Raw genomic sequence first — 115,343 nt, 5'->3', positions numbered from 1 at the left:
AAAAGGGGAAATCAAGCCAAGCCATGAAGGTCATTTTATTGAACTTTGAGGATTACTTTTGATAAGCGGTCAAAAAATTAGGCACAGAAAGGATATTTCACAACTATCCTTTTATTAAAGATCTTTTTCACTGAGGTTCAAGGGTGATGAAATCCTGGGATTAAGCGAGTATTTGTAACGCTACTACTTCCGAATTCATTTATAAGGATCTCTTTCGATTTTCACGTAGTGAATAAGGTGCAATTGAATTTGAACATCGAAGGGATATAAGTTTTGATGGGGATATTTTTGAATCATTACAAGAGCGGTATCTAAACAGGTTTGCTCTTTTTGTGTGATTGAAATAAAGTTTTCCGCGGTCTGTACGGGATGTCTTTATGCTAGTTAGCGATGTGCTACATGCAGGTGAGGCGTATAAAATTTGGAGGCAAGAGTAAGCTAACATACGTATATAAGCTGCCACGGGAGGTGAATAAGTATGAGTAATGATGCAAGAGGTTCTAAAAAAAATAAACGAAATGATGCAAACCATGTGAATGCTGAGACGAAAGCCAACCAAAGACGAATTTCAGAAAAGAATAACCAAGAGAATAATGATAAGAAAGAATAATGGGAAGGTTCAGTAGGGACTGATTTTTTTTGATTCCACTATAAATTTCTTCTCATATAACAAATAAAGAATATAGAAAAAAATTTTTACTAGAGAACGGATATATCGACATCAGTTCTCTTTATTGATTTATCACTCGAAAAAGAAGGTCATATTCAAGACTATGAACCTCGTTAGAATATATAATATTAAAAGTGATCTCTATAAATATAAGATAGTTTCCTTTTGTCCTAGAGTTACTGCCTAATCGAAACCATCTTTTACATAAGCTCTAGATTTATGATAAGGAAGAGAGTGTGGAAAATTATAGTATTAATCTTTGCGTAAAATATACATTTTACGAATAAATGGACATGGGAATGAATGTTTGGTATAATCTTCATATTATATTAAGGGAGCGTGTCTTATGTATACAGAAATGTTTCAAACCATTCAAGATACTCTCATAAAAAAAGTAGATCCCGTTTTCATTATTATTTTTGGTTCTTATGCAAAAAACTCTACACATAAAGAAAGTGATATTGATATTGCTTTCTACAGCGAAAATCAATCCCTTACTACATATGAAGTTTTTCAGCTGGCACAGGAATTAGCAGATATTCTGAAAATTGAGGTGGATTTGGTCAATATCCGTACAGCATCCACGGTGTTTAAAGCCCAGATATATACTACCGGTACAATTATATATTCAGCGAACGACACTCTTCTTAAAAACCAACAAATGACTGCTCTTAGCATGTACGCTAAATTGAATGAGGAACGCGAAAGTATCTTAAAAAAAATAGAAGAAAGTGGGACCATTTATAAAGAATGATGTCATTTTGAACAAAATCAGGTTTATGCCAACGATGCTGGATGTCTAAAAGACAAGACTCGATCATACCTCAATATTCAAAGGGTATGTGAAGCGTCAATTGACTTGGCTATGCATATTGTAGCTGAACAGAAATTGGGATTGCCTCAGCAGATATGCGTTTGATATGCTTCCCAAGGCTTTAATTAATGACGAAAAAACGGCCAAACGCTGAAAGGCTATGTTGGGTTTCAGGAACATTGCAGTTCATGATTACCAGACGGTGAATTTAGACATTTTACAGCAAATTGTTGAAAACCATCTAGGAGATTTTATCGACTATACATAACAAATCCTTAAATTATGATAAAGGGGTTTTATGATGAAATACATAATACGAGTTTTTGATCTCCATACGAAAAAAGAAACTATCAAGTTAGATGAAGTTTTTGAAACGAAAGATGCTGCTGAAGCTGCTATCGAAAAGCTTAAACTTCAATATCCAGAAAAATATGAATATGTGAAAGTTCCTGTGAAATGTTGACTTTTACGTTAGGTATTTAACAACACATAATATTATTATGTAAACATCTTTGCGTAAAAATTGAATTTTACGCAAAAATCAACTTAAAAGGAGTCGACCAATGGCTAACACCAGACAACATCAAGTGCATGAGCAGAAGTTGGAACAGCTGGTTAAGTCCATGCCTTTCTATATCGTTGAATATGTTGACAATAAATTGGATACCCGGTCCCCTTCCACCCTCTTGAATTACGTTCTTGATTATAAATTATTTTTGGAGTGGCTGATAGCTGAAGGCATTGCTGAGCAGGAGTATATTAAGGATATCCCTTTGACAGTGCTGGAAAAGTTGAAGTTGATTGAAGCCCAATCCTTTATAAAATTTTTGGAACGGAGAAATATCCCTATCAATAAGAAGGAAACAAAAAAAGCGGAAAAAGTATCCGTCAACCGGAAAATTTCAGCATTACGTTCCCTTTTCAAGTATTTAACGACACAGACAGAAAATGACGACGGCGAACCTTACTTCTACCGAAATGTCATGTTGAAAATTGAAGTGAATAAAGTGAAAGAGACTTTGGGGGCGCGGGCTTCCAGAATATCGACAAAGATTTTCCACAATGATGAGGATGCTCGGTTTCTTGAATTCGTGAAGCATAACTATGAAAAGGAACTACCTGAAAAGTCCAGGAAACTCATTTATTTTAAAAGGGACAAGGAACGTGATTTTGCGATCGTATCCCTCTTCTTAGGAAGCGGAATTCGGGTGAACGAGTTATCCAACTTAAGGCTACGAGACTTGGATTTCGAGGAAAAACAAATACATGTTTTACGTAAGGGTGGAAAAAAGGATGTTGTGGCAGTCTCTCCTCCGTCTATGCAGGACATAAAAGACTACCTAGCTATACGAACGGAGCGTTATAGCGGATCAAACGATGATGATGCTTATGTATTCTTGACTAGGGTGAATGATGGAGCGATCCCTCTCTCCAATCGTGCCATCGAGGCCCTAGTTAAGAAATATACGAAGGCATTTAAGACCAATAAATCGATGTCCCCACACAAACTTAGACATACCTATGGGACGAACTTAATGGAGCAGTCAGGAGACATCCATTTACTGATGACTCAACTTGGTCACACTTCAACTACCACGGCTGCCCTATACACAAACCCTGAGCAGGAGAAGGCTAAAAAGGCTGCGAAACAGCTGGGAGAGAGAAGAACCAATTATCGTGAAAAGGATTAAATGAAAAAGGAGAAGATTTCTTTATTATTTTAATTAGAATGTATAGCCAATAAGGGTAGACCTATAATTCAGGACGACTTGCTTTATAAAAATGCCCCTCTCGATTATGAGAAGGGCATTCTTTACGAAGTTTGACCATGACAATAAAAAATTCACCCAAAATCAATCACGGACCAACTCAACGCAAGCAAGGAGATTACAACATACAACTCGTGAAAGCAAAAAATAGAAACGTGCCTATTTAGACACGTTTTTCATATGTTAGGACCATCCTGTATTTTAATTCGCATACAAGCGATATTGGTCGCTTAATGTATCTCCATTACCGTAAATATAGGCTTTAGAGCCGGATGTATAGGAAGAATTGTCATACTTCCATTTGATTCTGAGACCCATGTTTCCGCCTGCTCCATAAGTTTCATTGCCATTCTTCTTAATGTATTGTGAGAAGCTATCCCACGTCCGAGGGCCAACCACACCATCAACTTTCAGGTTGTTTTCTTTTTGATATTTCTTTACACCCGCTTCGGTTTTCGGCCCAAAAATCCCATCAACATCAACCACTGCTGAATCCGTATAAAAACCCAAGACATTCAGGATATACTGCATATTTCTGACCTCTACCCCATGAGTGTCCTTCCGCAAAATAGAGTTTTTATCCCAGCTTTCTGGGTGGTGAAAACCTCCAGCAGATGCTGAAGCGGTGGAAAAAGATATCCCTAGGGCCATTACTAATAATACCAAACTAGTAAGTAATTTCTTAATACCGCCATCTCCCTCTTTTTTTGTGCCTCCACACTACCTTACTATTTCCCCTCCTATTTTATATTCCCCTTCCTACCAATGTCCTGTTTTGAACTAAACAAACAGTGTCACTTGAAGGACCGGTTTTATTGTAAGCTTGAACAAATAATTTAATCCTCATAATTAATAGAAACGTAAAATAATAGTAGTAAATACATTTTTTTCGGGAGGTTTCCTTAACTAACTTCCCCGTTTGTTCGATAAAAAAGCGATTCTTACTAATAAATCGCGACCGATTGTTGAAGATCTTCCCAGAACATCAGTAAATCCGTTTCTCTCTCGTAGTAATGAGCATTTTCAGCATTCTGATCTATTTTGAAAACAAATTAACTTGGTGTTTAGGAGAGGATAAAGAAAAAAACGGGGTTGAATAATCATTACATTTTCAAACAATTCCTATAATGATTTTTTGAGGTTTATATGTTATTAACACCCAAGATTTTACTTATGAGTACTGCTGGATTACAAAAAAGTGCTTATGACACTTCAAAGTGCGTACTTCTCAAGTGTGGTTCCTTGATGCAAAATAATAGTGAACTAAGCACAGTATAGAAGGAGCTGGAACACTATGAATAATGTACCTCAAACACGCACACGCAAAGTCGCCTTGGTCGTAGGCGCAAATGGTGTCATCGGTCGTAACCTCATTAATCACCTAATTACCCTCCCTGATTGGGACGTGATTGGCGTATCACGTCGAGGCGGAGATTCTGACGGCCGTGTCCGGTACGTGGCTGCGGATTTACTCAATATTGACGACACCCGCGAGAAGCTAGGCTGTTTAACTGAGGTAACACATATCTTCTATGCCGCCTATCAGGACCGTCCAACTTGGGCCGAACTTGTTCCTCCCAACCTCGCCATGCTAGTGAACACCGTAGAGGCGATCGAACCAATCGCCTCTGGCTTAATACATGTCAGTTTGATGCAAGGTTACAAGGTATACGGAGCACATCTCGGCCCATTCAAGACCCCTGCTCGTGAGACAGATGCTAATCATATGCCGCCCGAGTTCAATGTTGATCAGCAAGATTTCTTAGAACAAAGGCAAAAAGGTAAGGCTTGGACTTGGTCGGCGCTCCGTCCTTCTGTAGTCTGTGGCTTCTCGCTTGGAAATCCGATGAACCTCGCCATGGTTATTGCGATCTACGCCTCAATTTCGAAGGAGCTTGGACTTCCGCTGCGGTTTCCCGGCAAGCCTGGTGCTTACGACAGTCTCTTGGAGATGACGGATGCGGGGCTTCTTGCGAAGGCAACGGTATGGGCGGCGACTGAAGAACGTTGTGCCAATCAGGCATTTAACATCACGAACGGTGATCTGTTCCGGTGGAATGAATTATGGCCGAAGATAGCTCACTATTTCGGCTTGGAGACGGCGCCTCCGCTGCAGATGTCACTGGACGTTGTCATGGCGGACAAGGAGCCACTTTGGAACAAAATGGTCGATAATCATGGACTTGCTGGTCATTCCTATAAAGACCTATCATCCTGGAAATTCGGTGATTTCGTGTTCTCTTGGGATTACGATTTCTTCGCCGACGGAACTAAGGCCCGTCGCTTTGGTTTTCACGAATACGTCGATACCGAAGCGATGTTTATGAACATCTTCGACGACTTTCGGAAACGCAAAGTCATCCCATAAACGCATAGCGGGCCTTGTATACAAGGCCCGCTTCTTATATGTTCTGTACGTCTTCAAGCTGTGGATTGGCCAGAAGGGTAGCCCTTCCTCTGTACTTTCTCTCTATATGCGAATCCCCCCACCTACACATCAGATGCAGGATCTCCTTTAGACTCCAGCCGTAGTCTGTCAACTCATACTCGACTTTTGGTGGAACCTGATTATACGAAATGCGTAAGACGACACCTTCCTCCTTTAGCTCCCGAAGTTGCTGAGTTAACATTTTTTGAGTAATTTCGGGTATCAAGCTTTTCAATTCATTGTTACGTTTCTTGCCAAATGTTAGATGAAAGAGAATCACAGGTTTCCACTTTCCTCCAATCACCTCTAAAGTTGCCTCTACCGCAGTGTTGTAAATCTTATCAGGGTTCTTCATTACACACCTTGGCTCCCTTCTCCTAATAGTTTGACACAGGTCACTGGTAAACATCCGATGAATTGGAGACATTAAACGTCCGTCTGTGAACATTATAACTGCAAGCAAAATATTGCGCTATCCAGCCTACGTTAATTGTAAAACTAATAGTTCGGTTACTTACGAATAATCCCTTCTTTTATTCAAGAATATCGCCATTTAACAAAGATCAAACAGCACTCTTCAGCTAACCTGTCCCGTTAGCCATCCATGAAGCGCAAAAATCAGCGCTTCACCACAGAGAATGAAAATTAGTCTCTATGTCTATAATGTTTTAATGGCTGGCGAAGAAGGTCGTTGAACTATGGTGCCTTTGAGCCCATCCGTTAGTCTGACTCCGACGACCACGGTGTACCACCGACTGTCGCGCCCTTTATGGGTAGCACTCATGGGAGATTAATCCTTTTTTGGTCGTCGCGCTAGCCTCTACCTAATTTAAGTATGATTGGAGGTTTTTGTTTAACGATTTACCAAACTCAATCAGATCACTCATAAGGCTCAGCCTTTTTTAAAAAGCGTTTTTACTGAGTCTATTTTGTTGTGGTTTTTTCTAGATTTTGTGCTTTTTTAATTTTCATGGGAGTTCCATAAGGGGTCCCGCCACATTTCAACGAAAATATACACTAAGCCTTCGGATGTGACCGGCTTAGCGTTTTTCTTACTCTAAGCCCAATAGTCCGGGCGGTATAACCCGAACACCAGTCACTCAACCTCTTGTTGTTTCAGCGGTCGTAATGAATCGCGAGACGAATTTTGCCTGAAATTGAATTTGTATTCGCCTAAGAAATTGATATGTTCCCATCCAATATGGTTTAGTAGTTCTTCCTGAAGTTTACCTTGCTTTTTGCGGTGTTTTGTTGCTTGCTCAGCGTGTTCCAAACACTAATCGCATTGATGATAATGTTTAATGCACTTGCCCGTTGGAGTTGATCTTGTAACGCACGTTCTCGCAGCTCGACATGTTTGTATCCTTTGAGCATATAATCAGCTCGATTCTCCGCTTTACCACTATTTATGATACGGTCCCCGAATAAAACATAATAAAATGGTTAATTTTGAACACAAAGTATTCATATCTATATAGCATTTTCCAACAATCTTGTTGTGGGTTATATTTTTTCCTCAACATTGACTTCATTCAAAAAGCTTATTTTGGATAGCTAATGATTGGATTTGAGTCAATATTTTGGACACTAAAAAGTTAAATCTTAAGCTGTATTCCTAATTCGATCTTCAATGGCTTGTGGGGTTTGATAACCCAAGCTGCTGTGAATTCTTTTTCGGTTATACCAACCTTCAATAAATTGGAACATCGCTAATTTAGCTGTTTGATAGTCTAGATATTGTACGTGGTTGACTTCTTCCTTCTTTAATAGGGCATGAAAGGATTCAATACAGGCATTATCGTACGGGCAACCTTTCTGACTAAAGGATTGCTTAATATGATGGTTTTGGATATGTTGAGTAAACTCACTGCTTGTATATTGTGAGCCAAGATCGGTATGAAGAACTAAGCCCTCCGAGGGCTTTTGTGATAGGTGTGCGTTATTGAAAGCTTTTATGACCAGTTCTGTCGTCATTGAACGAGAAAATGAATACCCTACTATTTTCTTAGAATGAAGGTCTAATACCGAAGCTAAATAACACCATCCGTCTTTTAACGTATGGATATACGTAATATCTGCTACCCATTTCTCATTAATGGTCTGAGTAGTGAAGTCTCGTTTTAACAAATTATCCAATTGAATAACCTTTTCTTTAGATGGATAGGGACGGTATTTTTTCTTAGTAATAGAACGAATTCTCGCCTTGCTCATTAAGCGTTGAACACGCTTTAGACTTAGGGAAAACCCTTTGGTTAATAAGCTTTCATGAATCTTTGGAGCCCCATATCGTCCCTTGCTTTCCAGGTAAATGAGATGAATTTCCTTCGTGATTTCTTGGTTTTCCTGTTCGCGATTTGATACGACTATTTGAAGGGACTGATAATGGCTGCTTCTTGGGATTTCTAGTATTTCACACATCTTCTGTACGGGATATTGTTTCTTGTGTTCCTCAATAAATTCGGTAAGATCTGTTTCGGTTACTTTTTCGCGAATATGGCCATAGCCTTTTTTAAGATTTCAACTTCTTGCTTTAACCGAAGGTTTTCCTTTTGAATGGCGGCTAATTCCTTTGGAGTCATGGACTCTTCCCCTAAACCGATTGGAGTAAATTCTTTAACCCATTTATAAATGGTAACTTCTGATACGCCATATTCGCCGCTTAATTCTTTGACCGAATTACCCGAGTGATAAAGATCTACAATAGTCTTCTTGAATTCATTATTGTTTTTTTTACCTGTATTCTTACGTTCCAAGACGGACACATCCTCTCAAAAATCATTGTAAGGACTTAACTAAAATGTGTCCATGAAACTATACTAACTCCATGATAAATTACTTATTTCCTGCTTCAGTTAAATTAAATAAATTTTTTATAAAACTATTCAAATTTAGACTTTTATAAAGCATCTCTATTATGGAATCCTGTTTTGTCCAAACTCACTTATTCCTTTTCCATATACTAATAAAAAAAGGAGGTGAGAAAGTGGGTAAAAATAAGAATAGCTCTTCACGCAAGGATGAAGAGAAAGTGAAGAATAATGAGCATAGCTCATTACGTGAAGATAAAGCAAAAATAGAATCGGCACACCAAGAGTGTATTGACCGTGCTTATCGTATTCCCATATTTTTAAGTACGACAACTCATTTAAATGACAACCAACAACGGTTTCTAAACCGTCTAATTTTAGAGATTGAGAATGCTTTGCTTTTTCCGCGTACATTACCATTAAGCGAAAGTTATCCTGAATCCATTTTAACTGATATTCGTCGGTTAGTTTCATCAAGCTATGGAATGTTGGCAGTAAACCTTCGTCGTTTTAAAATTCAAACTGTTGATGTCAATGCAGGACCCCTTCCACCATCCACTCCATTCTGGATAGGATCAGTTTATTCACAAGTAGAACCTTCAATGGCTTTTCAATTTGGTCTACCCTTATTATTAGTAAGGGAAGAAGATACTGACGCAAATAATGGAATTTGGGCAGGAGGAATTGCCCCACTCAACCTATTTATAGTTTGGCATTCTGAAACTCAAACTGTAGATCAATTCTTTAACACTCCTGAATGGAGATCAGCCTTTGCAAATTGGAGTGCACAAGTAAGAAATGCTTTTTATATACAGACAGAGCCTCAGTTCAAATACAGATGTGAATGATACACTGGTACTTTAGCAACAAGTCGAAAATATACAAGGTTTTGTTCAGCTTTATATATTTTCGACGTATTCACACAAAAACAAATATTCCCATTTTATTATCAAAAACAAAAAGATTTACTTCATAAAAACAGCCTTTATAGAAGAGAGACGGTCGGGACCGGTCACATCCGAAGGCTTAGCGTATATTTTCGTTAAAATGTTGGCGGGACCCCATCGTCATCAAGCAAAGGTAAATTTGTATCATCATAACGAAAAAAACGCTATTCTTTTTGTAGAAATATACAGGAAGGATGGCGTTTTCTATGAGTTTTTTTGTTTCAGACGAAATGAATCTCTTTTCTCAAGAATTTCAAAACTACTTATCTCCATCTTCTCTACAACAATTAGCTAAAGAAGTTGGTTTTGTTCAACATACAAGTAATTATCAAGCACAAGAATTAATTGCTTTATGTGTATGGCTTAGTCAACAGGTCGCGAGTACACCACTCACACAATTGTGTAGCCGTCTCGAAGCATCTACAGGTGTCCTCATGAGCCCCGAAGGGCTTAATCAACGATTTAATGGTTCAGCCGTACAGTTTCTTCAACAAGTTTAAGCTAATCTTCTAACTCAAAGAATTCATTCAACACAAGAAATACTTCATCCATACTCCACGACTTTTAAACGTATTCGGATCCTAGATTCTACAACATTTCAACTTCCTGATAAGTTTGCTTCACATTATCAAGGTTCTGGCGGAAGTAGCTATACCGCAGGTGTTAAAATCCAACTTGAATATGACTTATTGAGTGGGAAGTTCCTCCACGTTTATGTAGGAGAAGGGAGAGAAAATGATAAAACCTTCGTTTCCACAAGTCTACTAACCATTCAACCGAAAGACTTATACATAAGGGATTTAGGGTATTTCGACTTACACGACTTACAGAAAATGAATGATGAAGGGCATTACCTATAAAGACCGAAGCAAACGATTAAGTGGAATGAACGTATATATTACAAATCTTTCTTTAGAAGACGTTCCAACGGAACATATTCTGAACTGTATTCGTTACGTTGGCAGATTGAAATTCTATTTAAGACATGGAAATCATTCTTTCAAATTGACAAGTGCAAAGAGATTAAGAGGGAACGCTTAGAGTGTCACTTGTATGGGCAACTTATTAGGTACTCTGTTCATCTACGATGTTTAGAATGCGTCAGTTACTTTTAGATAGTAAAAAGAAGGAGTTAAGTGAATATAAATCCATCTATATGATAAAAGACTATTATTTATTGTTTTATCAAGGATTACAAAAGGACGCCAAAGAATTATCAAAAATTTTTCTGCGTCTGTTTCACCTTTTGGAGAAAAACGGACGGAAATGTCATCGTTATAACAAGAAAACGGTCTTTGATATCTTAGGTATTGTGTATGATTGTACGTCACAAAAACTTAAAGCTGCCTAATATTTTTTAAAAAAACCTATTTGATGTTTTTTTGTCATGCGCATTTTTAGCGTTACCATAGCAAATTAAAGAGAACAAACTTTTATATTATCTCTTGCGCGCTTAGCTTGCTGGCGATGGGGTACCGCCAGCAAAACGCGGATTTACAACGTTATGGATATTCCAGTATTAAAAATCCCAATCTCTCATTTATATCACTGAGAGATTGGGATTTATTCAACAAACCTTCTATTAGCTGATATTGAAGAAAAGCACAGTTATTTGCATGTCTATTTCATATTATCAGGATTATAGGAAGTAATACAACAACCCCTGATAATGCTAAAAAAATTGCTTCACTAAGTGCACTCCACTTAGTGTGGATACAAATTTAAAGGTATTGATAGTTGGATAATATTCTTATACGATGTAAACGGCGCAATTTTATGTGCCTTTTTTGTAATTTTTTATAACCTTTCAGAATGAGGCCTTGATATAGTAACAAATTGATCTAATGTTTTTTTCATAATGGGGTACTGCCTACAAAACGCGGATATTATAAGACATTTTTTTGGAAATAAAGACCCTGATTTTTCTACGCTAAGCAGAAGAATCAGGGTTTTTATATAGCCTTATTGTTTTTAGGTTTTATAATTTCTAAGTAATGTAATATTCAACTAACGCACGCCGTTAGTTCAACAAAAAAATTCATTTTTCAAATCTAACTAACGTTTTTTCGGGTATTTCAATTTGGTCAATATCAAAATTATTGATTTGGAGGGTTATTTCACCCTATCGCTTTTCAGCCTCTGAGGACTTCTTTTTCTTTAAAAGATTTTTTTAATCCTTCAATTTTTATTATTGTTTCCATTTTGATTCTTTTTTCATTTCCGACACTTCTCGAACTCGAACAATACTTTTGAGTTTGGGAGGTTAGCGCAGTACTTAGGCAAAAGTTCGATTGAATTTTGCCGTCAAGTACTACGTTCCTTCTATTTTTTCATAGTCTTATCGACTTTTTGATTGACCGATTCTTGATAGAGATCAGCGTAAGTTTTTGAATCTTCAATCAGTGCATCGCAGAAAGCAGCAACGTCTTTTCCTGTGACTTCAAGCACACCTTTCCCAGCAGCTGTGCCTTCTTCAAAGAAGCTGAGAATTTCCGAGAGCAGTCCGATACCTTCGTTTAGCTCAACAGGACCGACTTTGAAGAGATATTTTTGGATCTCTTTATAGACAATTTGGTAATCTTGTGGAAGCGCTTTGACACGCGAAACATGTGCTCTCCATTCTTTTTTGCCTTCGATGATTTTTTTGATACTCATTTCAGTCCTCCTAATTTTCTTGCTACGTTCTTGTTGAGTTGGTCACGCCATTTATCTCTATAAGTTTTTGCGCCTTCGTCACCAACAAGCGCTGTGCAGAAGCCTTTGATATCATTTCCTAGTACTTCTTCGACGCTCTGGCCGTCTGCTGATGTAACTTCAAGAAGTTCAAGAGCACTGTCAAGAATCGGCATCAGATTACGACCGGTGAAATCTCCGTGAATCCAGAGATTACTTATAATTTCTTTCCAAGCAGTTTGATATTCAGCTGGCAAGACTTTTGCTCGTGCTTCAAAACCTTTCATTTCTTTAGTCATATCGCTGCCGGTTATTTTTTCTAAAAAGTTCATTGTAGTCTCCTTTAAGATACTAAGCTGTTCAGCAAAGTTCTATTATTTAATCGTATCGTTCAGTTTATGACGTTGCTTATCAACCCACGATTTTGCATCAATGACGAGAGCATCACAGAAGGCTGCTACGTCGTTGCCAGTAACTTCTTTAACGCGCTTGCCATCGGCTGCGGCTTCTTCAAGAAGCTCGATGATGTGATTAAAGACGAATATCGTTTCTTGCCAATCCATCACGCCGCCAGAGTTCCAAAGATATTTTTACATTTTTTGCATCGCTTTGTAGGCGTTGTAGTAGTCTTCAGGTAAGGCTTTTGCGCGGTTTTCCATTTCCCGCCATGCTTGCTAAAATCCCCAAAGATTTTAGCGAAAATACTCATGTTTATTCTCCTTTATTTTGCTTTTAATTCGTTTAGTTTGCTTGAGATAAAGTTCCATTTGGCCCAGAAATTTGCCAGTTCTTGCAGGCCAGCTTCATTGAGCCGATAAAATTTGCGCGGTGGGCCCATCGTGGATGACTTTTTCTCAATATCCACGAGTTTATTTTTTTCGAGCCGCATCGTGATGGTGTAAACTGTTCCCTCCACAATGTCGCTAAAGCCCAGTGCTCGCAGCTTCTGTGTGATTTCATAGCCGTAGGTTTCGCCACGGCTGATAATTTCTAGCACGCAGCCCTCAAGCACACCTTTAAGCATTTCTGTGATTTTATTCATTTTTTTTACTTCTTTCTTCTTAGTACTTTGTGATGACAATAATCTGTATTACAGAATAGTGAGACAAAATTTTTGAATCACTCTTTTGTGAATCTGCTATTCAGCATTACTTACTACTACTATATAATAGCACGGAGTACTATCTTTGTCAATTTTTCTATCCCCCTCCCTACAATGTTTACTCCCTTACAAATTTTGAGGTTTCTTCGGTGTTTCCAATTTCATCCCTTTTTTTCTGATGTTCCTAATTGGGGTAGTACCAAACGGCAGTACCCCTATTAGCTGATATTGAAGAAAAGCACAGTTCATGGCTCGCTCCTTTATTTAATAGAATTTCTTAATTTATTTCTTAGTTTGTCGATCCATGTTTCTTCAGGAAACTCAGCTAGGAATGAGTCGGCAAATTCTGCAATATCATTTCCTACTACTTCTCGTTTACTTAAACCATCACTAGCACTACTCTCGAACATCTCTAAAATATTGGTTAAAACCTCAAACATACTGATCCCTTAGCAAAGTTCAACATATAATTTTCAATTGCTTTCATTGCCTTTTTTGTATTCTGCAGGTAATTCATTCACTCTTTTTTGTGATAGCAAATGCATTCATCGCAGCGGCTGACTATTGATATGGCTAATTCCATAATGGTGTACTTACCCTAACTGGCGTTTAAATACTTTACTGGCGAAGAAGTAAGCGATGACCATGATGCCCACGCACCAGGCAAGTGCGATCCAGATATCGTTGCCAACAGACCCTTCATACAAGAGGGCACGAATCGCATTCACGATTGAAGTCACGGGCTGGTTCTCAGCGAACGCACGGACAATTTTAGGCATGGTTTCGGTGGGGACAAAGGCCGAACTGATAAACGGCAGGAAAATCAGCGGGTACGAGTAGGCTGTCGCCCCTTCCATAGACCCCGCTGTCAATCCCGGAATGATCGCCAGCCATGTCAGCGCCAGCGTAAACAGCCCGAGTATCCCAGCTACCGCGAGCCAATCCAGGATATTAGCGCTGGAACGGAAGCCCATCAAGAGCGCGACGAGGATAACCACCACAACAGTAAGCGCATTGGAAACCAGCGAGGTCAACACGTGAGCCCACAATACCGACGAGCGCTTGATGGGCATGGTAATGAAACGCGCCATCAGCCCGCTCTTTACATCCGTAAACAGCCGCACGGAAGTGTAAGCGACGCCGGATGCGATAGCCATCAGCAAGATTCCCGGCAATAAATAATTGACGTAGTTGTCCGTGCCTGTCTCTATGGCGCCGCCAAATACGTAGACAAACAGCAGCAGCATCATAATCGGCGTAATCGCCACCGTGATAATTGTATCCGGGCTGCGCATGATGTTGCGCATTAAACGTCCTAGTAATACCCCTGTTTTGCTTTTCATTTACATCTCCTCCTTTTTGCCGATGATCGCAAGGAAAATTTCCTCCAATGTCGGCTGCTTCTCGATGTACTCCACTTTCGCTGGCGGGAACATCTCCTTGAGTTCGGTAAGGGTCCCGGTCGAGATGATTTTTCCGCCATGCAGGATGGCGATACGATCCGCCAGTTGTTCGGCTTCCTCCAGGTACTGGGTCGTCAGCAAGATGGTCGTGCCGCCGCCGGCAAGTTCCTTGACGGTATCCCAGACTTCAATTCGCGCTTCGGGGTCAAGCCCTGTCGTCGGTTCGTCGAGAAAAATGACTGCTGGCGTCCCGATCAGGCTCATGGCGATGTCAAGCCGGCGCTTCATCCCGCCGGAATATTTGTCCGCCCGGCGGTTGGCCGCATCGGTCAGGCTGAATTTTGCAAGCAGATTGTCGGCGACTTGAGCGGGATTGGAAACTCCCCGCAACTTGGCGATCATCATCAGGTTTTCCCGCCCTGTGAGCATGCCGTCTAAAGCTGCGAACTGCCCTGTCAGGCTGATGCTCTGGCGAACATGATCCGGTTGACGCTGGACGTCAAAGCCGCAAATACCTACTTCGCCGCCATCAGCCTTCATCAGCGTCGAGAGGATGTTGACCGTCGTCGTCTTGCCCGCTCCATTTGAGCCCAGCAGTGCGAAAATTTCGCCACGCCGCACCTCAAAATCCACCCCCTTTAAGACTTCCTTGTCTTTAAAGGATTTTTTTAACCCTTTTATAGAAATCGCTGCATTTCTCATACTTTTTTCCTCCTTATAAAATGCGCAGCAAGGTCGCTTTCGAGATCGAGTGCCTTGCGGAGCTAGATTGCCTATACTCATCTATTTAGTCTGACTGATAATCTGTATAACTTATTACTGAGTTAAAAATATAACTGAATAGCGAATGTGCAATTCACATTTGTAACCAGCTATTCAGTCGGTATCATCTATTGAATTTATTTTTTCCCAATCGCTTCATGATACTCTGATTCAAATCTTCACGATACTTGGCGAGATAGGTTTTAGCGTTTGCCACTAGTTCGTCGGCAAAGGACGCCACGTCGTCCCCAGTTATTTCCAGCACCTGTCTACCTTCCGCCGCACCGGCTTCGAACAACTCGATTAATTCATACTGCATGTGCAGCATATCCATCCCGCTGCCCGCTGATGAGAAATTCCACATGTAGTTTTGAATTTTCTTAAATACAAACTGGTAGTCCTCTGGCAGGACTTCAACCCGTGCCATCATCATCTTGTATTCTTTTTTATCACCAATCATTTTTTTGAACATTTCCATCATGTTATTTTTCCTCCTTTTTTATAAAGCTGAACAAGACACTCCAAACATATCGTACGGAATATCTTATGAAGCTAGATTGACTTCAAGACGTTGATTTTTGATGATACAAAATCCCATTTCTGCCAAAACAATTCAAGTTCCTGGCGGCCAGCCTCATTAAGTGAGTAAAACTTGCGGGGCGGCCCCATATCTGACGGTTTCTTTTTCATGGTTACCAGTTTTTTCTTTTCTAATCGGACGAGGATGGTGTAGACCGTCCCTTCCACGACTTCAGTAAACCCAAGCTCGTTCAGGCGGCGGGTAATCTCGTAGCCATAGGTTTCATGGCGGCTGATGATTTCCAGCACGCAGCCTTCCAGCGAACCCTTCAGCATTTCGGTTAAATTTTCCATGTTCAGAGCCTCCTCTATTTTGTCTGACTTATATTCAGTATAACTTAGTACTAAGCGAAATTTTTACTGTATAGCTTTTGAGAAATCATGCTATTCAGTATTGCTCATTACATGTACACTGTAACACCGAGTAGCGTAGGTGTCAACTATTTTTCTTAAAAATATTTTGCAACCTCACTATTCAGTGGTGTAGGTATCCAGTGTTACATGGACTGTCAACTGGATTTTCTAAATATTTTTAAAACCAGCTATCCCCATTGGATACAACCGATTTTCTTTATGGAGCTTTACTTCCTCCTATGCTTCTTTCAAAATGATTACACCGCGGATCATTCCCATCCAGCAGCTGTACATGTAGGTTCCGGTTTCTCCTGTTTGAATCTTTTGGAGCACCACACCATCACGAACTCCCTTAAGGATTTCCGTTAAATTTTTCATATATCCTCCTCGCAAACTACTTATCGTTACTTAGTACTAATATATAGTATTACGAAGTAGAAGAAATGTGTCAAGTAATTTTATTCATATCATTTATTTGGGCAGCTTTAAACTTGCTAAGTCTAAACATTTAAGGCAGTTTTTATTAATAATAAAAAACCGATTTCTCAATACGGGAGAAATCGGTTTTCTCAGATCTTAGAATTTGCTTGATACAAATTTTCAGACGCATTATCTAGTTCAGTATAAAGCACATCCCCTTTAAAATTAATTTCCTTCGTGCAGGTGCTTTAAACATCTTGACTAATGCAATTAGTGTATGGAAGACAGTTTATCTAGGCAAAGCTACCGAATTACTTCAAAGTAAAGGAATGTTACGGGGAATTTATTAAAGCATATATCTCCATTAGGATGGGAACATATCAACTTCCTTGGAGAGTATCGCTTCGATCCAAAAGGAGTTACCAACTTAGAATCATTGCGGTCCTTAAATCAAGAATAGTCCTAAAGCCGTTTACATCCTTAACGTGGTAAAAATCAGCTATTTTTGTATCCAGTTCCCCTTAACGTTGTAAATTAACGTTTTGCTGACGGTACCCCATTGTATAAAAATGTCCATTATCCGCTGAAGACCATAATGTGTTAAATCTGTTTGCTTGTCAGTTTTAATAATTAAATTCTAGCCTTTGTAATTAAGTTTTCACTCTTTAGGTGGGGATAAGCATCCTGAATTTTTGGCATTGTTGAACTCGTCTATCAGTATATGCAATCACTTTACTTGTAATTAATTCTTTCTGCTTGAAAATCATTGTGCAATTTTATCCTTTAATTTGTTTAAGTATTTTTGCAGGATTACCCCCAACTACAACGTTGTCTGTTACATCTTTAGTTACTACTGCACCTGACGCAATAACAACATTGTCTCCTATCGTTACTCCTGGGTTTATTACTGCACTACCACCAATCCAAACATTATTGCCGATGGTAACTGGCTTGCCATATTCCAACCCTGTTATTCTTGTTTCTGCATCTAAAGGGTGGGTTGCAGTATATATGGATACTCTTGGTCCGATCATACAATTCTCTCCGATAGTAACTTTGCAAACATCTAATATGATACAATCGTAATTTGCAAAAAAATTCTCTCCAACATAGATGTTGTAACCATAGTCACAACGAAAAGTTGGTTTTACACAAAAAATTTTCTCCAGTTTTTCCAAATGAATTTTTTAAAAGGTCGCTTTTGTTTTCCACTAAGGATAATTAAATTCTGCAAGTATTTCCTGTGCTTTTATATGATCCTTACCAAGCTCTTCATCCATTGCTGTATATAATTTTCCAGCTAACATTTTCTCTTTTTCAGTTTTCATAATAAATCACTCCTAATACTTTTTTTCTTTGATGTAAAATAAGCAACTTTGTTATCTATTGAATTTCTACATGATTAAAATGCTTTTGAGCTTTTATCTTTCCTCTTTAATAAATCCTTCTTTGTCAGTAAGGTATTTAATTTTTCTGAACTTAGGAGCATTGCTGCAACAAAAACAGCAATACAAAATGGGAAGATTCCTATTGTTGAATGAGATGCAATGAAACCAAGAAGAGGTGGAATGAAAGTACTACCTGTATAGGCAACAGCCATTTGATAGCCCATAATTGTCTGGGAATGCTTCTTCCCAAAACGTGTTGGGGTTTCATGCAACATACACGGAAATATCGGTGCTAATCCTAGTCCAACCATAATAAAACCTACAAGCGAAAAAGTGGAAGGCAATGGTAGGAATAGAAGTGTGGCACCAGCTAATGCTATTATTTGCCCCATCCGAATGAGAGTGCGGTTACTCATTTTAAAGGTAATAAAGCCTGTAATAAATCTACCCACTGTTATTCCTGCGTAATATAAGGAAACCCATTGTGCAGCAACCGCTACCGGTAACTCCTTGACATTTACCAAAAAGCTACTTCCCCAAAGACCTACTGTTGATTCAACCCCGCAATAAAACAAGAAGGAGATCAGAGACAGTTTAACTCCTTTAATTTGTAAAGGTTTTACATGTTTACCATCTGCATTGTAGAATACACCTTTTGAATCTTCCGGCTCTTCAATTAAGGTGATGTTGCTGTTTTTTTTCACTCTATTCCATAAGGGCAAAGTGAAGAGAAGTATTACAGCTAAAGTGAACTGAATACCAGAGATTACAAAATATCCATTTCTCCAAGAATGTTGTTCTGAAATAAACTGAGCCATAATTATAGGACCAAAAGTAGCACCGACGCCCCAAAAACAATGTAACCAACTCATATGGTGTGCCTTATAATGTGTAGCAACATAATCGTTTAATCCTGCATCAACAGATCCTGCACCTAATCCAAGTGGTATGGCACATACAATTAACCAAACTAGCGATGGAGCAAAATGAAATCCTAGCAATGCTCCAGCAGTCATTAAGCAACTTACAAATGTTACATTACCAGTTCCGAACCTTTTGAGTACCGTTCCGCTAGCTAAACTGGAAATAATTGTACCACCTGCAATCGTCATAAAAAGTAATCCAGCAGTCTCAAGTGGGGCTCCAAAGTCAGATTGCATCACAGGCCATGCTACCCCCAACAATGAATCAGGTAAACCTAAGCTAATAAAAGCCAAATAAATGATGACTAAAAGGAATGTTGTCATATTCAAACCTCACTTTTAATTATTTGGTGCTCAATTGTACTTTCCAATTTGTTTTACGTTCTTGTTCCATTCATCATGAGATCAAGTCTAAGACTTGGTGATCCATATAAATAATGTAGCTTTTCTTGAGTTACCTCCTATGTAAACAAACTTATTAAAAACATTTAAAAAGTATAGAAAAAACACTTATTAAATTTTTTTAATAAGTCACTAATAATGAAAATGTTTCAGCAACCTTTACCATTTTATCCCTAGTATTATACAGTCAACTCCAAAAGATTTCCTTCAGGGTCTTCTACAACACTCTCATAATACCCGTCTCCAGTGATACGGGGACCACTAATATGAGGGTAACCATTATTTTTTAATCTGGCTGTCATTTGATTAACGGATTCCTGGCTTCCCAAGGAGATGGCAATATGAGCCCAACCAATTTTATCTCCCCGATTTTGCTTATTAATTTCTGCCTTACGCATAATCTCTAATCGTGTACCCGAGTCAAAAGTTAAAAAATAAGATTCAAATTTCTTTTCACTATTATGATATTTAATGTTTGATTTACAATTAAAATAAGTTTCATAAAACTCCCTCATGCCTTCCAAATCATTGACCCAGATAGCCACATGCTCAATTCTCAATTCTTTTTCACTCCTTTAAATTATAGAGGTTATTGCTAGATCTTGATATTATAGGGGAATCACCACCTTATATGACATTATTTCAAGTGTTTTTTTACAAAAAATAATTTCTACCTTTGTTTTAGTTGCATTATCAAAAGGAAAATGTTGAAATCCATTAATTTTATATATTTGTAAGAGATAATGTAGCCTAGAATAAATGTGATTTTACTTTTCATGTAGAAACAGATTTACTGTTTGTTCCATTTATCATGAGATCACGACCAAGACTTTGTAATCCATATAAATAATCCTGTTTCCAATCACTCATTGTAAGCGATGGAAGATGTTCTGACGGGATATATTTTGAGCTACCTACGGCAATTTTGTCTAAAATAACTTTTTCAACTTCATCGTTACTAAAAATGATGGTATGAGGGTTAATGATAGCTACAAACGAGGCTACTAACCTGCTAATTGCATCAATCTCATAATCCTCACAAATAGTTACTTTTTTAGGTCCACTTCCATTTTCCAAAGCTTGCCGAAAATTTCGGTCATTATACTGAGGGACGAATGAAACCTCTCCTGAGAAAAAAGTACTTCCTCGCACCACATCGCCATTTATCATAATTCCTGCACCTGGGCCATTTTGACCAGAATACAAATATATAAGGGATTGCTTGTCCTTAATTCCCCTATTATTGTGATATCCGAGAACAGCAGCATTCATATCGTTCTCTACTACGACAGGTATAGAAAATTGATCCTCATAATATCCTTTTAAATCAAAATTTTGAAACTGCTCGTATCCTGGTATATAGAAAATCCGGCCACTATCAACCGAACCAGGAACGCCAATTGCCATAGAACTGATTTTCGAATTTTTAGTCATTATGTTTTCAATGCACGTAGTTAATAAATTTAAACCATCATCCTTTAATACACTCGGTGCTTTTCCTTGTTCCTTTACTTCTCCCACACAATTAAAAATTGTATAATTCGTCTCTGTTTTCTCTAGAAATATTGCCAGACCTAACATATGCTCGGGATTGTATCTATATCTTTTTGCTCTTCTCCCACCACTAGAACCGTCTAAACCGACTAAAATAATTTCCCCATCCTTCTCCATCTGTGCTAGGAACTTACTTATTGTCGGGAAACTAATTCCTAATGTATGGCTGAGTTCAACCTTTGTTGCACTTCCAAGTTCTAAAAGAGTTGTACGAATACCACGAAGGATTATCTTCTTAATAGATTTTGGAGTAGCTACTAACTCATTCACTAGATTCACCACCTAAAAAAATAAACTTATTAAAGAATTTTAATAAGTTACGGTGTTAATATACCATATACAAATTTGTTTTTGTACTATCCTGCCCCGTTAGCCATCCATGAAGCGCAAAAATCAGCGCTTCACTTCAGAGAATGAAAATTGGTCTCTATGTCGATAATGTTTTAATGGCTGGCGAAGAAGGTCGTTGAACTATGGTGCCTTTGAGCCCATCCGTTAGTCTGACTCCGACGACCACGGTGTACCACCGACTGTCGCGCCCTTTATGGGTAGCACTCATGGGAGATTAATCCTTTTTTGGTCGTCGCGCTAGCCTCTACCTAATTTAAGTATGATTGGAGGTTTTTGTTTAACGATTTACCAAACTCAATCAGATCACTCATAAGGCTCAGCCTTTTTTAAAAGCGTTTTTACTGGGTCTATTTTGTTGTGGTTTTTTCTAGATTTTGTGCTTTTTTAATTTTCATGGGAGTTTAAGTAGAATTTTTCACAATATTAATTAACATAGATACATCCAATTTCCATTTAAATTAGAAGCTTATAGTGTAAACAGGTTTAGAATTATAATAACAGGGTAATTGTAGTTTTGGCATATAAAAAAAAGGGGGATTAAATTATGAAGGGGTCACTAGATACATATAAAATACTGGAATTCATACAAGAAAATAAAGAGGATTTTGAAGATTCATTATTGAATGAAGCATTTAATGTGAGAGAAAAAATTGAAGAAATTTTAACGGTCGGTAATATTGACCTGATAAATAATGCCCATATCCTGATTCAATACATTATTGAGGGTAAAGAACAAGAACTTCAAGCATTTGCTAAACAAGAAGGTATAGCTTGGGCGACACACGCAATACCATTAACTTTCAAATTAGAGTGGGTGCAAGCCATTCGAAGAACCTTGTGGAAGTTCCTACAAGAATATAACGAGGTAACAAATAAGGTTTTAACTGAAGAATTTTTTTCGGTAGAAAAACAAGTTAATAATCAAGTAGACAGGTTTTTAAATGTTTTTTTTATCACCTATTCTCAATACAAAGATTCATTGATAATGGCTCAAAAAGAATTGGTTGAAAATCTTTCGGTGCCTATAATACCAATAACACCCACTATATGTATTTTGCCTTTAATTGGTGCGGTTGATCTTTACCGAACGAATATTCTCGAGGAAAAAGTTTTAACAGAGATTGGGAAATTACGTATTCAAATATTAATTATGGACTTATCTGGAATTATGGAAATGGAGGTTGAAGTAATTGATCATTTAATGAAGATTATTGACGGCACTTCATTAATGGGATGTACTACTGTGATTACCGGGTTAAGAGCTGAAGTGGTTAGAAAAATGATAAACGTAGGAATGAAATTAAATGAAAAAGCACAAACATTAGGAACTTTACAACAAGCATTGAATAAATACTTATTAAGTTAAACACGGAGAATCTTAGAGGAGGGTCGCTTTGCCGACTCTTTTTTTCTTATTCAATATATTCTGACCAACTGTCTCAATATTTGTTCCTGCCCGGCAGTTACATCTTGGTATAAAAACTATTGTTAAGTATTTAATTCAACACCAATCAATTCGTTTTCTTCTTCAACTAAACTGCCCTTTAGTAGCATAATGAAAGAGCTGCCTTAAAAACAGCTCCAATTTTCAGCTACCGCACCCGTTAGTTGAAGAAGAGAATTGATCAACAAAATGTGAAACAAAAAAACCTCTATTAATTAGAGGTTTTTTTAGAACTATCTTGCATAACTTTTTCAATAGCTGAGATAGTAGATTTTATATCGTCACAGGTTTCGATAATTTGTGTATCCAAATGTGTTAGTTCATAACAATTATTGTCATAGCATACAGACAGTAACGGTATACCATTTTTGTTTTTGAAAGTTAATGTTATTTCACAGTTATTATACTGTTTTAAGGTTTCTAACATTGTTTTAATGTGGTCTAAGGACATATCGTCTTAGTCTCCCTTCTATTACAGAGGGAAGATGACTAAGAGAAGTCAGGAGGTGCCCCATATAAATCTAATTTTAACTCTAATTAACTATAACATACTAATGATTAAAAGTATTGTTATTCGATGTAGCTACACAGTACGAACACACTTCACTTGTAACAAACCTGCCCCTTTAGTGCCATAAGAAAAAGGCTACCTCAGCAACCTTCCTTAATGAAGTAAAGCACCCGTTAGTTTATTAAGTTCAATCGAGAAATTGCCTCAAAATCTAGAGAGTTGGTTAATTCTTCTTTAGAAGCTGGTAAAATTTACTCAATTAAAGAAAAAGGAGGTAATCACTTGAAACGAAATTGATTTATTACCTTCTTAACCGTTCATACGGTTTACTACTTTCCTCTTCCAAATATTCCCTTAGCTACTTCTAATGCTGATGCGGATCGCGGCCATCCAACGTAAAAACTTAAATGAGTAATAGTCTCTATAAGTTCCTCCTCTGTTAGACCGTTTTGTTTCGCAAGTTCTAAATGATATGGAAGCTGATTTAGGTTTTCTCCAGTTACTAGCGCTGTAACAGTAATTAGGCTTCGGTCTCTTAAATTTAAATTATCTCGTCTCCATAAATCTCCGAAAAGTATGTCTTCAGAGTATCTAACAAAATCTGGTGCAAAATGCCCTAATGAATTTCTTACAGTAGGAGTAATGGGTTTGTTCATATCTCTTGCTCCTCTCGATTATTAAGTATGATATAAAACACTAAATCATTTGAGGAATTCCGTCTCCAAATGACCAGTTTTCAAGATTTGTTTCCGATAGAATTATAAATACATTTTCTTTAACTACATTACAATTATTGTGCAATTTGTTAGCAATACTCTTATACAGTAATTCTTTTTGCTGATTAGATCTGCCTGGACCGCATGTGATTAAGATGTAAAGAAGTTGGTTTGTTCTTTTACTACTAAGAAGATAATTCGGATCAAAATAAAACTCATCCACCTTATGCGACTGGAAAATTTGAAAATAATCCTTTTTGGGTACGTGAAATTCTTCAATAAGTGCGGCCATAACATTTCTACTGATTAGCTGTAAATCTTTGTGATTATATTCATTTTCCAAATAACTAATTTGAACGAATGGCATTTTTCCCCTCCTTTTGATAACAAGTTAATTTTACCTTTACTAATGTTATTTGTATAATCGAAATAATTGAATTAAAAATTCATAAAAACGAATGGAGATTATTGGATATGGATTTAAAAGAAGTTAAGACATTCCAGGCAATTTTAAGGGAAGGGACATTTTCAAAAGCAGCTCAAAAATTAAACTATGCACAATCAACTATAACGAGCCATATACAAAAACTAGAAAATGAAATTGGATTTAAGTTATTCGAACGAGGATGGGAAGCAAAATTAACAGAATCCGGAGAAATTTTCGCTAAGGAGATTCATTCTCTGATTAAACATTGGGATTTTGTTTTAGAGCAATCAAAAGCAATAGAAAAAGAAGAAGTTGGCATAATAAATATCGGGGCAATTGAAACAGCAGCAACGGTTTTGCCATCTATTATAAGCCAGTTTCGGGAAATAAAACCTAATGTGACTTGTAATATTACTGTAGGAAATACAGACACTCTAATAAATCTTTTAGATAGTGGTATGATCGACTTTGCAATAGGTGGAAAACCGTACAAAGAAAATGGATATTCATTCATCCATTTATATGATGAAGAAATATCCGTAATATGTTCCAAAAAATATTATCAAGATCCTATTACCATCCAATCGTTGCATGATATAACTGAATACCCTGTTTTTATTGGTGGGGAAAATTGTTTATACTATACAAAGTTTGAAGAAGAGCTTTCACATTTAGAGTCGAAACCCTTTTATTACACAGTTAGTCAGATACTATCCATACCTTTATATATTCATAACTTTCCTTCCATTGGTGTAGTCTTATCATCTTCAAAGCTTTCTGATAATATCGTTAAAGTGCCCTTAGAATTGAAGAATCCTTTCATTCCTATTGGGATAATACAAAAGAAGGATAATAAGTACCTTTCTAATATAAAGAAGTTATTCCTAGACTTAATAAGAGATTCATTTGATAGGGAATAGAATATATATAATGGGCTAACGTGTGAGTTGTTGAGTAAAAAAAATAAAATCGATTCCTTATAAATAGAAGGAATCGGTTTTTTAGGTTAGAATTTGCTTAGCGTACGAAATTTCCGAGATGTTGGCACCCCTCAAAGAAATCGAACCAACATCGTTAGTGGATTAACCATTATTTTCACTTCATTAATTTCTATAATTGTATCTGCAATAAATCCTGTTATCGTAGGATTCATAACCCTTAATGAACTAAACTGCCCCGATAGTTACATATGACTTATTGTAGAGTTGACATAAATAGTGCAGTAAGGATTAATGTCAAACGGGAAAAAGATTACTTTTTCTTTTCCTTTTCAAGTAAATCAATAATTCTATCAAGCTTTTGTTCGCTACTTTCTGACTTGCTTGGCTGTTTAGTAACGAGAGAACGAACGAGAAAAAACACACCAGAAAATAACCCAAATATAAAAATAAAGAAAACTAGTTGAAATATCATATCACCAATATTCATATTAATTCCTACCTTTACAATTATTGGTGTTAGTGTACCATATTTTTTTACTGCTACAGTTCTTTAACACTACGCTTGTTGAACAAACCTGCCCCGTTAGTTCCATAAAGAAAAAACTACCTTAAAGAACGCTCTGATCTTAAGCTAACGCCACCAGTGTTGCTGGATGGTTCTGGTTTACATTAAACGAACTTATAGGAAGAAAACCCCCGAAACTTTTGATTTTAGGGGTTTTCTTCATTTTTTCTATTTTTGATTATGTAAAAGCTTATTTCTCATAAATAATAGGGACTAGTTCCATCCCCACCTTTTGGGCTGCAATATAGCGTCTGTAACCGTCCTTAAGGATCTTTGTATCCCTATTTATCGTAATGGGTTCATCTAAGCAGCCTGTCCGTTTAACATGATTTAAGACTTGTTGTGTTTTTTCAACACTCGGATGCGAATTTAAAAACTCTTCCGTTATAACAATCTGATTTAGTAAAATAAGCTCTTCTGTTTCATCTGGTTTCATTTTTATTTTCACCCCTATCTGAAGTCTAATTATATTCTTTATTCACCTGTTATAAGACCCATTTAATCAGCTATTCTCACTTTTCTCGTCCTAGGCCCCCATTTGGCAACCTTCTTATGGCGCTAACGCACCGGTTAGTTGATTAAGACTTATTGTAAAGTTGACGCAAACTGTGATGATAGGAGTTCTGTGAAATAGCGTCAATTAAAATAATAATCAAAGAGTTAATGAAATGGAAGAAAACAGGAAGCAGGGATTACGTTTGCGATTGCAGTCGCTAGTTCATAACTTGGAATTTCTAAGGTCATAAACGTTTCCCCACTTTTTTTATGTTTATGAACACCAAAAGAAGAGGCAAGTATAAAACAAGGAAGCACACGCTGTATGGATTGATTATTTTATACAATATATATAAGGAATCGACATCGAAAAAAAATATATTGATAAGTAATATGAGTATGGACATTACCCATAACGGGTACTTTTGCTGAACATTAAATAAGCGCTTATAACCCCTGCTGGCAGCCCACAAAGGAATAACCATGTTGGGTATAATAACGAGGGCCCACCAAGAAATGATTATGTATTCGAACCGTTGAATGAAGGGCAATTCAATAATACTGGTCAATGTTAATGTTGGCCAAATAGTAAGAGCCAACTGTTTTTCTGCATAAAAGACTATCGAACCAAAATATAGTAATAACATCAATAACGTCGTAGCCAAGGCTCCTCCTTGAGCATACTTTTGTGATTTTTCACCATTTTGAATGAATGGATAATACATCAGGATCATTTCAAAACCAATCATCGATAATGAAGCACTTCTAGTTCCTTTCATTATTTCCAATAAAGTATGGTCAAAAATAGGTAGGGAATTTGTAAAATCAGCGTATTTCAAACCATAAAAAGGTACAAATATCAGCCAATATGAAAATATTACAGTTAAAAAGGTAATACCCGTAATGGTTTGGAACCCTCCCGTAATAATATAATAAATCAGGATCAGGAAAACCAAAGCAAATACCCATGAAGGTACCTCTTCAAACATCCAAACATGTAAGACATTTATATAGCCGATTATGACCGTCATTCCAAGGACAAAAAAGTAAAGGATAAATAAGAGACTGAAGAAATTCCCAATCCATTTACCAAATGCATGATTATTAACAGAAATGATATCACCAGGAACAAGACTGAAAATTTTATATATAAGCCAAATTATTATATGAACAATGAGTCCGGCTAGGAGTATGGAAATCCAGCCATCCGTTCCCGTCGCCTTAGCTAAACTTCTTTGAAAACTCAACACGCCTAATCCTGTTTGCAGGGAATGCACTAAAAAAAACACATAGAAAGGCGATACCTTAAACTTATCATTAACACTAGCTTGGTTCATATAGGACCCTCATTTGTATCACTCATATTTCTCATTTTTATAATCTGGCTTTTACAAGTGAAATTTTCAAAAAGATACAAACTTTAAGTACACAGTACGAATAAACGGTGGACACAAGCTGCGATGCTCAATCCAAGAATTAAAAGCCGTTTATCTTAATGAATAAAGAAATACAATAATAATAAGGAAAATAAATATGTAAATTAAGAATATTGTTAACAAGATAGGAAGTTTTTTTATGACTTTAATAATAATCTTCATATTGATAATATGGCCTCTACATTTGAAGTTTATCCAAAAAGGCACAATCGTTAGGAGTACGGCTTCTTGAACTAATCTGCCCCTATAGTTGCATAAGAAACTCCTATGGCGGCGCTCCTCGCCGCCACCATCTACTACGAAAATCTACACTCAAAAATAGAGTCTAACCCATTAACCCCTTGACGATAATGGATGATAACAATACAACCAGGCTGAGCTTTTTTTGGTGGATCTTAAGGAAGATACCCTGTATAAGAAACTGGTTGTGACAGTATGGAAGAACCATTTAGTGTACTGCTAGTACGTATACAAAATTTTTTGTAACAAATCTCCTGTCATATGTATTGTTAATCTTTTTTTGAGGTGATTCTCCTATGGAAGCAATGATTGAACGGTGTGCTGGCCTAGATGTACACCAAGAAACAGTAGTAGCCTGTGTATTATTTGGTCCATTAGATAAAAAGCCAAAAATCTCTATTGAAACGTTTTCGACTACAACAACAGGACTCTTGGCTTTAAGTGATTGGTTAACTACCCTTCAGGTATCCGATGTTGTGATGGAAAGTACCGGAGTCTACTGGAAACCAATATGGAATATACTCGAAGGATCTTTTCACCTTGTTCTGGCCAATGCCAGGCATGTCAAAAATGTTCCAGGGCGTAAAACTGATGTAAAAGATGCCGAATGGCTTGCCAAGCTTCTAAGATGCGGACTTATTGAAAGCAATTTTGTCCCACCAGAGGATATTCGTGATTTACGAGATCTTACTCGTTATCGAAAAAAATTGATTCATCATCGCACATCAGAGCAGAATCGCATTCACAAAATTCTTCAAGATGCTAATATCAAGCTAACATCCGTTCTATCAGACATTTTTGGTGTATAGGGACGCCGTATCCTTGAAGCGATTCTAAATGGTGAAAAAATAGAGACCGATGGTCTTCGAAAAATGGTGGATTGGCGAACAAAAGCAAGTATTACTGACATTGCCCATGCAATTAATGGTCGTATTCGCCGCCATCATCGTGATATGTTGCGTTACCATTGGGAGCATATGGGTTATTTAGAAGAAACCATAGAAGAATTAGAAAAACAAATTGATCAACTCCTGTCCCCTTATCGTAAGGAAGTAGAATTATTGGATGGTATACCTGGTGTGAACAAAGCTGCGGCAGCTACTTTTATTGCGGAGATGGGTGTTGATATGTCCGTATTTAAGTCAGCTAAACATCTTGCCTCTTGGGCTGGTGTGAGTCCTGGAAATTACGAAAGTGCTGGTAAAAAAAAAACGAGTAAAACCACACAAGGAAATAAAGCTTTAAAAACGATGGCCGTAGAATGTGTATTAGCGACATCAAGGCAAAATAATCGAATTGCTTCACATCGAAAAAGGATTACCAAACGGCAAGGAAAAATGAAGGGACGAATCGCTTCTGCCCATTTACTATTAACGATTACTTACAACATCTTAAAAACAGGAGAACCTTATCAAGAACTAGGCTCAAATTACCTTAAAGAAAAACAAAATAACAAAGAATTAAAAATGATCGAATACCTAAAAAAGAAAGGCTATACAATCGCTCCATCTGAACAACAAACTGCATAACCAGTTAAATAACGACATAGTACATTTACCCCCATCAAAAAAAATGAGAATATGGAGGGTTTATTTTAGCATGGCTTTTTTACTATTGTGTTTTCATACAAAAAAGCTGCCTTAAAGACAGCTCCGATCTTCAGCTAACGCACCCGTTAGTTTAAGTACATTTCTTCACCAACTGATTATTTTCAGCTCAAATATTACAGTGAGGCCCCTCCATTAGTAACATAGAAAACAGCTGCCTATAGAGCAACTGTTTAAAAAATAGTTTTTATTTTAATGGTAGGCCTGTATTTGTTTTTTTTAATGTGTTCCACATTTTTATCGATATAATAAATATCAATGCTATTGATACAAAAGTTAAACTTAACCCAACAGTAGATTTTGTAAAACTAACACTAATATAACTATATAAAAGTCTCATCGGTGCATTTGCAATTACTATAGTTAAAATGTAAGTAGAATATTTAATTCCATTAGCAGCCGATAAGAAACATAACATGTCTGCTGGAACTATCGGACAAATCATTCCCAAAGCCAGAAGCTTATAATTATAAGTTTTTATAAGAATGCTTAAATCTTTATGCCTATTCTCCATTAAGTTTTTTACTTTTTTTACAGAAACTTCACTTGAAAAGAAATATATCAGGGTTGCACTCATTACTAATCCAATTGTAGACAATATTGCCCCTTCTATTGGACCGAAGTATACCCCACCAAGAATCATTAAAGGTGTCCCAGGTATAAGAAATAATAATCGAAGTATCCATAACCCAATAAATATAACCAGTGCATATTTTTGATTTTCAGAAAAAAAGTGTTTAATTGTATTTATATCAGTTGGTAATAAATCAAAGTATGCTAAAGCAAAAAAGGATAATAGCCAAATGGCAATAATAGCATATTTTATTTTCAGTTTTCCTCACTCCCCTAAATGTTAACTAGGGAAATTGTAAGAGAAAATAATAAAGAAACACTTCATAAAAATATTAAGATTTCTTAAGATGATACTGTATTAAATGTTAAAACATAAAGGTAATTCCACTTTAAAGACAATCGTGTGATCTTTGTAGTCGACAGATATTATCCCATTATGTAATTCAACGATTCTTTTGGATATGGAAAGTCCCAGTCCAGCCCCATTATTACCCATTCTTGCTTTATCCCCCATAAAAAACCGATCAAATACCTTGTTTATGTCATGACTCGGAGGATTTTCCACTTTATTCAAGATTTCAAAATAGACGGATTTTTCTTCCTTGTGAAGGCTAATATATACTTCTGAAGGTTTATCACTATATTTTATGGCGTTACTAATAAGATTGTCGAATACCCGAACCAACCTCTCTGCGTCCATTAATACTGGAATATTTGTATCTTCGATTGTTTTATTAATGCTTAACTGTTCTCTCTCTAAAATGGGAATATATTCACCTATTACTTGTTCTATTAAATCTCGAATATCAACAACTGTTTTATTTAACTTAAATTCCTGATTGGATAGTCGAGTATATTCAAATAACTCATCAATTAATAATTTAAGTCTATGTGATTTTTGGTATGTTATTTCTAAGTATTCCTGTAACTGCTTTTGGTTTGTGTATTGTTTCCTTTTTAACAGATCTAAATAACCAATAATGGAGGTTAATGGGGTCCGTAAATCATGAGATACATTAGTGATGAGTTCGTTCTTTTCTTGCACTAATTGTCTCTCTTTTTCAAATTTGTCATGTAACTCTTTAGACATGTAATTTATGTTATCCGCAAGCTGAGTCAATTCATTTTTACCTTTCAAATCAATTGTTATCCCCATTTCTCCATTTGCGATTTTTTGAATACTTAGTGAGATCAATTTAAGATAACCTAATTTTTTTCTTATTAAAATTATAAAGGTTCCTATAAACGTTAAAATTGAAAATAAAAAAATGAAGATGGCTAATGAGTAATATACAGATATACTAAGATTATTAGGGGCCTTATTTTCCAAAAAGTAGCCTATAAAACGCGCAAAAGGAATAAAAACGAGTATAGCTACAAGTAGACTGAGTGTAATTGCACCAAGTAATTGAAAGGATAATTTATTTGGAAACTTAACAATCTTCATATTTTATAGCCTACCCCCCAAACTGTTTTGACATATATGGGTCGTTTAGGGTCCTGTTCAATTTTATCCCTTATTTTTGTAATATGGACCATCACATTATTATCCGATTTTAGAAATTCCTCTTTCCAGACCACTTCATATATCTTTTGTACGCTAAGTACAATCCCTTTGTTTCGTGCAAGCAACTCTAAAATGTCAAATTCCTTAGGAGTCAGCCTAACCTCTTGGTTTTGCACATAAACTTGTCTCGTATCCACATTTATTTTTAGTTCTCCTATTTCAATAACATTTTTACTAGCGCTTAAATCAGTATTATATTTATTCGTTCTTCTTAATTGAGACTTTACTCTGGCAATTAATTCTAAAGGATTAAAGGGTTTTGATAAATAATCATCAGCTCCTGACATAAGACCTTGTATTTTATCCATATCTTCAGACTTTGCCGAAAGCATAATAATAGGCATGTTTCTTTCTTCTCTAATTTTCATACAAGCTTGTATTCCATCCATTTTAGGCAGCATAATGTCTAAAATGATCAAATCAACTTCATTTTTTTGTAGAAATTTCATGGCTTCAATAGCGTCTTCAAATTTTTCCGTTACCATACCTTCATTTTCTAAATAAATTCCAACAAGGTTCCTTATCTCTTTATCATCATCAATTATAAGTATGTTAGATTGCATCTAATGTCTCCTTGTTTTTTTCTCGTGGTTCACACCTAAGAATATAAGCTGGAGGGATATTTCTATATTCTCTTTTTAAAGTGATTTTTGAAAAGTACTTTTTCAATAATGGTATTTTAACCTTGGTGTATTGGAATGTTACAAACTCCCCACCTGTTTTTAATACGTTCAAAGTGCTTGATAATATCTTGTTTGATACATTCTGAGGTAAACTCGCAAACGGCAAACCAGAAATAATATAGTCTGCATAAGGAATTTTATATTCATTTAAATAGTGTTGAACATGTTCAGCTGAACCATGTATAACAATAAAGTTCTTTTCATTCCAGAATTTTTTTTTCAGTAAATAATAGAATTCCCTATTGTTTTCAATTAAAACAACAATTGTACTTTGGTTTCTTAGTGCAAGGATCTTTTCTGTAAACACTCCAGTACCTGGGCCATATTCCACAATGTATTTTGCATCCTTAAAGTTAATTTCTTTTATCATTTTATTGCTAAGGTATCTTGAACTAGGTAGGATTGCTCCGACAGTTTTAGGATTGACAATGTATTGATATATAAAAGAAAAATCAAATTTTTTCATGTACTTACTCCTCTAGGTTTGTGATTTATAATCAAATCATAAAAAACAAACCTGAAGAAAAACTCGACAAATACCTTAAGAATTCTTAAGTTTTACAAGTATATCCTTATTTCACTAACCTGCCCCGTTAGTGCCATAAGAAAAGAGCTGCATAAAAGACAGCTCCGATCTTCAGCTAACGCACCCGTTAGTTCATTAAGGCTTGTAGAGTTGACACAAACTGTGAAGTAAAGGTGATGGAGAAATGATGAAATAAAAAATGAAAAAGAAAGAGTATTATATCACTCTTCCTTTTTGTCAATTTTATACTTATCTAACTTTAATGAAATATCTCTAAGTAAAGTGTTTCTTTCCTTTTGAGTTTTGATAAAGCTGATTAAAAACCAAGCAATAAATGCTATTGGAATCAAATAAAATAGTATACCAGTAAGTGCCATGAAGTCTACCCAGTTCATTGTTTCTCTCTCCAATCTTTCTATTGGGAATTATAGCATAAATACCCTAAATGAAATTGTAAAAAAAATTGATGAACAGTTCGACTACACTACTCTTATAAAACAAACCCGCCCCTTTAGTGCCATAAATCGAGTAGGAGGAGGCGCCTAGCCTCCGACCTCTCACACCACCGTACATACCGTTCGGTATACGGCGGTTCAGTTTAAGTCTGACGTAGTTTTGTATATCGTTCATATAGATTTACTAACCCTTGGTGGTGCCAATAAACATTATTAAGGGTTTTGTCTAGAATAGGACTATGCGCTATGCGCCAATAACCCTTTCTGCTATTTCCCCATTCATACGCTTTTCCAAATGGGGCGCCTAATCCTTTGAGTTTCCTCACTCTCGTTCTTGGCAATTTCCATTGCTTCCATAGGCACATCCTGAGTCTTCTTCGAATCCATGAATCTAAATTCTTCAAAACGTTCGGAGTATCAATGAGGGCGAAATAACCCATCCAACCTCTAAGGTATTGCTTTAACTTATTTATTCGGAGTTTCATGGGTTTCGGTAATTTTCTCGAGGTCATTTCCCTGATTCGTTTCTTTACTCTCTTCACCGTTTGTTTAGCCAGTAGAACCTTCGGGTTCTTCTTTGACTTCGTGAAACTAAAACCGAGAAACGTTCTGTTCCAAGGGCGATCATACTTCGACTTCTCGTAGTTGACCTTTAGCTTCAGTTTATTTTCAATGAAGCTTGAGATATTTCCCATTGCACGTTTGGCGGCTTTTCGTGTCTTCACAAAGATAGTACTGTCATCCGCATACCTTACGAATCGAAGATTGCGTTTCTCTAGTTCTTTATCTAAATCGTCTAACATGATATTAGATAATAAAGGACTTAACGGACCTCCTTGCGGAGTTCCCTCCTCACTTTTATGAAAAAGTCCGCCTATCATAATGCCTGCTTGAAGGAATCTACGAATCAGTTTGAGAACTCGTTTATCTTCAATTTTCCGCTCTAACATTCCCATGAGCTTGTCATGATTCACTTTATCGAAGAACTTCTCCAAGTCCATATCCACTACCCATGTATAACCTTCGGTTATATAGGACTTTGCCTTTCGAACCGCCTGGTGCCCTTGTTTGTTAGGGCGAAAACCATAGCTATTCTCCGAAAAGGTTGAGTCATATATCCTGGTTAATATTTGGGCAATGGCTTGTTGAATGAAACGGTCTAGAACGGTTGGAATACCCAATAGCCGAACTCCGCCGTTTGGTTTCGGGATTTCGATACGACGGACGGGCTTCGGTTGATAGGTACCCTGTAAAAGGGCAGTTTTCATGTTGTACCATTCGGTTGCGAGGTGCGGTCTCAGGTTTTGAACCGGCATTCCATCTACACCATGGCTTCCCTTATTTCTTTCTACACGCTTCAATGCCTGTATTAAGTTTTCCCTCTCTAGTATCTGTTCCATTAACATCGTTGATATCCTTTCTACGTGGATAAATGGTCTATTTGTGCCTTTATCTGCTCCACCCTTTTGAAGTTCCCCGTGTATTCACCACATCTTCCTTCAAATAAGTTCCGTTAGGAATTGTTTGCTTCTTCGCAGATAACGAACGCCTAGTATTCATCCTCCTTAATCTGTTCGGTCCTTCCTTATCTTCTCGAGTAGACAAGTACTATGACCTCTGCTGACTTCTGATGATTCAGCTGTCCATCACTGGACAGGTTACCAAGTGTACTTGGCTGTCATCAGACCTCCCCGGGTAAGAGTGCAATCTTTCCCTCCATCTATCTGCTTCATTTACTCTGTACCACCTTCGGCAGTAAGGACTTTGTTTTGTTTCGCAAACTCATCCAATGATACCTAGCCTTATATGAAGTTCGTGTTCCTCAGACCGAAGGTTTGCCGCTTGCTTCCTTCAGATTCCACGTCACCGTGGACACCCTTGCATTAAGCTAACCACTACTACTGCCTTCATGGTTCGGGACTTTCACCCTATAGATTGCACCCATGCCGGGCGCACGAAAAAGCTGCCTTAAAGACAGCTCCGATCTTCAGCTAACGCATCCGTTAGTTGAATAAGAAATGATATAATATTCTAAAATTTAAAATTAGGAGTTGTAATATTTATGGATTTTTATATTGTTGATGTATTCGCAGAAGAAAAATATCAAGGTAACCAATTAGCTGTACTTATTCCCTCGAGAACAATATCTACTGAAGAAATGCAAAAGATTGCAAGAGAGATAAACTTTAATGAAACAACATTTATTTTATCTGGCAAACAAGACAACGGAGGATACGATGTTCGAATATTTACTCCTGATGTTGAGGTTCCTTTTGCTGGTCATCCAACATTAGGAACAGCATTTATCATTCAGAAAGTTTTAGAAAACAATGAAAGTAAACAAATAACTCTAAACCTTAAAGTAGGACAAATACCTGTAAATATTGAAGGTGAACAATTAATAATGAAGCAAAACCCACCCGAATTAGGAACGATTATTCCTGATCAAGATATTTTCACCGAAATATTACAGATACCAAATGAAGATATTGATTCCCGTTTTCCAATTCAAATTGTATCAACTGGATTACCAGCAGTAATTGTTCCTCTTTGTTCATTGGATGCTGTAAATCGTTGCAAGATCAATCATAATAATTATCAAAATTTCATTGATAACATTATAAAAGCAAATATCCTTGTCTTTTCTCCTGAAACCAAACTAAAAGAAAATGATTTAAATGTAAGAGTATTTTTAGATGACACAGGATTCCCTGAAGATCCTGCGACTGGAAGTGCAAACGGAAATCTTGCTGGATACCTTATCGCACATAACTTTTTTGAAAGTAAAAATATAACGTACAGAGTTGAACAAGGATTCCAAATGGGAAGACCATCTATTTTAAATATACAAGCTGAAAATTCCCAGAATTCCATTCAAATCCTTGTAGGTGGTAAAGTATTTTTAATCGCAAAAGGAGAATGGTATTAACAAGAAAGTCCAAATTTGGGCTTTTTTTGGATTAAATTTTATAATTTTATTAATAAACTTGCGATTCCCTTCAATAAAAAGCACTCACTACTTATTAAAGGATTCTGCCCCGATAGTCATAATGAACGAAAACGGCTCCCATCGCTTAACGTAGATTGCACTTGGTCATAATGTTACTACCAAAAATAAAAAACCAAGTGTAGAGCTACACACGAAAAGGAGCCTATATTATGAAGGATGTTCAAAAATTTGTTGGTTTAGACGTATCTAAAGATTCAATTGCTGTTGCGATTGCTGATTCTGGTCGTGGTGAACCTAGATTTCATGGAACTATTCAAAATAAACCAGAGGATATTCGCAAATTGATGAAAAAGTTAGGGAAGCCTGAAAGCCTATTAGTATGTTATGAAGCAGGATCTTCTGGGTATGGAATTTATCGATTTCTTCTATCTATGGACATTGATTGTATGGTTGTCGCACCCTCCCTTATTCCAAAGCGATCGGGCGATCGTGTAAAAACAGATAAAAGAGATTCTATTAGATTAGCTCAGCTACTTCGCGCTGGAGAGCTTACTTCTGTATGGGTTCCAGATGAAGATCATGAAGCATTGAGAGACTTAATTCGTGCTCGTCATGATGCTCGTGAGGATTTACAAAGTTCTCGCCAGAGACTTGTTCACTTCTTACTTCGCCATGGAATACGTCCTCCGCAAGGAGTTAGAAATTGGTCCGTAAAACATCGTGAATGGTTAAAACGATTAACATTTGAAAGAGCTTCTCAACGTATTGTTTTTCAAGAATATCTTCATGCAATCAATGAAGTTGAAGATCGTATGAAACGTATCGAAGCTCAAATTCATGAAGAAGCCCTTCAAAGTGAACATGCTCCGGTAATTCAAGCTCTTCAAACATTAAGAGGAGTCGCAGAAGTCACAGCTGTTACTTTGGTAGCTGAAATTGGACAGTTTTCTCGCTTTTCAAACCCAAGACAACTGATGTCCTATGCTGGACTTGTTCCAAAGGAATACTCGAGTGGGTCTAGTCGTTGGCAAGGTTCCATTACGAAAACCGGAAACTCCCAAATTCGTCGTTCCATAGTAGAAGTTTGTTGGTCTTATCGCCATCGACCATCTCTTAAAGGTGAATTGCTTAAACGTCAAGAAGGTCAAGATCCAGAGGCAAAACGTATTGCTTGGAAAGCTCAACACCGTCTTCATATGAAATATCATCGCATCTCTGCTAAAGGAAAAGGTGGAAAAGTAGCTGTTGTTGCAGTAGCCAGAGAATTACTTGGTTTTATTTGGGCTATCGGTTGTGCCATTGAGGATAAGCAAGTAAGTGTATCGAATGTTGCTTAAGTAGATCGAAAGTAAGATTATGTAATAAATGATTTTATCGAATCATAATTTTGTGATTTAGAATTGAAGATTTGGCTCGAAGGCAAACCCCCGGGAAGGAGAACCCTCATGTGCAACTATGCACTAGGTCTAGGAACTGAACGTGCGCCGTTAGTCCGAGGCAGCTCCGTGACGGATGGAGTGAAATGTGGTAACCAACCCACGCATATCAGTTTGTATACCACCGTCAACGTTTTTGCCTTCGTGCCAAGTTTTTAAGGTTATCCTTGTTCAACTTTTAGAATTGTATCCATTTCGATTTAGCTTATCAAGGGAAAGTACGCCCTTGACAAGCTAAATCCGAAAGGATATTTGGTTTATAAGTTGAACAAGGAATAACTCTATTCATAGCTGAATGAAACACCATTTAAAAACATTTGGGTGTGGTGGGTTGACAGTTTCGTTCATATCAGTTGCATAAAGAAAGAGCTGCCTTAAAGACAGCTCAGATCTTCAGCTAAAGCACCCGTTAGTTTTATAAGAAAAGCGAAACTTCTTCAAGAATCGCACCCTTTAATTGAAGAATACTTTGCTAATATTAGTTAGTATTGCTGTTAACTAATTGCAAAAATATCAGGTGAAAACTCAATGGTATTGTTGCTTTAAATAAAGTTTGATCAAATTGATACTAATAACCTTGATAAACGAACAAAAAGAAAAAGCGTGTTTTGAAAAAAGATTGATCAAAATACGCTTTTAATATAATTAATGAATCATTCTTTTATTAAAAAAACTTGCCGTAACTTGGTTAATAAAAATAAGAATTACAGTTGCAATCGATTTTATAGATTGGGCTTTATACAAACCCCCTTTATTCACGGAGACTGACATGATTGATAAAACTGGAATTTTAATAAATTTATTTTAATAATGATAATATCATCGCTACAGAATTATCTACAAATGAACGCTCTGGACGAGATTTCATTAACACGGTAAGTCCGATTAATGAAACGACTAGTGTCTGTGCTAAAACTTTAGCATTAAGGCTGCTTTCGAGCTCACCTGAGCGAATACCTCGGACAATCGTTTCTTGAAATATGATCGAAAGATACATCTGATGCTCTCTTGTAAGGATTTCAAATTTTTCATCGTGAGGGGCAAGTTCCACTATTGTATTAATGCAAAAACATCCCTTGTTCGGACTTTCTTTATATTCCTCTTCCACCAAATCTTCAAAAAATGTGTGAAATGCTTCCTTTACAGATAGATTGTTTTGAAGTTTTGTTCGAATATGGGAAGCATGTAGCTTTGTATATTTGCGTAATGCAGCCTCAAACAATTCCTCTTTATCTCCAAAAGCTGAGTATAAGCTTGGTCGTTGTATCCCCATTTTGGCAGTCAAATCGCTTAGCGAAGTAGCCTTGTACCCCTTCTCCCAAAAAAGCAACATAGCATCATCCAACGCTTTTTCCTCATCAAATTCACGTTGTCGAACCATAATAAATACCTCATTTCAAAAAACAAAATTTCTTCACTAGATAATTAATCTTGTTCTTGATTCTTTTTTATTTGCTCAATGATTCCGAATCTGTCCACTTGAATCCAGTATTCCACTATTTTTCGATCCTCTAATCGGTATACGGCACTACCTATTTCAATAACCTCTTTATTTGTAGGCAGATAATCCTCATACTCTCCAATATGCATTCCTGTCTGCTTCCATCTGACATGAACTTTTTGATTTTGAGAAATTAATTCTTGAATTTCTATTTTAAATTTCCCCCATGAATCTATCATTTCTCTTATATGATCAGCATAATTCTCAGGTGACCTTATAATTGTCACCATGCTTTCTGAATTCACTTGATGTGCTCTTACCTCTTTCGCCATAAAAACCTTAGCTTGTTCGGGAGTGCAACCTGATCTGACAACTTCAAAGAAGCTTTTTATAATCTGTTCGTTTGTCTGTAGGAATTTTGGAGCTGGTGAATCGCCCCCAGATATTTCAGTTAATTCGTTATTCCCCGGTAATTGATTCAATTCATCTAATGTCCTTTCCTTATCAATTTGCCGAATTCGTGTCATGGATAATTAATCCTCCTTTTAATTACCAATCGGTATATTATGATTTTATTTAATTAAAGTCCTATTGTCAAATTGTGATGATTCTTTCAAGAACAGCATTCAGCTAACTGAATAACTTACTTGACATCAAAACGTTTTGTTGGTTATCCTTATTAGGAATTATTTTATACCGAACGATATATTATACTGTTAAGTACAAAAAGGGGATGTAAGTAATGGTAAAGGTGAAGGTTAAAGAAAAAACAACAATTAAAGTTGAAGATCATGATACGAAAACGGATCAATTACAAATAGTATCCGGATCAACCATGACTCGCTATATGGCACTATTGTTTGCAACAGCCTGTGGGATGGCTGTCGCCAACATATACTATGCACAACCGTTGCTAGACTCACTGGCGACCGAGTTCGGTATCTCCCATTCATCCATCGGCATTGTCATTACCATTACTCAGCTTTGTTACGCGCTAGGACTGCTACTGCTGGTACCGCTCGGTGATCTACTGAATCGACGTCGGCTAATCGTGGGTCAGATGCTTTTATCCGTGTTGTCTCTGATTGTGGTTGGCATCGCCCCCATCATCACAGTGCTGTTCACGGGGTTAGCTGCGGTCGGACTGCTTGCTGTGGTGACTCAGGTGCTCGTAGCGTTCGCATCGACTTTGGCTGCCCCAGCCGAGCGTGGACGTATAGTCGGCTTGGTGCAAAGTGGAGTCGTGATCGGCATTCTGCTCGCACGAACAGTCGCTGGTGTACTAACCGATCTCGCCGGTTGGCGTTCGGTCTATCTAGTTTCTGCCGCCATGATGCTCATCATGACTGGCGTGTTGTTCCGAGTACTCCCGCGTGATGAAAGCGAAAGAGAGTCACTATCCTATCCGCAGCTGCTTCGTTCGGTGCTCACATTGTTCATCCAAGAACGAATCCTACGCATCCGCGGAGTACTGGCTCTGCTGATTTTTACCGCGTTTAGTACATTGTGGACTTCGCTGGTGCTACCTCTCAGTGCTCCACCATACTCTCTTTCACATACCGCTATTGGAGCGTTTGGTCTTGCTGGAGTTGCCGGAGCATTAGCTGCTGCTCGTGCTGGGGGTCTGGCTGATCGAGGTTTAGGGCAGCGAACAACCTGCATAGCCCTAGTTTTATTGCTAGCATCATGGTTTCTAATCAGCTTTACCGAACACTCACTGATCGCATTAGTCATTGGCGTTATCTTTCTTGACCTGGCTGTGCAAGCAGTACATGTCACCAATCAGAGTATGATTTTCACAGTGCGTCCTGAGGCGAGAAGCCGACTTACTGCTGCTTACATGATTTTTTATTCCATCGGCAGTGCCATGGGTTCAATTGTTTCAACTAATATATACGCAAACTATGGATGGATCGGAGTATGTCTATTTGGTGCCTCTGTCAGCGCTTTGGCCCTTTTGTATTGGGTAATAACCTACCGTCTAACGGAGCAGATTAGAGAGAAATAATACCGATTTTTATGTTGGTTTGAAATTTTTCAAGACCTAAAATCATACAAAGTTACAAAAAGGGGTGATACATATTAGTCATGTATAATATGTATCACCCTTTTACTTCTTGTTCAACAAACAGACGCTTATATACAGAGTTTTTTCAAAGCAGTGCAGCTTTATTTCAAATATACACTTATTCAATTAAATGGCCCAATTGTTGAATAACAGCACTCTTCAACTATCCTGCCCCTTTAGTTTAATAAAAAAAGCCGGCTGGGATAGCAGCCGGCTCTTTTACTCTTGCACCCTTTAATTGAAGTATATTATTTCACAAACTTTATTGTAGTAAAAAACGATCGTCACCCGAAGAGTCGTACTCATTCTCTATAATGTTAATCTATTTGTTGTTAGAGTATGCCTGAGCAATAACTTTTGCAGCCTTAGCGATGAGTTCATCATTAAAGCTTGCTTTCTCTTCATTGCGACTTGACATGATCGCTATAATAATCGGTTCTCGATTTGGTGGCCACACAATCGCTATATCATTTCGAGTTCCATAGCCACCGGCTCCGCTCTTATCTCCAACCTCCCAACTTTCTGGTACACCAGCTCGAATGAGGGAATCACCTGTAGTATTCCCTTTTAGCCAATTTGTGAAAATTTCTTGCTTATCGTTAGGAAGGTACTCACTGATTCCAAACACCTCAAGGGTAGTTGCAAGTGCTTTAGGGGTACTGGTATCCCGTGATTCCCCTGGAATAGCTCCGTTCAAATCGGGTTCAATACGGTCAGCCATTGTGATAGTATCGCCACTTTCTCGTAACGCCTTTTCAAATCCATCTGGTCCGCCTAATTCTTCGAACAGAAGATTACCTGCTGTATTATCACTATACTGCATCGCTGCTTCAGCTATTTTTCCGAGACTCATCCCTTTGTTCACAAAGTCTTCTGTAATCGGAGAATAGGTAACAATATCTTCATTGGTGAATGTCCTTATTTCCTCAAGCATTGATATCGGATTTTGCTTTAACAAAACAGCAGCGGCTAGGGCTTTGAATGTAGATGTGTACGCAAAACGTTCGTTCTCACGAAATTCCACGGTTTCTTTTGTTCCTGTATCAATGGCATAGACCCCAAGCCTCGCATCATATTCCTTCTCAAGTTGTTCAAACTTATCAATTGTGGTTTCTTTTGCCGTTATATTTTCTGACGTTTGATTAGTTCCCCCCGTATGCTCTGTTTCTGATTGTTGTACAACCTGTTTTTTCTCATCTGAGCAGCCTGCAACCATAAGCACCAAGCCTATTGGTGCTAGTATTTGATAAAACCATCTTTTGTTCATGATGTAAACCTCCTAATTATTTGATTAGACTCTTATGTACGAATTGAAAAAACAACCTCATGCAAGGAGTTTTTACAGATTACATTTGTAGTCTGATTACATCTGTAGTATAGTATTACATATGTAATCAAATAAAGTCAATTCTTTATTTTTTAACCATCAAGCTACTATAAATATGCTATATACCTGTTTTTTAAAATTTAAAAATCCAGAGAGTTGGTATTGAAGGACATGTTTTTAACACATTTTATAATAGGTCTATTGGTGTCTTCATTTTCCGTTACTGTTATTCTACTTATACGAAAATGGTTTGGAAGACAATTAACCGCAAAATGGTACTATCATTTGTGGATGTTTCTTTTTATGGCTTTAGCACTTCCATTCATACCTACTGATTTATATAATTTTAGTTCTCTCTTTAGCGGTGGGGATGCATATCAGACTAATGCACCTAGCTCTACTAAGGAAATAAATGGTACTGATATGATGCAGGGCCTACACCTGATACAAGACTTTTCTTTATCGGTCAATCGGCCGGACCTGTCCTTACTTAATATGGGAGTAATGGGTTTATGGATGTCAGGGATGCTTTTATTTACCTTTACTATGGTTCGTGGATGGCTCACACTTAGAAGGATAAAGAATTATTCTTCTGCGTTTTCCAATCAAGAAGTTCTCGTACTTTTCGAAGAATGCAAGAAAAGACTACAGATTAAAAAATCAATAAAGATTGTTATTTCGAAAAGAGTCCAATCTCCAATGATATTCGGACTTTTTCAAACATATATCGTCTTACCATCTCAACATGAAAACTGGCTTAGCTTGAAAAATTACGAGTATATTTTTCTTCATGAACTGAGTCATTATAAAAACAAGGATTTGGTGACAAATTACGCGATATTGTTCTATCAAATCATTTATTGGTTTAATCCCCTTGTCTGGCTTGCTTTTAGAAAAATGAGATTGGATCGGGAAATCGCATGTGATACATCTGTTTTACAGTTACTAGATGATAATTCATTTAGTGAATATGGAAATACAATCATTAATTTTTTGGATCTTTCAAAACGGTCAAGTAAGCTACTGTTAGTGACACAATTAAACGGTTCTAAGCTTCAAATCAAAAAACGAATTGAACAAATTTCTGCCTATAAGCATTCCGAAAAAAAATCAATAAGAAAAAGCGTCTTTATTTATGTGTTGGCCAGTATCATTTTGACAATCCAATTACCTTTCGTTTCCGCATTAGCGACGGAAAACGACCGATACTATTTTAATAATGACGGAGCAGTTTATGAGGATTTAAATCAATTCTTTAAAGGGTATGAAGGAAGCTTTGTTTTATATGATCATAACGCACAGCAATATCGCATTTATAATGAAGAGAAAAGTACGTTGCGGGTATCACCTGATTCCACATACAAAATCTATAGTGCCTTATTTGCACTAGAATCAAATGTGATATCACCCGAAGAATCCACCCTTTCATGGGATGGGACGGAGCAACCCTATGACGCTTGGAAAATGGATCAGGATGTCTCATCTGCTTTGCAAAAATCTGTAAACTGGTATTTCCAAGAATTAGATCGTAGAACAGGATTTGAAACAATACAATCCAATCTACAAGAGATAAACTATGGAAATTCCGATATATCTGGGGAATTTGGCGAATTCTGGAACGAATCCTCATTAAAAATTTCTCCAATCGAGCAAGTCCAACTGCTGCAAGCCTTTTATAACAATCAATTGGGATATAAGGAAACGCATATCCAAACTGTGAAGGAAGCACTACTCTTAGAAAAGAATGAAGAAGCTCGCCTATCAGGAAAAACAGGTACAGGAGCAGTGAATGGAAAAAGCATCAATGGTTGGTTTATCGGGTATGTAGAGACGAAGAACAATACTTATTTCTTTGCTACCAATATACAAAATGAAGATGATTCATCTGGAAGCAAGGCGGGAGAAATTACTTTATCAATTTTAAAAGATTTAGGAATCTATAAAGAAAATGGAGGGGAGAAATATGGAGAAAAACATTCCTAGTATATCAGAATCAGAATGGGAAATCATGAATGTGCTTTGGGATAAAGCCCCTCAAACAGCGAATGACATCATATTTTCCTTACAGGAGAGTACCGATTGGAAGCCGAAAACCATACGCACTCTTCTCGATCGATTGGTTCAAAAAGATGTAGTAGATGTCAATAAAAATCTAAGAGTTTACACCTTTTACCCGCTCTATACACAGGAAGAGTGCCAGCGTGCCGAGACCGAATCATTTATCAACCGTATCTATGGAGGTACCCTGAAATCCATGCTTGTCCAATTCATTCAGGAAGATACCCTAACTGATGATGATATAAATGAACTACGCTTTATTTTAAATAAGAAACCTAAAAAGTAATATTTAAAAAGTCGATTTGGAATGTTTCCAAATCGTTTTTTTTCGGTCGAAATCGAAATAGCGGAGACATATTTGTCATGTAATTATCGCTTTCTTGCTCAGATTAAAAAAGAATTGCTTTCTTCTCTGTAAATACTACGCCCGTTAGTCATAAACTAAAAAACAATTGTAGATCTATACACGAAAGGAGCCAATAACTATGAAGGATGTATTTATTCAACTAACGCACCTATTCAGTTAAGAATTTTCTATTTCGAATTTATGTAATAAACCAGATTATCAGTCCATTCACCAAATTAATATCTGTCCTTGTCCATATTGTGGAACACCTTCAGAACGATACTGAACGCAAAAAAGCGTATTATATACGCTTTCTTTGGCTCTGGTTCCCCTTATTTAGGCTTTTCAGCAATTGCATAAAGAAATTTTATAGTCTTTTTCAATTATATTAGTAAGTTTTTTTAATTCCTTGCTGTACTCCAATGCTTGATATCTTTCTTCATTCTTTTTTTCATCACAACATTGTATACACATCGAAATTTTAAGTAAATCAATGTTAAACTGGTTGTATTTACCGAATTTTTTGTCAATATTAGATGATTAATTACCAGATCAGGGTTCATTTAAAACAAATCCTATCCGGTGTATTTAGACAATATGCTCGATTTAGGTATTATTCTTCCAAGTTCCTTGACTCCAAATACCGCTCCAACTTCCTTTTAACCCGTTGAAGTGCATTATCGACCGTCTTTATTTGAACATTAAGTTTCTTTGATATTTCATAATAAGTTTGTCCTTCCAGGTATAAGTCCACAACTCTACTTTCCAACTCACTAAGGACTTCCGCTAAATTTAGTTCAATATCAGAAATTTCTTCTGATTTTATTAGGATTGTGACAGGGTCGATTTGTCTCTGTTCAGGGATTATTTCAATTAGGGATTGTTCCGACTCTCCTTGATAGATAGGCCTATACAATGAAACATAATTATTTAACGGAGAATGCTTTTGGCAAATAGCGGCTTTAACAGCCGTTATGATTTGTCTGGTAATGCACAGCTCCGCAAATGACCTAAAAGACGATTTTTTGCAGTCCTTATAGTCGCGAATGGCCTTAAATAGTCCAATCATACCCTCTTGAAAGACGTCTTCCTTATCTCCACCCGTTAAAAAATAATTCATAGCTTTGGATTGGACAACACATCTGTATTTTTTGATTAAATAGTTCAGTGCATCTTCATCCCCATTTTGTATTTTTCCAACCAACATTACATCTTCCATATGAGTATAGTTTTCCACTCGGTTCTTCTCGATGATTACACTCATTTAATTTCCCCCACTCACTAAGTTGAGCACCGACATAAAAGTTGCATTATCACTTCAATGTATTAAAGACCATACAATATAATAATATCTCAGAAATGACGATAAAGATATTCGCAAATATCGACATTTTCCTACAAAAAAACCTATAGTTATTCCTATTAAAAAGTACTGCTCTAAAACTAATTCCACGTAACGTATAATCAATTGATTGCATTTACACCTATAAAAGGATGATCAGAGGTAAGAAAAGGAGATAATGAACAATTAGAGTATAATAGTAGGGAGTTTAGCAGTTATTGCAATTAGATTTACATTGGGAAAAAGGCATTTTTCTTAGCAGAATTTTTTTAGATTCATAAGAAAGCTTGATGCGATCAAAAAAAAAATCCAGATCTATGATGATCTGGATTTTTTAATTCCGATTGGTTTTTTTTCGATTACGCTTTATAATGACTATCCATTCCTTTACCTTACTTATGTTGAATAATTAATGCTTACTTTTGGAAGATTCATCTTAATTTATTTTCATTATTTTTATCTGGAAACAATAGAGAGAAAACAATTCCAAAGATTGTTTTTTTAGAGGTGTACCTATCCAGATTATTCTACTAATTAATCCAGACACTATTGTAGCCACAACACCTAATTGAAGATCGCTCGCGATGCAAGGCAATTTATTAACATCTTACATTTTTGCGTTTGAATCCAAGCTGCCCTTTATCTACTGCCTTTTGAATACTTTCGGAAGCTAGTGGGAAACTGCTTTTTTTCTTGTCCCGTTTGAACTCTACTGGGCCTACTGCCTTTGCGGTCTCGACCGCCTTATCATGTAGCGGCAAATATGAAATCCCCACTGTGTATATAAAATTATTCATAGCGTATTTAGTTCGTTCTGGAGAATCGTGAATCATATTTCCCACATTTTCAAGCATATTAACAATCTTGCTTTCGGAAAATTCACTGTCCGGGCGATTGCCCAATAGCCAGCAGTAGCAACTCCATCCCGCTGACATTCTCAGCTCTTCACCGCTTGCGATCCATTTATCGGCAACGTCTTGTGCAATATTTGTTTCAGCTAAAGTTACTGCAACCACATAATCGGACAGCATATAAAAATACGCCGCATCCATCCAACGCTCAAAATCCGCCTCTTCCATTGCTTTTGGGTCTGCAATTATGCCTGCAAAGTACATTGCGTCGTAGTTTCCTGTGGCGTAAAGCTGATCAGCCAAAAGTTGATTGTTTTTTATTTTCTTGGCGATTGGCTTCATAGCGCCTGTAGCCACGCCAAAAAGCGGCTCGTGCGCACCATTGGATTCGTAAATTTTCTTGGTTCGTTCCTTGCCGAGAGCTTCAAGCTCCTGCATAACAATTTGTAAATTCATCGTTTAACACTTCCTTATTTTTGGAGGTTTTTCCCTCTTAAGATTTAAGCCCATCAAATCCATCCCCATTATCCTACTCGAAGGACAAATGCAAATGGGATAGTTATTTGATTATCGACGATAATTTTTGCTCGACCCATTTACTGATACTAATCCCTTCTTGTTCAGCTAAATCAGAAATCGTTTCTAACAAATTATTAGGTAATTCAAAACTAGTTTTTCTATTTGGACTACGTAATATCAAAGTATCATCTTCATGGTGCATTTCTCCATTGGTTAAATACGGTAAGATATCAGCAATACTAATCATCTCTGGCATTAACGGTCTTTCCCCTGCCCGAATGAAGAGTAAAACTGAACTATCTTGCTCTCTCATTCTTACGTTTTCAACACCCCAGTTTTTATATAAATAGTCAATGAAGGGATAAAATACAACTTCGTTTTTTGGTACCTGAAGCTCAACATAGCCCTTATAATCCAAAGTAGGTTGGTGGATCGAGTATGATGGCTTTAATGCATAATTTTTAACTCCTTCTTCATACGTCAACCACATTTGGATATTGGGTAGGTAGAAACCAAATACATTATCTTCATTACGAACCACACGTGCCTCTGGTATTTTAGTTGAATGAAATCTTTGATACAAAACAATGTCATTTTTTGAATCATAATATTCATATTTTTTTGGTCGCTGTGTTTCAGATGGTTTGAGTGATTTCTCTGCTTCATGATAGGCTGTTTCCGAAATTACATAAGTGATTCTTTCATCACCATAAGGGACGGCATTAGCTTTTATCGAACCATCCTGTATATACTTATAAACACTTTGTACAGATAATCCCAATTTCTTTGCAACATCATTTGGACTCATACCTGTAGGTAAAGATTGCTTTTCATACACTAATCGATCCACTTCCGCTTTTCCATAACGTGCCTCTTTATGTAATCGATGTGGATCCAGAATTTTAATGATTTTCTTCTGTTTTCCATAATGATAGACAGTTGCCTTGGATACTCCTAATAAATCAGCTACTTCTTTTTGTGTATACCATTCCACTTTATCCCCCTCCCATCCTTCTTGATTAACCGTTAATTTTATTGGAAAATCTCGTTGGTTCCCATTCGTCAATTCCTCATGATACAAGACTGCTACCGCCTGGCCAAATTTCACACGATATTGGAGACGTGGGTGTTCGATTACTTCCAAAATCACTCCTTCTTTTTTTTCAAATTGTTTATAGTAGTAAAAACTCTCTGCGTCTTCTTCTTCCGTACATGATTGAAGAACATAAACAGATTCCCCAATTTCATAGGATGTAGTTTGTGTGTGTTTTTCATGGTTTAGTTTATTCATTATTTGTCTAGTTACCTTTCATATCTTATCTTTAATTGTTATATGTCTATCTCATGATTAACTATTTATTTCATATATCTATCATAATATATAATATTGATTTAAATAAGTATAATTTTAGATTTATCTTATATTTACCATTATAAATTTATTATTTAAATCCTACATTATTATTATAATTTTCGAATCTAGTTATATAGTTAATTAGGGCTTACCTAAATAAATATAGAATTTATTTAGGTTATACATAATTATTTAACTCTAGTAATTTGTTATAATGTAAGTAATGTTAATGAAAAGGTACGTACTACATATATAGTTTATCTTATTAATAGGTGCATTATAAAAGTGAGGTTACAGGGATGCATGAACTGGTAGAGAAAACGAAAGAGCTTCAGAATAGTGCTTGGAAAAAAAGTTTGTCAGAAATTTCTATCCACACTTTACAAGAACGATTAGATACGACAGAAATAAATGGAGAACATCCTTTTTCGGATTTTAGCGATATAGAGATGCTACAGTGGTTTCTACAACGACGAGAGCATTTAAAACGGCAACACGAAAAATCCACCCGCACCGTCCAAGCCTATGAGCGGGAACTCATTCAATTTATTGAACAATTGCTCACTTATTCGGTAGAAATCAATGTAGACTTTGAAAAAGTTGCGGACGGTTCCCTCTTTAAATCTCTATCTACCCGGCACATTCGAAGATATCAAGAATGGTTATCAGAAAAAAGCCCCTATGTTTTAAAAAAAGGAGCTTATTCTGTTGCCACATTATCCAGAAAGACAACCATCATTAAGAATTTTTTGACATTCCTGTTCGAATCAGGCTATATCACGGAGCCAATTCATGAAGGTTTCTTTAAGATCAATATTCGTAAAGATGATCGGCCGAACCGTGATTTGGGACCGAAGGAAGTCATTCAGCTACTTGATTATTTCAGGGAAATCAACCACCCCATCGTTTTTTCGATCATTCATATCCTTACGATGACAGGCATGCGCAATGAAGAGTTTACAAGACTCCGAGTCAAGGATCTTCAATATGATTCCATTACCAGCACGTATTATTTAGAGGTCCTAGGTAAAGGAAATAAAAGAAGGCAAATACCATTGAAGAAAAAAGGAATGAATAGTATTCGAATGTTCCGTTCAGCTAGAGGAATCGACGATATAGAAGCAGCGGAAGGAGACGACCCGCTCTTTACGACCAATACAGGCCGTGCTTACTCTCCCTCTTATTTATCTCAATATCTAACAAAAGCCATTAAGGAGAGTGGCTTGCCTTTTTTGAAGTTTCGTTCCTCTTCCATTGGTCCTCATACTTTCAGACATGCTTTTGCCATCATTTCTCACTTAAATGGAGTGGATGTCTATCAGATTATGAAGAGTCTGGGCCATGAGCAGCTCTCCACTACAGAGATTTATTTGGAGAAGGTTTTTGAAAAGGAACGACATGCGATTCATTTGTGGAAATCAGATGTGTTTGGGGAGTATATATAATAGAAGAAAGTCGTCATAATTAGAGAAGTTTTTGCTGAATTTTGGACTCAAATCAATGGTCTGCCCTAAAAACAAGCTGCAGATACCATGAAGAAAGTCTCTCTTGAACTTGGTGGCCACGCACCATATATTGTGACTCAAAATGCAGATATTGAAAAGGCTGCTAAAGGATTAATTGGCTCAAAATTCCGTAATGCCGGCCTGACCTGTGTTTGTGCTAATCGCGTTTTTGTTCACGAATCGATTGAAAAAGAGTTCACAGAAGTCTTTAAGAATGAAGTAAGTAAATTGAAAATCGGTAACGGATTGGAAGAAGGTGTCGAGATCGGTCCTCTTATTGACGCTGACGCAGTAGACAAAGTAAAAGCTCAGCTTGAGGATGCTAAGAGCAAAGGAGCTGTCCTAGAATTAGGTGGCGAGGAATTAGCAAATTCTATTGGGCATTTCATTACACCAGCTGTGCTAACAAATGTAACAGATGATATGGAGTGCATGTTCGAAGAGACTTTTGGACCTCTTGCTCCAATTACAACTTATAGTACAACTGAAGAAGTTATTGAGCGTGCTAACAATACTCCATTCGGCCTTGCTGCATACATTTTCTCTGAAAATATTTCAGAGGCTGTTGAAATTTCTGAAGGTCTTGAATATGGAATCATAGGATTAAATGATGGACTTCCTTCTGTTGCACAAGCACCGTTTGGCGGCTTTAAAGAAAGTGGCCTTGGTCGCGAAGGTGGACATTGGGGATTGGATGAATTCCTAGAGCTTAAATATATTTCACTTGGTCTTTGATATGTTTTTTAAAGCGCATTCCGATTTGGGGTGCGCTTTTTGAAGTAATAGCATATTGACTTTATTTCAAACCCAAAACTTATATTCTACCGAGGTTTATGGTACATTATCCAAATATGGGCTATACAATCGCTCCATCTGAAAAACAAACTGCGTAACCAGATAAAATAACGACATAGTACATTTTCGTCCTTCAAAAATTAGAATATGGAGGGCTTATTTGTTTTCAAAAAAAAAAGAGCTGCTAATCAGCTCCTGGTATTGAAGTAAAGTATCGTTACTTTAAGTACAATTTATCATGATCTTCTAATTCCTTTTTATGATTAGACTAATCCAGTTAAGCTGTAGACTAGAATAATTACAAATGCTGCTAGTGTCTTAAAAATTGTAATCACAAAGATATCTCCATATGATTGTTTGTGTGTTAAGCCTGTAACCGCAAGTAAGGTTATAACAGCGCCGTTATGAGGTAACGAATCCATCCCGCCTGATGCCATTGCTATGACACGGTGCATTACTTCGGGAGGAATATTATATTGATTAATAGCTTGTATATACTTATCTCCCATTGCACTAAGCGCAATTCCCATTCCACCAGACGAAGAACCAGTAATACCAGATAACACGTTTGTTGTAACGGCCCCATTTACAAGTGGATTCGTAAAAGTGTGTGAAATACCATCACGTACAGTTGCGAATCCTGGTAATGAAGCGATGACCCCACCAAATCCATATTCAGAAGCAGTATTCATAGCTGCTAGTAACGCTCCACCAATACTGGCATTAATGCCCTGTTGGAACCCTGTTATAACACGTCCCCAATCGTAAGCAACTGTTGCAATAATACCTAATACTAGAGCTAGTTCAACAGACCAAATACCTGTAACTGTCGCAAGATCTACTTTCCCAAACAAATCTAATCCTATCTTTGAAAAGTCAAATCCCTCTGGATACCATTTCGGAATAGAAATAGTAAAAATTTTATTCGCCACACCCACTAATACTAGCGGTATAAATGCAAATATTTGTCGTCCTAGACTTGTATTAACAGCTAAAGGAACCGTTAATGGATTGACTGTTTCTGCAGCAACTGCCGTTTCTCCTCCATCTCCATTAAATCCTAAATAACCTTCACCCGCTTCTTGAGCTTTTTTACGACGTCTTTCCAAGTAAAGCATACCCATAGATAAAACGAAAATTGATCCAATAATTCCCAATACCGGTGCTGCATATATATCTGTCTTAAAATAAGAAGTAGGAATTACATTTTGGATTTGCGGTGTTCCCGGCAGCGCATCCATTGTAAACGATAATGCTCCTAAAGCAATCGTCCCTGGAATAAGCCGTTTAGGAATATTGGCTTCTCGGAAAAGATTAGCAGCAAATGGATATACTGCAAATGCAACCACGAACAAACTCACTCCACTGTAAGTTAATATGGCACACATTAGGACAACTGCTAAAATTGCTCTTTTTTTGCCGACTAGTTTCACAATCGTCTTGGCGATAGACTCAGCAATCCCCGACATTTCGACTAACTTTCCAAAAACAGCTCCTAACAAAAAGACAGGAAAGTAGTTTTTAATAAATCCAACCATCTTCTCCATAAAAATATTAGAGAAGAACGGCAAAACATAGCTGGGCTCTGTTAGAATGACAGCAAGTAACGCACAAAGTGGTGCAAAAAGAATGACAGAAAAACCACGGTAAGCAATAAACATTAATAGCCCTAAAGCAAGTATTATGATGAATAAATCCATTATTTCCCCCCTATATCGCTTAAAACCTAGATGCGTTTTCCTTCTTTTTCCTTAGGATATTCAAACCACAAAATTGAATCGTGAACGCTTCGTTAGTTGTAAATTGAATCACTCAGAAATTCTTTTTACTTGTTTGGTTTATTTTGTAAGCGTTTTCTGTATTTTGTAAAATTTTAAATTGTCTTGCGTGTGCTTTCCCCCAATAGCTGCACTTTCAGCAAAATCAAATTCAAAAATGAGCGCGCATTTTTTAAAAGAGAGAGAGGATGCCATAAAAAGCTTATGTATCCTCTTTCACTAGTTAATTTATCTATCCTTTTTTACTTGTTATTAACCGGTACTTTACCATAACGACGTACACGAAGAAGGGCTTGTTCAGCATGTCCAGCAAAATTCTCTAATTGGCAAAGGCGCGCAGCATATTCCCCAATCATGGCACTGGCTTCTTCCGCTACTTTTTGATAGGTAACAGTCTTCAAGAATTTACCGACCCATAAACCACCGGTATATCGTGCAGAACCTTTTGTTGGCAATGTATGGTTTGTGCCAATAACTTTATCCCCGTATGCAACGTTTGTTTCAGGTCCCAGGAATAGGCAGCCGTAATTAGTCATATTTTCAAGGAAGTAGTCCGGATTTTCCGTAAGAATTTCAACATGTTCAAATGCTAGTCGGTTTGCTTCAAGTACTGCTTCATCTATGGTATCAACCAGGATGATAACGCCATAATCCTCCCAAGAAACACGGGCCACGTCTGCTGTCTTAAGAACTCCCAATTGTCGCTCAATTTCAACAACAGTTTCTTCTGCTAGTTTACGAGAAGTAGTAATCAATGCCCCAGGCGAAGTCGGACCGTGCTCCCCTTGCCCTAGAATATCCGTAGCAATCATTTCTGCATCAGCCGTTTCATCAGCTACGACTAGTGTTTCTGTAGGACCGGCGAAAAGATCGATTCCCACGCGTCCGTATAGTTGTCGTTTTGCTTCAGCAACGAATGCATTGCCTGGTCCGACGATCATATCAACGGATTTTATAGTATCAGTTCCGACAGCCATTGCAGCCATTGCTTGAATGCCACCGAGTATATAAATCTCATCGGCTCCCGCCATATGCATTGCAGCTACAGTTGCTGCAGGGATTTCCCCACCTATAGGAGGTGTGCATGCAATTACTCGTTTGACTCCTGCTACTTTAGCCGTTAATACACTCATATGGGCCGATGCTACCATTGGATAACGCCCACCAGGAATATAGCAGCCAACACTATTGACCGGAATATTTTTATGACCAAGGATTACACCAGGAAGTGTTTCTACCTCGATATCAATCATGGACTTCCTTTGCTCTTCTGCAAATCGCTTCACATTACTTTGCGCAAACTTTATGTCTTCAATGGTCTGATCAGGAACCTGGCTAATGATTTCTCCAATTTGCTCATCAGTTAATCGGAAGCTTTCCGGTGACCACTTGTCGAATTTTTCAGATAATTCTCTAACTGCCGCGTCGCCTTCTTGCTCAATTTTTAGTATCGTTTGACGTACCGTATCTGATACTTGTGCGTCATTTTGTGCAATTTCTTCCTGTGCTTTACCTTGCTTTAAATAAGTTGCCATATAAATCCTCCTTGTTTTTGAAAAACCTATGATTAAAACCATCAAAATGCATACGTATGCATTTTTCAGTTAACTATTACCCCACCCAAAATGAATACGTATGCATTTGAATGGGGGAAATTAAGAATTGATGAAATCTTCTAAACATAGAATAAATAAATCGCTTTCATCTGTCAAGTTTTTTTAAAAGTTTAAGATTTTGTTGTCTTTCTTTCGATCAATCTCCCTGATACTAGAGTTGGTTTGGAATTGGAACCCTTTTGGTTCATTTCGATTAATAGAGTATTGATGGTTAATTCAATCATTTCATCGACAGGCTGTTCCCATGTAGTGAGCGAATAAGACGGCCATGAAGCCATTTGAATGTTATCAAATCCAACAATGGCAATATCCTCAGGAATGGATAAATTTAACGTTTTCGCTGCATCTATTGCGCCTAAAGCGGTTATATCATTTGCTCCGAAAATGACCTCAGGCCGATCTTCTCGTGTCAATAACTTTAATGCGGCTTCATAGGCCCCATCATACGTATAGTCCCCTTCTTCAATGACCGGATCAATCCCTTTTGACTTTAAAAACTCACAAAATCCTCTTTGCCGATCTTGACTGGTCGATGTATTCTTCCGACCCGTAATGAAGGCTAATTTGCTGTACCCTTGTTCAAGCAGGTATTCACCAATCCGCTTACTAGCCGTATAATTATCACAGCTTACGGAGTGACACGGAATGTCTTTACTGTATCGGTTAAATAAAATAACAGGTATGTTGTTTTCATGGAGATGGGAAACCACATTGGAGGACAAAAAGGCATCCGTTACAATAACACCTTCTACATTGTATTCAAGAAATTGGGCAATCTCCTCTTGTTGAATCTCATCATTTTCGGTATAAACAAACAATACATGATATCCCTTTTCGCGAAGCCCCTTAGAAAATTTCCCTAAAACTTCATGGTAAAACGGATTTTGGATATCTTTCATGGCCAGTCCAATCATGTTTGATTTGTTCATAATCAATCCCCTGGCAAAAGCATTCGGCCGATAACCTAAAGTTGATGCGGCTTCCTTCACTTTTCTCTTGGTCTTTTCAGACACATTCGATCCTGGAGTAAACACACGCGAAACCGTCGACTGGGAAACATTGGCTAATTTCGCAACCTCCATCGCATTGACCGATTTTTTCTTCAAGAATCTTCCCTCCAAATATACACGGATTATGAGTTTTATCATCATTCTTTTATTATATAATTTTACCACTAACAGCGCCAACTACCACAAATTATTATAAGTATACATAGTCATGAGATTTAAAGGGGGAACAAGTCATCCAGACGACTTGTTCTCCCTTTTTCGAATAATTATTTATTGTATTCCAATGCCCAGCATGAATTTGCTACATATCTCCATCTTTATATTTTCCAATGTTATACAAACTTCGGTAAAGAAGACCAAATAGCTTAAATCCTCCATGAATCTCGAACCCTTTTATAAAGCCTTTATGTTCTCTTGGATGATTCTTGCGATAGCTTTAAAATCATATTTATGATTGACGACATCTACAACAAAATCCTGTTCTTCTTCTATTCCCATTAGCCATTGATAATGATTGATCTTCAGAAACATAATAAGGGAAGCGAGTGCTGTCCTCTTGTTTGCGTTGTGGAACGCATGATTTTTAGAAATAGATTCGAATAAGGCTGCAGCCTTTTCATGAATAGATGGGTAAGCATCATTCTCGAAAACAGTTTGTCTGGGTCTGTTCACTGCAGAATCAAGGAGACCGGGATCTTTCACCCCGATTTGTTCAGTAGGAGAATAAACCTTTATTTGAATGGCATTGATAGCAATAATTTGATTAGTGGAAAGATAGATAATATCCAACGTCATATTATCTATCCACCAAACCCTTGAATGCTTCGTCATGTTCTTTAATAACATCTGATAACATTTCCATAAATTCCGCATCTACACCTTTAGGTAATTTCACATTTTTATTTTTCCTTAAAATGATTTCTTCACCCTTGAACTCAACCTCTAATTCGTCTCCAAAAGCTAAATTTGCCGTTTTCAACATTTCAACTGGAAACGTAATACCCAAGCTATTTCCGACTTTAGTTAATTTCCTAATGGCCATTATTCATTCCTCCTTCAAAAGAAAGTTATAATTGTTATTACTATTATAACATTAGTCTTTATGGTTTATACTACTTTTATCTGGAATCTGTTTTTTTTGATTACATAAAAAAACTTGCAGATTTAGACCCTAAATGGGACCTTATTCTACAAGCTGAACAACCTCCATTATCCCAGCAATTCTAATATAAAATGGTACAGCCAATATTATATTATCTTATGAGCAAGTAATGATCATGTTACCTTAGGTTGGACCAGCTGCCCAAGCTACAGTTTATCATCTGAAATTTGTTCTCACCTCAATAGGCTTTTTCACAATACCCCAAAAGCAAAGAGCCGCACATCCGGCAATAATTCCACCCGAAATAAATGCTAACGTGTAAGAACCGGTAGTGTCCACAATCATACCTGCTACAATCGGAGAGAATGCACCGCCAAAGTATCCACCAAAACTCATAATTGCACTAGTAGATGCCACGACAGAAGTAGGTGAAACGTCCGCAGCAAGCGCCCAAGATCCTCCTGACAGATAGCGAGAGTCATTAAGGCAACGGTGAAAATGATACTATGAACAAACGGAAGAATCACGACAACAACAGCTGTCAATATAGCACTTGTTGAAATTAAGATACGTTTTGAATTCATTGGAGAGGCCATACCACGGTCCACCATTTTCTTCGTTAAATATCCACCAAATATGTTGCCCAAAACACCACCTAAATACGGAATACTTGCGTAGACACCTAGCTCCGTTAAAGATATATGATAGGTTTCAATTAAATAGAGTGGTAAGAAGACCAGGAAAATATTCCAAATCCAAATTGTACAAAAGTAACCTAATATCAACCCCCACACCGTTCGATATGTAAAGAGGGTTCCCCATTTAATTTTCTCTTTTTCTTTTTCATTTTCTTCTTCATGATCAGATGAAATGTAATTCCGTTCTTCCTCAGTAAGTTTGCGGCTCTTCTCAGGACTACGATAAAAGATGAGAAAAATTATCAGAAGAAATAGCTGAAAAATTTTCGGAGATGGATAGCATAGTGTAAAGTAGGATAAAAGCTTAGATTATAAGTTTGAAAAAGAATTAGGAATTGAGGATATATATGGAAAAATTAAAAAATAATCAAAATAAAATAACTGCTGTCTTGTTGGCCGTATATTTATTTGCATTAACATGGATTATAGTCTTTAAAATGCAATTTTCATTTCAAGGCTTGCCGGATTTTAGGGAAATCAACTTAATCCCTTTTGCTGGTTCAGCTAATGTTAATAATCAAATAGATTTTAATGAAATAATCTATAATGTACTTGCATTTATCCCATTTGGAATTTATATCAGTATGCTAAAACCAAATTGGTCTTTCTTGAAAAAGATTGCAGTAATAGCAGGAGTTAGTTTGTTATTTGAAGTATTGCAATTCATCTTTGCTATAGGTGCTAGCGATATAACTGACTTTATGGGAAATGCATTAGGTGGAATTATTGGAGTTGGAGTTTATATTGTATTTTGTAAGCTGTTTAGTACAAAAGCAAATAAAATCCTTAATGTTTTAACTTCAATCGGGGTGATATTCCTTGTTGCATTAGTGCTGTTATTAATTAGTGGTGTTATTAGGTTTAAATTTTAGTAATTGGAGAATTGCTGTTCATGAAAATTAACAGAGGGTATACCATCAATGACTTTGATACAGCAGGTTCTTTATTTATAAAACAAGAATGACAAATATCACATGCGACCTATTTTGAGGGTGGCTTTTTTTATATCCAGTAAACAAAGTAATATATATCCCATGCATTTCCAGTTAACATAATCACTTAATTTAGGAAGATGCCCAAAACGCCAAACCCATACAGTTAAAGGGTTTGGCGTCTGTTCTTTTTTTATCATTTATGCTGATTTTATACAACTTTTTTACATCAACGTTTTTGGCTTCTGAAGAAGCCTGGTTACTGCATAAAAATGTGGAGTTTTAACGATAAACATCAGTTTTTAGCCCGGTCTTATAAAATTCAAAATAGTTTCCTGACGATGGGGGACTTTACTTTTTTGTTTCTTGGTAATGTATTCATAAGTGGACGAGCATGTGAGGGCACATACAAACCAAAATCAAAAATAGGAATATTAGAGCAAAAAGTCAAAAACCGATCTCCTGGGGAAAGAGATCGGTTTTCGACTGTAAAACAAAAATGAATGTGTGTGAGGTCTACATAAATGCACGGCAGCTTTCCTTATTGAAGAGTACGGCGAGATAAATACCTTCCACTATTTCTACAGATGGATGTGTAGTTCTACCCCAAATTAAATGGTTACGTTGGTATAACAATAGCTTGAATTGATCGATTTCTAGCCCTGAAAAGTGCAGATTCAGGTATTCCGCCTAAAGCGAAAATGCTAATTTCAATCGAATAAGTGAAAATTCCATTTCCTGGAACATCAATGATATTGATATTCATAGGCTTAGTTAGCTCATTATTATCTAGTGCTAAGCCAGTTAATCTATCTTGATTTTGGAACGTGTATATAGGATTCCCATTTCGTCGAATTATTAATTCCCATCCCAACTGATAGCTAGTATTAGGGATTACATAGCTAAATGTATAATTCCCCAAAATTAAAACTTGTGATAGTCCAGTAACAGTTACAGGAGTAGTTGAAAGGGGGAACTTTGTGCCAGCTGTTAGTGCTGTGGTTAACAAAGAAGGATCTTGGTTAAAACCTATGGTTGCAATTCCTAATGGGCCCTGTGGTCCTTGATCCCCTTGTGATCCTTGAACACCTTGTGGTCCTCGGAATCCTTGCGGTCCTTGATCGCCTTGGGGTCCTTGGAACCCTTGCGGTCCTTGATCGCCTTGAGTTCCTTGGAACCCTTGCGGTCCTTGATCGCCTTGTGGCCCTTGGAGCCCTTGCGGTCCTTGAACCCCTTGAGCTCCTTGATCACCTTGTGGTCCTTGAAACCCTTGTGGACCTTGAGCACCTTGTGATCCTTGAACCCCTTGCGGTCCTTGATCGCCTTGCGCTCCTTGAACCCCTTGTGGTCCTTGATCGCCTTGTAGACCTTGAACCCCTTGTGGACCTTGAGCACCTTGTGATCCTTGAACCCCTTGTGCTCCTTGATCGCCTTGTGGTCCTTGAACCCCTTGTGGCCCTTGATCGCCTTGTGGGCCTTGATCGCCTTGAGGGCCTTGATCGCCTTGTGGTCCTTGTTCGCCTTGAGGGCCTTGGTCACCTTGTGGTCCTTGTTCGCCTTGTGGCCCTTGAGTACCTTGTGGCCCTTGAACGCCTTGCGGTCCTTGATTACCATTAGCTGGTACAATTACATTCACTTTAACGTTTTGCTCCACCTTTTGTTCCTGTTTAGATGAACATTTACATTTACTATGTCCGCAATCCTTACATTTTTTTTTATCGCATTTACATTTACCATGACCACAATCAGAACATTTTTTATCCTTTTTATCCTTACTCATTTTTTCACCTCTTTTCCAAGGCATTACTATCCTGTGTACTGGCATTAAATTGGATTGGACAAGTATTTATAAATCCAAGCTATTTGCAGTTAACCATTAATCTTAGATGAAGTAACAAATCCGTTTGTATACTTTTACGAATGGGAGTAACAATGCAGTACCCCCATTTCGCAAATTTTATGGCTAAGAGATGTCAACCTAAAAAGTCGAACTCCTCTACGTTAAGGGCTCGACTTTACTCTTCTAGATTTCCCTGCTTGTACAACATAATTGGTTTTGTGAGGAATTCATCATGTGTTTTTTTGACCTATGCCATACTTGCCCCACTTAAATCCTTTGAAACACCCATTTTTTCATCCTATCGGGTAGGTTTCCTATATCGCATTGAAATCGATATTTTTCTGCCAGTCTTCATATGATTCAGGATCGATTTTCTTTGCTTGTTCCAGGAATTTATCCAATAACCCCAATTTCTTTAGATCACGAAACATCTTCGGATTATATGGATCATTCATTGTGAGACCATCTGAATGATCGATTGCTTTCAGCACATTCCCCTCTGTTACAACAAAATGTCCGATTGAGGTCTTGATCCTAATAAATCCAACTCTCTTTAGTTCCTTTCGAATCATTATGATTTGTTCTGTAAACGATTCGGGAATATCTTGAATTTCTTTCAAATAATCTTTTAAATTTGGACCTTTTAAATACTCCATAATTACATAGTTTGGTCCAACTTCATATAACCTCGGAACAATATGAGCTTCCTTCGCTGCTTCAAGTGCTTTCCCCTCTTTAGTTGCTGCATTTGGATTGACATAAATCTTTACGCAACGATCCTTATCTAACTGGAAAACAGCACCTTGAGTTCCTTCCCCAATTAGTTTTAATGTGGTTGGATTATGAATAATAAGCTCTTTTGCACCGTTCTTTTCTATTCTTTCAACCTTAATTAATTTAAAATCATTCATCTAATCTACCACCTCTTTTCTTCTTTTTGATAACCCTAATATCTATAATATGAAATCATCGATTTGTTGCTTTAGGTTAATCACACACTTTTTCACAAAATTAAGTCATACCCTCTTTTACAGGGTTCTTAATGATGAAAAATGTACTTAAGGAAAGCCTTTTCCCAGCATTTCTTCAGTGTCTTATGCTCATACACTACAATTAAGAACTTTACAAAAAACATACAAATATATGTACTTGTCCGTTTCAAATCCTTTCCAATTTGCATTTACTATAAAAGAGGAATAACCAGAAAGGAACTGATCAGAAAGGAGACTTTACATGGGTTACATTGAAGATTTACGTGCGCTCGTTGGGCCAAGAGCTTTGATACTTACAGGGGTCACCGTTTTGGTTATCGATCAGAACAGCCGTTTTTTGATGGTACAATCCGATAAAATGTGGAAATTGCCAGGCGGCTTTATCGAATTAGGAGAATCTGCGGAAGAAGCATGCAGGCGTGAAATTTTGGAGGAAACAGGAATTAATATCGGTAACCTTCAATTAATTGGCGTTTTTTCAGGGAAGGAATATTTTACGAAGCTGCCTAATGGTGATCAATACTTTCCAGTCAACATTGCTTACGTGACCGAAGACATACTCAGCGGGGATTTAAAACCTGATGATATAGAAATACAAAAGGTTCAATTTTTTAAATGGTCCGCCTTTCCTAAAGATTTAACTGAACGAGACCGACAAATATTTCAAAGTTTTATCGAAAATTTGATTTTAGAGGGAAGGAAGGGATTGAAATAGTGAAGACAATCGCTTTTTACATTAGAGAACCTATTAAAATAAATCAAGGATTTATGTACAATCAGATCATTATGTTGGATCAATATCGGCCTATTGTAATAGGCCCTTACCCAAATAGCGACAATGTTCAATATCAGTTTGAACATTATTATAATTTGAACGAAATTCAAGACCTTGGAGCCTTCTTTAAGGAGCAAAATGTAGTTGTGATTCACGCTCATCAAGGGAAACATTCCATCGATATTTTACCAACAGCTATAGAGTATGATATTCCTTTGATTGTGCATTTTCGAGGACGTGATTCATCCACTCAAACATATAGAAGATTTCGCAAAAATGTCCTCCGATATCAAAATTTAGTAAAACATGGAGCTGGTTGTTTTGCAGTTTGCCATTTTCTCGCAGATGAATTAATGAAATTAGGATTTAAAGAAGATAAAATACATGTATTATATGGTGGTCTAGATTTAGATTTATACCCATTTTTCCAACGCTCCTTACCTAAGGAAGGAGAAATCCGAATCTTGTCTGTAGCCAGACTTGTCGAGAAAAAAGGATTCCTTACGCTTTTGAAGGCTTTTCAACGGATTCATCAGGAATTCCCAAGAACGACACTGCACATTATTGGGACAGGAGAAGATGAAGAGAAGATAAGAGTTTTCATTGATGAAAACCAATTAACCGAACACGTTTTTCTTAGAGGACCAATGGATTCCAACCAAATTTCTAAGGAATTAAGAAATTCCCATCTCTTTTGCCTTGCTAGTGAAACGGGCGAAGATGGCGATGTAGAAGGGATTCCAAATGCATTAAAAGAAGCCATGGCAAGCGGTTTACCAGTCATCTCCACCTTTCACGGAGGGATTCCAGAATTGATTGAGCATAAAAAATCAGGATTCCTTGTTCCTGAGAAAGATGATTTAAAATTGGCTCAAGGTATAAAATATTTCCTGAGTCATCCAAGAGTATGGAAAAGATATACTAGAAGTGCAAGACAGGTAATTGATGAAAATTTTGATTTGAATAAGCAAATCATCGAACAACAAAGGCTATACAGCTTAATAGAAAAAAATAACGGAGTTAATTGACATGGAAACCATGGGACAGTCCAAATATCCAGTTGAGCTCGTACAAACTTTAGTGGGTGGAACGGCTCATGTCATTCGTTTTAGCGATGGTAAAAAATATGTAGTGAAATGGAACGGTACTCAGAGTAAAAGAGCCAAAGAAGTAGTAAATGAGTATGTGGTCGGTAAATTAGCAATGTTTCTTTCCCTTCCTGTTGTCCCCTTTGAACTAGTTTTTATCCCAGAAGAATTCATAAAGAATACTCCAAAATTACATTCAAAAAAATACAAATTCAGTTCTGGATGCCAATATGCGTGTTTATTTATTGAAAACAGTATTGTACCAGATGAAGTAGTTAAAGCTTTTCCATCCAAGACGGAAGTGAAAAATCACGATATGCTTGCCGCAATGGTGGTATTCGATCTTTGGGTGAATAACATCGATCGGACTATGAGCAATTTACTTCTGGAACATCTTAGTGATGGCAGCTATTTTGTCCATTTGATTGATCATGGTATATGTTTTCCGGGTGGATATCAATGGTCTGTAAAAACGCTTACTCAGAAACTGAATTATGATATCCCTTACCAAGAAACTTACCGCTGGGCCTTCTCTATGCTTAATGAAGAAGATTTTACATTGTTTGTAGATAAAATTGTATCCCTTCCAAACGAATTAATCTATGAAGTTACCCAATCCATCCCTGAAGAGTGGGGAGTCTCAAACGAGGAAGGTGCAGCGCTGTACAATTTTCTTGTAGAACAGAAAAGTCATTTACCGAATCTTATAACCAATTTCATCAATCAATACAAGAGCAATATTGTTAATAATAAAGATAAAGAGAAAAAGGTAAAGAATAAAAAAGATAAGAAAAATAAAAAGAAATAGACTAGACAAATATTTCTAAAGGAGACAAAGTGATATGACAAAATACCCAGTTAAATATGTACAAACCTTAAGGGGCGGAACCGCACATGTCATTCTTTTCAGTGATGGCAAAGAATATGTAGTGAAGTGGTTCGATACTAAGAAAGGAAGAGAAAAAGAAGTAGTCAATGAGTACCTGATCGGCAAATTGGCAGAGCTCCTTTCACTTCCCGTTATCCCATTTGACCTTGTATTTATACCGGAAGAATTTATCAAGAAGACTCCTGAATTACAATCTTCTAAACTCAACTATAGTTCTGGATACCAGTATGGCTGTCTTTTTATTGAAAACAGTACAGTTTTCGAGAATGTTAGAGTAAATCCTCCCACTAAGACGGATGTTAAAAACCGAGATATGCTTGCCGGTATAACGGTATTCGACCAATGGGTGAATAATTCTGACCGAGGTACGATGAATGTCATTTTGGAAATTCTCAATGATGGAGGCTATTATGTCCATATGATTGATCATGGCAGAGTTTTTCCGGGTCGCTACCAATGGTCTGCTCAAACGCTAAGTGAAACACCGGTATATAACTACCACTGGCCTTTTTATAAATGGACTTTCTCTCTTCTGGATGATCACAAAGAGCTTACATCGTTTATAGAAAAAATAGTGAATTTGCCAAACGAATCGATCTATGAAGTGATCCAATCCATCCCTAAAGAGTGGAATGTGGGTACGAAGGATAGAGATGCTCTTTACCAGTTTCTTTTAGAACAGAAAAATAAATTGCCAGATATCGTGGATTGTATCATCCATCATCATAGCAATCCAAAATAACGCGGGTTTTTTCCCACAGAATAAAGTAACTCCCTTATTAGCTTTAAGGGAGTTACTTTTTTTGTCTATAAATCTTTCCATTCCATATAGGATTCCGGGTCCATTTCTTTTAACTGTTCCAAGAACAATGGTAATAGACCCAACTTGTTTAAACCTTTGAATATCAGCTCTGGCCGGTATCGAACCCTTGTATAGGAGCTATAATGATCTATTACTTTTAATTCCTCTTCCTTTGTTACAATAATGTGGCGCAAATCGGCATCCAATCTGGTAAACTTTAAACGCTTCATTTCACTTAGCACAAAAAGAATTTGCCTCATCATTTTTTCGGATAGGACCCCTCCAGACTCTAAATACTGGAATAAAGTTGGCCCCTCAATATATTCCATAATAATATAGTTTTGCCCCACCTCATAAAGCCGGGGAATTGTGGGAGAATTCTGTGCAATTTTTAATACATTCCCCTCTTTAACGGCATATTCTGGTTTTGCACAAATTTTCACGCATTTGTCTGAAGAAATTTTAAAAACGGCTCCTTGCGCCCCCTTACCAATCAGCGGAAACGACGTTGGATTTTTTATTACATCTACTTTTTTAATCCCTTCAGTAACACTAATAGATTTAAAGTCCTCCACTTTCGATCACTCCTTCACATTTCCTATCATGATATTACTTTTTATCCTTTTTTTTCTTTTTCTCTAAGTTTCTCCATTCCATATAGGATTCTGAATCTGCTTGTTTTACTTGTTCCAAAAATGATGAAAATAGACCCTTTTCATTCAAATCTTTGAACAGCTCTGTAGGTACGGAGTCAACTTTTATAAAAGAGTTCGCATGGTCTATTACTATAAGCTCTTCTTGAGTATTCACGAAGATGTGTCTTAATTTTGCGTCCAGCCGTGTAAACTTTAAACGTTTCATTTCTTTTAACAAGAATAGGATTTTCTTCGTCATATCTTCCGGTAAGAAATTTTTTGAATCAAGTAATTGGTCTAAAGAAGGACCGTCAATGTACTCCATTACAATATAATGGGATCCGACTTCAAAAAGCCTTGGAACTATGCGTGCTTCCTGTGCAGCTCTTAACGCTTGACTCTCATTTAGACAACGTTCTGGGTCTGGAAAAATCTTCACACAGCGATCAGGAGAAATTTTAAAAACAGCGCCTTGTTTTCCCTTCCCTATCATCGGATACGATGTTGGATTGTCAACAACGGTTACTGTTTTTTTACCACTTGAAACAATAATAGATTTAAAATCCTCCAATATCGATCAACTCCTTATTATATGATTGGGCTCCCTGATTGAGGTCCATAGCTTACTATATTTTATGTAAATGATTAGAGTTTGCTATAGTCAAGCGCCGTTTCCTTGTCCCATTGACACCATATAATGAATTTATAAGATCCTTTTCTCTTCAAAATATATTTGACCCGTGAATTTCTAAAATTTTAGTGAAAAGGAGGAGAACAGCATGAATGATTTCAGCTCTATTACTGTGACTCGCAGAGGAAAAGAAGAGGAGTTGGTTGTTAATAATCCGACTTCATACCCATTGATAGGCAAAGGGATACAGGGAGCCGTATTCAAGTTAACGGAAGATCGTTGTGTGAAAATATTCTTAAAACCGAAAAATGTTAAGAAGGAAAAAGAGGCGATGATCAAAGGTCAAGGTTTGCCATTTATGCCGAAGTTTTTTGAATCAGGCCCAAATTACATTATTATGGAATACATCGATGGTCCTTCATTACGTGATTATCTTAAGGAACAAGGGACGATATCCGAATCTATTACTCAACAGCTGGTTAATATGAAAAAGGAAATGAAACGTTTAGGATTTACTAATTTAGATCGCTGCGTCATTCGTCACATATTTGTTGATAATCGGCAGGTTCTCAAAGTCGTAGATCATGCGAATTCTTATGATCAGAAACCCATACCGGTTCGGCTTTTAGATTCCTTATCCGAACTAGGATTAATTGACCTCTTTTTGCGGCAAGTCAAAGTTTTGGACACTGAACTATATTCCGAATGGAATAACTTCCTGTCAAAGCCGCGCAAGTGAAGGCACGAGCTACTTTCAAGTTTGAGTTAATAATTAACCAAACCCTTGCAAGTAATTAAATCCATGGGGTTTTAACCCCAATCTTGCAAATTAAGTCCTAAATAATCCCACAGTAAGCAACAACCTTGTCCATAAATTTTTTATTTGGTATCCAGAAAGAGAAATTCATACATTCATTTTAAGAGAAAAATGTTCTTATTCAACTGCCAGGTTTTCAACCAGAATTGCATAAAGTTCTCTTTTTATATCCAGCTGTCAGGCTTCCTAAGAAGCCCAAAACGTTGATTAATCATTTGATAAAAATGGAAAACGCCCATCCTTTGATAGAAAAGTGATTGGCGTTTTTGCAAACTTCGTATAGTTGTAAACTGTAGATGGGACGTTACCTGTTATCCTTATTGAATTTGTTTAACAGTTAAAGAAGCATTTGAATATGCTGCATTATTATTAAGCTGTGTAGCTTGAATACTAATCAAATCTCCGGCATTTAAGGTGAATTGCACTGTAATACCTGTACGTAATATAGAAAAAGCACCTGGAGCAGACCCTATAAAGGCACTAAATTCAGGCCCAAAAAAGATATCATTATTAACCAGCGAAAATACAGCGCCGTTTCCAGGACCTAATAGTACCTCTAAACTTGCTGATATCTCATATACACCTGTATTATCTATAGTTATAGTATCAGTTGTTGGATCAGGAATCGTGTTTAGAGCAGGACCTGGTGAAGAAAAAATAATATTGTTACCTAAAGTAACCGGATGTAGGAATGCGTCTCCACGTAATGACCCGAAAGCTTGTAATCCAGTTGGTCCTTGGTCGCCTTGTGGCCCTGGAACCCCCTGAGGTCCTTGAACACCTTGTGGTCCTTGAACACCTTGTGGTCCTGCAGGTACGTTTACAATCACTTCAACGTTTTGGTCTACCTGTTGTTCTTGTTTAGATTCGCATTTGCATTTACTATGTCCGCAATCCTTACATTTTTTATGTTTGCATTTACATTTACTTTGTCCACAATCCTTACATTTTTTATCTTTACCCAAATTAATCCCCCCTCCCTTATAAACCCTGAGATATTATATGAATCTGGTATTATATTAGATTGGACAACCCCGAAAAACTCTTAAGCCAATTCTTCTTCAAGTCGAAAAAAAGGATGTGCTTTCTTATTTTTTGAAAAAAGATTGATTAAAACATTAAAATAGCTACATTTTTGGATGAAGTAAACCTAAAAGAGATTGTTTTAAATCCTGATGTATTGTAAAAATGCATGTCTTTCGGCTGTTGTGCAATATATTTATAGGCTGCATGTCCTTCATTTAAGAGTTCAATAGAATCGTATCCCCAAGATGTTGCTATACAATGTTAATCCAAATTTTATTAACTTTCTCAGGTGTTTAAATTTTTTTAGGTATTGCACAATGAGTCCATATTCACTAGTTAGTGTGATTCACGCTTTATCAAAAATCAGCCCACCCTATCTATGTTGTAAGTCCCACGTAGTCAATTTGTGAAACGGTGATATCAGTTTTTTCTTATGCTTTTATCAGAGTTATAGATGCCGACGTGTTGCTAAATGTTTATAAGGTTCTCCTTCTTTATTCACTTTCCGAAGCTCTTCTTGCTGTTTTTCAACCCAATTTAACAGCATATTAACTTCAAGAAAATCAGCGATTTTTTATATTATAGGCTCTATTCTTTGTGAAAAGTGTACTTTTACGTACGGAAGGTTCAATAGCTAAAACAGCCTAAAGTTTAATTGTGCATACAAATTATGAAATGCACCTTCAAACCTGACTATTTTTTAGCGACTTAGCTTTTTTTAAATACCATAATGGAGCGTTTCTCTTGTAATAGAAATCAAATTTGAAGAAAACCGACCAATACAGGTCGGCTTATTCTATACTATCTATAATAGTAGCCGTAACGTCGACGAATCCACCGGACATATAGAAACTCTCTCTTGATGTGTTAAGGAGATACTAAATTGGTTACATAACATAATATGCTCTAATTTTAAAAATGACAGCAATATTACAATTTATGAGTAGTTTTATATTGACTCCCTAACTTGATGAATCTACATTTTAATTGTGCGATTTCTTTTCCCCATAATCCTTCAACGTCCGATTTACCTTCTTTACCTCTCCCCGGTAAATTTCTGACTCTTTGATCCGCAATGTGATCTCTGCCTGTTTTTCCTCAGATGTCACCTCAATCACTTCTTCCCGTTGTTCAAGTGAGAATAGGTATTTAAATATCTTCTGTGTTTAAAATAGAGGTTTTTTATTTGGTTTTATCCAATCCGAAAAATTCTAGATTCATAAAATAAAGTATTGTTTGGTGAAAAGGAGGGTACAAAATTGGGTAAGGATAAAAAATGTAAAGATTGCGGACATAGCAAATGCAAGTGCAATCATAACAAATGTAAAGATTGCGGACATAGTCAATGCAAATGCGATCATAACAAATGTAAGGATTGTGGACATAGTCAATGCAAATGCGATCATAACAAATGTAAGGATTGTGGACATAGTCAATGCAAATGTGATTCTAAACAAGAACAAAAGGTCGAGCAAAACGTTAATGTGGAAGTAAACGTATCTGATAATGATAAAAAAGGACCACAAGGGCCTCAAGGTGTTCAAGGACCTCAAGGCGACCAAGGGCCGCAAGGCGATCAAGGGACGCAAGGATTCCAAGGGCCGCAAGGATTCCAAGGGCCGCAAGGATTCCAAGGGCCGCAAGGATTCCAAGGGCCGCAAGGCGATCAAGGGACGCAAGGATTCCAAGGACCTCAAGGCGATCAAGGGCCTCAAGGATTCCAAGGGCCGCAAGGTTTCCAAGGGCCGCAAGGCGATCAAGGGACGCAAGGATTCCAAGGACCGCAAGGTTTCCAAGGGCCGCAAGGATTCCAAGGGCCGCAAGGTTTCCAAGGGCCGCAAGGATTCCAAGGGCCGCAAGGATTCCAAGGGCCGCAAGGATTCCAAGGGCCGCAAGGATTCCAAGGGCCGCAAGGATTCCAAGGGCCGCAAGGATTCCAAGGACCTCAAGGCGATCAAGGGCCGCAAGGATTCCAAGGGACGCAAGGCGATCAAGGGACGCAAGGATTCCAAGGACCTCAAGGCGATCAAGGAACGCAAGGATTCCAAGGGCCGCAAGGCGATCAAGGGACGCAAGGATTCCAAGGACCTCAAGGCGATCAAGGGACGCAAGGCGATCAAGGACCGCAAGGATTCCAAGGGCCGCAAGGATTTCAAGGGCCACAAGGCGATCAAGGGACGCAAGGATTCCAAGGGCCTCAAGGCGATCAAGGGACGCAAGGATTTCAAGGGCCACAAGGTGATCAAGGGACGCAAGGATTCCAAGGGCCGCAAGGCGATCAAGGGACGCAAGGATTCCAAGGGCCTCAAGGATTCCAAGGGCCACAAGGTGCTACTGGTGCTCAAGGCGTTCAAGGACCTCAGGGACTTCAAGGATTCCAAGGGCCTCAAGGTGCTACTGGTGTTCAAGGCGTTCAAGGACCTCAGGGACCTCAGGGACTTCAAGGATTCCAAGGGCCTCAAGGAGACCAAGGACCACAAGGTGCTACTGGTGCTCAAGGCGTTCAAGGACCTCAGGGACTTCAAGGATTCCAAGGGCCGCAAGGCGATCAAGGGCCGCAAGGATTCCAAGGGCCTCAAGGATTCCAAGGGCCACAAGGTGCTACTGGTGCTCAAGGCGTTCAAGGACCTCAGGGACTTCAAGGATTCCAAGGGCCTCAAGGTGCCACTGGTGCTCAAGGATTCCAAGGGCCACAAGGTGCTACTGGTGCTCAAGGCGTTCAAGGACCTCAGGGACCTCAGGGACTTCAAGGATTCCAAGGGCCTCAAGGAGACCAAGGACCACAAGGTGCTACTGGTGCTCAAGGCGTTCAAGGACCTCAGGGACTTCAAGGATTCCAAGGGCCTCAAGGTGCCACTGGTGCTCAAGGATTCCAAGGACCACAAGGTGCTACTGGTGCTCAAGGATCTGGAGGATTAATTCCATTTTCAACGGGTATTATCCTCAGTGGTGCTGCAGTAGTCTCAGCTGCTCCTATTTTAATGGGTTTTGGTAATAACACGGTTGAAGTTATTGACGGTTCTGGAGAATCAACTAGTCCACCAGAAGCAGGTGGTTTTGCTTTCCCAATTCCGTTTGATGGAACCGTTCAAAATTTACAAATAAGTGCAGATTTATTGGTTGCTTCAGCGGTTTCTATAAATACTCTAGGTCTTCAATATGATTTTACAGTATTCCGAGCACCATCAGTACCTAATAATGGGATTGATCATCTTTCTTCACCTTACGTGACAACTCCACTGACTAGTTCGGTTAGATTCGGATCTCCGAATACTACTATTACTCCCGGTACTTTCCGTACAGCTACCAATATAAATCTAGGATCATTAACAGTCGCGGCGGGTGATCGTATTGGTATTCGTGTAAGGACGCTTGCATTGACGGATCCCTCAGCAGCTGATGTCACCCAACTCTCATTTAGCGCCAGTCTATCTTATACTCCTTCATAAGCCTCCATTGTAATCCGCCAATTATTTGTCACAGTTTTAAATATTTCCAAATGAAATTAACCTGTCATTTATATGACAGGTTTTAATTTTATGATCAAAAAAACTATTGAGTCTATAGATATAGCAAAGAAGGGAACTTCTTAGGTTACTTGGACCGTTCACACGTATACTTTTCGAACGGTAGCAACAATGCTATACCGCCCATTTCGGAAATTTTATACGCTAAGAGAGTTCCAACCTAAAAGTCGATCTCCTCTGAACTGCACCCCAATTGTTAGACACAACTAACAATTGGAGGTGCAGTTTTTTATGGCGAGATTTTCTTCAGAAGAAAAAATACAGGCAGTAAGACAATATATAGATGGTAATGAGGGAGGACAAACCATTGCTAAATCTATTGGTGTTCATCCGAGTTTACTCCATCAGTGGATTAAACAATTTAAACTTTTTGGTGATGATGCTTTTGAAAAACGCTATACACCCTACCCTGCACAGTTTAAACTAGATGTACTTAATTATATGAACGAACAAGGGACGTCTATCAGGAAAACAGCAGCGATTTTTAATATTCCTTCTTATGAAACGCTTCGAAAATGGAAAGTTGCTTATGAAACAGATGGATTTGATGCCCTACAATCAAAGAAAAAGGGGCGTCCATCCATGAAAAATAAAAATAATAAGACATCAAATTCTCAATTACCCGATGAAGGATCAATAGAGGCTTTACAGGCGGAGAATGAACGTTTACGTATGGAGAATGCCTATTTAAAAAAGTTGAATGCCTTAGTTCAAAACAAGGAAAAATCACCAAACAAGACAAAGCACAAGTAGTCTATGAATTAAGGAATGCATTCTCGGTGAAAGCACTTATACAGCTCGCAGACATTCCGCGTAGCACGTATTACTATTGGGTGAAAAACTTCGGTCGTCCTGATGCAGATGCAGAACTGAAAGTATTGATTAAATCTGTTTTCGATGAACATGAAGGTCGGTTTGGTTACCGGCGTATTCGTGATGAACTTAGAAATCGAGGACACAAAGTAAACCACAAAAAGGTGCAACGTATCATGAAAGAACTAGGGCTAAAATGTCTTGTCCGTATGAAAAAATATCGCTCTTACAAAGGAACTGTGGGCAAGATTGCACTAAATATTTTAGATCGCAATTTCAAAGCTGAACAACCAAATGAGAAATGGGTTACGGATATTACAGAGTTTAAATTATTTGGAGAAAAGCTATATTTATCGCCGATATTGGACTTATTTAATGGAGAAATCATTACGTATACAATCGGTTCAAGACCAACCTACTCACTCATTTCAACGATGTTAGATCAAGCTTTTGAACGTTTAACAGACGACGATACTCTCCTTATTCATTCAGATCAAGGCTGGCATTATCAAATGAAACAATTCCGTGATGCCCTTAGGGAACGTGGCATTACGCAAAGTATGTCTCGCAAAGGGAATTGTTACGATAACGCTGTTATGGAAAATTTCTTTGGTATCATGAAATCGGAACTTCTTTATCTAAAAGAATTTGAAAGTGTGGAACACTTTAAACAAGAACTAGCAAAATATATAGAATACTATAATCACAAACGAATCAAGGCAAAATTAAAAGGCATGAGCCCGGTACAATACCGAACTCATGCCCAACAGGCTGCCTAACGATATAACCTGTCTAACTTTAGGGGGTCAGTTCACCTCTAAGAAATCGACTTTTTTACTTCTTCCTATAGAACGAAAGCACCTGTTTTAAAGAAAACAAAAATAAAAAAGCCTTTAGGCTCTGATTGAATAACTCTTAACCTTCTGATGAAGACGATATCAGCAATCAAAAAATCCTTGGATTTTATAGCATCCAAGGATTTCTCACATATAACATATCAAGTTAAATTAACTTAAATCGATACTGTTCTTTAATTGTCATGGAATTTACTTTAAAAGTAGAATGAACTTTAATAACCAATTTCTTTATAGATAGATTTTTTTTAAACTTCTCAATAGTATTGGTTTTAGTTTCTAACAGAAATAATCCGATGAGATTTTTTAACAAATAAGCATTTGAAGAAGGTACTTTAAATTTAAAACATTCTTTTACAGAATGAGATTTGGTTTTAACAATGAAAACAATTTTTATGAAGATAAGCTCGTTCTCTGGAATAGGTTTCCCCAGTGCAAGATTAATATTTGCTTCTTCTCCGGGTAATAGTTGAAAAGTAGGGCTGCTTTTTAGCAAGTAGGTATCTTTGATCGTCACCTATCTCACTCCTCTATCTGAACTGTTGCTTTTACCCGGTAGGTCCCAGGAGGTATATCACCAAATAAATACAAACCACCAGCGTTTGTTTTTGTGATTTCTATAATACTTTCAGTTCCATTTGAAACTGAATACAGGGCAACAATTGCATTATTGATCGGAAAATTATTACTGCTTTCTAAGACAAAACCACTTATAGTCCCAGTTGTAGCATCTGGATCAACAGCCAGACCAATATCACTAGGAGCAAATTCCCTTCCAGAAATGTTGAAAGTTGCACTTTGATTCGATAAGAACCCTGGCTTGACAGCATCAATAAAGTAGTCACCATCTACAAGATTTGCAAATAAATATTGTCCTTGAGCATTTGTATTAACAGTTCCTTCCAACTCAAGCTGGTTACCTACTCTTCTTGAAAGCTGTACTGTTGCACCTTGAATTGGTTGTGCGTCTGTTAAACTTCTAACAATACCATAAATTGCATTTCTATTCCCCTCTGGATCGGCTTGCATAGTTATGGTTACGTTTGTGTTTCTATTTCGACTAACAGTGATAGGAATTCGAAGTGGAGTTAAAAGTGTTGGCTCAGCAGCAGTGATAAAGTACGACCCTACAGGAATTTTAGGGAAAACGAACTGTCCGGCGGGGTTGCTATTAACATGTTCAAACGGATCGTTATTGGAGGTAAATAGTTTGACTGTTGCTAAAGGAATAGGTGTTCCGTCAGGAAGTCGAACGAAACCCAAGACAACTCCTGCATCAGCAGTTGGATTTGCTTGGAGATTAAAGTTTGCAGTTTCCTCTTCACGTCCATCAATCGTTATTAAGGGACTAGGCTGGAGACTAAATGGTTCTATAATCGCCATTGACTCCCTCCTTTCTTAAACTAATAAACTATTATATGAAATAAACCGACAAAAGGTTAGACAAGTACCTTTACATAAAAAAAAGGCTTCTTTACACCTCTTGATTACACTTTAAGACTCCCACGTAAAGAAGTAAGCCCTAGGATTGGATATTTTATCAAAACGACTAGAAAATCATCGGAATCAATAAAAATGGTAGCTATTGTTCAACCATCCTGGCCCTTTAGCTGCATAAGAAAAAGCGGTCTTTCAAAAATTCTTCAAGCGTGTGTAAAGAATAGAATAAAGTCGCCATTCAAACGGCATTCCTAAAAAATTCACCTGGGAAGAGCCTTTAATTCTTAAAGGCCATATTCTAACCTCCATCCTTAATAAAAATGTGAACGATTCGCAACAGGTGCTGTTTTTTTCCTTTGACAGCATCATCTTCATTAATTACTCTCACACGGATGAGATAAAGGAATTTTCAACCTTTATCCATTCTTTCGAGCCGGATATTGATCTCGTCCATGTAGATAGATACACAGACGGTTACTGCCTTCACTCCAGTGAAAATGAAAACATCCGTCAATTTGACAGACGAATATGAAGTTGTGCTAAATATGAATTTTTCTAGCTTAAATTAATTTCCATTAATCTCGCAAAATCAGTTGCACTCGAAAAAATGAGGAACAACTCGGAAAAATCCACGACAAGCTCTAAACCATAATAGACCGACTAGAAAAAGGCAAGCTGCGAATCGAAAACAAGGCATTAGCAAGGATGACAGCTAAAATCGTACGTCACGAGTATAATTCCCTTGCGTATATCATGATTCTGGATAATTCCTGATATTACATCGACAAGCAGTATTGCCGGCGAATTTTATGACAGCATGCTGGAATTTTTTGAATTAAATGACCAGTATAAAATCATGAAAAGCAAAACCGGAATTTCCATATAAATGGATGAGTTTTCTAACATCAGCCATTCGATCAAGGGACTCTTCCTTGAATGAATATTGTGATTCTCATTGTCTTTGAGATTGTCTTGACGATTTTAGAAGTTGTGTTACTGATTATTCAACTATCCTGCATTTTTACTTCATAAGGGATGGAAAAACATTGGTATCTTTGTTAGATTTATCATTCTTAAATCTGGACATATTAAACCAATAAATCCTACTAACTACGAATAGTGAGTATTAAACTATTAGGGGATGTTATATATTACATATATTCTATCGAGGTATATTTTAAAATACACGAAATCTTTACGGGGTTAATCGAAGTGCTCAGTACCTCCAACATTTTTTGAACTAGAAAAGGAAAGAAAATGGACTGAAACTACGGAATTTTTTCGTAGGGCTCCAATAAACTATTTGCTGAAACACAAGTGAATTTTGCATTACAGAAAAACTAGTCCACTAATTGTCATTCTAAATTAGACCTGATCTTATCTTCTGTTTTTTTCTGACTTGTCCTTTTTACAAGGATAAACCATGGCTTAAATAACAATCTTACAGATACTAAAATTGGTCAAATCTAATCTAGACTAGATTGCAATTTCAAAAACCAGACTAGACTAAATTTGTTCTTTCATTTCCATGATAAAACCTAGCTTCTTGTAACTATCTATATTTGACCAAATGGCATTTTAACCAGCAGACGTCCATATACTATTTTCAAAGGAGGAAGGAAATTGGTGTATAGACCTACCGTAAGATACCCGGATGTTTATAAAAATTATATAGAGAATGTATATAAAGTGACTGATCTAGATCGTAATCAAATTATCCGTTTGGCCTTATTTATAGCCGCACATTCAAAAGAATATAAAAGTATTCTCCAAAAACATAAAATTGCTGACGTCCCTCTCCCCTGCCCGCATTGGGGGCGGGATGAAGAAAGTTGCTGGAAAGATCAAAACTATATAAAAAAACATAATCTAGCCCCATTCAAAATTACTGAACAGGGTGAAATTAAGATTACTTTGAGCTAATTATTTCTTTTTAGATTCATTTGTGCTTTTTACGTAATGTAGCGTGGATGCCTTGTTAGCAAGCTTTTCAGCCAGTTCCTTTGAAATATCTTTACTCATTTCGTATCACCTCACTAAAAAAAGCCTTGCCAAAAATCCTGAAAAAAATACCTCCCTCCACTCTTGTCATAGCAAACGACGTAACCTACTAACCAACCAACCCAAAGAAAAAGGCAATTTTGAAAGGGGAATAGCAAATGGGAAAGGTTAACCATTTGAATCCGGTTCTATCTTCATCTAATAAAAAAATGAGTGAAACACAAAAAAGAAAAGTTCGTTCGGATAAGCTGCATGACATAAAGATTCCCGTGGACGAATCCGTGGACATGATATTAAGAAAGGAATCCCGACGATACTGGAATGGGTCTAAAACAGCCTTTGGCACAGAGATACTGTTATTTGGACTTACACAGGTGCTCGTATATCCTGACGTCAACTATACGGACCAGCCTTACACGGTTCATTGCAAAGTAGATCATGCAACTTATCAAAAAATAGGCGATTATGCGGACGTTTGGAAATGTAGCGTTCGAAAAGCAGCTCATCGAATATTTGTAGAAGCATACAAAAAGAAACAACTAGGGGGCGTAACCGATGGGGAAATATAGCCAAGCCAATCTTATTGATGAAGAACTATCTTTGATTGGATCATCAAACTTTATCGGGAAATTTCTCCATAGAGTAAATAAATCTTCTACCGTCTTACTGAGTATAGACGTTCCCTTGAATCTATTTTTAAGAGCAGAAGTTTTTTGTGAAGATATTCAAGACCTATCAGACATGCATTTCGAACAAAATGACTTAATGAATCTTTTATATAATGACTTCTTACTTTTTGCGAAAAAGAATCCAGATTCGAAGTCCTTATTCCGATTGCTCACATCATTGGATCAGTATGCTGGTAAAGATTCAAGACTTGAAAAGTATGGGGAAACTACCTTTAAATTAATCCATAAAGATAAAAACCAAGAAATGAAAACGTTGAATTTACGAATGAGAAGAAAATTCGCTTTGCGTGGAGAGGTGTTGCTTGCAGATATGGATGAAGTTCAGCCAGAACATGGCTACACATTAGAAAAGGTATTTGAACTTCTTTATATTGATTTTATTGATAAATTCCGAAAAGGTAATCATGCAGGTGCCGTAGAAAATATCCTACGCCTTCTTGATAATGACATTGAATAGAAAATACACGTAAGGTTATATGCTTTAAAATGTATGGCACACATATACCATTGATAGGCTTAGCTCACATACCAAAAACTTCTCTTGTTGCGAGTTTGAGATATTAGGTTCACCACTTATCCTATCCTGCGTCTTTCACTTAAATAAGTTTAACAATCAAATACTCACATCAACATAAATATCAAACACCACTTTAACAAAAGAAATACCAGATCATTTATATACCTACCCATATTCATGGAGCATGATATGTTTGGATGGAATATCTTCAAAAAAAATAAGCATTGTTAAAATGCTTATTTTGCGTTTAACCACTCTTTCATTTTATCTAAGCTGACTGTATATGGACGCTTAATTAAATTCCTTTCATATCGGGACAAGGTACTATGGGATATTCCCATTTCCTTAGCAGCCTCTAAAATGCTTAATCCCCGGTCGATTCTTTCCTTATTAATCGTCTCAGGGGAAACCTGTTTTTCTTCAACCATCTCCCTAGTTGCAACAGCCTCCCTGTCCGTCATACCCTTCAACATAGTTAATAAATTTTCTGTGTCATAGTCCTGATCCTCAATCAATAATAAATCCTGGTAATCTTCCATTCCCGTGATTTCATTAGGTGGGATGATTTGGACACGAGCCTTTAACCAGGTGTTAGCGAACCAATTTCTCTCCTGCTCTATTTGCTTCTCAAGATTGTTTTCCTTATAGCTCCAACCTTTAATTATTCCATCTTGCTGCAGAGTATCCAATATTTCTTCAAATTGTTCCTTAATCCTTGAACCATATCTCGGGTTCACGTCCAAATCCATGACTTTTAAAAGACCTTTATCTCCCCCGATAAGATAAGCCCTAAGATAATCCGCACTCTTCTGGCGAATTCTCCATTGCCAGGACAAGTACCTGGATAACCGTTTATGGTACTTTTGCTTAATTGGATGGTATTCGAGAGTCTTTAATGCAAGAAGCCCACTGCTTCTTTGGGAACCGTACAAGAAGTTGGCAAGCAATTCCCCCGGGCGAATGCTACATTCATAAATACCAATCGGGTTATCCCCCCGGTAGGCTACAGTCACGCTATCCACCAAAAACAAGGGATTGAACTGCACTTGTCCAATTTCTTCAAAATCTCCCTGATCCTCATTGATGAACCTCAAATTCTCTTTTTCAATTCTGATCCATATCGTTGTGAGTGCGGCCAATCTTTTCATGATATCATCGCGCTCTTTTTTCCGGTAAGACATTTGGTAGCCGTCTAAATCTTCCTTCCTCCCTTGCAATCTCCTTAAATTCAAAGCGTCATCTGTATGGAAATGAATCATTTGGTCCTTATGAGTAGCCTGTTGCATCCAAAGAATAGAGACAATATCAAAAATGTCTGCGGTTAAGTCATCCATCGACGTGATAGCTTGAGAGGTGAGGTTTTTCCATTGTTCAATGGCTACATTCGATTTCATCATCAGATAATCATTTTCTGCCCTAACTTGAGCCGTCGCCTCTAACGCTCTTTCCGCAATTCTTGCAGTAGGAATCTCAGTAGCAATGTCGAATTCATTTTTACTGATGGTCTCCCTTAATTTGTGAAATAACAAGGCCGAACCGGACTCGGCAAAATTTTGATTCAACAGGGCATTTATCACTTCCCTGTTGTTAGACTTTGGAGAACTGGGTGAATTCTCTTCTTCTACTGTCTGTATGTATGGAAGTACAAAATTTCTAATTTCTTCTATGTAATCATCGACCCATTGTTCCATATTCTCGAATTTCAATTCATAATCTTTCACCAAGCTATCCAAAATCACAAAAAATGCTTTTAATGTTTGGCTAGGCTGGTAATCATCTTGACCTGACATAAGATGATTGATATCCATTTTCCAATCAACATAGATTTGAGGATAATCTGGAAAAACCGTTTTCATGACATTCAAAAATTTAGTTTGCAGGGTTTGTATCATTATTCTTTAACCCACCCTTCTTTTATTGACTCTTGGTATTCAATTGCGTACTGTTGGATGTAATCTTGAAAAACCACTGTTTCCAAAATACCCAAATCATGCAGAATGCTAATTGACTCAAAAGAAAGAAACTGAACAATCGGTTTTTTTTCCAGGATGGCATTTTTCAACTGTTGGACGTCCTTTTCCTGATAAAGGATAAAATTTCCCATCTGTTCTTTGATGTCGTTAGGGGAATAGCTGGTATCTTTAAAAGGTTGATTATGCGTACATTCATAGACCATCTCCCCTTTTATATAATAAGTCCTGACACTAAAATCTTTCCCAGCTTTATAAAATTCGATTTGTTTTCGAAACCAAATGGGGCCACTATATAAATGGACCACTGGTTTAGGAAGCACGCCACGCAGTTGATAGGTGGAAACCTTTCTCCGATCCCATCCGAGAATTTCCCCCACCTCTTTAACTCCAACTAAAAAATCCATATCTGTTCCCCTTTTAATCTAGTAATATGGTAATTATGAGTGAGCAGTGTTGCTTTTGTCAACATACGCTTTAAAAGAGCAACTTCTTTTAGTTTTGACGTTTGCTTTCACAATATGCACCATAAACTTCTTCTCTGTACCAGCCTAACTCTATTGCTGGGCATCTTGACAGCTTATCATGTTTTCACTTTGACGTTTCCTCTCACAATATGCACAAGTCTCTTTGTATGGATTTTCTTTTCACTAAAATCTATAACTTTCGGTGCTATTTTGCACATCCCACTTTAAAACCCAGCTACCTTCACAAGAGAAGATTAGTTGGGTTTCGCTATTATTTACGTCCAATCACTAAGCTGATTTTGTGCAACTTCTGCAGTGAATACGGTCAGTAAATAGCCTATTAATCAATCTAAAATAACTGTTTGTGACTCATAACTAGAAAAGTCCTTTTGTATCAATAATTGATAATGCGTAAAGGAGCTATTGAACAATAACAGCTAATTGTTATGCATTATAGGGCGCGCGTTTGTGAATTAACTAAAGTCTAAATTCTCAGTGTTGTAAGCTAGAGATTGGGCTTTTAATATTGGGGGAAAATGCCGTTCCCTTATTCATTTAGAGACTTAATCCACCATAAATTATTAAATGGATCTACAAATCCTGCCTATGCTAAGGAAATTGCCCTTAACTCTCTTCAAAACATTGATAATGTGTTAGTTGAGCAAATACGAGGTATTTCCTATTTGCATAATCTTTTTGAGGTCTTGTCAAACAAAAAAAAAAGTAGATATAATCTTGATTAAGCAACAGCAATTGTACACGGTTTGTTATTCGTGCAAAATAAATATAAAAGTTACAACCAAATCCTTACGTGAATTTTTATTTCCTTCTGTTCAATAAAAGGGAACATGACCGGATACTTGCACACGTTGTTGTGGAAGTTTTTAAATTTTCGTTCCATTATAGATGATCAGTTTTTTGATGAAAATACGGTTATATCAGCATTTCTTTCAACTCTATCATTTAAGGGACGTTTCCTTTTTCAATGTGCACACCTTTATATGGTTTACATCTATTCTTTCATTTGACGTTTCCTCTCACAATGTGCACACCTTTATATGGAATTGCATCTATTCTTTCATTTGACGTTTCCTCTCACAATGCGCACACCATTATATGGGATTGCAACTATTCTTTCATTTGACGTTTCCTCTCACAATGCGCACACCATTATATGAGATTACATCTATTCTTTCATTTTTTTTGACATTTCCTCTCACAGTGCGCACACCATTATATGGGTTTGCATCTATTCTTTTCGATATGACGTTTGCTCTCACAATGCGCACAATGATAAGGGGATACAGGTTTATCTCCCGTTAACAAAACATCTTATAAACTCGAATCAGCTTGCACATTTCATACATCCATAATAAGCTGTGCAACTTTTTCCCGTTTGACGTTTCCTTTCACAATGTGCACAATTCCCTATATTTAATCTGAAATTTTTAAATGCATTTTGATAAACATCCTTTTACACCCCTACATTACCAACAAAAATTTCAGCCAAAATTTAGAACACCACTCAAAATAGTGCCAAATTAATCTCTTTTTGTTCTAAAATGATTAAAATGACGTTTGCTCTCACACAAACTTGCACACATTTCTGTGCAAGTTTTTTTATTCATGCCCATTTTTGGATGGGCTATTTTATAAAAACATTGATATATCAACGTTTTTCCGAATCCCCTCCCCTATAAATCCATGACGTTTCCTTTCACACCATGCACAAACGTTGTGAAAAAATGACGTTTGCTCTCACACAAAATTTTTTAGAGTTTTTTTCAACCCCTTGCCCCCCAAGGGATGAGCACCCGTTGTGCAACTTTGAAAATCCCTTAATAAAGGACACCATTTCCTGTTTTTCCATTCTGCTATAATTTAAACTAGAAAAATAGGCGAGAGGAGTGCCAAAAAATGAAAGAATCTAGAATAAGAATCCATGGTTTTAGAATGCATCACGCTATCTTAAAAGAATTCCATTTTCTTCGTGATCAGTCATTTGAGCGCCCTCCTGCTTCTGCCTATGTCGTATATATGACCATGCTAAATCAATTACACGTAGAACAAAACCAACGAGGCATGCTTAAGGAATATAACCTTTCTTACTGGGCAAAGAAACTTGGAATTTCTTATTCTACCCTATGGGGAGGAAGAAAGTTCTTAGAAGATCATCATTTTGTGAAAGAGGAAATCCACGAAGGGTTACCTGTTATCGTGTTAAAAGATGTTGAAAAGTATAATACACCTGAACTTAATGGTGTATCCCTCAACTACCTAATCATACCGCATGCCCTTTTTGAAACGAATATTTTAGCAGAATTCGTACGTACCTCCAACCCGGAAGGAATTGAACTTCTCTTATCCTTACTAAACCAGTTCCGGACTGGTCTGTCTTTCAGCAAGACAGGTGAAATGGAGAAAATCAAACAAGAACGGACTATGAAGACACTTAAACTTCAACTAAACAAAAATGCAAAAGGGGTTCGTAAAACTTTAAGCGTTTTAGAAGCTCTATTTTCCATCGAATTTACAGGGGTGGAGATTCGTGGCAAGCAAATATGGATAAAAAAAGCCTCCTTTTCCTTGAAGCCGGAATGTGTGGAAGAAAACACGGATGAATTCAATGTCAACTCACTCATGTCGAAACTATCCAAGGAGCTCACCTACTTCTTTGATGGGCATCAAATTAAATTTAAACCAAGGGACCAAATCGATGTCATGATTTCCTATAAACAGGAAGTAATGAATAAACTGAACTATCTTATGGATGAGGACTATGAAAGCTTCACCATACGTGATCGATTCATAAAAAATTTCTTTTTACAAACAATGGATCAGATAGGAATTCATATACATACAGAAAAACAACGAAAAGGGTCTTTCCATTTCTACTCGATTGGCGCCTTTTTCAGAATGGCCTTTAGAAAGTACCTTCCTGGGGCCTTAAAAAAGATTCCTTATGAATTAATCCATGAAGCCAAAATCAAAGAATACACCAAAACCGGCCAAACGCCAGAGCTGCACGGTGTAATTTAATAGCTTAACCAGCCGTGTGAAAAAATAGGATATTCACAGGGCTATTCGAATTTACTCCAAAAAAGCAGAAAAGCATTTACTTATAACAAAAGTCTTTCCTTCCCACATCTGCAACAGTTTTTGGCAGATTTATTGAGAAGGATTTTTTTTTACGTCTATTTGTTTCCGAATGTTGCCTTGTGTAATAGTGGATATTATAAATATGATACTGTGTATTTGTGAATAGTTTAAAAAAAGGCCTGTGTAAATGTGACTTCTTTTGCATTCTATATGTGGGAACGTGGAAACTCTGTTCTAGCAACACTTAAGAATGGCTAGAACTCTTGTGCCTCAAGGGATATACCTAACAATTGAAAATTGCCTATTAGTTCTGTTTCTTTTATTAAATTTGTTTTCTCTTATTAAATATGCTTTTTTATTAAATTTGTTTATTTACGAGTAAATCCCTTCTAACAGAACAATTAAATATTAGATTAATATGAAGAAATATAAATCTAAATAAACTGTCTTTTAAAAGATTACATATTTAATTTATGGCTTATTCTAATATCTTTATACAATCGCCAATAGATATCCAGAATATAGATGCTAAGCGGTGAAACGAACCCCATTCTAGAGAACCGTTCACGAAAATCGATTTTACCAATATTCTAGTTCTAAACCATCAAAAGGATACAAGTTTAGGCCCCCTTAGATGGGGCCATAAACTTGTATCCTTTTCAATTCAACGTTATTAAGGGGTAAGGTCTTCCCTTTCCCCTCTTACTTGCTATAAATGTATAGAGAGGCAATGAAAAGCCATAGACCATCCTTGATCTTCATTAAGAAAAAGGACAGAACGATGAAATGTAAAAAAGTCATTTTGCGATAAAGTGCTAAAAGTTTAGGAACAGCCAATTTTTTTCTCTAACACTTGGACCAGAAACTAATAAAAAGGAACCATTAATCTTCCATGGTTTGTTCTAGAACTTTACTTTCATTTGTTAGAAGTGCTGTTTCAGATTTTAACCTTTTCTCTAAAGCGAGTGACTCTTCTTCAATTTGGCTAATCTTCTTCCTTAGTGTTTCAATTTCTTCAAGAAACTCCACTTCTATATGGTCAGCTTTAATGTCTCGTTCATCCACCAGTATTTCAGCTTCTAAATTCAAGGTGTCTTCTGTATTTTTTTTTGCAAAAAATGAGAAAAAACCTGTATTTTTCTTTTGTTCCAAACTTTTACGTAACACATTCGCTGCTTGTCGATCCATTTTGCGATTTAACCGATGATTTTTAATCTTTTCTTCAATAACTTCAATTTGTCTTTGCCTATCAGCTATTCCCGTTCTCCGTCTTAGCAACTCCACTTCAATTAGATTGATCGTATTTTGTAGAGTAAAGGTTCTCATCATTACATTCTGCCTTCTATCAAATTCAGAGAATAATTGATCTAAGGTTTCTTCATTATATTTACTCCCTTTTGCTTTCCCGCCATTTTGTTGAGGAATCGATTTTAGCGATAACTTAACTTGGATATCAGAGATTGTTTCGCCCCTCTCAATTGCCAGTAAAGTCATATGGATTTTAAAAACGCTGAGGTACGGCAATCGTTTTTTTCTGCCCTCTACATATATCTCTAAGTATCCCTCTAGCATCCTGACGTAATACCTTAGGGTTGAATTAGCTATATGAAAGATTTTATCGGAACAATCAGTAGTTGAATACATGGCATTGGGATCTAACTCTAATATATCTTTCTTAAATAGATTGCTACTATATTCCTTATCAAGCACCAACGAAGTATATAATGCATCGTCACGAAGTGTTTCTTTAATGAAATCCTTATTAGCCTGGACTCTATTTGTCACGATAACCCTCCTCTTAACGCTAGTTTAACTATAGCTTATTTTTATCTACCTATCGCTAAGCGTCAATTTATCTATATCTATAGTTTACCTACTAGATAAAGACTAATCAACTACGTTTGCTGGCTTTAATATAAAAAAAGAAGTGAATTCAACATAAACTAATCTAATCTAGTTTATTTTAAAAAGTATTAAATGAATAAACTAGATTAGTCTAGATTAATAAGTGAATTTCTTCTTTGTAAATTAAGTTAAAACACCGATAACGTCAATTTAACGATAAACAACTGCGGCATAAAAACATTTAGCAATAATTTGCGGGGGTATATAGTTTGGAAAAGGTAGTTAAAACACCGATAACGACAACTTATCGCCAAATACTTAATGGGCATTAACCAAATATTTAATGGTTTTGAGTTAATATCTAGATTAAGATCTAGATAGCGCTAGTTTATCGATGTGAGATTAGCGCTAGAGTACCGATAACGCTAATCTAGCGCTAACTTATTATTGACTTTAATGAAAAATCTCTATATATTGGATATAAGTAGAATAGACTAAACTAGATTAGTCCAAAGGAGGAAAATCATGACAAAACTTGATTTTTTATTTAAAGAGGATTATTTAATCGCAGGAGTAGATAGTGGGAACATTTCTAATAAAATTACATATATCGATCAAAATGGAAATGTTGTTTCAATAAATATCGCGAGTATAATCGGGGAAAACGCTGAAACTACTGCCGAAGATATGCCAGATGAGAGCTCAGATAAATCTTTTCCCGATGATATGATTCTTCATTTACATATAAAAAGTAAAGCCTTACCTAAGAATCGAACAAATGCTTATTATACAGTAGGGGAATATGCTCAAATTTCAACGAATGACAAAAATAATTTAAGAGAAACCAGTAGTGATGCAAGAGATAAATTAGGGAATGAAATCCATGTAGTAACAACTTTAGCTGGATTAGCCTTAGCAGCTTGGAAGTCGGGTAAGACCGATAAGGTAGACGTACCATTGAGTTTTGGACTTCCAATAGAAGAGGCCAAACAGGCGTCTTCGGAAAAAATAAACTTGTATATGGGTGAGCATGAAATTACAGCAATAAAAGGGCCTTATAAAGGAAAAACCATAACCCTTAACATTACGGATGTTCAGCTTAATGTGGAAGGCGTAACGAGCTACTTGGCATTGGCCTTTGATTTAGTAGATGGGGAAGTGGTGGAAACCGAATTTTCATCACAAATCCATGACGAGTTTGCCATAGCTGATTTAGGAGCCGGAACATTGGATTTAGCTCTATATGATGAAAATGGTTTAAATTCAACTAAATCCACAAATCATCTGATAGGTACAAATAAATATATTGATTTAATTATGAAAGAAGCAGCAGAACTAAAGGGATTTGACAGCATACGGAGCCGTTTTGAAAGGGTGGGTAAAACACCTAAGATTTCTTTTACACGTGAAGAATTCATGAGGAAGTTCATTAAGCCAGAAATCGATAAAATGATTATAAAACCTAAATATTCTCCTGTTTTTAAAGCGACATGGCAGTCCAAAACAGCAGATATCACAAAGATTGTTGATAAATACACGAAAGAATATGCCGAAGAAGTGAAAGATAAAGTCATCCGGTATTTTGTTGATACAAACGTTGGGCAAATGATTATTGTTGGGGGAGGACTTCTCTTCGCCTATCAATACTTAGCTGAACTTAAAGATGAAGATTGTCTATTTCCTCCGAATATAGATCAAGCCAGTTTCTTTACTAGTAAGGCATATCTCTTGAAAAATATTATTGCTGAAATTGAAAAGCAATCTATTGAAGCTTGAAAATTAAAGAAATGAGAGCAACATCTTCATTTAGTTGTGATACAAGGTGGTGGTAACGTTGTCCAATAGAAAAATCACTCCAGGTCGAGGTATTCAATATACCCCAAAAACTTCGATAAAATGGGCTAATGAATTTAATGAGTTGGCAGACAGCTTTAAAAGCAGAAATGAACTTATCAGCGCGCTTATTGAAGATGGATTAAAGGTTCGGAATGGATCATATAAGGAACAAGGTATTTACCTTCCAATGGACGCCTTTGCGAATGAACAATTAGCAATTTTGAAAACAGAGGAAGGGCAGAAGATTCTTTATAATATCGTTTCTTTAATTGTCGGGAATCCCGAAGGGGCGGCGCTTGCCCAACAAATGGTGCAGCCGGTATCCCAGAAAAGTAAGCTAGCTTCCTCACCAATTAGTCTATCTGAAGGGCAAGTGAATCCTGAAGAAGATACTGATGAAGGTAAGGGTCAATCTAACGAAGCCCTTTCTAAACTATTGAAGTTGGGGAAGATGACCAATTTAAGGGGATAAATGGACCCTTTGAATTATCGCACTATTATACTTAAGAGGCTAAGGTGTTGAATTAGCCTCTTTTTTTATTCTTACTCACACTTAAATTAGGAATTATAGGCATTTGAGGGTTCCAGTGAGTGGATTGGCCTTTATAGGTGTTTAAAATTTCTTTGAGTATTATAAACTAATAAAAAAGTAAAAACGGAAAAATGGTCGTTTTAAAAGGGTTTTAAGAACCTTCAAAATTTGCACCTGTTACAATAGGGGGTTAGTTTTTCCTTATGCTCTTTTTGAAGTTATCTTAGTGTAGGGTTTACTCAAACTGTGACGTTTACTAGAGGTATCTATTTATGTATGGTTACATTTAGTTATCATGTATTATTTTGTAGAAAATTCTTTCAATTTGTGCTAGTTTTTTGTATGGTCTAATTAGGAGGTGATTTATAGTGAAAGAAAAAAGTTCCCTTTACGATTTAATTACCGGTAGAATTATTGGCTGGGTTTTATTTTGAAATAAATAAGAACATTGAAAAAGGAATCTTGACTGATGCTATGTATCATGAAATTAGATTAATGGAACAAACAGCATTAAGAAGGGGTATCTCACTTGAATACCTAAATCATAAGGGTTCTGTATAATTGAAGATGAGAAACTACTAATAGGGAACAATCATGCAACACTAAATCGTAGAATAAGAAGTCCAAAGATGTTTTCTAGTAATCCTTGGAAATGTAAGCGCTTTCTGTTATAATGAAAAAGGGTTGGATGGCATGTGTGGCTGTCATAGTATCTGGCGTAGGCGGGGCCGATACCGGAAGAGGACTTAGAGAAAACTATCCTTTTTTAGCTGAATAAAATCATACATAAACAATAAAAGTGAAAGACACCAAACCCCTTGGATCCCAAGGGGTTTATTTAATAATTCCTGTTCGGTGGGATATTAATGATACGCGTTTTGATACGATGGACGAAGAGTTGGATAAATTAGACGGGCAAGTTCTGGCACGATTAAAGAGTATAAACTCCATCAAGTACTATAACGAAAAATACCCCTGTACCAACTTTTTAGGCTGATACAAGGGCATTGGCAATAGTTGCGTTTTATTGATTTAACCTTAAGTTATTTATTACTATGCCACTGGTTGTATTTTTTATTCACATTGTTCTTAATTTGCTTTGGCATAAGAATACCCCTGCAACCAACCTTGGGAAATAGGCGGGGAACAGAGGCCATTTGCTTTACAAACTAATTTGAGAAGATCATCTATATGTATATTCCCCAACTAATGAATCTACTATTCAGGGTATCCAAATAGGGGACGTGAAGGGGACATTGATTAACATATAGTGATATCACTAAATAACTGTTTTTTAATTATCATTTAAGCCCCACATCAGCCCCACCTGATTTTTCTCAAGTGGGCTGATATTGGACTGACTATTTTTCTTATAGTAACGTTCTTATTGCATCAAAATGAATAAAAATTACTTGAAGAAAATAAAGAAGATGGATTAGTGAAAAACACTAAAATGTTTCAATACGTTGTTCGTTTCTTCTTCCGTAATGCCGATATAACGCAGGGTAACGGATGGATGAGAATGATTTAGAATCCGTTGCAGCATGGCAATAGCCTTCTGGCTTTATAAAACCAATAGCCAAACGTTTTTCGCAAAGTATGGTTGCCGACATGTTCCACGCCAGCGAACTCTGCAGCCTTATTTAGCCGCCGGTAGGCCTGAGTAGGGGTAAATGGGGCGTTCTCCCTTCCTGGACGGAAATAAATAGGGACTCTGGACGTTTTCGGCATAATCATAGACCTCTTGAAAGCAATTCGCGATATACATGTCGCGGATTTTTTGCGTTTTACCTTCCTTGACCCGGAGAATCTTGTTTTGTTTACCTTTGAGATCCAGGATCTGCTTCGTGGTGAGCTTGAGTAGGTCCCCGACACGTAGGCCGGTCTCGCAGATAAGACACGCAGGTGACACGCCCGTGTATCGAATAACACGCCAAAGGCACATCCGCACCATAGGAGACACGTCGACGTGCTTTCCATGACATGCCTGAAGAGGAGGAAGAAATCATGAAACCTGTTTTGCTTCAAGAAATTATTGAAAGAGTCAATGAAAAGGAAGAAAGTCCTCTTGATATAGCCACCTCGTACGGAGTCAGTAAAGATACCTTACGTCGTAGAATCAAAGAATCTACCGGTATCCTCATTGATAACAAGACGAAAAATTATCAGGATGAAGATAGAACTAAATCCAAAAGCTACAAGGATCCGCGGGCTTATAAAGTGAGTGATCAAGTCTGGCAACAGTTTGATGAAATCGTGGAACTTGTTCGAATGGATAAGGGAAATGCTTTGGAGATTGCTTTAGTAGACTTCATAGAGCGTTATAAATAGGAATAAAGGAAAAACTAAAATAAAAACCACAGAAGCTACCCTTTCGTGTCAGACAGCTTCTGTGGTTAGATTTAACATATTTTTTACAAAGTCGAAAAGATTATAACACCAATTTGGAAAATACATGTTTTATGTATCGGTTAATGGTTAAGATCCAACGCTATGTTCTACTGCATTCTCCCAACTAGGAAAATAATACAATGCATTTTTCATTAACTCTGGATCTGACTTCTTTACCTGTTTCTTCCTAAGTGGCTGCCCTTCTTTTTGTACTAATTGAGAAATTTGATTCACGACTTCTTCAACACTCATATTTACTTCCATTTGTTTCCTCCTTCTCACGGTTTAGTTTTATATTTTTTCCTATCTAAGAAAAATAATACATTTTTTTCAACTAAACTGCCCAGTTTGTTGAAGAAGGAGCACTAAAAAACAATAGCATTGTTGCTACCGTAAAGTACACTTTTACGAACCTACAGCTTTCATAATTAGATAAATAAAGTTGAAATAGAAAAAGCTCTAGTGGTTAATCTAGGGCTTTTTATTGATCATCTAGCAAACCCTTGCTACATCAAGGTTGTATAAAATCCTGAATATACGATAAAAAACGACTAAGAACCAAACCCCTGATACACATGGGTTTGGCTTTTTTAGCTACTTCCTAAAATTCATCCTTTGAGGTCTTCTTCAACGGGGTAGTTTAGTTTATTTTCTTAATTTAATGGACAAATTATTATTAGTTGAAATTGTGCAATGATACGTTAATACAAAATTAGGTATAAGTTTGTCAAAAAACATATAGAAGTTGGAGAGAAATGAATAGTAAAATAGAGAACTTAACAAAAAAGCTATCTGCTGCTCAAATAATTGTTTTTTATTACCTAGTAGCTGTAGTGGTTTCAACCATTTTATTGCTGCTACCTATTACTCAAAAGCAGAATGCAGAGCTCTCATTTATTGATGGAGTATTCATTTCTATTAGTGCGGTAACTGTAACAGGATTATCTCCGGCAGATGTAAGCCAGCTGCTTAGTGTTCCCGGTACGTTTATTTTTGCAATCATCCTCCAGTTTGGTGGAATTGGGATCATGGCTTTCGGAACAATACTATGGATTGCATCAGGAAAGAAAATAGGACTCAGGGCAAGAATACTTATGACAACAGAACAAAACAGCCCCACTTTTTCCGGGATTGTTCGGTTCATACGAATGATCTTCTTTTTCTTTGTCATGATTGAGCTATTAGGGGCTGTTGTATTCGATACATATTTTTTGAAGTATTTCCCAACATGGCAAGAGGCTTATTTGCAGGGTTTCTTCGCCTCTGTGTCTGCTACGACAAATGCTGGTTTTGATATCACAGGAAAATCACTGATTCCGTTCGCAGACGATTATTTTGTCCTGACCCTTAATATAGTACTCTTTATTATCGGATCCCTTGGTTTTCCGGTTTTAATGGAGGTAAGTCAGTGGCTCAGGCATAAGGGAAAGATGCCATTTCAGTTCACCTTGTTCACAAAAATTACAACCGTAACTTTTTTCATACTGATCGTAATTGGAGCCATTTTTATCAATCTGTTTCAGTACAGTCATTTCTATTCAGAAAAGACTTGGCATCAATCCTTTGTCCATTCTTTGTTTTATTCGATATCTTCAAGGACTGGCGGAATGGCGATCAGCGACATCAACCAATTTTCAGTACCTACCCTTTTGTTACTGAGTATTTTTATGTTCATAGGGGCATCCCCCAGCAGTGCTGGGGGTGGGATAAGAACCACCACGTTTGCTGTGATGCTGCTTACCATTTACAACTATGCGAAAGGGAACAGAACAATAAAAATATTCAAAAGGGAGATCGATGAGGAAGATATCATCAAGTCATTCATCGTTTTCACAACAGGTATGATTCTGTGCAGTGTGGCAGTAGTCATTCTTACATGCATTGAATCTGCCTTTTCCCTAATGGAAATTTTATTCGAAGTTTCCTCTGCTTTTGGCACTGTAGGCCTTTCGCTTGGCATTACACCGGAATTGAGTACTGCTGGGAAGGTCGTAATCATGATTTTAATGTTTATAGGGAAAATCGGGATGTTTACCTTCTTATTCAGTATGGGAGGCAAGCCAGTTAAACATGCGTATCACTATCCCAAAGAGCGCATCATTATAGGGTAAAAAAATGTACTACTGCAAAGGTAATCCAATAATAAAGGATAAAAACGGTAATCAACATACAAAAGTGCAATAATTGTATTGAAAATCCTTTTCTTCTTCAACCATCCTCCACTTATATTTAAAAGTAGACTTTTTGGGAACGGTGGAGTTTCTTCTCAAAACAGCTGTTATACGCCCGCGGGCTTTTATAGACTTTTACGGACGTCCTGGACGAAATTCTTATAGGTTGTGACAAATAGATCTGGGTAGTTCCGTGATATATAAGGAAAGCCTAATGGGGTGTTCTCCCAAATAGGGACTCTGGACATTTTTAGCATAGTCATAGACTTCCTGGAAGCAATTCGCGATATACATGTCGCGGATTTTTTGCGTTTTGCCTTCCTTGACTCGGAGAATCTTGTTTTGTTTGCCTTTGAGGTCCAGGATCTACTTCGTGGTCAACTTAAGCCACGAAGGCCGGTTTCACAGCCTAACAAACAGGATGTGAAACCGTATTTAGCAGAATACGAAACATTTACTAAATTACCAACGTTTGTATATTTGTTTATATATCTATAAGACTACATAAGGATTTGTATAGCCATGAGTTGAATACATGGTGATGTGAAGGTAATAGGATGATGTATACCGAATAAAATCAGTAAGAGGTTTAGGAGGGGATTAGATGACAACATACTTAGAACAATTCGCACGGAATCGGAGAAGAAAAGAAAAGACAGAAGTATTAACCGCACGCCTTCCAGAAAGCTTGTACTATGATTTTAAAGGTTATTGCGCCGAACTCGGTCTATCTATCAGTGAAGCTGTTTGTCTACTAGTAGAGCGTGAAATGAGTGGGAAAGTGAGAGTATCAGAAGAACTTGCAACTTCGGATGAATACAAAATGAATGATGATGTAGTCGAAATGGATACGGAAGTAGTCAAAGTGGTCGCAAGAAGAAGTAATTCAAATACAAATAGATTCATAACGACACAATGGCAGGTAAATGGACAGCTTCCATGTCCATATTGTGGTCGATGGCTGGTGTCTACTAATTTTTCTAGACATGCAAAACTACACTCAACGACTACGCTGGAAATTTTCACGAATGAGAAGTATAGGGAGAAAATCACTTCAATGATTAAGGCGAAACAAGAAGAACTAAATTAGCAACCATTGTCATTAGTTCAACTAACTTGCCCTGTTACAGTGGATTCGTACCATTTGCATTGATCGTAACATTTGCAGAGTGCAACTTGATATTTTTTATTGTCTTAAATAGTTCAAATCGTGACATGCAAATAAAGGTACGGGCATTACCATCACAGATCTTAGAAATGAAGTTGAAATTATCTTTTGTTTAGTTAGATAATTTGTTTTTAGAATACCATTAGTAGGAGAATTTATAATGAAGCCATATAAAACATGTCAGAGTTGTGGAATGCCGCTTTCTAAAGATGAATTAGGTGGAGGAACTGAAAATGACGGTAGTAAAAGTACTAAATATTGTAGTCATTGTTATGTAAATGGTGAATTTACTCAAAATATTACTGCGATAGAAATGCAAGAATTTGTTCAAAATCATTTGATGAAGAATATGAAAATGCCTAAATTTATTGCTAAATTTTTCACTAGAGGAATTCCAAAGTTAGTGCGATGGAAGTAGACAACTACTAGAAATCCAACATGCATCTCCCACCTGAAAAAAGGAGATACTAGATTTTAAAAGTATCTTCTTTGTATTTTTGAAACATTCCCGTTTTTATTAAACGATAAATATACGAATTTAAGGGCAATACTACTTACGAATTGTAGTATTGCCCTTAGTTTTTCAAATCTGAAACGACTTTATTGTCTTTATCAAAATGAGATATTATTATGTTTAAGCTATTGTTTCAATGAATTTAAAAAAAGGTTCTGATAAATTCAGGAAATATGCTTGGTCATTTTCTTACTATCAAAAGTGTTATTTTCCCTAACAATTATAATAGTGACAAATAAATTATATATATTTAGGAATAGACCTCGCTAGAATATTTTAATTTAATATATACACAAAGTGGTGGTTTGTAGATACCCATTGAATAATGTATACGTTTAGGAATTCAATATGTACGGAGTACCAAGTGTAAACAACAAAAGAGTAAAGACAAGAACATTTCTAAAGGAACTCATATGGGCCGTAAAGGAAAGGACGAGAAGGACGTTAAAAAGGCTTTGAAGCTGTATCAAGAAAGAGAATCTAATGGATTAAGTGTAAATGAGATAGCTAAAATGACAGGCGTTCCACTTTCCACTATTTACGCTAAAGCGAAAGAGGCGAGTCTTTAATAGGGGGTAGTATCAGGAAAATGCGTATTTACAATGATAAGCATTCTGATACAAGTCATATGGACATTATGAACTCTATTTTGTAGGTGATTGGATTGTGTCTAAGAAGATAACTGATACTAGATGAAATGAGAAAAAATAGTTGATTGACTTGAACAGTTTGTCCGGTTCACCCTAGATAATCGATAAACTATATTAACAAAGAGAAAAGGGGGAATTAATAAATGAGTAACATTATTACATCAGGTCCATTTGCTGTACCATTATTTATTGACGGTACTAGTAATCTACCTGTAGATCGTTTACTAATCGGACTTAAAAAGCCCACTGATGAAACTAAAACTGTTCGTGTAACAGTTGAACGGTTGCCAGATGTTGTATTCCCAACTACTGCTCCAGAAACTGTAATTCCAGGTTTCAACCGACTACAAGTAAGTCTACTCTCAGAACACTTCACGATAATAAGAATAGATACTGGTCCAGCTACTTTCCAAGGTGGTAACTGGCTTCGTGTAACCATTGAAGGTGATACAGATGAAGAAGCAGAAGGCATTGAAGTGGCATTTTTCGGTGGTAATGATGGACGTCCAACTGTGTCAATGATTTTTAAACATGAAGATTTTATCGAAGTAGATGAAGATTAACTTAGATTATATCTAACGGATCTTATGTCACGCAAAAAAAAGAGGTTGGGTACCCAACCTCTTTCATTACCGATAATATCAAAATGGAACCTGCTTAGCCTGTAATGGGCTGGGCGTTTTTACTTTTTACGGTATAGAGTAAACCATTCAGAACCTTGTAGAACCTAGTCAATTTATAGTTGCTTTACCATACTGATAGAGTAAAAATTATGATAACTTAATATGAACGGACAACAAAAAAGACATTCCCATATGTTAGTGTTTCTCAGGCACTAACGGAAATGACTTCTCCTATAACCTAGTGTTCTCACCACTAAGTTAAATTTTTAGCCCTGACGACACAGAACTAATTTGATACACCTATTATCTTCTAACTGCTGCTGAACACGAATTGGCTGCAGATTTTTTGGTTAGTCATCTTGATCGACCTTTCTTTCTTCATTCTAAACCCGGCTCCTTCCCCCTTTAAAACCTTGTTTGAATGTGCGATTTTTTTTTTTTTAGCAAAAAGAAAAAATCATAAAAAGCCAATGAAATCAATGTTCTGATTTCACGAAAATTACAATTATCATACTTTCAAAACCGAAAAGAAACATCCCCATGGTTAATCATTGGAATTTTATTATTTCGCAAATTAAATTCTATTCATGATAAGATAAAAAAATCAAATACTAGTAAGGAAGGGGGGAGTCAGTCAATTCTGGCTCTTTCCTGCCTTTATTGCCCACCCGATATTTTGGAGGTTTTGTTTTGAATGTTATCGTAAATAAATTTAAAAAAATGGGTTACAAGCATGTTTCTTTGTACGCCATCATAGCACTTTGTTTTGTCGCCTCTGTTTTCTTTGTTAATCACAATTATTCATTCTATGAACTTCCAATAGCCAAAGTCATCAAAACAAATCTGGAAAATACAACTGAATTGAATGATATGTATCAAAATGAAGATCGACTATTTACCCAGAGTATAATAGCCGAATTACAAAATGGAGAAGAAAAAGGAAAACTTATTCATTTAAAGAATGAATATTCCTCATCCGGAGCTTATGATCAAGAATATCGAGTTGGAAATGATTTATTTGTTTCGATTGATACGAAGACAGAAGAAAATTCAGAGTTAACTGGAACCATAAAAGACGTAAAGCGTGATAAATTTGTGTTGATTGTAGCATGGGTTTTTATCTTGACATTACTTATCGTTGGAAAAAAACAAGGCCTGTTTTCAATTATAAGTTTGGCAGTCAATGCCATATTGTTGTCATATGCATTAGATTTTTATTTGAATACATCAGACATTGGTTTGGTATTGATATGCAGTATAAGTATCATTCTATTTACGGTCCTTTCCCTTTTACTGGTTAACGGTTTTAATGAAAAAACATATGCAGCTATTATTGCGACACTGTTAGGGACTTTTTTATCGCTGTTCATTACTTATCTTGTTATGTGGTTAACTTCCGAACAAGGCCTTCGATATGAAGAAATGCAATTTGTCACTCGTCCTTATAAAATGGTGTTTATGGCAGGGTTATTTATCGGATCTTTAGGAGCCGTAATGGATATAGCCATTACCATGTCTTCTTCGATTTTTGGGTTATATGAAAAGAACAACCACATATCAGTAAAAGCACTTAAAACTTCAGGATTAGAGATTGGAAAAGACATTATGGGAACCATGACAAATATTTTGTTTTTTGCCTATATAAGTGGCTCCATACCTATGATTATTTTGTATTTGAAAAATGCTTCTGCATTGGGATTTACCCTTTCCATGAATCTTACATTGGAGTTGGCCCGTGCCCTAGCTGGGGGTATTGGAATCGTGTTAACTATTCCGATAGGTCTATATATTTCTATTTTTTTCATTAATCGAAAGAGGGAAAGATAATGAATGTATTAGTGTTGCTAGCGTTCATATTATTAATATTGATGATCTTGATAGGTGGAAAAAAAGGAGCACGTTCATTTTTTGCTTTTTTTCTAAATTTTGGTGTGGTACTTTTCACCATCATTTTTATGACAAATCCAAATAATGATCCGTATATCGTAACATTGATTGCATGTACGGTGATTAGTTATATTAATTTATTTTTTATTAACGAAGTGAACAGTACAACAAAAACAGCATTCATTTCTACTATTATCACGATTGTTATTGTCCTCTTTTTTATTGTTCTTGTGACTGAAAATGCGATGATACAAGGTTTTGGTGAGGAAGAAATAGAAGAGCTTAGCATCTTTTCCCTATATATTGGAGTAGATTTTGTTAAAATTGGAGCTTCAGTAATTATTATGAGTACTATTGGCGCCATTATCGATACAGCCATGGCCATTTCATCTCCCATGCGAGAAATGTTTCATCACAATCCATCCATTAGCAAGAAAGATTTATTTACATTTGGATTAAGTATGGGGAGGGATATCTTAGGAACAACTACGAATACATTATTTTTTGCCTTCTTTGGTGGCTATTTGGCATTGCTGATATGGTTTAAGGATTTATCCTATTCTGTTGGAGAAATCGTAAACTCAAAAATATTTAGTGCTGAAATGATCACTATATTTTGTGCTGGAACAGGTGTAGCCTTGATAATTCCTATAACTGCCTTGATTACTGCTTATTTTTTAGTGAAAACAAGAGAAAATAAAGAGAAAGTTATATAGGTTTCATGGCAAACAGGCTTATAAGCACTCATTTATATAAGAGGAATAAGTCTTGATGGTGTTCCCTAATAGCATTGCAAAGAGTATCCATCTGGTCTGTTTAATCCTCTTTACGGAGGGAGGTAAGTTTAGTTTTGCTAGCCTTCAATAAGGGCCATTATATGAATACAGATAGAAGAATGAGGCTGCCAATTGGCGGCCTTTTGTATGACTGTTTATAAAATCATACATCCAGTGTTTACTATCTTTTTTTTATAAGTTAATTCTCTGATAAACAATAAAACCCTTGGAGAAAATACCCAAATATTTTATTGTCTCTTTTTTCAATGAAAAGTAGTGTTTCTAATGATTCTATATAACTTCAATTAAAGGACGTTTGATTTCCACCAAGTCTTTTTGAAGGAATGTTAAGCCTGGGTACTGTAAATGATCCAGCATCAACAGCAAAGTGATTAATAAACAGGTCAGGATCGCCAGGATGTTCAACTCTTAATTCATAATGGAAGGGAACTACCGGGATATTACGCGTTTCTAGTCGGTTAGGTAGTATCGTTGCAGTCAGGGTAGTTGCGGCAGGACTTCCAGTGTTCCAGTTGATAATCTGGAATCTAATAGTTTGAGTAGTCGTACTAAGGTTAACTAGTTCTATATGGGCTGCTGCTTGTCCTACAGCTGTGTTTAATACTCCTGTAGAAAGAATCTCAAATTGCTCCGAAGAGCTACTTTCTTCGTGACTCATATATAGCCCATCCTTTTTATATAATCATTAGTTGTGGAGACTATTCTTTTTAAGTCTAAAAAACAATGTAATATAGCATATTATTTATTATCAAAAAGGACACGGTTTTTGTTTACTACCCTTAGCACATTTTGTATAAGGGTATAGCCAGCAAATCCCCAAAAATCACGTTTTACAGTCACATAGGCTTTCACATAAGGGTTAAATCTTGCAAAAATATCAAGTACTCATTCAATCTATCTAGTAACCTACTTTCCTTCTATATCATTACTGATTTCTTCATTTATCCGAATATTCCTTGAAGTCCACCCTTTTATAGCAAATTGAGCCTCACTTGCTAAGTTATGATTCACGTACCCCAGGGAGATAATCCCAAAGCTTTTGTAGACCCAGCGTCTATTATGAAAGCTGCTCTTTATTGAGCAGCTTTCCAGGTGTAATCGCTGGTTCCCTGTAGGTTGTATGAGCTCATATAGGTACTTATCTATGTTTTGTTTCCCAATCAAAATTAATTTCTTTATCATCCCAAGGTATTCTTTTCTCATCTGGTTGGGAGGGGTTATACGACTTTGTCGTACAATACAGAACTGTTGCTGGATTTTCACCAAGCACGCGGTAACCGTGAGCTACACCTTTGGGAATAAGTAAAATACTAGGATTATTTTCGCCCATATAATAAACATTGGTTTCACCCTTGGTAGCAGAGTGTTCTCTTAAATCATATAAAACAACTTGAGCATTACCTGATGGGATAAACCAAAGGTCATCTTGCTCTTCATGGTAGTGAAATGCTTTGATGACGCCTGGATAAGATGTAGTCCATGAAAGTTGACCAAAATGAGATAAAAGATGGTCATCATCTCTTACCACTTCTGCAAAAAATCCTCTATCATCACAATGCTTAATCAATTTCTTAGAAATGACACCTTCAATGGCCATTTTCATCAACTTCCTTTTTTAAGTATTCATGTAATCCTTCTTTCCAATTTCGCAAAGAGATCCCATTGGAATTCAACTTTTTTTGACTTAAAACCGAATACATGGGTCTGGGTGTTTTAAGACCGTATTCTTCCGTAGAAACAGGGATGACTACAGTTTGTGAGTTTAAGAATGTTACAATTTCGGTGGCAAACTCAAACCAGCTGCAACTTCCAGAGTTTGTGACATGATAAATGCCATGCGGTTTTGTTAGTAGTTTATTAATCGCTATTCCAAGGTCTTTCGTGTAAGTAGGACAACCATATTGGTCTTGAACAACACGGATTTCTTGTGAATGACGGGCTAACTTTTTAATGGTATTGACGAAATTTTTCCCCTCATGTCCGTATAACCATGACGTTCTAATGATCGTGGTATTTTCATTAGCAGTTAGTGCTAAAGCTTCGCCTAGTAGTTTGCTTTTTCCATAAATCGTTTGGGGGTCAGGAGTATCCTCTTCTTCATAAGGTTCACTTTTTTCTCCTTCAAATACATAGTCCGTACTAATATGAAAAAACTTCGCTTTTTTTTCCTTTGCTTCACTCGCTAGATAATAAGGTCCAATTCCATTAATTAAATAAGCTTGATCTATATCCGTTTCGCAAAGGTCAACTTGTGTAAAGGCTGCAGTATTAATAAGATAATCCGGCTGGATTTTCTCAATCACTTCTTTTATTTTCGTACGGTTCGTAATATCTAATTGTTGTTTAGTATATGGATATACCACATAGCCTTCCTCTTTAAATATCTGAATGAGTTCTTTTCCTAATTGGCCGCCTGCACCTGTAATGACAATCTTCATGGGGGAGTACCTTTAAATTTGTTCATGTGCCATCGCACTGTTTTTTCTAACGATTGATCAAAATAAGAGGTTTGTTTCCAGCCTAACTCGTTTTGTAACTTGGAAGAATCAATGGCATATCTTCGGTCATGACCTTTTCTGTCTTCAACAAATTCAATCAAGTGTTCAGGCTTGCCCATTATTCCCAAAATTTGTTTTACGACATCGATATTTTTTCTTTCATTTCCGCCACCAATATTATAAACTTCACCCCATTTTCCTTTTTCAAGAATAAGGGAAATTGCTTTACAATGATCTTCTACAAACAGCCAATCTCTTATTTGTAGACCATCCCCATAAACAGGGATTTTATGGTTGTGTAGCGCGCTATACACAATGGTAGGGATGAATTTTTCCATATTTTGAAAAGGACCAAAATTATTACTGCATCTTGTCGTTATTAAAGGTAATTTAAAGGTCTCATTGTAAGAGCGCACCAATAAATCTGAGCTTGCTTTTGTAGCTGAATAGGGATTGTTAGGTGAAAGAGGGGATTCTTCTGTGAATGGTTGTTGAATCGGGCTTAAAGTACCATATACTTCGTCTGTGGAAATATGGATCATTTTTTTAGCCTGGCCCTTGATTAATAGTTGTAATAATTGATAAGTACCGACAATATTTGTTTGTATGAATTTATCTGCATTTTGAATACTGTTATCAACATGGGACTCAGCGGCAAAATGAATAATGGCTTCATAATTTTGATCCATTACAGCTTCCATATCTTCCTCATTAACAATACTTCCCTTAATAAAGCGTAATCTAGAATCAGATGTTAAGGTGCGTATCTCTTCAGGATGACTTGCATACGTAAGAGAATCGATAACGGTTATATTGTATGAAGTATTTTTTAGCAAATAGTGAACAAAGTTGAGACCGATGAAACCAGCCCCACCTGTAACTAGAAGATTCATAGTTGCCTCCTTTCATCAAACACTGTTAATTTTCTATTAATCTTACAAGGTATTGCCCATATTCATTTTTCTCTAATGGTTTAGCTAAGGCAAGAAGTTGTTGTGATGAAATAAATCCTTTTCGAAAGGCAATTTCTTCTATACAAGCAATTTGAACGTTTTGCCGGCTTTGAATGGTTTGAATATATAAAGAAGCGTCAAGAAGTGATTCATGAGTACCAGTATCTAACCAGCTAAATCCTCTATCCAATAACTCAACATTCAGCTGGTTTTTCTTGAGGTAACATTCATTCACCGAAGTAATTTCATATTCTCCACGAGCAGATTTCTTAATACTCTTGGCGATATCAACAACGCTATTATCATAAAAATAAAGTCCTGTAATGGCATAATTTGATTTAGGCGTGAAGGGTTTTTCTTCCAAAGAGATCACTTTCCGATTTTTATCAAATTCTACAACACCAAATCGTTCAGGATCTTTAACACGATAGCCGAATATCGTTGCACCGTTTTGTCGAGTAACGACTTCTTCTAGTGTTTTAGTGAAATTATGTCCATAAAAAATATTGTCCCCTAATATTAAAGATACAGAATCTTTTCCTATAAAATCCTCTCCTATAATAAAAGCCTGTGCGATACCATCCGGTTTTTCCTGTGATATATAACTAATTTTGATTCCTAATTGTGACCCATCACCTAATAAACTTTTAAAACGAGGTGTATCAATAGGTGTAGAAATGACTAAGATATCTTTAATTCCAGCGAGCATTAGCACGGACAATGGATAATAAATTAAGGGTTTATCATAAACAGGTAATAGCTGTTTTGAGACAACCTTCGTTAACGGATATAATCTAGTGCCATATCCACCAGCTAATATGATTCCTTTCATTATTATTCACCTCCCCAAATAGTATGATGTAAAAGACAAAATGAATTGAATTTTTATATTATCAGTTTCGGAACTTCTCGGAAATTAATCCTTTTCATCATATGCGCCAAGATTGTTTCTGTGTAAATGAAGTACGATATTAAATGATGTATATGGATTTCTTACGATATCGAGGATTAATATGTGAAAAGGCTACAAAGCTACGTTTGAAAACGTGCTTTGTAGCCTTTTAGCCTCTTGGTTTACTCAGATAAAAATAAACCGGGTTTTCTATTGGTCTTAGTCCTAAATTTCTTCACTGGAAACCATTTAGTTTATAACGATAAGGGTTTATTATCTACATTCTAATCTAAATCCTTTTTAAACTTTGCAGGGACCCCCGCATAAAGCGTTTTCGCAGGAACATCATTCTTTACAAATGCTCCGCCTCCTATAACCGACCAAGCACCAATATTGATTTTTTCACGGATAGAGGAACCAATGCCAACGTATGCTCCTTCACCAATCGTAACATTACCTGCAATATTAACTCCAGGACCTACCGTTACATAGTCGCTAATGACATTATCATGACTAATGTTCGAACTCCGATTTATGATAACAAAATTCCCTATTTGAACATTTGTGGTTATAATGGTTCCTTCACAAATAATCGATCCAACTCCAAGTGTGTTCCTCTTTGAAATGAAAACAGAAGGGTGCACTATTGTATCAGCAATCTCAAAACCTGCATGTATTGTTTTGGTGACAAACCGCTTTTTCAGAGATGGGTCTCCTACACCGGCACAAACAATTTTAATTTTGTTCCGAAGAGGATAAATATCATGAAGATCGCCCAAAACCGGTACATCATCTATTATTTTCCCCTTCATTTCCGATCTTTCATCAAGAAATCCTATAACCTCATAACTTGAATTTTCACACAGGTGATTTATCTCACGTGCATGCCCTCCGCAGCCCCAAATGACGATTTTTTTCATGATTCCAATCCTTTTGCTAATACTTGTGTAACTTGCACAATATCACTTTTTTTCATTTCTTCCCAAAGAGGTAAGCTCATTATGCGTCCTGAAATATTATTGGTAACTGGCATTACTGTCCGATTGAATGATGTGAAAAATTTTTGTTGATGACAAGATGGGGAAAAATAGGTTCGTGCTTCTATTTGATTGTCAGCCAGCAATTTCACAAAATCCAAATTACTTTGATCATTTGGACAGAGAACAGGCATAAATTGATGGGCAATGTCCCCTTCTGATTTTTGGAGCTGCCACTCATTTTTTAACACAGGGGTTTGTTGGAATTGCTCTAGGTACCATTGATGAATTTGTTGTCTTTTTCGGCTTTTTTCAGGAAAGGCATCCAGAGTTGCAAGAGCTACAGCTGCGCTATATTCCGAAAGTTTGCTATTAAGACCTTGTGATATAGTTTCCCTATTAGTCGAGAACCCAAAATTTCCTGCTTGTCGAATTTGACTGATCAAGTCTTTGTCAGCACTATAGACTAAGCCGCCTTCGCCAATTCCAAATGATTTAGTAGCATGAAAGCTGTATACGATAGGGCCGGGGAAATTCTTACCAAATGATCCACTACGCCCTGATGTTCCAAAACTAGGGGCAGCATCAAAAACCACCGGTATTCCGGACTCATGAATCTGCTTATAAAAGGATAGGTCTAAGTCTGTTCCAAAGGTTGCGTAGGGAACAACTACCGCCACTTCATCTCCTAATTTTGTTAATGAATCTTTAACAAGTTCTTCATTCATACACCAATCGTCTTTGTTCACATCTACAAAATAAGGTTCTAAACCACACCACATTGCTGCTAAAGGGGTGGCAGAAAAAGTAAAGCTAGGCATTAATGCAAACCGCCCTTTAGGACGTTTACTCTGATTAATAGCTAACATCAATCCACTGGTAGCATTATTGACCGTGAGCACCGCTCCGTTTCCTTCATAGTATTCGGTTAGGACTCTATTCTCAAAAAGAGTATTTAATGGTCCATAATTACTGTACAATCTAGATTGTTCAATCTGAGCTAAATAATTGGTAAATGTGTCTTGTTTCACCAAGTTGGGTCTTAAAAACGGAATTTTACGGATGTTTTTCATCTCCGTTTCAACTAATCTATAGTTTTAATTACTTTTTCACATATTGGCTTATAAGTATTCGATGATCCATCCAAAACCCAAAAATAAATGGTTCAGATATCCTGTTTTATTGCTGTAAGGGAGGATTGTTGGTAGACAAGCTGCATTATGTTATGACGATGTTGGTGCAAAGCAGATTTAGGTCAGGGCTTTCTAACAAAAAACCTATCTTGAATCAAAAGTAAGTCTAGCCGTTTATATATATTCCAATTGATACGATTCGCGATTGATGAGATTTTTTCAATTCAAAAGTTCTTTGGTATCCCTTCCATTCATATTCCTTTTGAATAAATTTTATGGCTATAAATTGGCAATTAGCAGGAATCCGATAATTTTATTAGTACTTTATTAAAAAATGATGAACAACGACATCCGTTTGGCTATATAAGTAAATTCAGCTAAAGTAACTTAGAGTGTCACGAAATCGGGACAAAAGTACATGTACCAAGGCTGGGTTTTCATTATCTCTTTGAAATAGAAAGATGATTTTCAGCATAAGATGTCATTGAGGATTTAGAGTAAATCAGACAGGAAGTGTTATATACTCAGCGGGGATGATTTTTAGGTTAATTTGTACCAGATAGTATATAAAATATCTTGCCAAAGAATCATTGAATACGGAAGAAGTCCGTAAGCCCGGCTGTTTATTCAATTTAGTGGATCATTGCTGTACAACATATGTGGGAAAACCCAAGCATAAAACAAATGTTGCTTTGCAACAAGAAATGTAATTTGCTATTGCTCTGAAAAAAATATGTCTGGAACAAAGAAGGATATAAATATTATAAATGTGAATTGTATCAGTTAAAAAATGGGAATTAATAGGAAATCGGCAAATACTTATCACTTTGGATAATTATTAGACTTGGATGAAAACCTTAAACAGTGCATTCCAATTGTTGGGCACCCCCTTTAGAATGTATCAAATGGAGTATTTATTACATGGATCAGGGAGCTGCGAATTCTGTTAAACTCTCCAAGCCGGACGATACGAATGGAGTAGCATTAACGATTTCTATTAAATTGGTCAGACAAACGAGTATTCCTAAAGTTAATTTCATTATGGTGGATATAGATCCTAAAAACCCTCGTCTTTACGTTTCATTGGGAACTGAATGGAGGGAGTTTCCATCGCTGGTCCAAGTGCCTTTTTATGAGAAAAAACGATGGTTACATTTTAATTACACAGCTGATATTCATTCACACATTTATTTTACTGCTGGCTAAAATCTACCATCCTCTACCTGAGAATATAACAATACCACCGACAAAATCTTCTGAAAGGCATTTAGTATCAGGGTACACTGCTAGTTACAAGTCCCAAAGACAATCGTGTAGGGGAGAGACCTGTAGATGATTCTGGATGGAATTGCTTATATTTTTCATGAAAATTCATCCAAAGTTTCTATCCTTTCCTATCCCGTACTCTAGTCCTGAAAAAGAGGGAAAGTCAATTATTTAAAACACTGCAAAAGGGGATAGAAACCAACTTTAAAGAGTTAGAAGTAGTGGTTGTAGGTCGTGTTCCCTCAGAAGTTGAAGCTTAGCTGCTAAAGCACCTATGCGAGCAATCCGATGGTGGCCAATGGAACCTGATGATTCTTTGGAAACGTGTATCCAATATGCAAAATATTGTGCTTCATGTCAGGAGAAAATAGTAATAGTTCCTTATTACATTAGAAAATGCAACCCGACTAGTCGTGGGGCTTTTTAAGAACTCCAAAATGTTAATACAAAAGTTTGAAAACGGGTCATAAACATAAAATGAATGAACGTAAAAAAACAGTCTTAAAGCCGCTCGTCGGGCACCTCAGTTCTCCAAACCGTTCTTTTTATGTTTTAAATGGCTCTCTTAACTTATGGTTTGGGATTCTTTTTTTGCCCCAAAAGTGCTAACAACATTTTGAACTTATACATTCTCTGTATAAATGGGAAGGTCTGTTAGGTAGTTTCCCAATGCCGGCTAATTGATACCAACTTTGTGTGGTGCATTGTTGGGGATTGTCCTATCTGTGGTATGTATTTATAAAAGGATTAATGCTATACAGAACACGATCATAGCAGGGTAGTTCAGTTCTATTTTTGCTTCTGTTAATAACAGTTGCTTCGCTAAAGTTAAATGAATAAGCAGAAAATAATTAACAGTAGACAACTAGAGACTAAACAAAATGACCCTGGTTTAAAATACCAGAGTCATCAATAGCTGCTTAAACGATTAAGATCTCTTTAGACTAACCTTTAATCAGGTTTTCGTAACTTAATATGATTTAACTTTTACTGTTATTTCAATTTACGTATGAGGCGCAAACTATCGTAATCACAAACAAGTACATACTCTTTACTCTCACATAGTTCATCAACAGCCCTTCTAACATCAGGATAAACAGTGTAGTCATGAAACGCTATAAATCCTCCGCGGACAACTCTTGGAGCATATAACTCTATATCTCTTTTTACGCCTAAATAACTATGGTCTCCATCTACAAACAGGGCAGATATGCTCTCAGGACAATCTTTTATAGCATCATGGCTGAAATTTTTTATTGGAGTTACATAGTTTGCAAGACGGAAATTTAGAATATTATTCTGAAATTCATTAAAATAATCGGCATAAGCTCCATTAGAGATAAAAGGATCAATGGCAAAAATTGTTCGTTTTCTTTCACTTATCGACTTGCTCCCGAGACCTAATGCAACAGTACTTTTCCCTTTAAAGGAACCGATCTCAACAATTTCCCCATCTAAATGATCAACAAGAGCTGGCAAATGTAGTAATGCAGTTTGCTCTGAAGGTGTCAACCACCCACTGACTGAATCAATGAAATTATACAATTGGCTAATTTGAAACTGAGTAATTTTAGGTCACCTCTCACAAAACCCGTTATTTTCTAATGCTTTTTTTACCGCTTCTAAATATTGGAACTCATATTTTTTATCCGGTTCTAAATAGGTTCCTTCGCCCCATTCATTCCAGGCATTAATAAACAAAATGTCACTGTTTATTTCAAGAGATCTTTTTATTTGTTGTGTTAGATAAAAGGAAAATTTTTCGGGAGTCGCGCCGGTGAAGATGAGGGGGGCATTTCCTGCAACCCGGGCGGAGTTATCCCAATCGAGGAAGGCTCCTAGATAAGTTTTTAGACTATCCTTGTCAGCCATTCTTTCTAGTATAGAGGACCAGTATTTATCGTAATCCATTAGATCAAATTTTTGCTTATAACCATCAACTGCTCTTCCACAATGGATACCATTTGTTAAATACATTGTGTATCCAGGCTCAAACTCAAGACGAGCATCGAAACCTTTAAGTTGAGGGTTGTTAAATCTATTTAAAGTTTGGATAACATAAATTCCATCAAGTCCATTTTCAACAGCTAATTTTTGCCAATACTCCAGCATTTCCTCGCAATTGGGAATATCGCTAGGACGATAAATCAGAAATAAAGGTTTGTTTGCTACTCTGATATACCTTTTATCTTTAAATGCTGTTAGGAGAAATTCGAAATGTTCTTTCCAATCTGCTTTTTCTCCGTAATCTTGATCTGCCAATACCTCATGATTTGAACCGGTCCATGTTCTGGTCCACGGATCGTTTGCCCAGGAAAGACAGAAGGGGAAATCGGGCTTCCCTTTTTGAAGAACTAAATCAAATGGTTTATGAAGAAATCTTTTTCCTTTAAACCAGTAATGATAATAACAAAATCCATAGATGCCATATTTTCTTGCAATTTGTGCTTGCCATTCCCTTGCAGATTCGTCTCTCAAATCATAGTAATAGTCTTGGTATGGCTCTTTCGGCTGATAATGTCCAGGAAATAGAGGTTCTGCTTTTTTGGTATTGGTCCATTCGGTGAATCCTTTTCCCCACCAACGATTATTTTCTGGAGTTTCATGGAATTGAGGTAAATAAAAGGCTATAAGTTTCAAATTTTTGTCACTCCTATAATAATGTTTAAATTAGAACACTTTTGTTTCATTAATATTTAAACCAATAGGATTGAGCTTCACCCATTCATTCATTCATTGATAATCACAGCTGTAGTTATATTGTATTCATCCCATTCTTATTTTGGGATACATTTCAGGCTTAATTGCGATATGGAAAGTAAACGTGAAATTTGCTTAGGAGTTTTCCATATATATTATCAAACCCTAATCAAATAAAGGGGGATGTATAAAAGAGCAGCTTCCATCCGTTATATAAGCTTGTCATCCAAAAGAGTCCGTATAAAAGAAATTTATTTATTATCGTGACAAACTGTAGAGATTTCTTATTTTATTGGTGGGGTATATTTGCATGTTCCTATAAAGGAAATAATCCAATTATCTCTAATTTTCAAGATCAGGTAATAGTACTGGTCGACATTAAAGTACACGTATTAGAAACCAGGGTGCAAAAACCATGAGCCAAACCTTTTGGAATAAGACCCTGGCGTATTTATTTTTTTTTTACTAAAAATTACATCCTATCCACTGACCAAAAGTATGGGGTTTATTCGAGTAACAAAAATAACATTCAAAATGGCACCTGAATAAACTCGGTGCAACTTTGTGATAGAGAATGGTTTCTTAATCCCCACCAATATCAATGTGCAATAGGATGCATTGTGCAGTCTCCATTAAATAATTTCATTATTGATAGCCAGTGGACGGGGAATACAGAAAGTTAAAACACTCATGCAGTAACTTTATTGTAAATTTAGCTGATTAATCAAACATGGATAGGAGCATTACAAATTCTTATGAATTCATGAATGCTAATATACCTTGGAACACAAATTATTTTGGATATTGTTGGGATAAACGTTTTATTCAAATTTTCCTCTTATAGGTCCCTTGAACTAAGATGGTAATTTACAGAATAAACCCCTTCATTTTCCAATAGTCTATATTTCACCTTTTCAGATGAAGAGAATAGCTAAAGTTTATAAAAACTTACAAATGAATCAACACGAATCAATAATTTGTGTGTCGGATTTTTGAAAAGGGGATGGATATGTCAAGAAATCGCATTTCAACAACACCTGAATGTGGCTTTGCTTAAGGGGATTGTGCAGAGCACGTTGAGAGCCAGCATGCTCATTGGTATGGTTGGGATTGTGGCTTTGGATACAGTATACATTATCGAGTCTGAGTACATGAAATGAATCGATGGCAAAATGTGCAAAGACAAACTACCATGAATGGGAATACCATCCGTCATTTGGTTGGTTTACTGTTGAAGGCTATCCTCAAATGCAGGACACCAAATAACAGAATCAGTCGCCTAATTCTTGTGTAGATTGAATAGTCGTTTGGTATCAATAGTTATTGGACATATGAAGCACGGATGTCAGTAACAACTAAACCTCGGCATGGACCCTGTGGGTCAGCGTGACTGACATCCATCTCATTGTAAGGTTGGAGGAAGGAATTTGAGAGCGAAGACTCTGTGAGACATGGGAGGGGTGAACTTCGTGAGATATGTAGACATCCACCAGTGCGATCATTACTTCAACCCAATTTTTATATGGAGTTTGCTAGTGTATTATAAGTCTTTTTTCAAAATCCCCAATTATATCCTTTTTAGATAGTTTAATCAATTTGGAAGAAAAACCTTGTAATCTGATGACTATGAAACTCTAAGAAAACCCGAGAAATCGAGAGAGCTTGCCCTTTCTATATTGAGGGAGGTTAAATGAACAAGAAAATATTGGCATATAACGAGAACAAGAATAAGCTTATGTAAATTGACCTTATTGACAACATAGGAAATCAGGTTTCTTATGATATGGATACAGAAATGGGCAACCATCCAGATATACAATTACTTATACGTAAGAACTTCCAGAAAACCATGATATAATGTTAGATTACGGAGAAGAAGTCCTAGTTGTTGGAATAGTCTATAATAGATAAATTGGTACATATAGAATGTACTGTAATTTATTACTTCATTTGATTTTTCATTAAATGAATCTGTTCTAAAAGTTCTATATGTTTAAGATCAAAAAAATCTTTTGGAGCTTGAGTATAATCACGGAGGAAATTTCTTATTATTGAAACCTCTTTCTGAAGGGACAAGCTTATATTTTTTCTATCTAATGAATCGCGGAAACTTCTTCCTAACCATCCTACAGAGGATTTTAATCTTAATTGTTCACATAATATTAATTCTGGATTTACGGGAAGTGTTGTATCTGATAATTTTGCTATACCTCCGAACCCCCATGGAATTTTTTTATTGTTAACAATTGTGGCATATTCTTGTAATGAGCCATTCAATATAGGTTCAAAAATAGTCTTGTATCCGAAACTTATGCTAAGATCATTAAATCCTATATGAATTTCATGAACGCCCTTCAAATCAACTATTTGAGGAAGAAGTTCTGCTGCTTCCTTAGTTTCAATCAACAAGCTATTTTTAACCGTCCCATCCGTTAGTTTTAGAAAAGTTTTTACCTCATCCATGGAATGAAAAAAAGGGAGCATCACGATATCCGCTCCCAGTCGGATTACGGTATCCACCTCTTTTTTTGAATTATTGTTAATAGGATTTATACGGACAAAAAGAGAATTTTTTTTTAATTTTTTTTTTATTGTTGGAATATCAATGATCGAATGATCTGATAAAAAAAGATTTCTACCAGATTGGCGGATGTTTTTATCTTTTACCTCTAGGTCAATCATAATCCGATCTATTCCTGCAGCCTGTACATAAGTAGCCATAATAGGGTCGTTGGTAATAAAAGATAAAATCATAGGTTAATCCACCTTCCATGCTATTACTTCTTCAATGAATATATCCAGTCGGCATTTGTCAATGTAGATGAAGAGGATCATGGGTTTACTTTACAATACTTTAACAGATTCTTTTTTCAACTTTTCAAATTCCTGAAGTTTTTTTTCTTCATCCCATAAATAATGATATCCCCATTTATTAATATGATCCATTACTCTAAGCCTTGTTCTTAGTTCAGACAATCGTCTGTTTAAATAGTTAAATCCTATATATTTATAGTGTAAAAGCAGTATTTCTTTATTGGACGGCTTTTTAACATTACCCGTAGGAGAAGCAGAATGCCTACCAACAGAAAAATTTATGTCTTTAATCTCACTCGGATTAAAAATTTGGGGTTTATCTAGATATTCCTTTTTAACTCCATACCTTATACTTTCATACAAAGGTTCGTTACTATTGGGGAATAAATCCGAAACCATTTCATAACCTTCGGGTACAATGAGTGTAATACCATTAGAAGTACATTCTTCCAGGTACTTTCTAAAATTAGGATGATAAAAATGTTCATCTATGTTACAGATGATAACCCAGTCGGCCTTCACTTTGTTATGTTTCCAGCATTGATTGTATTGATCTAGTGTTGATTGAACAACAGAAAAACCCTGTATCTCGAATTTATTTACATTCACTTTGGAATGTGACCGTAAAATTGATAAGGAATTGTCTGTTGAGTCATTATCAAAAATATAATACTGATCAACTATGTTATCATAATGCTTGAAAAAATACGGAAGCATTTTTTCTTCGTTCCAGCATAAGGCATACAAATGTATTATCACGTGATGCGCCCCTTCCATAAGTTGAAAGTTCTTTAGTATTAGATTAACTGTTGTATCATCTTTTGAATTGAAAACGTTTGTTATAATGGTTCATTTTTCATGATTTCCCCATCCTTTACAGTGATCTCGAACCATATATTTTTCTTTCAATCTTATTAATACTCTAAGGCCTATATAATATGCTATTTATAGACGAATAAATTAGGACAGTAGTCGATTTTCAATATCAGTTAAGGCAATGGAAGAAGGCAGCATTAGAACAATGCCATAGCTGTTTACGAAAGAGAACAAAAAACAGGATCAACTCATATCGGATTATAAGTCAAGTTTCAAAACTATACCCCGACGAAGCTATCGTTGCTTAAAAAAATTAAAGAGAAAAAAAGAACGGCTGTATCTTTTAGATTAGGAGGATTCTGAACTGCCTGTCAACATCGGTTTATTTTTGTTCATGGACAAGTAGAAAAGGGGCCAGTAATAGAGTTTTTTTCACCAAAAAGGGAAGCTGATTAAAAAGTTTAAATAAAAAAGTGAATAATTTAAATAAAGGAAGGTTAGGAAAGGAAGTTCAATAGGAACAACAAAAAGACAGTTGTTTTAGTGTCGGAAAAACCGTCTTTTCACTTCAATGTAATGTTTTAGCGTGTATTTTATGTTAAAATGTTGGCGCTCTACAGAGTTTGAAGGTTTGTTTTAACTTTTCATTACCTTTACCGGTCATAGTATTTATTACCCTCTTATGATAGATTATTCTTTTCAATCTAAGCTAATTTCATGTTTATATTGTTTTCAAGTAAATATTGATTTAACTTATTTATCGTTTCTTTATTTATCTCTATACCAGTATCAGAAAATTGTTTTTTAAAATTGGATTTTCTGTCACCTGGAATCAAAATTTCATCCCCTTTAATTACACTAGAACTTGATTTTATTATATTGTAATAATCTTTAATTAAATCATAGAAAACTTCTCCTATAATTAATTTAGGATCAATTACAACAAACATAAAGCCTACGTTCATGCAATTTTCCATATTTCTATAAAAAGATCCAACATCATTTAAGAATGATGCACCAGAAAGTACCCCAGATAAAATATCTACCATCATTGAAATACCATATCCTTTATAACCACCTAAAGGTAATACCATACCTTCAACGGCCTTTTGAGGGTCTGTCGTTGGATCTCCATTTATATCGGTAGCCCAGCCTATGGGTATCTTTTTACCATCTCTTAATGCGATATTTATTTTTGATTTAGCAACCTGACTAGTAGCCATATCTAAAGTAATTGGAAACCCTTTTTTAACTGGAATTGAAATTGAAAACGGATTAGTACCTAAAAGCTTTTCATTTCCGTTCCACGGAGCCATAGCTGGAGGAGTATTACACATTACTATACCAATCAAACCTTCTTTTGCAGCCATGGCTGAATAGTAAAATGCAGGACCAAATGTATTGTTATTATAAGAAAATACACTAAATGTTCCTTTTTGTTTTGCTTCTTCTTTTGCTAATTTCATAGAATACTCTGCTGACAATGCTCCGAATGAGCCATCACCATCTACTACTGCAAATGAGATTCCTTCTCTTACTTTTCTTATATTGGGATTAATATTGTAACCACCTACCTTTAACTTTTCAATATGAGCGGGGACTACCGTTACTCCATGAGTATTTACTCCACACAAATCCGCTTCAATAAAAGAGTTTGTAATTACCTCTGAATCTTTCTCAGAAATCCCGTAACTATTAAATAAAGTTGTAATAACTCTTTTAACTTGACTAACTTGAACTCTAGTAGTGTTTTGGTTATTCATTAATTTACCTCCTATTTAATCTGATTTACTAACCCAAAATAAAAGGGGCAGCAAGAAGTGTGATTAATAAGGTTGGTGACTATTATTGCGATACGCAAACTTTTAGATACTGTAAATGTGCAATTGAATTATTATATTCAGCCCTTGCTTTAAGAATGCTAAAGTTAAAGATTGGAGGGATTTAATCATTAAAATACATATAAAGGAAATTTTGGGAAGTTGTCCGAAATGAGATTGAAAACATACATAAATTAGTAGCATTATAATTCATAGATGAAAAGGATGGATATTGAGGTTCTAAGTTTCTGCATATCATATTTGCATCAGGAGGTAGAAGATAATATTTCTACATATGAAAAATTGACTGATTAATATTCAAATGTAAATAAACATATGAAAGCATTTGACTCCATCTATGATCATTCTAGGATCACCCACGCACCGAATTTTGCTGCAGGTTAGGAATGCATTTCTTAGAAATGAAGAAATTACATACGGCAGTATTTTGGTATGTTAGTGAATCAAATTGGGAATGGAAATGTGTTTATGAAAAAAACCATCATTATTATACCTCTCAATTTTTAAAATGGTTTTTTTAAAAAAACTTCCACTCAATTGTCTTCCCACTCGGGTCATTCGTCCGATATACTTTGGATCTATTACAATGTTTTACAGCTAGTTTTAGAATTCCCTTTCCCAATAAGCATACATAATCTGTAACAATAATTACTTCTTTGGTTAATCAAGCTTTTGAACTCGTTTTTCTCCGAATATAATGGATGAATTCTGGGTTCTTTAACATAGGCCCTCATAGTTCAGCAGCATAACAATTCTTGATCCTTACTAATCCAGTACTCTTCCTGATTTTACTTTCCCTCTATTATCTTTCATATATATGCTCGTTGTGACGAAAATCGTGTTAGTCAGTCACATTGTTAAGTTCCAAAGTAAGGTTAAATTCATTAAAGGAAGAACGAGACTTATTTATTCCTCATACAACGATCGTGTCTTTGGTTCATTTCCTTTATTCAAAGGCTGGATAACGTAGACTTATAAGAATATGCTTAGGGATTTTAAAATGGTTCGGTTTTTTTAAAAAACAGGCAGGTTTTATCCAATCCAATTAATTCAGGATTCATACGATAAAGTAATGTTTTGTGAAAAGGAGGATACAAAATTGGGTAAGGATAAAAAAGATAAAAAATGTAAAGATTGTGGACATAGCAAATGCAAATGCGATCATAACAAATGTAAGGATTGCGGACATAGTCAATGCAGATGCGATCATAACAAATGTAAGGATTGCGGACATAGTCAATGCAGATGCGATCATAACAAATGTAAGGATTGCGGACATAGTCAATGCAAATGCGATTCTAAACAAGAACAAAAGGTCGAGCAAAACGTTAATGTGGAAGTAAACGTATCTGATAATGATAAAAAAGGAACGCAAGGACCACAAGGGCCACAAGGAACACAAGGTCCACAAGGACCACAAGGGACACAAGGACCACAAGGGCCTCAAGGGCCTCAAGGGCCTCAAGGACCACAAGGGCCTCAAGGACCACAAGGCGATCAAGGACCG

109 protein-coding genes and 11 pseudogenes (1 of these 120 running past the window's edge) are annotated in these 115,343 nt (G+C 36.6%); 51 read left to right on the top strand and 69 right to left on the bottom strand.

The genetic code is table 11. The annotated features are described in order from the left end of the window. The 6 genes and pseudogenes from QUF78_RS00575 to xerS all read left to right on the top strand — a co-directional run. A protein-coding gene (locus tag QUF78_RS00575) for a hypothetical protein (protein WP_289323226.1) crosses the window boundary here: on the top strand, positions 1–62 show its final stretch. Its footprint begins 217 nt before the window's first position; 62 of the gene's 279 nt are visible here — the last part of the coding sequence; its start codon lies off the left edge, out of view; its stop codon occupies positions 60–62. Positions 63–478: 416 nt separating this feature from the next. Next, a complete protein-coding gene (locus QUF78_RS00570; protein ID WP_289323225.1) occupies positions 479–610 on the top strand; it encodes a hypothetical protein in 132 nt (43 codons plus the stop codon). Positions 611–1,016: 406 nt separating this feature from the next. After that, positions 1,017–1,424 carry a type VII toxin-antitoxin system MntA family adenylyltransferase antitoxin gene (gene mntA / locus QUF78_RS00565; protein ID WP_289323224.1) on the top strand — a complete coding sequence of 136 codons (408 nt, stop codon included), beginning with the start codon at positions 1,017–1,019 and terminating at the stop codon, positions 1,422–1,424. Next, positions 1,414–1,752 (top strand): annotated as a pseudogene (gene hepT, locus QUF78_RS00560) (type VII toxin-antitoxin system HepT family RNase toxin). The gene mntA and the pseudogene hepT overlap by 11 nt, the downstream one beginning before the upstream one ends. Before the next feature lie 33 nt (positions 1,753–1,785). After that, positions 1,786–1,947 carry a hypothetical protein gene (locus QUF78_RS00555; RefSeq protein ID WP_289318884.1) on the top strand — a complete coding sequence of 54 codons (162 nt, stop codon included), beginning with the start codon at positions 1,786–1,788 and terminating at the stop codon, positions 1,945–1,947. 100 nt (positions 1,948–2,047) lie between these two features. Next, entirely contained in the window at positions 2,048–3,175 is a 1,128-nt protein-coding gene (xerS, locus tag QUF78_RS00550) for a tyrosine recombinase XerS (protein ID WP_289323223.1), read from the top strand. A 279-nt stretch (positions 3,176–3,454) separates the two neighbouring features. On the opposite strand, the gene QUF78_RS00545 is transcribed toward xerS, so the two are convergent. Then, positions 3,455–3,919, bottom strand: coding sequence for a peptidoglycan-binding domain-containing protein (locus QUF78_RS00545; RefSeq protein ID WP_289323222.1), 465 nt, complete (start codon positions 3,917–3,919; stop codon positions 3,455–3,457). A gap of 628 nt (positions 3,920–4,547) precedes the next feature. Between QUF78_RS00545 and QUF78_RS00540 the strand changes: the two genes are divergently transcribed. After that, positions 4,548–5,621, top strand: coding sequence for an SDR family oxidoreductase (locus QUF78_RS00540; protein WP_289323221.1), 1,074 nt, complete (start codon positions 4,548–4,550; stop codon positions 5,619–5,621). A gap of 34 nt (positions 5,622–5,655) precedes the next feature. Here the strand turns inward: QUF78_RS00540 and QUF78_RS00535 are convergent, their stop codons facing one another. From QUF78_RS00535 to QUF78_RS00525, 3 genes and pseudogenes are all read right to left on the bottom strand, one after another. Beyond that, entirely contained in the window at positions 5,656–6,036 is a 381-nt protein-coding gene (locus QUF78_RS00535; protein ID WP_289323220.1) for a winged helix-turn-helix transcriptional regulator, read from the bottom strand. 741 nt (positions 6,037–6,777) lie between these two features. Continuing rightward, positions 6,778–7,097 (bottom strand): annotated as a pseudogene (locus tag QUF78_RS00530) (Tn3 family transposase); the annotation flags it as partial. A gap of 186 nt (positions 7,098–7,283) precedes the next feature. Next, a protein-coding gene (locus QUF78_RS00525; protein WP_289323219.1) for an IS3 family transposase occupies positions 7,284–8,434 on the bottom strand; the annotation gives its coding sequence in 2 pieces (ribosomal slippage) (positions 7,284–8,185 and positions 8,185–8,434; 1,152 coding nt in all). A 275-nt stretch (positions 8,435–8,709) separates the two neighbouring features. On the opposite strand from QUF78_RS00525, the gene QUF78_RS00520 reads away from it, so the two are divergent. From QUF78_RS00520 to QUF78_RS27720, 4 genes and pseudogenes are all read left to right on the top strand, one after another. Continuing rightward, positions 8,710–9,336, top strand: coding sequence for a hypothetical protein (locus QUF78_RS00520; protein ID WP_353957882.1), 627 nt, complete (start codon positions 8,710–8,712; stop codon positions 9,334–9,336). Between the two features lie 305 nt (positions 9,337–9,641). Further along, positions 9,642–9,935, top strand: coding sequence for a hypothetical protein (locus tag QUF78_RS27730; protein WP_353957881.1), 294 nt, complete (start codon positions 9,642–9,644; stop codon positions 9,933–9,935). A 21-nt stretch (positions 9,936–9,956) separates the two neighbouring features. Continuing rightward, positions 9,957–10,550, top strand: a pseudogene (locus tag QUF78_RS27725) (transposase). Then, positions 10,532–10,786, top strand: a complete 255-nt coding sequence (locus tag QUF78_RS27720; RefSeq protein WP_353957880.1) for a hypothetical protein — start codon at positions 10,532–10,534, stop codon at positions 10,784–10,786. Before QUF78_RS27725 ends, QUF78_RS27720 begins: the two are co-directional and overlap by 19 nt. A 971-nt stretch (positions 10,787–11,757) precedes the next feature. Here the strand turns inward: QUF78_RS27720 and QUF78_RS00510 are convergent. From QUF78_RS00510 to QUF78_RS00465, 11 genes and pseudogenes are all read right to left on the bottom strand, one after another. Continuing rightward, on the bottom strand, positions 11,758–12,090 hold the full coding sequence (locus tag QUF78_RS00510) for a DUF1048 domain-containing protein (protein WP_289323217.1): 333 nt from the start codon (positions 12,088–12,090) through the stop codon (positions 11,758–11,760). After that, the gene (locus QUF78_RS00505; protein WP_289323216.1) at positions 12,087–12,440 is read right to left on the bottom strand and encodes a DUF1048 domain-containing protein; all 354 of its coding nucleotides are present in this window, start codon (positions 12,438–12,440) and stop codon (positions 12,087–12,089) included. Before QUF78_RS00505 ends, QUF78_RS00510 begins: the two co-directional genes overlap by 4 nt. Positions 12,441–12,482: 42 nt before the next feature. Continuing rightward, complete coding sequence (locus QUF78_RS00500; protein ID WP_483313820.1) at positions 12,483–12,671, bottom strand: DUF1048 domain-containing protein; 189 nt, start codon at positions 12,669–12,671, stop codon at positions 12,483–12,485. Continuing rightward, positions 12,671–12,817, bottom strand: a complete 147-nt coding sequence (locus QUF78_RS27940) for a hypothetical protein (RefSeq protein WP_483313819.1) — start codon at positions 12,815–12,817, stop codon at positions 12,671–12,673. Before QUF78_RS27940 ends, QUF78_RS00500 begins: the two co-directional genes overlap by 1 nt. Before the next feature lie 12 nt (positions 12,818–12,829). Then, entirely contained in the window at positions 12,830–13,150 is a 321-nt protein-coding gene (locus tag QUF78_RS00495) for a PadR family transcriptional regulator (protein ID WP_289323215.1), read from the bottom strand. 320 nt (positions 13,151–13,470) lie between these two features. After that, a pseudogene (locus tag QUF78_RS00490) lies at positions 13,471–13,755 on the bottom strand (DUF1048 domain-containing protein). Between the two features lie 48 nt (positions 13,756–13,803). Next, a complete protein-coding gene (locus QUF78_RS00485) occupies positions 13,804–14,553 on the bottom strand; it encodes an ABC transporter permease (RefSeq protein ID WP_289319006.1) in 750 nt (249 codons plus the stop codon). Continuing rightward, complete coding sequence (locus QUF78_RS00480) at positions 14,554–15,315, bottom strand: ABC transporter ATP-binding protein (protein WP_289323214.1); 762 nt, start codon at positions 15,313–15,315, stop codon at positions 14,554–14,556. A gap of 184 nt (positions 15,316–15,499) precedes the next feature. After that, on the bottom strand, positions 15,500–15,856 hold the full coding sequence (locus QUF78_RS00475) for a DUF1048 domain-containing protein (protein WP_289323213.1): 357 nt from the start codon (positions 15,854–15,856) through the stop codon (positions 15,500–15,502). Between the two features lie 71 nt (positions 15,857–15,927). Then, entirely contained in the window at positions 15,928–16,248 is a 321-nt protein-coding gene (locus tag QUF78_RS00470; RefSeq protein WP_148359119.1) for a PadR family transcriptional regulator, read from the bottom strand. 297 nt (positions 16,249–16,545) lie between these two features. Beyond that, complete coding sequence (locus tag QUF78_RS00465) at positions 16,546–16,686, bottom strand: hypothetical protein (protein WP_289323212.1); 141 nt, start codon at positions 16,684–16,686, stop codon at positions 16,546–16,548. A 278-nt stretch (positions 16,687–16,964) separates the two neighbouring features. Between QUF78_RS00465 and QUF78_RS00460 the strand changes: the two are divergent. Next, a pseudogene (locus QUF78_RS00460) lies at positions 16,965–17,188 on the top strand (Tn3 family transposase); the annotation flags it as partial. 316 nt (positions 17,189–17,504) lie between these two features. Here the strand turns inward: QUF78_RS00460 and QUF78_RS00455 are convergent. The 5 genes and pseudogenes from QUF78_RS00455 to QUF78_RS00440 form a co-directional block, all read right to left on the bottom strand. After that, positions 17,505–17,873: pseudogene (locus QUF78_RS00455) on the bottom strand (DapH/DapD/GlmU-related protein); the annotation flags it as partial. 66 nt (positions 17,874–17,939) lie between these two features. After that, positions 17,940–18,056 carry a maltose acetyltransferase domain-containing protein gene (locus QUF78_RS27935; RefSeq protein ID WP_483313818.1) on the bottom strand — a complete coding sequence of 39 codons (117 nt, stop codon included), beginning with the start codon at positions 18,054–18,056 and terminating at the stop codon, positions 17,940–17,942. Between the two features lie 74 nt (positions 18,057–18,130). Further along, complete coding sequence (locus QUF78_RS00450) at positions 18,131–19,363, bottom strand: MFS transporter (RefSeq protein ID WP_289323211.1); 1,233 nt, start codon at positions 19,361–19,363, stop codon at positions 18,131–18,133. A gap of 257 nt (positions 19,364–19,620) precedes the next feature. Next, complete coding sequence (locus QUF78_RS00445; protein ID WP_289323210.1) at positions 19,621–20,001, bottom strand: VOC family protein; 381 nt, start codon at positions 19,999–20,001, stop codon at positions 19,621–19,623. A 214-nt stretch (positions 20,002–20,215) separates the two neighbouring features. Further along, on the bottom strand, positions 20,216–21,265 hold the full coding sequence (locus tag QUF78_RS00440) for an ROK family transcriptional regulator (protein WP_289323209.1): 1,050 nt from the start codon (positions 21,263–21,265) through the stop codon (positions 20,216–20,218). A gap of 625 nt (positions 21,266–21,890) precedes the next feature. Here QUF78_RS00440 and QUF78_RS00435 point away from each other — a divergent pair. Further along, positions 21,891–22,712 carry an STAS domain-containing protein gene (locus QUF78_RS00435; RefSeq protein ID WP_289323208.1) on the top strand — a complete coding sequence of 274 codons (822 nt, stop codon included), beginning with the start codon at positions 21,891–21,893 and terminating at the stop codon, positions 22,710–22,712. A gap of 918 nt (positions 22,713–23,630) precedes the next feature. On the opposite strand, the gene QUF78_RS00430 is transcribed toward QUF78_RS00435, so the two are convergent. Both QUF78_RS00430 and QUF78_RS00425 read right to left on the bottom strand, forming a co-directional pair. Then, positions 23,631–23,957, bottom strand: coding sequence for a carboxymuconolactone decarboxylase family protein (locus QUF78_RS00430; protein WP_289323207.1), 327 nt, complete (start codon positions 23,955–23,957; stop codon positions 23,631–23,633). Between the two features lie 40 nt (positions 23,958–23,997). Then, entirely contained in the window at positions 23,998–24,384 is a 387-nt protein-coding gene (locus tag QUF78_RS00425) for a tautomerase family protein (RefSeq protein ID WP_289323206.1), read from the bottom strand. Between the two features lie 107 nt (positions 24,385–24,491). Here QUF78_RS00425 and QUF78_RS00420 point away from each other — a divergent pair, with 107 nt between their 5' ends. Next, positions 24,492–25,364, top strand: coding sequence for a LysR family transcriptional regulator (locus tag QUF78_RS00420; RefSeq protein WP_289323205.1), 873 nt, complete (start codon positions 24,492–24,494; stop codon positions 25,362–25,364). Between the two features lie 331 nt (positions 25,365–25,695). On the opposite strand, the gene QUF78_RS00415 is transcribed toward QUF78_RS00420, so the two are convergent. From QUF78_RS00415 to QUF78_RS00405, 3 genes are all read right to left on the bottom strand, one after another. Further along, complete coding sequence (locus QUF78_RS00415) at positions 25,696–25,872, bottom strand: DUF4083 family protein (protein WP_289323204.1); 177 nt, start codon at positions 25,870–25,872, stop codon at positions 25,696–25,698. Positions 25,873–26,140: 268 nt separating this feature from the next. Next, a complete protein-coding gene (locus QUF78_RS00410) occupies positions 26,141–26,386 on the bottom strand; it encodes a ParB N-terminal domain-containing protein (RefSeq protein ID WP_289323203.1) in 246 nt (81 codons plus the stop codon). 304 nt (positions 26,387–26,690) lie between these two features. Next, the gene (locus QUF78_RS00405; RefSeq protein WP_289323202.1) at positions 26,691–27,782 is read right to left on the bottom strand and encodes a GerAB/ArcD/ProY family transporter; all 1,092 of its coding nucleotides are present in this window, start codon (positions 27,780–27,782) and stop codon (positions 26,691–26,693) included. A 635-nt stretch (positions 27,783–28,417) separates the two neighbouring features. Here QUF78_RS00405 and QUF78_RS00400 point away from each other — a divergent pair. Both QUF78_RS00400 and QUF78_RS00395 read left to right on the top strand, forming a co-directional pair. Beyond that, positions 28,418–28,930, top strand: coding sequence for an IS110 family transposase (locus tag QUF78_RS00400; RefSeq protein WP_289323201.1), 513 nt, complete (start codon positions 28,418–28,420; stop codon positions 28,928–28,930). 63 nt (positions 28,931–28,993) lie between these two features. Beyond that, positions 28,994–29,650, top strand: coding sequence for a transposase (locus QUF78_RS00395; protein WP_289323200.1), 657 nt, complete (start codon positions 28,994–28,996; stop codon positions 29,648–29,650). A gap of 265 nt (positions 29,651–29,915) precedes the next feature. Here the strand turns inward: QUF78_RS00395 and QUF78_RS00390 are convergent, their stop codons facing one another. The 6 genes from QUF78_RS00390 to ltrA all read right to left on the bottom strand — a co-directional run bounded on the left by QUF78_RS00390 (position 29,916) and on the right by ltrA (position 34,938). Continuing rightward, positions 29,916–30,389, bottom strand: coding sequence for a TVP38/TMEM64 family protein (locus QUF78_RS00390; protein ID WP_289323258.1), 474 nt, complete (start codon positions 30,387–30,389; stop codon positions 29,916–29,918). A gap of 270 nt (positions 30,390–30,659) precedes the next feature. Then, the gene (locus QUF78_RS00385) at positions 30,660–31,748 is read right to left on the bottom strand and encodes a HAMP domain-containing sensor histidine kinase (protein WP_289323199.1); all 1,089 of its coding nucleotides are present in this window, start codon (positions 31,746–31,748) and stop codon (positions 30,660–30,662) included. Continuing rightward, a complete protein-coding gene (locus QUF78_RS00380) occupies positions 31,745–32,431 on the bottom strand; it encodes a response regulator transcription factor (RefSeq protein ID WP_289323198.1) in 687 nt (228 codons plus the stop codon). Before QUF78_RS00380 ends, QUF78_RS00385 begins: the two co-directional genes overlap by 4 nt. Beyond that, entirely contained in the window at positions 32,421–33,017 is a 597-nt protein-coding gene (locus QUF78_RS00375; RefSeq protein ID WP_289323197.1) for a class I SAM-dependent methyltransferase, read from the bottom strand. The genes QUF78_RS00380 and QUF78_RS00375 overlap by 11 nt, the downstream gene beginning before the upstream one ends. A gap of 281 nt (positions 33,018–33,298) precedes the next feature. Next, positions 33,299–33,472 (bottom strand): hypothetical protein, encoded by a 174-nt coding sequence (locus tag QUF78_RS00370; protein ID WP_289323196.1) that lies wholly within the window; start codon positions 33,470–33,472, stop codon positions 33,299–33,301. Positions 33,473–33,675: 203 nt separating this feature from the next. Next, positions 33,676–34,938: a group II intron reverse transcriptase/maturase gene (gene ltrA, locus QUF78_RS00365; protein ID WP_289323195.1), complete on the bottom strand. Its 1,263-nt coding sequence runs from the start codon at positions 34,936–34,938 to the stop codon at positions 33,676–33,678. Positions 34,939–35,594: 656 nt separating this feature from the next. Here ltrA and QUF78_RS00360 point away from each other — a divergent pair. Beyond that, positions 35,595–36,461: a PhzF family phenazine biosynthesis protein gene (locus tag QUF78_RS00360; RefSeq protein ID WP_289323194.1), complete on the top strand. Its 867-nt coding sequence runs from the start codon at positions 35,595–35,597 to the stop codon at positions 36,459–36,461. A gap of 230 nt (positions 36,462–36,691) precedes the next feature. Continuing rightward, on the top strand, positions 36,692–37,819 hold the full coding sequence (locus QUF78_RS00355; RefSeq protein ID WP_034306249.1) for an IS110 family RNA-guided transposase: 1,128 nt from the start codon (positions 36,692–36,694) through the stop codon (positions 37,817–37,819). Between the two features lie 898 nt (positions 37,820–38,717). Here the strand turns inward: QUF78_RS00355 and QUF78_RS00350 are convergent. Both QUF78_RS00350 and QUF78_RS00345 read right to left on the bottom strand, forming a co-directional pair. Then, a complete protein-coding gene (locus QUF78_RS00350) occupies positions 38,718–39,299 on the bottom strand; it encodes a TetR/AcrR family transcriptional regulator (RefSeq protein WP_289323193.1) in 582 nt (193 codons plus the stop codon). A 44-nt stretch (positions 39,300–39,343) separates the two neighbouring features. Further along, entirely contained in the window at positions 39,344–39,886 is a 543-nt protein-coding gene (locus QUF78_RS00345; RefSeq protein ID WP_483313817.1) for an ester cyclase, read from the bottom strand. Positions 39,887–40,194: 308 nt separating this feature from the next. On the opposite strand from QUF78_RS00345, the gene QUF78_RS00340 reads away from it, so the two are divergent. Further along, entirely contained in the window at positions 40,195–41,367 is a 1,173-nt protein-coding gene (locus QUF78_RS00340) for an MFS transporter (RefSeq protein WP_289323256.1), read from the top strand. A gap of 382 nt (positions 41,368–41,749) precedes the next feature. Here QUF78_RS00340 and bla read toward each other — a convergent pair whose 3' ends face one another. After that, on the bottom strand, positions 41,750–42,694 hold the full coding sequence (gene bla / locus QUF78_RS00335) for a class A beta-lactamase (protein WP_289323192.1): 945 nt from the start codon (positions 42,692–42,694) through the stop codon (positions 41,750–41,752). Positions 42,695–42,925: 231 nt separating this feature from the next. Here bla and QUF78_RS00330 point away from each other — a divergent pair, with 231 nt between their 5' ends. Continuing rightward, positions 42,926–44,737: a BlaR1 family beta-lactam sensor/signal transducer gene (locus QUF78_RS00330; RefSeq protein WP_289323255.1), complete on the top strand. Its 1,812-nt coding sequence runs from the start codon at positions 42,926–42,928 to the stop codon at positions 44,735–44,737. Then, positions 44,718–45,098: a penicillinase repressor BlaI gene (gene blaI, locus QUF78_RS00325; RefSeq protein ID WP_289323191.1), complete on the top strand. Its 381-nt coding sequence runs from the start codon at positions 44,718–44,720 to the stop codon at positions 45,096–45,098. Before QUF78_RS00330 ends, blaI begins: the two co-directional genes overlap by 20 nt. 673 nt (positions 45,099–45,771) lie before the next feature. Here the strand turns inward: blaI and sigH are convergent. From sigH to QUF78_RS00310, 3 genes are all read right to left on the bottom strand, one after another. After that, positions 45,772–46,422: an RNA polymerase sporulation sigma factor SigH gene (sigH, locus tag QUF78_RS00320; protein ID WP_289323190.1), complete on the bottom strand. Its 651-nt coding sequence runs from the start codon at positions 46,420–46,422 to the stop codon at positions 45,772–45,774. A 677-nt stretch (positions 46,423–47,099) separates the two neighbouring features. Further along, positions 47,100–47,807 carry a DNA alkylation repair protein gene (locus QUF78_RS00315; protein WP_289323189.1) on the bottom strand — a complete coding sequence of 236 codons (708 nt, stop codon included), beginning with the start codon at positions 47,805–47,807 and terminating at the stop codon, positions 47,100–47,102. A gap of 103 nt (positions 47,808–47,910) precedes the next feature. Further along, complete coding sequence (locus QUF78_RS00310) at positions 47,911–49,161, bottom strand: helix-turn-helix domain-containing protein (RefSeq protein WP_289323188.1); 1,251 nt, start codon at positions 49,159–49,161, stop codon at positions 47,911–47,913. A 362-nt stretch (positions 49,162–49,523) separates the two neighbouring features. Here QUF78_RS00310 and QUF78_RS00305 point away from each other — a divergent pair, with 362 nt between their 5' ends. Next, positions 49,524–50,669 carry a tyrosine-type recombinase/integrase gene (locus tag QUF78_RS00305; RefSeq protein ID WP_289323187.1) on the top strand — a complete coding sequence of 382 codons (1,146 nt, stop codon included), beginning with the start codon at positions 49,524–49,526 and terminating at the stop codon, positions 50,667–50,669. A 75-nt stretch (positions 50,670–50,744) separates the two neighbouring features. Continuing rightward, positions 50,745–51,464: pseudogene (locus tag QUF78_RS00300) on the top strand (aldehyde dehydrogenase family protein); the annotation flags it as partial. A 323-nt stretch (positions 51,465–51,787) separates the two neighbouring features. Here QUF78_RS00300 and QUF78_RS00295 read toward each other — a convergent pair. The 7 genes from QUF78_RS00295 to QUF78_RS00265 form a co-directional block, all read right to left on the bottom strand. Further along, positions 51,788–53,224, bottom strand: a complete 1,437-nt coding sequence (locus QUF78_RS00295; RefSeq protein ID WP_289323186.1) for a GntP family permease — start codon at positions 53,222–53,224, stop codon at positions 51,788–51,790. A gap of 320 nt (positions 53,225–53,544) precedes the next feature. Beyond that, a complete protein-coding gene (gene hisD, locus QUF78_RS00290; RefSeq protein ID WP_289323185.1) occupies positions 53,545–54,837 on the bottom strand; it encodes a histidinol dehydrogenase in 1,293 nt (430 codons plus the stop codon). A gap of 191 nt (positions 54,838–55,028) precedes the next feature. Continuing rightward, entirely contained in the window at positions 55,029–56,024 is a 996-nt protein-coding gene (locus QUF78_RS00285; RefSeq protein WP_289323184.1) for a LacI family DNA-binding transcriptional regulator, read from the bottom strand. 297 nt (positions 56,025–56,321) lie between these two features. Continuing rightward, positions 56,322–56,723, bottom strand: coding sequence for a type II toxin-antitoxin system death-on-curing family toxin (locus QUF78_RS00280; protein WP_289323183.1), 402 nt, complete (start codon positions 56,721–56,723; stop codon positions 56,322–56,324). 1 nt (position 56,724) lies between these two features. After that, complete coding sequence (locus QUF78_RS00275) at positions 56,725–56,970, bottom strand: AbrB/MazE/SpoVT family DNA-binding domain-containing protein (protein WP_048689328.1); 246 nt, start codon at positions 56,968–56,970, stop codon at positions 56,725–56,727. 276 nt (positions 56,971–57,246) lie between these two features. Beyond that, positions 57,247–57,426 carry a hypothetical protein gene (locus QUF78_RS00270; RefSeq protein WP_289323182.1) on the bottom strand — a complete coding sequence of 60 codons (180 nt, stop codon included), beginning with the start codon at positions 57,424–57,426 and terminating at the stop codon, positions 57,247–57,249. Continuing rightward, the gene (locus tag QUF78_RS00265) at positions 57,423–57,959 is read right to left on the bottom strand and encodes an MFS transporter (protein ID WP_289323254.1); all 537 of its coding nucleotides are present in this window, start codon (positions 57,957–57,959) and stop codon (positions 57,423–57,425) included. Before QUF78_RS00265 ends, QUF78_RS00270 begins: the two co-directional genes overlap by 4 nt. Before the next feature lie 116 nt (positions 57,960–58,075). Between QUF78_RS00265 and QUF78_RS00260 the strand changes: the two genes are divergently transcribed. After that, a complete protein-coding gene (locus QUF78_RS00260) occupies positions 58,076–58,600 on the top strand; it encodes a VanZ family protein (protein ID WP_289323181.1) in 525 nt (174 codons plus the stop codon). 679 nt (positions 58,601–59,279) lie between these two features. Here QUF78_RS00260 and QUF78_RS00255 read toward each other — a convergent pair. The 3 genes from QUF78_RS00255 to QUF78_RS00245 form a co-directional block, all read right to left on the bottom strand. Continuing rightward, positions 59,280–59,669, bottom strand: a complete 390-nt coding sequence (locus tag QUF78_RS00255) for a hypothetical protein (RefSeq protein WP_289323180.1) — start codon at positions 59,667–59,669, stop codon at positions 59,280–59,282. A gap of 35 nt (positions 59,670–59,704) precedes the next feature. Next, positions 59,705–60,274, bottom strand: a complete 570-nt coding sequence (locus QUF78_RS00250; RefSeq protein WP_289323179.1) for a hypothetical protein — start codon at positions 60,272–60,274, stop codon at positions 59,705–59,707. A 540-nt stretch (positions 60,275–60,814) separates the two neighbouring features. Next, positions 60,815–61,411, bottom strand: coding sequence for an RIO1 family regulatory kinase/ATPase domain-containing protein (locus tag QUF78_RS00245; protein ID WP_289323178.1), 597 nt, complete (start codon positions 61,409–61,411; stop codon positions 60,815–60,817). A 322-nt stretch (positions 61,412–61,733) separates the two neighbouring features. Between QUF78_RS00245 and QUF78_RS00240 the strand changes: the two genes are divergently transcribed. The 4 genes from QUF78_RS00240 to QUF78_RS00225 are packed head-to-tail and all read left to right on the top strand — an operon-like array spanning position 61,734 to position 64,986. Beyond that, positions 61,734–62,207: an NUDIX hydrolase gene (locus QUF78_RS00240; protein ID WP_289323177.1), complete on the top strand. Its 474-nt coding sequence runs from the start codon at positions 61,734–61,736 to the stop codon at positions 62,205–62,207. Further along, the gene (locus tag QUF78_RS00235) at positions 62,207–63,295 is read left to right on the top strand and encodes a glycosyltransferase (protein ID WP_289323176.1); all 1,089 of its coding nucleotides are present in this window, start codon (positions 62,207–62,209) and stop codon (positions 63,293–63,295) included. The genes QUF78_RS00240 and QUF78_RS00235 overlap by 1 nt, the downstream gene beginning before the upstream one ends. 1 nt (position 63,296) lies before the next feature. Continuing rightward, complete coding sequence (locus QUF78_RS00230) at positions 63,297–64,163, top strand: HipA family kinase (RefSeq protein WP_289323175.1); 867 nt, start codon at positions 63,297–63,299, stop codon at positions 64,161–64,163. 34 nt (positions 64,164–64,197) lie between these two features. Beyond that, positions 64,198–64,986 carry a HipA family kinase gene (locus QUF78_RS00225; RefSeq protein WP_289323174.1) on the top strand — a complete coding sequence of 263 codons (789 nt, stop codon included), beginning with the start codon at positions 64,198–64,200 and terminating at the stop codon, positions 64,984–64,986. Positions 64,987–65,051: 65 nt separating this feature from the next. On the opposite strand, the gene QUF78_RS00220 is transcribed toward QUF78_RS00225, so the two are convergent. Together QUF78_RS00220 and QUF78_RS00215 are read right to left on the bottom strand one after the other, a co-directional pair. Next, positions 65,052–65,621: a serine/threonine-protein kinase gene (locus QUF78_RS00220; protein ID WP_289323173.1), complete on the bottom strand. Its 570-nt coding sequence runs from the start codon at positions 65,619–65,621 to the stop codon at positions 65,052–65,054. A 34-nt stretch (positions 65,622–65,655) separates the two neighbouring features. Beyond that, complete coding sequence (locus QUF78_RS00215; RefSeq protein WP_289323172.1) at positions 65,656–66,252, bottom strand: RIO2 family protein; 597 nt, start codon at positions 66,250–66,252, stop codon at positions 65,656–65,658. 208 nt (positions 66,253–66,460) lie between these two features. Here QUF78_RS00215 and QUF78_RS00210 point away from each other — a divergent pair, with 208 nt between their 5' ends. Further along, complete coding sequence (locus tag QUF78_RS00210; RefSeq protein ID WP_289323171.1) at positions 66,461–67,051, top strand: hypothetical protein; 591 nt, start codon at positions 66,461–66,463, stop codon at positions 67,049–67,051. A 395-nt stretch (positions 67,052–67,446) separates the two neighbouring features. On the opposite strand, the gene QUF78_RS00205 is transcribed toward QUF78_RS00210, so the two are convergent. Beyond that, entirely contained in the window at positions 67,447–68,094 is a 648-nt protein-coding gene (locus QUF78_RS00205; protein WP_289323170.1) for a hypothetical protein, read from the bottom strand. 1,300 nt (positions 68,095–69,394) lie between these two features. On the opposite strand from QUF78_RS00205, the gene QUF78_RS00200 reads away from it, so the two are divergent. The 4 genes and pseudogenes from QUF78_RS00200 (at position 69,395) to QUF78_RS00190 (ending at position 73,274) form a co-directional block, all read left to right on the top strand. Next, on the top strand, positions 69,395–69,649 hold the full coding sequence (locus tag QUF78_RS00200; RefSeq protein ID WP_289323169.1) for a hypothetical protein: 255 nt from the start codon (positions 69,395–69,397) through the stop codon (positions 69,647–69,649). A gap of 347 nt (positions 69,650–69,996) precedes the next feature. Then, positions 69,997–71,070 (top strand): annotated as a pseudogene (locus tag QUF78_RS27930) (hypothetical protein); the annotation flags it as partial. 66 nt (positions 71,071–71,136) lie between these two features. Beyond that, positions 71,137–71,604: a hypothetical protein gene (locus QUF78_RS27710; protein ID WP_353957879.1), complete on the top strand. Its 468-nt coding sequence runs from the start codon at positions 71,137–71,139 to the stop codon at positions 71,602–71,604. 309 nt (positions 71,605–71,913) lie between these two features. After that, a protein-coding gene (locus tag QUF78_RS00190) for an IS3 family transposase (RefSeq protein ID WP_289323168.1) occupies positions 71,914–73,274 on the top strand; the annotation gives its coding sequence in 2 pieces (ribosomal slippage) (positions 71,914–72,370 and positions 72,370–73,274; 1,362 coding nt in all). Between the two features lie 223 nt (positions 73,275–73,497). On the opposite strand, the gene QUF78_RS00185 is transcribed toward QUF78_RS00190, so the two are convergent. Next, a complete protein-coding gene (locus QUF78_RS00185; protein WP_289323167.1) occupies positions 73,498–73,866 on the bottom strand; it encodes a hypothetical protein in 369 nt (122 codons plus the stop codon). 5 nt (positions 73,867–73,871) lie between these two features. Then, a complete protein-coding gene (locus QUF78_RS00180) occupies positions 73,872–74,732 on the bottom strand; it encodes an MSCRAMM family protein (protein ID WP_289323166.1) in 861 nt (286 codons plus the stop codon). A 379-nt stretch (positions 74,733–75,111) separates the two neighbouring features. On the opposite strand from QUF78_RS00180, the gene QUF78_RS00175 reads away from it, so the two are divergent. The 4 genes from QUF78_RS00175 (at position 75,112) to QUF78_RS00160 (ending at position 77,936) form a co-directional block, all read left to right on the top strand. After that, positions 75,112–75,321 (top strand): hypothetical protein, encoded by a 210-nt coding sequence (locus QUF78_RS00175; protein ID WP_289323165.1) that lies wholly within the window; start codon positions 75,112–75,114, stop codon positions 75,319–75,321. A 1,094-nt stretch (positions 75,322–76,415) separates the two neighbouring features. Then, on the top strand, positions 76,416–76,712 hold the full coding sequence (locus QUF78_RS00170; protein ID WP_289323164.1) for a hypothetical protein: 297 nt from the start codon (positions 76,416–76,418) through the stop codon (positions 76,710–76,712). A 236-nt stretch (positions 76,713–76,948) separates the two neighbouring features. After that, positions 76,949–77,359, top strand: a complete 411-nt coding sequence (locus QUF78_RS00165; protein WP_289323163.1) for a hypothetical protein — start codon at positions 76,949–76,951, stop codon at positions 77,357–77,359. Further along, on the top strand, positions 77,346–77,936 hold the full coding sequence (locus QUF78_RS00160) for a hypothetical protein (RefSeq protein WP_289323162.1): 591 nt from the start codon (positions 77,346–77,348) through the stop codon (positions 77,934–77,936). The genes QUF78_RS00165 and QUF78_RS00160 overlap by 14 nt, the downstream gene beginning before the upstream one ends. A 296-nt stretch (positions 77,937–78,232) precedes the next feature. Here the strand turns inward: QUF78_RS00160 and QUF78_RS00155 are convergent, their stop codons facing one another. Then, positions 78,233–79,888, bottom strand: coding sequence for a helix-turn-helix domain-containing protein (locus QUF78_RS00155; protein ID WP_289323161.1), 1,656 nt, complete (start codon positions 79,886–79,888; stop codon positions 78,233–78,235). After that, positions 79,888–80,373: a hypothetical protein gene (locus tag QUF78_RS00150; RefSeq protein WP_289323160.1), complete on the bottom strand. Its 486-nt coding sequence runs from the start codon at positions 80,371–80,373 to the stop codon at positions 79,888–79,890. The genes QUF78_RS00155 and QUF78_RS00150 overlap by 1 nt, the downstream gene beginning before the upstream one ends. A 1,977-nt stretch (positions 80,374–82,350) precedes the next feature. Here QUF78_RS00150 and QUF78_RS00145 point away from each other — a divergent pair. Continuing rightward, positions 82,351–83,472: a hypothetical protein gene (locus QUF78_RS00145; protein ID WP_289323159.1), complete on the top strand. Its 1,122-nt coding sequence runs from the start codon at positions 82,351–82,353 to the stop codon at positions 83,470–83,472. 942 nt (positions 83,473–84,414) lie between these two features. On the opposite strand, the gene QUF78_RS00140 is transcribed toward QUF78_RS00145, so the two are convergent. Then, entirely contained in the window at positions 84,415–85,317 is a 903-nt protein-coding gene (locus tag QUF78_RS00140) for a hypothetical protein (RefSeq protein ID WP_289323158.1), read from the bottom strand. A 585-nt stretch (positions 85,318–85,902) separates the two neighbouring features. Between QUF78_RS00140 and QUF78_RS00135 the strand changes: the two genes are divergently transcribed. Next, positions 85,903–87,153 (top strand): ParM/StbA family protein, encoded by a 1,251-nt coding sequence (locus QUF78_RS00135; RefSeq protein WP_289323157.1) that lies wholly within the window; start codon positions 85,903–85,905, stop codon positions 87,151–87,153. Positions 87,154–87,211: 58 nt separating this feature from the next. After that, positions 87,212–87,685, top strand: a complete 474-nt coding sequence (locus QUF78_RS00130; RefSeq protein WP_289323156.1) for a hypothetical protein — start codon at positions 87,212–87,214, stop codon at positions 87,683–87,685. A gap of 1,495 nt (positions 87,686–89,180) precedes the next feature. Here the strand turns inward: QUF78_RS00130 and QUF78_RS00125 are convergent. After that, positions 89,181–89,636, bottom strand: a pseudogene (locus tag QUF78_RS00125) (tyrosine-type recombinase/integrase); the annotation flags it as partial. A 116-nt stretch (positions 89,637–89,752) separates the two neighbouring features. Here QUF78_RS00125 and QUF78_RS00120 point away from each other — a divergent pair. Next, the gene (locus tag QUF78_RS00120) at positions 89,753–90,076 is read left to right on the top strand and encodes a hypothetical protein (RefSeq protein ID WP_289323155.1); all 324 of its coding nucleotides are present in this window, start codon (positions 89,753–89,755) and stop codon (positions 90,074–90,076) included. Positions 90,077–90,223: 147 nt separating this feature from the next. On the opposite strand, the gene QUF78_RS00115 is transcribed toward QUF78_RS00120, so the two are convergent. Further along, positions 90,224–90,400 carry a hypothetical protein gene (locus QUF78_RS00115; protein WP_289323154.1) on the bottom strand — a complete coding sequence of 59 codons (177 nt, stop codon included), beginning with the start codon at positions 90,398–90,400 and terminating at the stop codon, positions 90,224–90,226. A 491-nt stretch (positions 90,401–90,891) separates the two neighbouring features. On the opposite strand from QUF78_RS00115, the gene QUF78_RS00110 reads away from it, so the two are divergent. The 7 genes and pseudogenes from QUF78_RS00110 (at position 90,892) to QUF78_RS00080 (ending at position 97,865) form a co-directional block, all read left to right on the top strand. Then, positions 90,892–92,247 carry a TrkH family potassium uptake protein gene (locus QUF78_RS00110; RefSeq protein ID WP_289323153.1) on the top strand — a complete coding sequence of 452 codons (1,356 nt, stop codon included), beginning with the start codon at positions 90,892–90,894 and terminating at the stop codon, positions 92,245–92,247. 664 nt (positions 92,248–92,911) lie between these two features. Next, entirely contained in the window at positions 92,912–93,397 is a 486-nt protein-coding gene (locus QUF78_RS00105) for a hypothetical protein (RefSeq protein WP_289323152.1), read from the top strand. A gap of 238 nt (positions 93,398–93,635) precedes the next feature. Further along, positions 93,636–93,893, top strand: coding sequence for a zinc ribbon domain-containing protein (locus QUF78_RS00100; protein ID WP_289323151.1), 258 nt, complete (start codon positions 93,636–93,638; stop codon positions 93,891–93,893). Between the two features lie 500 nt (positions 93,894–94,393). Next, positions 94,394–94,558, top strand: a pseudogene (locus QUF78_RS00095) (recombinase family protein); the annotation flags it as partial. Between the two features lie 224 nt (positions 94,559–94,782). Next, entirely contained in the window at positions 94,783–95,202 is a 420-nt protein-coding gene (locus QUF78_RS00090; RefSeq protein ID WP_289323149.1) for a hypothetical protein, read from the top strand. A gap of 750 nt (positions 95,203–95,952) precedes the next feature. Further along, entirely contained in the window at positions 95,953–97,089 is a 1,137-nt protein-coding gene (locus QUF78_RS00085) for a YibE/F family protein (protein WP_483313816.1), read from the top strand. Continuing rightward, complete coding sequence (locus tag QUF78_RS00080) at positions 97,089–97,865, top strand: YibE/F family protein (protein WP_289323148.1); 777 nt, start codon at positions 97,089–97,091, stop codon at positions 97,863–97,865. Before QUF78_RS00085 ends, QUF78_RS00080 begins: the two co-directional genes overlap by 1 nt. Positions 97,866–98,226: 361 nt before the next feature. On the opposite strand, the gene QUF78_RS00075 is transcribed toward QUF78_RS00080, so the two are convergent. The 7 genes from QUF78_RS00075 to QUF78_RS00045 all read right to left on the bottom strand — a co-directional run bounded on the left by QUF78_RS00075 (position 98,227) and on the right by QUF78_RS00045 (position 104,330). Further along, positions 98,227–98,604, bottom strand: coding sequence for a hypothetical protein (locus tag QUF78_RS00075; RefSeq protein ID WP_289323147.1), 378 nt, complete (start codon positions 98,602–98,604; stop codon positions 98,227–98,229). A 480-nt stretch (positions 98,605–99,084) separates the two neighbouring features. Beyond that, the gene (locus QUF78_RS00070) at positions 99,085–99,543 is read right to left on the bottom strand and encodes a dTDP-4-dehydrorhamnose 3,5-epimerase family protein (protein WP_289323146.1); all 459 of its coding nucleotides are present in this window, start codon (positions 99,541–99,543) and stop codon (positions 99,085–99,087) included. Further along, on the bottom strand, positions 99,533–100,384 hold the full coding sequence (rfbD, locus tag QUF78_RS00065; protein WP_289323145.1) for a dTDP-4-dehydrorhamnose reductase: 852 nt from the start codon (positions 100,382–100,384) through the stop codon (positions 99,533–99,535). Before rfbD ends, QUF78_RS00070 begins: the two co-directional genes overlap by 11 nt. After that, positions 100,381–101,337, bottom strand: a complete 957-nt coding sequence (gene rfbB, locus QUF78_RS00060) for a dTDP-glucose 4,6-dehydratase (protein WP_289323144.1) — start codon at positions 101,335–101,337, stop codon at positions 100,381–100,383. Before rfbB ends, rfbD begins: the two co-directional genes overlap by 4 nt. Positions 101,338–101,362: 25 nt before the next feature. Then, positions 101,363–102,229: a glucose-1-phosphate thymidylyltransferase RfbA gene (rfbA, locus tag QUF78_RS00055; RefSeq protein ID WP_289323143.1), complete on the bottom strand. Its 867-nt coding sequence runs from the start codon at positions 102,227–102,229 to the stop codon at positions 101,363–101,365. Positions 102,230–102,573: 344 nt separating this feature from the next. Beyond that, positions 102,574–103,209, bottom strand: coding sequence for an acetyltransferase (locus QUF78_RS00050; protein ID WP_289323142.1), 636 nt, complete (start codon positions 103,207–103,209; stop codon positions 102,574–102,576). Next, positions 103,206–104,330: a DegT/DnrJ/EryC1/StrS family aminotransferase gene (locus QUF78_RS00045; RefSeq protein ID WP_289323252.1), complete on the bottom strand. Its 1,125-nt coding sequence runs from the start codon at positions 104,328–104,330 to the stop codon at positions 103,206–103,208. The genes QUF78_RS00050 and QUF78_RS00045 overlap by 4 nt, the downstream gene beginning before the upstream one ends. A 990-nt stretch (positions 104,331–105,320) precedes the next feature. Here QUF78_RS00045 and QUF78_RS00040 point away from each other — a divergent pair. Then, complete coding sequence (locus QUF78_RS00040; protein ID WP_289323141.1) at positions 105,321–105,605, top strand: class I SAM-dependent methyltransferase; 285 nt, start codon at positions 105,321–105,323, stop codon at positions 105,603–105,605. A 1,053-nt stretch (positions 105,606–106,658) separates the two neighbouring features. On the opposite strand, the gene QUF78_RS00035 is transcribed toward QUF78_RS00040, so the two are convergent. Both QUF78_RS00035 and QUF78_RS00030 read right to left on the bottom strand, forming a co-directional pair. Beyond that, positions 106,659–107,177 carry a class I SAM-dependent methyltransferase gene (locus tag QUF78_RS00035; RefSeq protein ID WP_289323140.1) on the bottom strand — a complete coding sequence of 173 codons (519 nt, stop codon included), beginning with the start codon at positions 107,175–107,177 and terminating at the stop codon, positions 106,659–106,661. Between the two features lie 63 nt (positions 107,178–107,240). Then, entirely contained in the window at positions 107,241–108,305 is a 1,065-nt protein-coding gene (locus tag QUF78_RS00030) for a glycosyltransferase WbsX family protein (RefSeq protein ID WP_289323139.1), read from the bottom strand. Between the two features lie 1,096 nt (positions 108,306–109,401). Between QUF78_RS00030 and QUF78_RS00025 the strand changes: the two are divergent. Beyond that, a pseudogene (locus tag QUF78_RS00025) lies at positions 109,402–109,593 on the top strand (glycosyltransferase); the annotation flags it as partial. A gap of 713 nt (positions 109,594–110,306) precedes the next feature. Here QUF78_RS00025 and QUF78_RS00020 read toward each other — a convergent pair. The 3 genes from QUF78_RS00020 to QUF78_RS00010 form a co-directional block, all read right to left on the bottom strand. Beyond that, positions 110,307–111,119, bottom strand: coding sequence for an aldolase/citrate lyase family protein (locus QUF78_RS00020; RefSeq protein WP_289323138.1), 813 nt, complete (start codon positions 111,117–111,119; stop codon positions 110,307–110,309). Positions 111,120–111,209: 90 nt separating this feature from the next. Beyond that, on the bottom strand, positions 111,210–111,896 hold the full coding sequence (locus tag QUF78_RS00015; RefSeq protein ID WP_289323251.1) for a glycosyltransferase family 2 protein: 687 nt from the start codon (positions 111,894–111,896) through the stop codon (positions 111,210–111,212). A gap of 803 nt (positions 111,897–112,699) precedes the next feature. Continuing rightward, positions 112,700–113,758, bottom strand: coding sequence for an Ldh family oxidoreductase (locus QUF78_RS00010; RefSeq protein WP_289323137.1), 1,059 nt, complete (start codon positions 113,756–113,758; stop codon positions 112,700–112,702). 1,214 nt (positions 113,759–114,972) lie between these two features. Between QUF78_RS00010 and QUF78_RS00005 the strand changes: the two genes are divergently transcribed. Then, entirely contained in the window at positions 114,973–115,179 is a 207-nt protein-coding gene (locus QUF78_RS00005; RefSeq protein ID WP_289323136.1) for a hypothetical protein, read from the top strand. Positions 115,180–115,343: the final 164 nt, after the last annotated feature.

Source organism: Peribacillus sp. ACCC06369, assembly GCF_030348945.1.
Classification (GTDB): domain Bacteria; phylum Bacillota; class Bacilli; order Bacillales; family DSM-1321; genus Peribacillus.
The sequence above is the reverse complement of the archived record's forward strand: the minus strand, read 5'-3'. Positions and strand labels throughout refer to the sequence as shown.

Coding starts and splice junctions, on each gene's coding strand:
- QUF78_RS00270 (WP_289323182.1), bottom strand. CDS start 57,426: ATGAGTTTTGGTGGATACTTTGGCGGTGCATTCTCTCCGATTGTAGCA.
- hisD (WP_289323185.1), bottom strand. CDS start 54,837: ATGGCAACTTATTTAAAGCAAGGTAAAGCACAGGAAGAAATTGCACAA.
- QUF78_RS00415 (WP_289323204.1), bottom strand. CDS start 25,872: ATGAATATTGGTGATATGATATTTCAACTAGTTTTCTTTATTTTTATA.
- QUF78_RS00395 (WP_289323200.1), top strand. CDS start 28,994: ATGGTGGATTGGCGAACAAAAGCAAGTATTACTGACATTGCCCATGCA.
- QUF78_RS00180 (WP_289323166.1), bottom strand. CDS start 74,732: ATGGCGATTATAGAACCATTTAGTCTCCAGCCTAGTCCCTTAATAACG.
- QUF78_RS00450 (WP_289323211.1), bottom strand. CDS start 19,363: ATGACAACATTCCTTTTAGTCATCATTTATTTGGCTTTTATTAGCTTA.
- QUF78_RS00470 (WP_148359119.1), bottom strand. CDS start 16,248: ATGGAAAATTTAACCGAAATGCTGAAGGGTTCGCTGGAAGGCTGCGTG.
- QUF78_RS00150 (WP_289323160.1), bottom strand. CDS start 80,373: ATGGATTTTTTAGTTGGAGTTAAAGAGGTGGGGGAAATTCTCGGATGG.
- QUF78_RS00485 (WP_289319006.1), bottom strand. CDS start 14,553: ATGAAAAGCAAAACAGGGGTATTACTAGGACGTTTAATGCGCAACATC.
- QUF78_RS00465 (WP_289323212.1), bottom strand. CDS start 16,686: ATGAAAAATTTAACGGAAATCCTTAAGGGAGTTCGTGATGGTGTGGTG.
- QUF78_RS27710 (WP_353957879.1), top strand. CDS start 71,137: ATGGGTTTTGGTAATAACACGGTTGAAGTTATTGACGGTTCTGGAGAA.
- QUF78_RS00050 (WP_289323142.1), bottom strand. CDS start 103,209: ATGAAAAAAATCGTCATTTGGGGCTGCGGAGGGCATGCACGTGAGATA.
- QUF78_RS00075 (WP_289323147.1), bottom strand. CDS start 98,604: ATGAGTCACGAAGAAAGTAGCTCTTCGGAGCAATTTGAGATTCTTTCT.
- QUF78_RS00230 (WP_289323175.1), top strand. CDS start 63,297: ATGGAAACCATGGGACAGTCCAAATATCCAGTTGAGCTCGTACAAACT.
- QUF78_RS00250 (WP_289323179.1), bottom strand. CDS start 60,274: ATGGTAATCAAGGACCGCAAGGCGTTCAAGGGCCACAAGGTACTCAAG.
- QUF78_RS00135 (WP_289323157.1), top strand. CDS start 85,903: ATGACAAAACTTGATTTTTTATTTAAAGAGGATTATTTAATCGCAGGA.
- QUF78_RS00120 (WP_289323155.1), top strand. CDS start 89,753: ATGAAACCTGTTTTGCTTCAAGAAATTATTGAAAGAGTCAATGAAAAG.
- QUF78_RS00570 (WP_289323225.1), top strand. CDS start 479: ATGAGTAATGATGCAAGAGGTTCTAAAAAAAATAAACGAAATGATGCA.
- bla (WP_289323192.1), bottom strand. CDS start 42,694: ATGAACAAAAGATGGTTTTATCAAATACTAGCACCAATAGGCTTGGTG.
- QUF78_RS27720 (WP_353957880.1), top strand. CDS start 10,532: ATGCGTCAGTTACTTTTAGATAGTAAAAAGAAGGAGTTAAGTGAATAT.
- QUF78_RS00275 (WP_048689328.1), bottom strand. CDS start 56,970: ATGGCCATTAGGAAATTAACTAAAGTCGGAAATAGCTTGGGTATTACG.
- QUF78_RS00435 (WP_289323208.1), top strand. CDS start 21,891: ATGAAGGGGTCACTAGATACATATAAAATACTGGAATTCATACAAGAA.
- QUF78_RS00355 (WP_034306249.1), top strand. CDS start 36,692: ATGAAGGATGTTCAAAAATTTGTTGGTTTAGACGTATCTAAAGATTCA.
- blaI (WP_289323191.1), top strand. CDS start 44,718: ATGGAGAAAAACATTCCTAGTATATCAGAATCAGAATGGGAAATCATG.
- QUF78_RS00420 (WP_289323205.1), top strand. CDS start 24,492: ATGGATTTAAAAGAAGTTAAGACATTCCAGGCAATTTTAAGGGAAGGG.
- QUF78_RS00145 (WP_289323159.1), top strand. CDS start 82,351: ATGAAAGAATCTAGAATAAGAATCCATGGTTTTAGAATGCATCACGCT.
- QUF78_RS00115 (WP_289323154.1), bottom strand. CDS start 90,400: ATGGAAGTAAATATGAGTGTTGAAGAAGTCGTGAATCAAATTTCTCAA.
- QUF78_RS00430 (WP_289323207.1), bottom strand. CDS start 23,957: ATGAACAAACCCATTACTCCTACTGTAAGAAATTCATTAGGGCATTTT.
- QUF78_RS00410 (WP_289323203.1), bottom strand. CDS start 26,386: ATGAAACCAGATGAAACAGAAGAGCTTATTTTACTAAATCAGATTGTT.
- mntA (WP_289323224.1), top strand. CDS start 1,017: ATGTATACAGAAATGTTTCAAACCATTCAAGATACTCTCATAAAAAAA.
- QUF78_RS27730 (WP_353957881.1), top strand. CDS start 9,642: ATGAGTTTTTTTGTTTCAGACGAAATGAATCTCTTTTCTCAAGAATTT.
- QUF78_RS00540 (WP_289323221.1), top strand. CDS start 4,548: ATGAATAATGTACCTCAAACACGCACACGCAAAGTCGCCTTGGTCGTA.
- QUF78_RS00165 (WP_289323163.1), top strand. CDS start 76,949: ATGGGAAAGGTTAACCATTTGAATCCGGTTCTATCTTCATCTAATAAA.
- QUF78_RS00330 (WP_289323255.1), top strand. CDS start 42,926: ATGTTTTTAACACATTTTATAATAGGTCTATTGGTGTCTTCATTTTCC.
- QUF78_RS00210 (WP_289323171.1), top strand. CDS start 66,461: ATGAATGATTTCAGCTCTATTACTGTGACTCGCAGAGGAAAAGAAGAG.
- QUF78_RS00110 (WP_289323153.1), top strand. CDS start 90,892: ATGAATAGTAAAATAGAGAACTTAACAAAAAAGCTATCTGCTGCTCAA.
- QUF78_RS00100 (WP_289323151.1), top strand. CDS start 93,636: ATGAAGCCATATAAAACATGTCAGAGTTGTGGAATGCCGCTTTCTAAA.
- QUF78_RS00555 (WP_289318884.1), top strand. CDS start 1,786: ATGAAATACATAATACGAGTTTTTGATCTCCATACGAAAAAAGAAACT.
- rfbB (WP_289323144.1), bottom strand. CDS start 101,337: ATGAATCTTCTAGTTACAGGTGGGGCTGGTTTCATCGGTCTCAACTTT.
- QUF78_RS00155 (WP_289323161.1), bottom strand. CDS start 79,888: ATGATACAAACCCTGCAAACTAAATTTTTGAATGTCATGAAAACGGTT.
- QUF78_RS00360 (WP_289323194.1), top strand. CDS start 35,595: ATGGATTTTTATATTGTTGATGTATTCGCAGAAGAAAAATATCAAGGT.
- rfbA (WP_289323143.1), bottom strand. CDS start 102,229: ATGAAAGGAATCATATTAGCTGGTGGATATGGCACTAGATTATATCCG.
- QUF78_RS00535 (WP_289323220.1), bottom strand. CDS start 6,036: ATGAAGAACCCTGATAAGATTTACAACACTGCGGTAGAGGCAACTTTA.
- QUF78_RS00080 (WP_289323148.1), top strand. CDS start 97,089: ATGAATGTATTAGTGTTGCTAGCGTTCATATTATTAATATTGATGATC.
- QUF78_RS00345 (WP_483313817.1), bottom strand. CDS start 39,886: ATGACACGAATTCGGCAAATTGATAAGGAAAGGACATTAGATGAATTG.
- QUF78_RS27935 (WP_483313818.1), bottom strand. CDS start 18,056: ATGAAAACTGAAAAAGAGAAAATGTTAGCTGGAAAATTATATACAGCA.
- QUF78_RS00105 (WP_289323152.1), top strand. CDS start 92,912: ATGACAACATACTTAGAACAATTCGCACGGAATCGGAGAAGAAAAGAA.
- QUF78_RS00510 (WP_289323217.1), bottom strand. CDS start 12,090: ATGAGTATCAAAAAAATCATCGAAGGCAAAAAAGAATGGAGAGCACAT.
- QUF78_RS00405 (WP_289323202.1), bottom strand. CDS start 27,782: ATGAACCAAGCTAGTGTTAATGATAAGTTTAAGGTATCGCCTTTCTAT.
- QUF78_RS00020 (WP_289323138.1), bottom strand. CDS start 111,119: ATGATTTTATCTTTTATTACCAACGACCCTATTATGGCTACTTATGTA.
- QUF78_RS00380 (WP_289323198.1), bottom strand. CDS start 32,431: ATGCAATCTAACATACTTATAATTGATGATGATAAAGAGATAAGGAAC.
- QUF78_RS00280 (WP_289323183.1), bottom strand. CDS start 56,723: ATGACGTTGGATATTATCTATCTTTCCACTAATCAAATTATTGCTATC.
- QUF78_RS00385 (WP_289323199.1), bottom strand. CDS start 31,748: ATGAAGATTGTTAAGTTTCCAAATAAATTATCCTTTCAATTACTTGGT.
- QUF78_RS00070 (WP_289323146.1), bottom strand. CDS start 99,543: ATGGCCATTGAAGGTGTCATTTCTAAGAAATTGATTAAGCATTGTGAT.
- QUF78_RS27940 (WP_483313819.1), bottom strand. CDS start 12,817: ATGAGTATTTTCGCTAAAATCTTTGGGGATTTTAGCAAGCATGGCGGG.
- QUF78_RS00495 (WP_289323215.1), bottom strand. CDS start 13,150: ATGAATAAAATCACAGAAATGCTTAAAGGTGTGCTTGAGGGCTGCGTG.
- xerS (WP_289323223.1), top strand. CDS start 2,048: ATGGCTAACACCAGACAACATCAAGTGCATGAGCAGAAGTTGGAACAG.
- QUF78_RS00505 (WP_289323216.1), bottom strand. CDS start 12,440: ATGAACTTTTTAGAAAAAATAACCGGCAGCGATATGACTAAAGAAATG.
- QUF78_RS00245 (WP_289323178.1), bottom strand. CDS start 61,411: ATGAATGATTTTAAATTAATTAAGGTTGAAAGAATAGAAAAGAACGGT.
- QUF78_RS00500 (WP_483313820.1), bottom strand. CDS start 12,671: ATGGATTGGCAAGAAACGATATTCGTCTTTAATCACATCATCGAGCTT.
- QUF78_RS00305 (WP_289323187.1), top strand. CDS start 49,524: ATGCATGAACTGGTAGAGAAAACGAAAGAGCTTCAGAATAGTGCTTGG.
- QUF78_RS00090 (WP_289323149.1), top strand. CDS start 94,783: ATGAGTAACATTATTACATCAGGTCCATTTGCTGTACCATTATTTATT.
- QUF78_RS00160 (WP_289323162.1), top strand. CDS start 77,346: ATGGGGAAATATAGCCAAGCCAATCTTATTGATGAAGAACTATCTTTG.
- QUF78_RS00350 (WP_289323193.1), bottom strand. CDS start 39,299: ATGGTTCGACAACGTGAATTTGATGAGGAAAAAGCGTTGGATGATGCT.
- QUF78_RS00480 (WP_289323214.1), bottom strand. CDS start 15,315: ATGAGAAATGCAGCGATTTCTATAAAAGGGTTAAAAAAATCCTTTAAA.
- QUF78_RS00315 (WP_289323189.1), bottom strand. CDS start 47,807: ATGAATTTACAAATTGTTATGCAGGAGCTTGAAGCTCTCGGCAAGGAA.
- rfbD (WP_289323145.1), bottom strand. CDS start 100,384: ATGAAGATTGTCATTACAGGTGCAGGCGGCCAATTAGGAAAAGAACTC.
- QUF78_RS00040 (WP_289323141.1), top strand. CDS start 105,321: ATGGATCAGGGAGCTGCGAATTCTGTTAAACTCTCCAAGCCGGACGAT.
- QUF78_RS00370 (WP_289323196.1), bottom strand. CDS start 33,472: ATGAACTGGGTAGACTTCATGGCACTTACTGGTATACTATTTTATTTG.
- QUF78_RS00425 (WP_289323206.1), bottom strand. CDS start 24,384: ATGCCATTCGTTCAAATTAGTTATTTGGAAAATGAATATAATCACAAA.
- QUF78_RS00295 (WP_289323186.1), bottom strand. CDS start 53,224: ATGGATTTATTCATCATAATACTTGCTTTAGGGCTATTAATGTTTATT.
- QUF78_RS00260 (WP_289323181.1), top strand. CDS start 58,076: ATGGAAAAATTAAAAAATAATCAAAATAAAATAACTGCTGTCTTGTTG.
- QUF78_RS00015 (WP_289323251.1), bottom strand. CDS start 111,896: ATGCTTCCGTATTTTTTCAAGCATTATGATAACATAGTTGATCAGTAT.
- QUF78_RS00010 (WP_289323137.1), bottom strand. CDS start 113,758: ATGAATAACCAAAACACTACTAGAGTTCAAGTTAGTCAAGTTAAAAGA.
- QUF78_RS00310 (WP_289323188.1), bottom strand. CDS start 49,161: ATGAATAAACTAAACCATGAAAAACACACACAAACTACATCCTATGAA.
- sigH (WP_289323190.1), bottom strand. CDS start 46,422: ATGAGTGTAATCATCGAGAAGAACCGAGTGGAAAACTATACTCATATG.
- ltrA (WP_289323195.1), bottom strand. CDS start 34,938: ATGTTAATGGAACAGATACTAGAGAGGGAAAACTTAATACAGGCATTG.
- QUF78_RS00475 (WP_289323213.1), bottom strand. CDS start 15,856: ATGATGGAAATGTTCAAAAAAATGATTGGTGATAAAAAAGAATACAAG.
- QUF78_RS00225 (WP_289323174.1), top strand. CDS start 64,198: ATGACAAAATACCCAGTTAAATATGTACAAACCTTAAGGGGCGGAACC.
- QUF78_RS00375 (WP_289323197.1), bottom strand. CDS start 33,017: ATGAAAAAATTTGATTTTTCTTTTATATATCAATACATTGTCAATCCT.
- QUF78_RS00240 (WP_289323177.1), top strand. CDS start 61,734: ATGGGTTACATTGAAGATTTACGTGCGCTCGTTGGGCCAAGAGCTTTG.
- QUF78_RS00400 (WP_289323201.1), top strand. CDS start 28,418: ATGGAAGCAATGATTGAACGGTGTGCTGGCCTAGATGTACACCAAGAA.
- QUF78_RS00340 (WP_289323256.1), top strand. CDS start 40,195: ATGACTCGCTATATGGCACTATTGTTTGCAACAGCCTGTGGGATGGCT.